Below are 115,343 nucleotides of genomic sequence, written 5' to 3'. Positions count from 1 at the left end.
CTAAAGATCCCATCACCATCAATATGAACGTCAAAATTGAACATGAGATCCGTATCAAAGTGGATAAGGACGTTGAGAACCTGCTGAAAGACCAAAGCGGTCTGTTCTAGGAGCCAGCATGAAAAAACGTTATCTGTGGTTGATTGCCGCCGGTTGGTTATTCAGTGGGATGGCTCAGGCGTTGACGCTGGATGAAGCCAAGCAGCAAGGGCGGGTTGGTGAAACGCTCAGTGGTTATATCGCTCCGGTGAAGCAGGACGCGGAGACTCAGGCGTTGGTGAAAAAAATCAATGCCGGGCGTGCCGAGAAATACCAACAGGTGGCCGCCAGCAATTATATTGCCATCGATGAAGTTGCGCGGATGGCCGGGCAGAAGCTGGTGACACGAGCGCCAGCAGGGGAATATGTCCGTGGCATTAACGGCCAGTGGTTGCAGAAATAAAAAAGCGCGCCCTAGGGCGCGCAACGGAATTTAAACGACTTATTGTTCTGAGGGTAAAACGGATTTTGCAGGTGTGTGACTTACCAGAGCGCAATCTCTGCGCCCGGGCATCGCTATTTAAGCAGCGATCACTTCGGCCAGTAACGCTTTGGCATCGGCCTGGGCTTTGGTCGCAACGTCTGGACCGTAGGCAATCCCTTCGGCAAAGACGAACTCAACCTCGGTAATACCGATAAAGCCCAGGAACAGACGCAGGTAAGGTTCTACCAGGTCGGTTGGGGTGCCTTTATGGATGCCGCCACGGCTGGTCAGAATGATGGCACGTTTGTTTTTTACCAAGCCTTCCGGGCCGTTCTCGGTGTAACGGAAGGTCACGCCGGCACGGGCAATCAGGTCAAAATAATTCTTCAACTGAGTTGGGATGTTGAAGTTGTACATCGGAGCGGCGATAACGATAGTATCGTTGGCTTGCAGCTCGGCAATCAGTTCGTCTGACAGGGCCAGAGCTTCTTTCTGGCGTGGAGTCAGCGGGGCATCTGAAGGACGCATTGCGCCAACCAGTTCGCCATCCAGCACCGGGATCGGCTGTGCAGCCAGGTCACGCACGGTGATGGTATCGTTGCTGTGAGCATTGGCCCACTGCTCAACGAAGAAATCAGCCAATTGGTTAGACTGAGAATAAGTTGCCAGGATGCTGGATTTTAGAACCAATACGTTGCTCATCGATAATTCCTTTCGTGTTGACTGTGACATCAGGGCTGGTCGCCCGTTGCATGAGGTACACTCTATTCATATTGTTCCAACAGGGATAGCGGAATATTTCGAGATCTACGTTCGATTTTATTGAACAAGAAAACCCAGGTTAAATGGATGGATTATGGGGAGAAATGCCATTGTGGTATCCTGCTGCGCTAAGTCAAAAAATCGATAAACCTAATTTAATAAACGCAGTTATTGGCACCGACACGTCAGCTATAACATCAAACCTAGTCCCTGACGTTAAGCAGTAGTTGCGAAGAAACAAGGAACACCGAACGTGAAATCTACGCTCGCGGCATTGTCATCCCAACTGGGAGACTTGATGCTCCGTGATCAGCAGCGCCTGCAACGCCGGTTGCAAGGTGCGCGCAAAGTCAAAAGCCCCGAAGCTCAACAGGCGGTTGCCGCAGAAATAGCGGGTGATATCGAGCAAGCCATGCTGAAGGTGCGCTCCCGCGCGGCCTCGTGCCCGAAAATCACTTACCCGGAAAGCCTGCCTGTCAGCCAGAAGAAGCAGGACATTCTTGCCGCCATCCGCGATCATCAAGTGGTGATCGTGGCGGGTGAAACCGGCTCAGGGAAGACTACACAGCTACCGAAAATCTGCCTGGAGTTAGGGCGCGGCGTCAAAGGCCTGATTGGCCACACGCAACCGCGCCGCCTGGCTGCACGCACCGTTGCCAACCGCATTGCCGATGAGCTGGAAACCCCGCTGGGTGGCAGCGTCGGTTACAAGGTGCGCTTCAACGATCAGGTGGGTGAAAATACCCTGGTCAAACTGATGACCGACGGGATCTTGCTGGCCGAAATCCAGCAGGATCGCCTGCTGATGCAGTACGATACCCTGATCATCGATGAGGCGCACGAGCGCAGCCTGAACATCGATTTCATCTTGGGTTACCTCCGGGAGCTGTTGCCAAAACGCCCGGATTTGAAGGTGATCATTACCTCGGCCACCATCGATCCGCAGCGCTTTTCTCGCCACTTCAACAATGCGCCGATCATTGAGGTTTCTGGCCGTACCTATCCGGTCGAGGTGCGTTATCGGCCGGTGGTGGACGACGCCGATGATACCGAACGCGATCAGCTTCAGGCTATCTTCGACGCAGTGGACGAATTGGGGCGTGAAGGGCCAGGCGATATCCTGATCTTTATGAGCGGTGAACGTGAAATCCGTGATACCGCCGATGCGCTGACCAAGCTCAACCTGCCGCATACCGAGGTGCTGCCGCTGTATGCCCGCTTGTCCAACAGTGAACAGAACCGGGTGTTCCAGTCGCACCACGGCCGCCGCATCGTGCTGGCGACCAACGTGGCAGAAACCTCGCTGACCGTGCCGGGTATTAAATACGTTATCGACCCAGGTACGGCGCGTATCAGCCGCTACAGCTTCCGTACCAAAGTGCAGCGTTTGCCGATCGAGCCGGTGTCGCAAGCTTCTGCTAACCAGCGTAAGGGCCGCTGTGGGCGTGTTTCGGACGGTATCTGTATCCGCCTGTTCTCGGAACAGGATTTCCTGTCGCGCCCGGCGTTTACCGATCCGGAAATTCTGCGAACTAACCTGGCCTCGGTCATATTGCAGATGACCTCGCTGGGGTTGGGCGATATTGCCGCCTTCCCGTTTGTCGAAGCGCCGGATAATCGCAATATCCAGGACGGCGTGCGTCTGTTAGAAGAGTTGGGGGCCATCAAAACCGCGGAAAACGGCCACTATCAGCTGACACCGCAGGGCCGTCAGTTGGCGCAGTTGCCGATCGACCCACGTTTGGCTCGAATGGTGCTGGAAGCCCAGAAGAGTGGTAGCGTGCGCGAGATGATGATCATCACCTCGGCGTTGTCGATCCAGGATCCGCGCGAGCGGCCGATGGATAAGCAACAGGCCTCCGATGAAAAACACCGCCGCTTCGCCGACAAAGACTCCGATTTTATGGCGTTCGTCAACCTGTGGGATTATCTCAAGGAACAGCAGAAGGAAAACTCTTCCAGCCAGTTCCGCCGCCTGTGCCGCAACGATTTCCTTAACTATCTGCGAGTGCGTGAATGGCAGGATATCTACACCCAACTGCGCCAGGTGGTGAAAGAGTTGGGCCTGCCGGTCAACAGCGTGCCTTCGGACTACCGCAGCGTACATACCGCGCTGCTGAGCGGCCTGCTATCGCACATTGGCCAGAAGGATGCGGATAAGCAAGAGTTTACCGGTGCGCGCAACGCCCGTTTCTCCATCTTCCCGGGCTCCGGGCTGTTCAAGAAGCCGCCTAAGTGGACGATGGTGGCAGAACTGGTGGAAACCAGCCGCCTGTGGGGCCGTATTGCCGCGCGTATCGAGCCAGAATGGATTGAGCCGATGGCTCAGCACCTGGTCAAGCATCATTACAGCGAACCGCACTGGTCCAAATCCCAGGGCGCGGTGATGGCCAGTGAAAAGGTCACGCTGTTTGGTCTGCCGATCGTCGCAGCTCGCCCGGTAAATTACAGCACCATCGATCCGCTGCTGTGCCGTGAACTGTTTATCCGCCATGCGCTGGTGGAGGGTGACTGGCAAACGCGGCACCCGTTCTTCGCCGCCAACCTGAAGCTGCGTGCCGAAGTGGAAGAGCTGGAACACAAATCGCGCCGCCGCGACATTCTGGTGGATGACGAAACGCTGTTCAGTTTCTACGATCAGCGCATTCCGAGCGATGTGGTGTCCGGGCGTCATTTTGACCAGTGGTGGAAAGCCGCCGGGAAGCAGAACCCTGAGCTGCTCAACTTTGAAAAAGAGATGTTGATCAAGGATGGAGCCAATAAGGTCAGCGCGCTGGATTATCCGAACTACTGGTATCAGGGCAACCTCAAGTTGCGCCTGACCTACCAGTTTGAGCCGGGTACTGACGCCGATGGCGTTACCGTGCACATCCCGTTACCGATCCTCAATCAGGTGGAAGAGGCCGGTTTTGAGTGGCAAATCCCCGGTATCCGCCGTGAACTCGTGATCGCACTGATCAAATCCTTACCCAAGCCGGTACGGCGCAATTTTGTGCCAGCGCCGAACTACGCTGAAGCTTTCCTTGGCCGGGCAACGCCATTGGAAATGCCGCTGCTGGATTCGCTGGAGCGCGAGCTACGCCGCATGACTGGTGTGACGGTGTCACGTGAGGATTGGCAGTGGGATCAGGTGCCCGATCATCTGAAAATGACCTTCCGCGTGGTGGGTGAGAAACACAAAACCCTGCGCGAAGGCAAAGATCTGGCCGCGCTAAGGGTCCAGCTCAAAGACAAGGTACAAGAGACGCTGTCGGCCGTGGCTGATGATGGTCTGGAACAGAGCAATCTGCATATCTGGAGCTTTGGCAAACTCCCTGAGTTTTATGAGCAGAAGCGTGGTGGTTACTCGGTCAAGGCCTATCCGGCGCTGGTGGACGAAAAAGATAGCGTAGCCATCCGTCTGTTTGACAGCGAACAGGAGCAGCAGCAGGCCATGTGGCAAGGTACGCGCCGTTTGTTGCTGTTGAACATCCCGTCGCCGATCAAATATCTGCATGAGAAGTTGCCGAACAAGGCCAAGCTTGGGCTGTATTTCAACCCGTATGGCAAAGTGCTGGATCTGATCGACGACTGTATCTCCTGCGGCATCGACAAGCTGATTGCCGAACACGGCGGGCCGGTGTGGGCGGAAGAAAACTTTGCCCGGCTGCAAGAGTTGGTGCGGGCCGAGCTGAACGAAACCGTGGTGGGCGTGGCCAAACAGGTGGAACAGATCCTGACGACGGTCTTCAACATCAACAAGCGTCTGAAAGGGCGCGTTGATATCTCGTTGGCGTTGGCGCTGTCCGATATCAAGGCCCAGCTTAATGGCCTGGTTTACCGTGGCTTTGTCACCAATAACGGTTGGAGCCGCCTGCCGGACACCTTGCGTTATCTGCAAGCGATTGAGCGCCGCCTGGAGAAGCTGGCGAACGATCCGCACCGCGATCGCGCTCAGATGATCCGGGTGGAACAGGTCCAACAGGCGTGGCAGCAGTGGCTGAACAAGCTGCCGCCAAAACGCCAGCAGGATGAAGAGGTGAAGGCAGTACGCTGGATGATTGAGGAGCTGCGCGTCAGCCTGTTCGCTCAGCAGTTGGGTACGCCTTACCCGATTTCTGAGAAGCGTATCTTGCAGACCATCGATCAGCTCTCTGCGTAACCTTTAAGCCTTGCTGAACAGGCGAGGCTTAACAGGCTACATCCCAGCAGCGTTAACGGCAGGTGCTGGCCCATGGCGGCCAGTGCCAGGCCGCCAGCGATCAGCAGATAATAGAGTAATCCCAATACCGCTCCGGCAGCACCCAGCCGGTTGCGGTAATGCTTCAGCGCCTGGCTGAGAATATTGGGAATGGCCAAGCCAAAAGCAACGGTCACCGCCATGCAGGGCAGCAGGATCATCAGACTTGCCTGCCAATACCACGCACCCACGGCGGCCAATAGGGCTAACAGACTGGCCATTTGGATCTGCCGGTAAGCGCATAATCCTTTTTGCAGAAGATAGCGGTTTGCCGCTGCGCCGCACAGGCTGCCAAAGGCCAAAACAATCCCCGAATAACCAAACTGCTCGCTGGTCAGCCCCAAGGTCTCAAAAATAAACGGGGCCAGACTGAAGTAGCTGAACGCCATGATGTTAAAACTGGCAACCAGCAACGCCGAGCACCAGATTTGCCTATCGCGCAGCATCTCCTGCAAACAGGGGAGTAAAGCGATACCGGTGGTTTGCTGACGGGTTTCTGGCAACGCTCGCCAGCACCAGATCAGCAACAACAGCGCCAATCCTGCTTGCGCGGAGAAAATGGCCATGCGACCGCCCCAAAACACCAGCATTCCGCCGCTAAACATCCCCAACACCGGGCTTATCGACAATGCCATACCAATGATCGCAAACATCTTGCCTAACGCCTGCCCCTGATAGACATCGCGCAGCATGGTCTGCGTCACCACAGAACCAACGGCGGCACCAAAGGCGATAACGGCGCGCGAGACGATGAGCAACGTGAAAGAGTTGCTCAGCAACGCCAGCAAGGCTCCTGCCGTATACAGCAGCAAACCGGCGAGCATGGCGGCTCTACGGCCATATTTGTCGCTGATCGTTCCCCAAAACGCCACGCCGAAAGCGAAGGCGAAAAAATAGACCGACAGCGTGTGGCCGGCCTGCGTGGCATCGATATGGTAATCAAAGCGGATAGCGGTTAACGCCGGGCTATAGAGCGTTTCCAGGATTTGTGGTGCCATGATCATCACGATGATCAGTGGCAGAGGCAGATTTTTGACGGACATAGCATTCTCCCAAATAAGTGACAGCAGTATAGGGAGATGGCGATTGTTCGATTACAATCATCAGGACAAAAAACAATGAAAATGGGACTGCGGCATGGCACTGATCCTGCAACATCAGGTTTTTGATCCGGATAGTTACTTCGCTCCGGTGGTGGGAATTAGTGCCGAACTGGCGGAACATGATTCTGGCGTACATCAGCATCAACGGGCCCAGATCCTCTATGCCCCACGTGGCTGTATGACGGTGACGTTAGCCGAACGCTGGCTGATCCTGCCGCCAACGCGCATTATCTGGATACCGAGCGGCGTGAGGCATCGCGTGCAACTGCGCGGGCAGGTGGCTTACCGTTCGCTCTATTTTACGGATGCCGCGATGCTGGCAATGCCGCACAGTGCGGTGTTAGCCGCCAATCCGTTACTGGCCGCGGTGATAGAACGCATCGCACATTGGCCGTTTGACTACGCGCAGCAGCATCCCCAGGCGGAAGATCTGTTGCGAGTCTTGCGCAATGAACTGAGGGTGGCGGAGCAGGAAAATACCAGCTTGATACTGCCGAGCGAACCGCGCATAGCGGCCTGGATTGATAGCTTAAACGGCGTCGATCAGCTCCCTGGGCTGGTGGTATTAGCCAAGGCGATCAATCTCCATCCTAAAACGTTAACGCGAATCTTCCAGCGGGAAACCGGGCTGAGCTATCAGCAGTGGTGCCAGCAATGGCGTTTGATGCACGCCATTGAGTTACTGGCGCAATTGCCTTCCGTAAGCGCGGTTGCACAGCGGTTGGCCTTCTCTAGCGACAGCGCATTTATCGCCTTTTTCCGCCAGTATACCGGCACCACGCCAAAGCGGTTTATGGCGGGTGGGATACGAAGTATTGAGTAATTCCTGCTATTTTTCTTGATTGGCAATACTGCAATGGTGATTAATGTCACAATATTTCTATTTTTATAAAATTAGTTAAATGCAATAGTGGTCACATTTTAACTATTGACAAATCTATAATTTGAAAATTTCAATCAATTTTTTGTGAACCAGATCTTCAATTGCAATGTATTTCAAATTAAAAGTGATTTCAATCACGAAATGGCATCGGATTGCGTTTCCCATTATTACTCCATAAGCTGCAAAGCAATTCCCAATCCTCTTGGAATAACGATAGGAAAAACACATGAATGGATTGATAGATTACTTCCCGGAAAATGCATTTACCGTTCACCAGCAAAATTGCGACTGGCAGCAGGCTATTGATTTATCGATGTGCTGTCTGCTGGAAAATAATATCGTTGAGCCACGTTATGTGGCGGCAATAAAGCACAGTACGCAAAATAATGGCGCCTATTATATTCTTACACCGGAAGTGGCTATGCCCCATGCACGTCCGGAAGAAGGGGCTTTGGGCACGGCATTAACCCTAACGGTATTGCCGCAGGGGGTTTATTTCAATGATGACAATCCGCAGGTGAAAGTGTTAATCGGCCTGGCGGCAAAAGATGCCGACAGCCATATCAATGCCATCCAGTTATTGAGTGAAATGTTCTGTGATGACCAGGCAATTGAACAGCTTACTCAGGCAACCAAGGTATCAGAAATAAAAGAAATCATTCTGCGCTTCTGATTTTATACACTCAAGGATCATTATAATGGCCAATAAAACAATGCGAGCCAGAGTGCAAGCTTTTGGCGGGTTCCTGACGGCTATGGTAATCCCTAATATCGGCGCATTTATTGCGTGGGGATTTATTACGGCACTGTTTATTCCCACCGGCTGGATGCCTAACGCCCACTTTGGGCAACTGGTCGGTCCGATGATCACCTATTTGCTACCGCTGATGATCGGCTCCACCGGTGGCTACCTGATCGCGGAAAAACGTGGCGCGGTGATGGGGGGGATTGGCACCATCGGCGTGATTGTGGGGGCAGATATTCCTATGTTCATCGGCGCGATGGTGATGGGGCCGCTGGGCGGGGTGATCATCAAATATATCGACACCAAGCTGGATAAGCGTATCCCCGCTGGCTTTGAGATGGTGGTCAATAACTTCTCACTGGGGATTGTCGGCATGTTCTTGTGCCTGTTTGCCTACGAGGTGATTGGCCCAGCGGTACAGCAGGCTAACCATTTGGTACGTGCTGGCATTGAATCTCTGGTAGCCACTGGATACCTGCCGCTGTTGTCGATTATCAACGAACCGGCGAAGGTGTTATTCCTGAATAACGCCATCGACCAGGGGGTGTATTACCCGCTGGGTATGCAGGATACGGCGGTGAACGGCCGCTCGGTGTTCTTTATGGTGGCCTCTAACCCAGGGCCAGGGCTTGGTATCCTGCTGGCGTTTTCGCTATTTGGCCAGGGTATGAGCAAAAAGTCGGCACCGGGCGCGATGATTATCCATTTCCTCGGGGGTATTCACGAACTCTACTTCCCGTATGTGCTGATGAAGCCGCTGATGATCATTGCCATGATTGCTGGCGGGATGGCGGGGATCTACGTGTTTGATCTGATGGGTGCTGGTTTGGTTGCCGGGCCAAGCCCGGGTTCAATCTTTGCCTATCTGGCTCTGACGCCGCGTGGTGGCTTTGCTGGTACCTTGGCAGGCGTCGCCGCCGGGACGCTGGTTTCGTTCCTGATTGCCGCACTGATCCTGAAAACCGAGAAAAAGCAGGTGACCGAAGATAGTTTTGATGACTCACAGCGGCAGGTGAAAGCCTTGAAAGCTGCGGGCAAAGGGCAAACACAACCGATCCGTCACATCGCATTTGTTTGTGATGCAGGCATGGGTTCCAGCGCGATGGGGGCAACCACCTTCCGTAAACGTTTGGAGAAAGCCGGGGTGCCGATCAGCGTGAAGCACTACGCCATTGAAAATATTCCGCCGGAAGCCGACCTGATCGTGACGCACTCTAGCCTGGAAGGGCGAGCCGAACGGGTGAGTGATAAACCCAAAGTATTGATCAGCAATTATCTCGGTGACAGCAATCTCGATCGTTTGTTGGAACAACTGGTTGCCACACACTCAGAAAAGGAAGCCGTATGAAAACCCAAGCCGCCGCTATTTATGGCCAAAACGACGTTCGCCTGCGTGAGTTTGAATTACCGCCTCTAGGTGATGATGAACTGTTGGTTAAGGTCATTTCCGACAGTGTGTGCCTGTCTACCTGGAAGGCCGCCAAATTGGGGGCTAACCACAAGCGGGTACCTGATGACGTTGCCGAACACCCTGCGATCACTGGCCATGAATGTGCCGGGATCATTGAGCAGGTGGGCAAAAACCTACAGCAACGCTACCGGGCTGGGCAACGTTTTGTGCTGCAACCGGCGATGGGATTGCCGAGTGGTTATTCGGCGGGTTATAGCTACGAGTTTTTCGGCGGCAATGCCACCTATATGATTATTCCACAGCAGGCTGTGGAGCTAGGTTGTGTATTACCGTATGAAGGCAGTTATTTTGCGGCGGCCTCTTTGGCAGAGCCGATGTGCTGCATCATAGGTGCCTACCATGCCAATTACCATACGACGCAATATGTCTATGAGCATCGCATGGGGATCAAACCCGGCGGCAACGTGGCGTTATTGGCCAGTGCCGGGCCGATGGGCATTGGTGCGATCGATTATGCCATCAACGGTAACATCCGCCCTGCGCGGGTAGTGGTCGTGGATATCGACGAGGCGCGTTTGGCGCGGGCCAGATTACTATTGCCGGAAAGCGTAGCGCGTGAAAAAGGCGTTGAACTGGTGTATTTCAACAGCAGCAAGGTTACCGACCCGGTGGCTGCCTTACGTGACCTGACGCAGGGCCACGGCTTTGACGATGTCTTCGTTTATGCTGCGGTGGCCGATGTGCTGGTGCTGGGGGATGATCTGCTGGCTGAAGACGGTTGCCTGAATTTCTTTGCGGGCCCAACCGACAGTGAATTCAAAGTGCCGTTTAACTTTTACAACGTGCATTATGCATCCACACATGTCGTGGGCACTTCGGGGGGCTCGACGGGAGATATGTTGGAGGCGCTGCAACTGACCGCTGAAGGCCGCATTAATCCTTCGGTGATGATCACCCATATAGGTGGGCTGGATGCCGTGCCGGAAACCATCATCAATCTACCTTCGATCCCCGGCGGGAAAAAGCTGATCTATAACTTTGCCACCATGCCGTTAACCGCAATTGCCGACTTCCCAGAACTCGGGAAAACAGACCCATTCTATGCCCGCTTGGCGGAACTGGTGGCTGAAAGCCACGGCGTTTGGAACGAACAGGCCGAGCGTTTCCTGCTGCAACATTTTGGCGTGGAAACAGGGGTATAACTGCCGATGAAATCGCTGGCTTATGACATTGTACGCACCACTCAACAGGCTGCATTGGCTGCCTGGCCGCTGCTGGGCTGTGGTGATAAAAATCAAATTGATGGGGTGGCCGTCGCGGCCATGCGTCAGCAACTGAGTGGTATGGCCATGCAGGGGCAGATTGTGATCGGTGAAGGCGAAATCGATCAGGCTCCCATGCTGTATATCGGTGAGCGGTTGGGGAGCGGGAATGGCCCGGCCGTGGACATTGCTGTTGATCCTATCGAAGGCACGCGGATGGTGGCCATGGGCCAATATAATGCGCTGGCCGTGATCGCCTTTGCCCCACACAATGCTTTGTTGCATGCCCCAGACATGTATATGCGCAAGATGGTGGTGGGGCCAGGAGCTAAAGGGGCTATCGATTTGCGGTTGCCTCTGGAGCAAAATCTGCGGCAAGTAGCGCAGGCATTGGGTAAGCCATTGCATCAACTGCGCATGATCACGCTGGATAAACCGCGCCATGAACTGATCCGCCAACAGGCGCAGGCGCTGGGGGTGAAGATTTTTGCCATTCCTGACGGTGACGTGGCCGCCAGCCTGATGACCTGCCTACCAGGTGGTGAAGCCGACATCATGTATACCTTGGGTGGCGCGCCGGAAGGGGTCATATCGGCCTGTGCGGTGCGTCTGCTGGGCGGAGATATGCAAGCCGAGCTGATCGATTTCTGCCAGGCGAAAGGCGATACGCCAGAGCACAGATTATTGGCGCAGGAAGAACGGCGGCGCTGCAGCAATATGGGAATTGAGATTAACACCATTTTGCCGCTCAATGCCCTGATCGCCAGTGATGAGGTGATTTTTTCGGCAACCGGGATAACCAAAGGTGACATTATCGGCGGAATAAAACAAAAAGAGGGGTACTTGAGCACAGAAACCCTTATGATTAATGGTACCGACGGGTCGTGTAATAGAATTCATACGTTACACTTGCATTGATGGTATCGCAGGACGAATGAAAACGCTGACAGAAGATGAAATAATTGAACAACTGGACGAGCAGGAACAATTGCTCAATTGGTTACAGAAGGCAAATGAGATTTTATTTTCTGCTGTCAAAACCTATTTGCCACAGGTGTTTGTCAATAACGATCCCGACATACTCGAATATGCGGTAAAGCCATTGCTGGCAAAATCCGGCCCTTTGGACAATATGGATGTCTCCCTGCGCTTATTGTATGCACTGGGGAAAATCAAAAAAACCGTTTATGCCGATATCATCTGTCTTTCACAATTTAGCCAGCATGTGCAGGCGGAAAATAGCTCGCTGAGCTTTCATGATGAAATGACCTTTGATTTTATTTCCAACCTGAATGCCATTACGGAAAACGAACAACTTTTCAGTGCGATAAGAAAGATGAAGTTTTCCAGCTTTGAGGTTTTTAATAACGAGCGCTACGGCAACATGATTAAAACCGGATTAACGCTGGCGGTGACTTCGCTGTTAAAGGAACTGACCAATGAAAATAGCGCTAACAGTTAATGGGCTGACGATCGATGCCTTTTTTAACGATGAGGAGGTCGAACAGGTGCACTTACCTTTACTGCGCCTGTTGGCCCAAAAGCAGCAGCAAAAGGGGGCGCGCCTGGTGGTTTTCCTGGCGGCACCTCCTGGCAGCGGTAAATCGACGCTGACGGCCTTCTGGCAGCATTTATCGGCACAGCATGATGAATTACCGGCCTTGCAAACTCTGCCGATGGATGGCTTTCACCGTCCTAACTCCTGGCTTGATGCGCAAGGGTTGCGCAGCAAGAAGGGAATGCCAGAAACCTTTGATCGTCAGCAGCTTGAGTTGGCGTTGGCTTCACTCGATCAACCACGTGTATTGTGGCCTACTTACGATCGCGTGTTGCACGATCCGGTACCCAACGCTATCGAGGTGACTGCACCGGTAACGATCGTAGAAGGTAACTGGTTGTTGCTTGATGAGCCAGGTTGGCGCGATCTGGCCCGTCACAGCGACTTAACGCTATTTATTCAGGCACCAGCACAGCAACTGCGGGCACGGCTGATCGAGCGTAAAATGCGTGGTGGTTCATCACTGGAGCAGGCCGGCACCTTTTATCAGCAAACCGATGGGCCAAACGCTGATAGGGTATTGCAGCACAGTTTGCCCGCCACCATTACCCTCCGGTGGGATAACGGTGGCCTGCGCTGTTCGGAGGAGTTACTTACCGGCGGCTAAGAGATCCAAAGCATCGCGAATGCCGGTAACTGACAGTGCGCGGTTATCGGCCCGGTAGCGGTCTTGTGCTGCGGGTGCAGAACTCTGGATAGCGATAAGTCGCCAGCCTTCTGCGGTCTTCAATATCAATGGGGAGCCGCTGTCACCGGGTAAGGTGTCGCACTGGTGTGATAACACGCCTTGTTGTGCCCAACCGGTGACTTTACAATTTTGATGGCTGTACAGATCGTCCAGATGATCTTCTGGATAACCGGCCTGGGTGACCAGGCGCTTTGCCAACTTTAAGGTTTGCGTTAACGCTTTTCCGTCACCTTGCCATAATGGCAACGGTTTAATCGCCAGCGGTTTGTTATCTTTTAGCCTGATCAACGCAAAATCATACGCTGCCGCCGCTGGTGGCACGATCCAGCCGTCGCCATCCGCCTTCAGCTTTTTACCTAATGACTTATCGACCAGCGTTTCGATATTTTCCGTCTGGTATTGCCAGCCTTTGCTACCGGAAATAAAGCGCAGCGCCACGGCCTTATCAAGATTGCCAGGAGGGGCCAGTACGCAGTGGCCTGCGGTTAGCGCCAGATGGGGAGAGATCAGCGTAGCGGTACACAGGTTACCACTGGCGGTTTCTACCTGGCCAATAGCCTGCCACGGCCAACCGCTGGTTTCGGTGACTTTAATACGGTTATCTTTGCCAAAAAACAGACGGGTTTGATCGGCCGCAGACGCCTCGGAAGGGCTATCAGCATGCGCAGAATGGGATAAAGCCAAAGGAAATGAGCACAACAACAGTAAAACAGAGATGCGCATAGGTTTCTTGCCTGACAAATTCGGATCATCCATAGACACACTGAATGCTAACTATAGACTGATTTAGCCGCGGTGTAGATGGTCGGTGATTGATTTTCCGATAATTTCCTGAGAAAAATCGGAGATTACAGATAAAAAAAGCTGGCGATGAGCCCGCAAACGATCAGGGTGCCAAGGATGATTTCGAACCGATAGCGACGCAGCATAGACAACCCCCGATGAAAAAACACCCGGCGAACCGGGTGTTGACAACTCTTATCAAAACAGGTGAGGGGTGCCTCACGCCGGTTGACTATCAGGCTGCCGGAGTTGCTGCTTTGTTGCTGGATTTTTTGTGATGTTTTTTAGCTGCTTGAGCTTTCTGGGCCGGGGCTTTTTTACCGTTGGCATTGTGATGCTTCTTGGCTGCCTGAGCTTTTTGCTCGGTCGTTTTCTTGGCGTGATGTTTTTTCACGTGGGTGGTTTTCGCTGGTGCGGCTTGGGTAGTGGCGGCTGGTGCAGCAGCAGGAGCGGCGGCCTCAGCGGCGAAAGCGATAGATGACAAGCCCATTGCAGCGGCAACAACCAGAGCTAATACTTTTTTCATCGGTAGATCCTCAACTATCTGTTGGTTTGTAACCCCACTGCGGGGCCGTTGAAATAATCTTATGCAAACCGAGGATTACTTTCCGTGAGTGATTGGTTTCGGCGTGTAACCTAATGTACGAGTGCTGAACTTGTGGAACGGTAGGTCAGGAGGATTTTATTGGTCTTTTTTATCTCTCTTTAGTTACAACATACATTATGGGTGTTGTAAGCCAGCAACCTGCAGCCCCGGTGCTCTGGGGAAGGGCGTGCACTATGGAACATAGCTGGTTGTTAAGGGCTAATTCAGCAACATTGCCAATTTGTCACCAGTTTGATGAATATCTTTTTTTGCGTAGTGGTACGCATATAAATGAGAATGATTTCTATTCATATTGACGAGCAAAAAGAGGCGCCATAAGGTGGATAAGGCCGTATTTATATACGGTTGATATCACTGAAATCCGTCTATTATTTGAAAAGGAAATTTAATGATGGCTCGATATGAAGATACAACACAGTACGAACGCGATGTTTTGACTTCAATGGGGTATTACTGGAATGGTCATGGCTGGCAGCGTGGGTTTGATCTGTCAGATGGCAACATGGTGGTTGAAGCATGGTCTGGTAATCGCTTACCGGAGAGGCAAAAAGAAATTAGTAACATTACGCATCTGTGGGATCAGAAGATTTCCGATATCAATAAACCGATAAGCGCTTTTGATCCGGAAGATGATGATGTTGTCCCATTCAGTAATGAAGCCAAAGAAAGTTTCCGCCAAGACTCCGATAAGGCTATTGAGTTTGCAGCGAACAAGGTCAAAGACCTTGATAATCAAATTAAGGAAATGCAACAGGATATTGATGAGTTAAACGGCCAGTTAGCGAAAAACAATCAGACGATATTAGAAAAAGCTAACCTTAACGCCATTATCAGTAAACTTAAAGTTAGTAAGGAACGCTTAACCGTGCTGCGCCATGAAGCTAACAAAAGGCGAGTGCAACAAGAATACTTGAAGCTCAACAATGAAAATTGGTTCTATTCGAGAGAGAAGCCCACTCCCTGGGTTAGGGAACAGCAATCATTAAACAGAAAGAAAATGGGCAAAGCGCGAGATCAGGTCAAAAATATTCAAACGGATATCGATGCTGTAAAAAACAGGTTGGAACAACTGGAAAACGAACAGCGCCAAAAAGAAAATGAAGTCAATCGGCTTAAAGATTTAGACCTTACTACCGAAACAGGTCTATTACGTACTGAAAGTGATGCACGTCAAAACGAAAAAACCGCACAAAATGCGTTGAATGATGCGAATAATCGTATTAATCAAGCCGCCAATGACAAGGCGAATGCTGAAAATCTTTCCCGCGACTATGAGTATAAAGCAGCTCAGGCTGAGTCTAAAAGGAAAAGACACAGTGATCTGTTGGATAACTTTATTAAATGGAACTCCGAGGTTGATTATGGCAAAGAGGCGTGGTGGGCAGAGTTTGATGGTGCGATGGATTTGATCTCAAATTTGGCGAGTGAGCGTGATACCGCAATAAGCCAGATGAATGCCGCTAGAGAATCGGCCAATCGCGCAGCAAACCGCCTTGAACAGGCAATAAGAGACAAAGCTAACGCGGAGAACGGACTCAATAACGCCAGAAAAACGCTGGCGGATGTACAAACTCAGAAACAGGCTAACACTAAAGCTAAACAAGAGGCAGAAACCAAGGCCGAAGAAGACCGTGTTAAGGATGCAGTCAAGTACACGGCTAATTTTTATACGGAATTAACCGGTAGATTTGGTGAGCAGTCGGCTAAAGTTGCACAAGAGTTGGCGGATGCGGCTAAAGGCAAGCAGATCCGCAGTGTAGATGAAGCACTGAGAGCCTTTAATAAGTATAAGGATGTACTAAATAAAAAATTCAGTGTTAAAGATCGTGAGGCGATAGCCAAAGCGCTTGAGTCGCTTAATCGTGATCAGATGGCCAAAAGCTTAGCCAAGTTTAGTAAGGCTTTTAACTATGTTGGTTGGACAATAGTTGGTTACGATACCGTGAAAGAAATAGAGAAAGCGCTTGATAGTAATAATTGGCGACCAGTTTTTGTTCAGTTGGAATCTTTAGCCGCAGGAAGGGCTGCAACGGCGCTAACTGCTTTTGCTTTTAGTGTTATTCTTGGCTCTCCATTAGGAGTGTTAGGCTATGCCATTATAATGACATTGGTTAGTGCTTTTATCGATGATTCTTTAATGGAAAAAGTGAATAAATTAATTGGCATTTAAAATGCAAAGCTCTAAGGTTTATGCCTTAGAGCTTTGAATATATGCATAAATAAGTAAAGGGCTGCTAAAGGTATGGAAAAAATAAGACAGAATAAATCATAGATCACTTGCACACTCCCGCCGACAGAGCTTACAAAAAAATCCTGTTGCCAAAATTCTTTAGTGGAATATCTCAATACTACTATTTCAATCAACTTTTTTGCGAACGGGGTAAGGACGCAGCTAATAACGGATAGAATGAGGATGAGGGTTAATCTCTCGCTTTCTGGGTTTTTGTACCATGCACCGTATACGGCACTTGTATAAAACAATCCCCACAATATATTTTTTAAATAGTAACTCCATGTCATAGTTACTCCTCCTTAGTATTCGCCGCCTAACTCGCCTCTGATACAGTGTATCATCGAAGTTTTAATCAATCATTAACGGTTCGGATAGTAAAGAGGAATTACGCCTTTCCGATCCTAGCTAGAGGATTACGCTAACGTAATCCTATCCCCCGTCGCCGGGCTAATCGTATTAGGTAACCACAGCTGCCCCCAAGAGCCAGTGCAATGGCAGCCCATCACTTTCTCAGGTTTGATTTGTTTGAGAAAACGCTGTACCTGCAATAATCGCAGCGGTGAGGCATATCTCAGGTGAAAGCCGCCAATCAGCGCGTGGATCTTATCGATACCGGTGATCTTCTGGCAGTGCCGTACAATATTGATTATTCCCCGGTGGCCGCAGCCAGTGATGATTATCAGGCCTCGATCGGATTTATAAATCAGCACACCTTCATCGGCGATGTAATCAGGGGATTGTTGCGCATTTTCAATAATGCCGTAGGCTTTGGGGGCAGGCACCTCGATTTCACCGGACCAAAGGAACCGCTCACTTATTTGCATTGGGGTTCTGGTCAGCTCCATGGCGTGGCGCGAGTAATCCACTTCCGGCGATAACCGTTTGATTTTCTTTATCCGGCCCAGAAGATTAACGGCGGCATAGCGCACGTCTTGCACGCCGGGATGGCAAATTATTCTGCTGTTATCGGGCAACCAAGGTACGCCACCACTGTGATCGTAATGGCCATGAGAGAGCACGGCAGCGGTCAGGCTGTCGAGGTTAATCCCCATTTGTGCAGCATTCTGTAAAAAACTGCCGTCCGGCCCGGTATCAAAAAGCACGCTGTCCGATTCATCCTGCACTAACAGGCTCAACCCTGCTTTGGCGATTAACGCTTTATCCGCTCCGGCAGCCAGGCGATTTTCAAGTAACACACTGATGGTTAAGGTCATGTGGACTCTATTTTGCAAATCCGTACGTTAAGTTATAACAGCAACACCTTAACGTACGGAGGAGGCGGAGATTACAGGTAACGGCTTTCCAGATGCCGGCGGAAATAGCTTGGGTCTAACGTCTTACCCGTGGCGTTGGTGATCAATGTATCGGTAGGATAACGGCTGGCATGACGCCAGATATTTTGCTGTAACCAATGGAATAGCTCGGTTAAATTACCGGCAGCAATATCTTCGCTCAGCTTGGGCATTGCGCTACGTGCACTGTCGAACAGTTGGGCCGCATACATGGCACCCAAGGTGTAAGTTGGGAAGTAACCAAAGGCACCGTCCGTCCAGTGGATGTCCTGCATACAGCCGTTGCGATAATCGCCCACGGTATCCAGGCCAAGGTAGCTGTGCATCTTCTCATTCCACAGCGCTGGAATGTCCTCTACCTCGATCTCGCCCTCAATCAATGCACGCTCGATTTCATAGCGTAATATCACATGGGCAGGGTAGCTGACCTCGTCGGCATCGACGCGGATTAGACCCGGCTTCACCCGCTGATTAAGGCGAATAAAGTTGCTCTCTTCCAGGGCCGCTTGTTCACCAAACTGATTGACGATCAGCGGCCGCAGGACTTTCAGGAAGTCACTACCGCGAGCCAGCTGCATTTCAAAGAACAGGCTTTGTGATTCGTGGATCGCCGTCGACCGAGCTTGCGCTACTGGCTGGCCCAGCCACTCACGGGGCAGGTTTTGTTCATAACGGGCGTGGCCGGTTTCATGCACGATGCCAAGCAGCGCGGTAAGGAACTCTTTCTCGTTGTAGCGAGTGGTGATACGCACATCTTCCGGCACGCCGCCGCAGAACGGATGAGCACTAACGTCAACCCGGCCGCCGTCGAAGTCAAAGCCGAGCAGTTTCATCACGCTCAGGCTCAGCTTACGCTGGGTGTCGACATCGAACGGACCTTGCGGGATCAGGCAAGTCTCCTGTTGCTGTTTGGCGACCACCTTTTGCAATAGGTCGGGCAACCAGGTTTTCAGATCGCCAAAGATACGGTCCAGATCGCTGCTGCGCATGCCAGGCTCATACAGATTGAGCAACGCATCATAACGGCTGACGCCCGCTGCCTGTGCGCGGATCTGCGCCTCTTCACGGCTTAGCTTGACCACCTGGCGTAGGTTATCGCTAAAACCTTCCCAGTCGTTGGCCGGGCGTTGTGCTCGCCAGGCATGTTCGCAGCGCGCACCGGCAAGGGATTTGGCTTCGACCAGCGCTTCTGGCACCAGCACGGCATTGTCATACTGGCGGCGCATTTCGAGCAGGTTGGCACGGTCAAATTCATCTAGCGCTTCTTGTTGCGCGCGGTCGAGCAGTTCACCCGTTTTCTGTGCCGTCAGGATTTGATGCTTCAACACGCTCAATTCCGCCAGGGCTTCGGAACGCGCCTTGTTGCCCCCCGGCGGCATCATGGTTTGCATATCCCAGCCGCTGATGGCCGAGAGGTGGTCAAAACGCGAAAGGCGGGTGAATAGGGCGCGAAGTTGGCCGTAGGCCGTAGTGGATGATGCAGATGTCATTTGTTCAACTCCATAGTGGATCCGTTGAGCCAACGGGGCCGGATCGTTATGCCGGCTCTGTTTTGGTATCTAAAGGGGGTTTAATCGGCCAGCAGAAGCGGAAACTGGCGCCGCCCAAAGAGCTGGCCTCCACAAAGACCTGGCCTTGATAAGCCACGGCGATGGAATGCACGATCGCCAACCCAAGCCCGCAGCCGCCGGTAGCGCGATCGCGGCTGGGATCGAGGCGGACGAAGGGCTCGAATACCCGTTCGCGCTCTTCTGGCGGAATGCCAGGGCCATCGTCTTCCACCTGCAAGCATGCGGCGTCACCGTCAAACCACAGGCCGACGCGTAAACGCCGTTCGCTATAGCGCAGGCCATTGTTGACCAGGTTGTCTAACACGCGTTCCATCAGCCGCAGATCGACACCGCCAAAGTCACCGACATGCGGGATGTTCAGCTCAATGTCGCGCTCTGGGTGGATCAACTGGATATCGGCAACCTTATCCTGTAGCCAGCCGGGTAAATCGATAGGTTCAATATTCAAGGCTACCTGAGGTCGATCCAGACGCGCATAGGTCAATAGCTCGTCGATCAGGGATTCTAGCTGGCCGATATCCCGATTCAACGCCTGCTGCTCGCCGTCGGTCAGGTTATCGCTCATGGCCAACCGATAGCGCAGGCGTACCAGTGGAGTCCGTAGCTCATGGGCAATACCGTCAATCAGCTGTTTTTTACTGACGATCAGCGTGTTGACGTTATCGGCCATCTGATTAAAGGCAACGCCAAGCCGGTAAAGGCTCGAGGTGGGTACAAAGTGTGTACGTTCATCGAGATGCCCGGCCCCCAGGCGTTGGGCGGCATTTTCCAGTTTCAGCAAGTCCTGCCAATGCGGGCGCATCCACAGGAACACCGGCAGGGCCAGCGACAAGCCGATAAAAATCAGCAGCACCAAATCCAGGATGCGCATCTGGTGCAGATAAAACAGATAAGGGATGGGGCCAACGACCAGCACGTAGTGGCTTCGGGGAATGCGCTGCATAAAGGTGTAGCGATCGTCCAGCGCAATAATCTCTCCCATGTGCAGACGCTTGGTGAGATCTTCATTCAGGTTCTGCTTACCGAGCGGCTCGATATGCAGTTTGAACGATAAGTTTAGATCCAGGGTGGCGATGGTTTTGTTCCAGTCTTTTAGCGGGATCTCCCGCAGTTCGCTGCGCATCAGATACAGCGAACTCTTCATCAGGTCGTCCATCGATTGGCGCCCGGCGCGTTCGGCGGTGACCTTGTAAACCAGTCCAACCAGCATCGCCATTACCAGAAAGCAGACGAACAGCAGTAAAAAGAACTGCACGAACAATTTTCTCATTGTTGCACCGATGCCCAGGCGTTGGGGGCAAACAGATAGCCCTTGTTGCGCACGGTCTTGATGCGAAACGGCTCCAGGGCATTATCATACAGTTTGCGGCGCAGGCGTGAGATGGCCACATCGATGCTGCGATCCATACCGTCGTAGCTGACACCGCGCAGGTTTTGCAGCAACGCTTCACGGGCCATGATTTGCCCGGCATGGGTGGCCAGCTCCCACAGCAGATCGAAATCTGAAGTGGAGAGGGTGACGATCTCTTCCCCCAGCGTCACCTGGCGGTTGACCGGATCGATGCACAACAAACCAAAATGCACGGCATTATGTTGGGTGATGTTCTGCGTTTGCTCTTCTTTTGGCTGGTTGCCACCGTGTTGGCGCAGGTGTAAACGCAGGCGAGCCAGCAGCACCGCAGGCGGCGTGGTTTTCAGGATGTAGTCATGCGCACCCATTTCCAATGACAGGATGTGATTCATATCGCTGTCCAGCGAGGTGAGCAACACGATCGGGCCGGGATAAACCGGGCGCAGATCGCGGCACAGCGTCATGCCGTCCTTGCCGGGCAGCATGATATCCAACAGCACCAGGTCTGGTTGTTCCCGCTCAATACAGGCCTGTGCCGTATCGCCACGGGGTTCGATGATGACGTCGATGTCATGTTTGCCCAGATAGGCGGCAATCAGTTTGCCAACCTCAGGATCGTCTTCTACAAAAACAATTTTAGTCATAATAGGGTGGTTTTATAGGAAAAACGGCATCCAGCATAGCGCGCTGCTCGGTGTTGCGCCATGCCCATTATTCAGCGCAGCGGTCGTCCGCCATCCACGCCGTGAGTGCGCCCGGTGACGTAGCGGCTGCCCATCAGATAATCCACCAGATTGACCACTTCGCTTTCCCCTGGGGCAATCTGCATCAGGGATTTGGTCAGTGCCTGCTGACGATAGGCTTCATCATCACCGGTGTTGAACATGATCAGCGCCGGGGCAATAGCATTCACTTTGACTTCGGGGGCCAGTTTACGGGCAAAGGAACGGGTCATATTATCCAGCGCGGCCTTACTGGCGGCATAGGCAATGTGCTTGTCGCTGCCTTTCTCCACCACATAATCCGTCAGGTGGATGATATCGGCACCGGCTTGCCCTTGGCCAAGCAGGCAGGGTTCCAGCAGTTGGTTTAGCAGGTAGGGCGTGTAAACGTGGATCTGGAGCATCGAAGCCATCACCTGTTCCGGCGGAGTATCGGCCGATTCTGCCAACCAGGCACTGGCGTTATGGATCACGGCACGCAGCTTTGGGGCGACCTGTTTCACCTGATCGGCAAAACGATAGATCCCTTCGTGGGCAGAGAAGTCACCCTGCAGGCAGATCGCACCAAGGTCTTGGAGTTCGGCTAACGCCGGGTATTCACTGCGATAGGCAATAATGACCGGAACGCCCCGTTGTAAGAACGACTTGGCCAGAGCCAGCCCAATTCTGCGGGCACCGCCGGTGATCAGCACAGGGGCCGAGTTGTGAGAGACCATCGAGTAAAGCTCCTGAGCAAACTGGCAAACATTAAGGTAATTATGCCATTATACGTCAGAAAGCGGATAACGCTTGCCATCGATAACATTTCAGCACTGGCCACCAGAAGGGTAACGAAGATGAACAACGATCATCTTGCATTCGTCGCGCGCAGTGAGAGAGTCTGTTTTGACTACACCCATTTTTTATCTGCTTCCTGCAAGAAGCAGTGGCGCTTTATAGATGCAATCTATGGTGTGATGCCCATTTTTGGCATGGTCGTGAAATCGCGCGTGGCAGACTCACGCTCGCGTCAGGATCAGTTGAAAGAGTTGGCGTTACAGGTGGTTTCGACGCAGGTCAGCGATGAGGTCAATATTATTCGCCTGATCGATCTGGCTCGGCAGCAGCGTTTGGTGGTGTTTGATATTCAACTGCCGTATCCGCTGGCGGCGGAGCAGTTGGACGCCATTGAGAAAAAGTGCGGCGAATCAGTGCTAGTGACGCAGGTGGGTGAGAGGATCACCATTAACGCCCAACCGGTGCCTGGCAATTAACCGGGTGAGGTCACCCGGTTAATGGAGTCGATCAATGCAACATAAACCATCCGGCCGGGAGGGTTGCAGCCAACAGCAGCATAACGGTGCCTTTCTCTAGTCGGTTGAGCAATTTCACCTCCTGATGTCCACTGCGGGCATACATAAACACCAGCAAGCCAGGTGCATACAGCAGCACCGACATCAACAGGTGCATCAGACCTGAAGCATAGAGTAGCCACAGCCCATACAGGCAGGCACCGCTGGCGGCGAAAATCAGCCGCTTATCCTGCCGCTGACGGGCCACCTTGAACAGGAAGGCTCCCACCAGGAAATACGGCACCAGGATCATCTCGGAAGCGATGGTCAGCAGCGAATTGTAGTTGCTGCCGGTCAGCCAGATAATTACCAGCGCAATTTGCACCGCACCATTGGTCAACCACAAAGAGGCTGACGGGGCGTGGTTCTGGTTTTGCTTGCGGAAAATTTTGGGGAATGCGCCGTGTTGAGCGGCCAGCAGAGGCACTTCGGCCGCCATGATGGTCCAGCTCAGGTAGGCCCCGCAAACCGAAACGATCAGGCCAGTGGCGATGATCACATCACCCCAAGGGCCGATCAGGTCAACCATTAGCACCGCCATTGACGGGTTGCGCATTTCAGCCAGCTCACTGCGTGGCACCACGCCGAGCGACAGCAGGGTGATCACCAGATACACCGCTAAAGCGGAAATCACGGCCTGCATGGTGGCGCGGCCAACGTCCTTTTTCTGCCTGGCGCGGGCGGAAACTACTACGGCTCCTTCAACACCGATAAACACCCACAGGGTGATCAGCATGGTGTCTTTAACCTGCTGCCAAACTGGCGTACCAAGAGCAACGCCGTGGAAATCCAGCGTGAAGGTATCCATGCGGAACGCGATAGCGGCCAGCACGGCAAACAGGCCGAGCGGCAGCAACTTGGCGAGGGTGGCTACCAGATTGATACTGGCCGCCGTTTGCACGCCGCGCAATACCAAGGCGTGGACGATCCACAGCAACAAGGATTCGGCGATCAACGCCTGCCAGGTGTTGCCATCGCCCAGGATCACCGTGCCGCTGCGGTCTGTAAACAGGCTTAGTGCAGCAAACACGATCACCAGATAAGAAACGTTGGCGATCACCGCACACAGCCAGTAACCCCACGCAGAGCAGAAGCCCACCAGTTCGCCAAAGCCTTCTTTGGCGTAGGTGAAGATGCCACCATCCAGGTCGGGGCGCAGGCGGGTCAGTAACAGCATGGCAAACGCCAGGAACAGAATGCCGACGCCGGTGATGGCCCAACCAATCAGCAAGGCCGCCGGGCTGGCAACCTCGGCCATATTCTGCGGCAGGCTAAAGACGCCTGCGCCCAGCATTGAGCTGAGCACCAAGGCGGTTAACGCGGTAAGACCAAGTTTTCTTTCCAATGATGGATCCCGAGACAGAATAAACAACTATGCGTTCCGTGCAGGCCAGCCATAACGTCATGGCAATTACCGCAAGGGCAGGTAATGAAGCTAAAAATTGGCGCAAATTCTAAGGGGAGATGCTTGCAGATGCAATGATTGGTTATGCGCAATGGATAAAAACTTATTCAGCAGCGGCATAAAAAAAGGCTGCACGGTGGCAGCCCTTCGATCAAGGTGACAGCTGGGATTATTTGAACAGATCTGCGCTGACGGTCAGGTTGCCGCCGCTCTTGTTCTGCCACTGGCGGGTCACATGGTAGTACTTGGCGCCTTTCTCTGCGGCACGTTTCGCCACTTCGGTAGAGACGTCGGTCATGCTGTTGAAGTGGCCGGTAAAGGTCACGGAATCAAACGGCACCATCTGCGCGGCGGTGACGTTATTCACTTCCTGAATTTTTGTGCCGTTCGGCAAGGTTACAGTGTAACGCTGGCCGGTAGAGGTTTGAGTTTCGAAGAAGCGGCCAACGTCGCGGGCTGGCGAGCCGGAAGAGGCAACGCCAGGGATCTCGACCTTGGCGGCTTCTGCACCACCAGCAGCCAACATGGCTTTACCGGCTTCAGAATCGGCAGGTACGGCATCCGGGCTCTGCACCACACGCTTCGGCGCATCGGCTTTATAGATGTAAGCGGTGATGAACTGGTTGCCGCCCTGGTTGGCATCCACCTGACGCACGATAAAGAACGAGGCAGCGCCTTTCTTCTGTGCGGCTTTGGAGATGGCGTCGTTGATGTCTGGCTGGCTGCGGTAGAAGCCGCTGACGGTGACGGTATCGTAAGGCTCAAGCAGGAAGGCTTCGTCTTTCGGCAGTTCTTTCACGCCGTTAATCACGCGGTATTTGGTCTCTTTGCTGACTTCTGGGGCATCTTTATGATAGACGTCTGCGGTGACGCGCCAGTTGCCGCCATTGTTGCTGTTGTTGATGTCCTGGATATAGAAGGCATCGGCCCCCATTTTATCTGCACGGCGGGATACGGCATCGGCAGCTTCGTTGATGGCAATAAAACGGCCGGTAATGGTGATGCGATCAAACGGCTTGATGGCCGCTGCTTTCTCAGGAGTTAACTCTTGCGCGGCATGCACAGACAGCGCAGTAAGTGATAACAAGGCTGATGCGATGATCGTGGTCTTCAGCTTCATAAAAAATCCTTTCGCCAAGCGCAGTAACGTTTATAACGTGCTGAACAGTTTAGGTGTAATTCAGCCGCAGATTATGCCATGTAACCTTGGCAGGTGTCTCAGCATTTTATGTGATGCGATGCGACAAAGCCGAGCCACACTAGATGAGCCACATTGAGCCAACAGGTTATAAGTTTCAATAATAAAGCGTTTAATCTCATTAATGTTAATTATTCACAATTTTATAACTTTTATGCTCGCTGTCCGCGGCTGACAGGAAATGGCTTAGGGCGGGTTCTGCACAATAGTGCGTTGAAAAGGGCCTTCCAGGCAGTTTTTGCATCCAGATTTGAGATTTGTCATAGCCTTAGCTGCATTTTTATGTAAAAACTGACGGGTAAACGTAAGCAATTATGGATCATCGATCACATTTTCAGTAGGTTATAGGTGGCACCTTAATTTGCTGACAGGCAAGGCTGATAAAAAACTTGCCAGCCGGTGCTATCGCTATGGGTAACACGATAATAAACATCATCAGAACAGGTGAGAAGGGAACATTATGCGTATTGGTGTACCAAGAGAACGGTTGGCCAATGAAGCCCGAGTTGCAGCAACGCCGAAAACGGTAGAACAACTGCTGAAACTGGGCTTTACCGTCGCGATCGAAAGCGCGGCGGGAAAACTGGCAAGCTTTGAAGATGCAGCTTATCAAGCCGCAGGGGCGACAATTACCGATACAGCCGATGTGTGGCAATCGGATCTGATCCTGAAGGTTAACGCACCTCTTGAGGAAGAAATTGCGTTAATGCGTGAAGGCAGTACGTTAGTCAGCTTTATCTGGCCGGCACAAAACCCAGAATTGATGGCGAAGCTGGCGGCCCGCAACGTGACCGCTATGGCCATGGATTCCGTGCCACGTATTTCACGTGCGCAGTCCATGGATGCTCTGAGCTCAATGGCCAATATCGCCGGTTATCGCGCTATCGTTGAGGCGGCGCACGAATTCGGGCGTTTCTTCACCGGCCAGATCACCGCCGCCGGTAAAGTTCCCCCGGCCAAAGTGATGATCATTGGTGCTGGGGTTGCTGGCTTGGCCGCTATCGGTGCGGCTGGTAGCCTGGGGGCGATCGTTCGCGCCTTCGACACCCGCCCGGAAGTGAAAGAGCAAGTGCAGAGTATGGGCGCAGAATTCCTCGAGCTGGACTTTGAGGAAGAAGCAGGCAGCGGCGATGGCTATGCCAAAGTGATGTCTGAAGCCTTTATCAAAGCGGAAATGGCGCTGTTTGCCGCTCAGGCAGAGGAAGTGGACATTATCGTCACCACGGCGCTGATCCCTGGCCGCCCGGCACCAAAGCTTATTACCAAAGAGATGGTGGCTTCCATGAAGCCGGGCAGCGTGATTGTCGATCTGGCCGCGCAAACCGGTGGCAACTGTGAGCTGACCGTGGCCGATCAGGTGACCGTTACCGAAAACGGCGTGAAGATTATCGGTTATACCGATCTGCCAAGCCGCTTGCCGACGCAGTCCTCACAGCTATACGGCACCAACCTGGTGAACCTGCTGAAGCTGTTGTCGAAAGAGAAAAACGGCGAAATCAATATCGATTTCGAAGACACCGTGATCCGCTGCGTGACCGTAGTTCGCGATGGCGAAGTTACCTGGCCAGCACCGCCGATCCAGGTCTCCGCCCAGCCTAAGCAGGCTGCCGCCGCGCCAATCGAGAAAGTTGAAAAGAAACCAACCTCACCAATGGTGAAATACGGTCTGATCGCACTGGCGATCATCCTGTTCGGTTGGTTTGCCAATTCGGCACCGAAAGAATTCCTGTCTCACTTTACCGTGTTTGCGCTGGCCTGCGTGGTAGGTTACTACGTGGTCTGGAACGTCAGCCATGCATTGCATACCCCGTTGATGTCGGTCACCAACGCGATCTCAGGGATTATCGTGGTCGGTGCGTTGTTGCAGATTGGTCATGGCGGCTGGGTGAGTTTCCTCTCCTTTGTCGCGGTACTGATCGCCAGCATCAACATTTTTGGTGGATTCACCGTCACTCAGCGCATGCTGAAGATGTTCCGCAAAAACTAAGGGGTAGCAAAAATGTCTGGTGGATTAGTTACAGCTGCATACATTGTTGCCGCTATTCTGTTTATTTTCAGCCTGGCCGGTCTTTCGCGCCATGAAACGTCCAAGCAGGGTAACCTGTTCGGCGTGGCCGGGATGGCGATCGCGCTGATCGCCACCATCCTCGGGCCGGATTCCGGTAACGTGGGCTGGATCATTATCGCGATGATCATCGGTGGTTCCATTGGCGTGTATCTGGCCAAGAAGGTCGAAATGACCGAAATGCCGGAACTGGTGGCGGTGCTGCACAGCTTCGTGGGTCTGGCTGCGGTGCTGGTTGGCTTCAACAGCTACCTGGATCATGGCACGGTCGCCATGGAACCGGTGATGGAAAATATCCATCTTACCGAAGTGTTCCTCGGCATCTTCATCGGTGCGGTGACCTTTACCGGTTCTATCGTGGCCTTTGGCAAACTGCGCGGCATTATCTCTTCCAAGCCGCTGATGTTGCCTAACCGTCACAAGCTGAACCTGGCTGCCCTGGTGGTTTCCTTCCTGCTGATGGTGCTGTTCGTGCGTACCAACAGCGTTGGTTGGGAAGTGTTCGCACTGTTGATCATGACCGTGATTGCTCTTGGCTTCGGCTGGCATCTGGTTGCATCAATCGGTGGGGCTGACATGCCGGTGGTGGTATCAATGCTGAACTCCTACTCCGGTTGGGCAGCGGCGGCGGCAGGCTTTATGCTGAGCAACGACCTGCTGATCGTGACCGGTGCGCTGGTCGGTTCTTCCGGTGCGATCCTGTCGTACATCATGTGTAAGGCGATGAACCGTTCGTTTATCAGCGTGATTGCCGGTGGTTTTGGTACCGATGGTTCCTCAACCGGCGACGCAGAAGAAATGGGCGAATACCGCGAAACCACGGCGGAAGAAGTGGCTGAACAGCTGCGTAACTCCACCTCGGTGATCATCACCCCAGGCTACGGCATGGCGGTGGCGCAGGCGCAGTATCCGGTAGCGGAAATCACCGAGAAGCTGCGTGCGCGTGGCATCAAGGTGCGCTTTGGTATTCACCCGGTGGCGGGGCGTTTACCGGGCCACATGAACGTGCTGCTGGCGGAAGCCCGTGTGCCGTACGATGTGGTGCTGGAAATGGACGAAATCAACGATGACTTCCCGGACACCGATACCGTCCTGGTCATTGGTGCCAACGACACGGTGAACCCGGCGGCGTTGGAAGATCCGCGCAGCCCAATTGCTGGTATGCCGGTGCTGGAAGTGTGGAAAGCGCAAAACGTTATCGCGTTCAAACGCTCGATGAATACCGGCTATGCCGGTGTGCAGAACCCGCTGTTCTTTAAAGAGAACACCCAGATGCTGTTTGGCGATGCCAAGGCCAGCGTGGAAGCGATCCTGCGCGCGCTGTAATATCACTGTAGGAAAAACACAATGCCAGCCACTTCTCAGTGGCTGGCATTTTTTATCGAACTGACCCCTCACCCTAACCCTCTCCCACAGGGAGAGGGGACCGATCGAGTTGGGCTGAAAGTGTAGTAACTCACTTTGAATGAGGACCGATCGAGTGTGTTTGAAATGGTAGTAACTCACTTTGAATGAGGACCGATCGAGTGTGTTTGAAATGGTAGTAACCCACTTTGAATGAGGACCGATCGAGTGTGTTTGAAATGGTATTAACCCACTTTGAATGAGGACCGATCGAGTGTGTTTGAAATGGTAGTCATTCACTTTGAAGGAGGAGCGATCGAGTTTGCTGAGATGACCTCTTTACTTCCAAAAGCGCAGGGGCTAACAGCTCCCTCTCCCTGTGGGAGAGGGTTGGGGTGAGGGGATGCTATTGGCCGTAATAGGCGTTCTTGCCGTGCTTGCGCAGGTAATGCTTATCCAACAGCACCTGCTGCATGTTGCCAATCCCCGGCGACAACTGCCGCGAAAAAATCCCCATATAAGCAATTTCTTCCAGTACGACCGCGTTGTGCACTGCGTCATGCGCATCCTTACCCCAGGCAAACGGCCCATGGGCATTGACCAGCACCGCCGGAATGGCGCTTGGGCTGATGCCGCGCTGGCGGAAGGTTTCAATAATCACCTTGCCGGTATCCAGTTCATAATCGTGCTCGATCTCGTCTGCGGTCATCAACCGGGTGCAAGGGATCGCGCCGTAGAAATAGTCGGCATGAGTGGTCCCCCAGGCAGGGATATCCAACCCGGCCTGTGCCCAGATAGTGGCATGGCGTGAATGGGTATGCACGATGCCGCCGATGTCAGCAAACTCGCGGTACAGCGCCAAATGGGTAGCGGTATCTGAAGAAGGCTTCTTGTTACCCTCAACTCGTTGTCCATCGGCCAGATTGACTACCACCATATCCTCCACCTGCATATGCGCATATTCCACGCCGGAAGGCTTGATCACCACCAATCCGCGTTCACGGTCAACGGCACTGACGTTGCCCCAGGTAAAGGTCACCAGCTTGTGGCGCGGAAGGTCGAGGTTGGCCTCCAATACCTGCTGTTTAAGCTGTGGCAGAGTTAGCATGTCATTCCTCCTTGCTGCATTTGTTGTTCAATCCAACGGCGGGCTTGCACGATCTCGGCAACCGGTTCGTCGGCCTTTTCGGTCCACATCTCAATCAGGAAAGCGCCGCGATAGTTGAGCTGGTTCAGCGTGCGGAACAGGGCGACAAAATCCACACAGCCTTCACCGAATGGCACATCGCGGAACTGACCCGGTGACGTCTCAGTGACCGGGAAGGTGTCTTTGAGGTGAATGGCAGCGATGCGGTCAATGCCGAGCTGCAATTCTTGCGCGACGTCGTTACCCCAGGCGCTAAGGTTGCCAACGTCTGGATATACCGTGAACCAAGGGGAAGCCAGTAGGGAGTCCCAGCTTTTCCACTTGCTGATGGAACTCATGAATTCGGTATCCATGATTTCGACCGCCAGCATCACCTGTGCGGCAGCGGCACGTCCCACCGCCCATTGCATACCCTCGGTAAAGCGGGCGAGAGTTCCTTCGTCCTGCTGCTCGTAATAAACGTCATAACCCGCCAACTGAATGGTGCGAATGCCAACGTCTTTGGCCAGTTGGATAGCCTGTTCCATGATCAGATAAGCCTGTTGCCGCGTGGCTTCGTCATGGCTGCCGAACGGGAAGCGGCGATGGCCGGAAAGGCACATCGAGGGGATGCTGATGCCGGTTTCCAACATGGCGCTGACCAGCGAAAGACGCTGCTCTTTGCTCCAGCTCAGACGTGCCAGCCGTTCATCACTTTCATCGATCGACATCTCGACAAAATCAAAGCCGCAGGCCTTGGCCAATGCCAGCCGCTCTGGCCAGCTCAGGTGTTTCGGCAGCGCTTTTTCGTAAATTCCCAACGGATGCTGGCGCATATCAAGATCTCCAAATGTCATCAATGGCGGTATGAAACTGACGTGCGGCCACCACCGGATCGGCAGCCTCGGCCAGCGCACGCCCGGCAATAAACGCCGTCACGGCGATGTCTTTAAACAGCGGCAAATCGGCCGGGACGATCCCGCCGGTAACCGAAAGCTCAATCCCCAGATCGGACAGCGCCTTCATGGTGTCCAGATCCTGTTGACCCCAGGTTTGCCCGCTGGCCTGAGCATCGCGGCCACGATGGTAAATCGCCTGTTTGATACCCAGATCGCGCCAGGCTTTGGCATCTTCCAGCGTCCAGCGGCCAAACAGTTCGATCTGGATTTCGCCCCGGTAGCGTTCGGCCACCTCCAGCGCGCTAGCCATGGTGGCTAGGGGAGCTGCACATATCACGGTCATCCAGTCGGCGCCCTGCGAAAAAGCCTGTTCGGCCAGAGTTGCTCCGGCATCGGCCACCTTCAGATCGGCGACCAGCGTATGTTGCGGGCAACGTTCACGCAGGGCGCCCACTGCCTGGATCCCGGCGCTGATGCATAAAATGGTGCCTGCCTCGATGATGTCGACGTACGGATGCAAACGGTCGACCGTTTGCAGAGCGGCATCCAGCCGGGTGTGATCGAGAGCCAGTTGCAGGCGCGGTTTGATGGTCATAAAGCCTCCTTAAAGTCGCCGTGTTGCAGCGTTTGTAGCGTGGCAACCAGCGCCTGATAACGTTGGTATTTGCGGTGGTAAACATCCTGAGCAGCGGGATCTGGCAGAACGGTTTCGATGCGTGGAGCCAATGCCCGCTGCGCGGCGGCAAAGTCGCTAAAAGCGCCGGTACCCACCATGGCGGCCATCGCCGCGCCCAGACAGCCGGTTTCTTCCACCTGCGGCAGCTCGACCGGTAAGCCGCTGACGTCGGCAAACATTTGCATCCAGGGGGCCGATTTAGCTGGCCCCCCGGTGACGCGCAGTGCCTTGGTCTGGGGGAAACGTTGCCGCATACGGTTCAGGTGGGTCATATGGCAGAACACCACGCCCTCGAAAATCGCCTGGACCAGATGTTCGCGCTGATGGAAGGCCTGGATGCCGTAGAAGCTGGCACTCAATCCCAGCCCGGCGTTGGAGCCATAAAGGAAGGGGGCAAACAGCAACTGGCTGCCAGCCTTGGGCAGGTCTGCCACCCAGCGGTTGAGCTGCGCGTAGTCGTGCAGGTCCCATTGCTGGCAAAACCACTCCAGATTGGCAGCGGAGGTAGGGCTGGCTTCGTGGACGATGTATTTGCCTTGCTCGGCGTGGCGGCCATAAACGAACGGATAGCCGGAGTCGGAAGCGATCGTTGCGGTTATCCCACTGGTGACCGACCAGGTGCCCATCACCGCGTTGAGTCGGGTTTCATCCTGCAGCCCGGCACAGAGTGCGGTGGATACCACGTCAAACAAACCGCCCACCACCGGGGTGCCGATTGGCAAGCCGGTGAGCGCCGCGGCTTCAGCACTAACGCGCCCGGCGACCTCGGCAGAACCGACAATTGGCGGTAGGGCTGTCACGATCTCGTCGATGCCAAGCAACTGTGCCAGTGCCGGGTCATAACAGCCGCGCTCCATCTGATACAGGTTGGATTCGGAGATATTGGTTTCTTCACCGGCCAGTTCACCCGTCAGGCAATAGCGCAGATAATCATGTGCCATCAGCACGCTGCCGATCTGGACGTAGCGCTCGGGTTGATGCTGCTTGATCCAGCGCAGCAACGAAACCGGATGGCCGGTCCATAGCGTCTGGCGAGTCTGCTCGTACAGCGCTTGCGGCATGCCCGCTTGTTGCCAGGCCATCACCTGTGCCAGTGCCCGCTGATCGGAAGACAGAATGGCGTTACCCAGCGGTTTTCCCTGTTTATCCAACAGGAACACGCCTTTGCCCTGGGCCGAAATCCCCAGCCCGTGAACGGCTGCCGCGGCGACATCGTTATGTTCCAACACCTCGCGGATCACGCTGGCGGCGGTTTGCCATAGTGCGGGCATATCCCGTTCCGCCCAGCCAGGCTGTGGGGCGACGATCGCCAAATTACGGCGAGCAATGCCCAGTTCTTTACCTTCGGCGTTATACAATCCGGCCTTGATAAAGGTGCCGCCGCAATCGAGCCCGAGCCAGTATTTCATTGCTCGCTCCCGGCGACCTGGTCGCACCTGTTTGGCAACATCAGCGCCAGCATTGCGGCGATCGCCAGTGAGGCTGCCAGGCTATAAACACCAACGTCCTTGTTGAACAGAGTGATCAGCACGCCGACCATATAGGGGCCGCAGAAACCGCCAAGATTGCCCAAGGCATTGATCACACCGCGTGCGCCACCGGCCACTTCAGCGTTGAATAATTTGGGGGGAATAGTCCAGAACACGCCTGCGGCCGCCTGAATAAACACGCCGCAACCGACTAACGCGGCATAAGACCACCAGATGTGATCTTTCAGCAGTACGGAAAGCGCCATGCAAATAGCAAAGCAGGCCAGCGGCAGGGCAACGAACACTTTGCGTTTACCGGTGCGATCGGACAAGGTGGAAACGATCAGCATGCCGAGAATGGCGCCAATGTAGGGCAGCACGGCAAGCCAGCCCACCTGTTCCATATTGCCGTTGGTCAGGCCCTTCAGAATGGTGGGCAGCCACAGGGTGTAGCCGTAGATCCCGGTTTGGTAGAAGAAGTTAACCAGGATCAGTTGCCACATGATCCGGTCGCCCAGCACGCGCCGCAGCGAAGCATTGCGCACCGTTTTGCCTTTGATCAGCAACTGTTCGTCATGCAGGGTTTTGATCAGGTAGTCTTTTTCAGCCTGTGAGATCCACTTGGCTTCCTGTGGGCGGTTGCTGATGGTGAAACACCATAACGCCATCACCACCAGTGATAGACCACCTTCTACCAGGAACAGCATGCGCCAGTCCCAGGCGGTGATGATCCAGCCGGATAGCGGGGCGGTGAGGATACCGGCGATCGGCACGAACATGATCACGATGGCATTGGCGCGGCCACGTTCCTTGTCCGGGAACCAGTTGCTGATCATGGTCAGCACTACCGGTAGCATACCGCCTTCTGAAACACCCAGGGCAAAGCGCAGGAACAGCAGTTGGTATTGATTGGTCACCAAACCGGTCAGCACCGAGATCACCGCCCAGGCCAGCAGCGACCAGCCAATAAACTTTTTGCCGTTACCGTTAACCGCCAGCTTGCCGCCGGGCACTTGCAGGAACAGATAACCGATGAAGAAGATGCCGCCCGCCAAGCCGGCCATGGAGGCGGTGATCCCCAATTCGGCGTCCATGCCGCCAGGCATGGCGAAGGCGATATTAACGCGGTCCATATAAGAAATAATGCAGGTGATCAGAATAGGCGGCACAATTCTCAGCCAGCGTAATTTGGGTATGGCCTGACTTTGGCTAACAGCAACAGAAGCAGTATTCATGTTATTGATACCTTCGCATAAGTAGGGGGCTCGGAATAAATCCGTATTATTGTTTACCGTTTCATAGGTATTATTTGATGTTCTATCTTATTGGTGTTGTGATTAGGCCACTGCTTAACGCCAGGGCGTTGATACCATCCTTGATAATAGCGATCCTTTGTTCGACACTCTCTTGTGCCGAGGTGGACAGTAATTTGATACCTGCATAGTTTAATTCTGCCAGCGGAGCCTGATTAAATAATTGCCGAGCACTGTCCAGCGTCATTAATGATTCATGGCAAACATAATGGCTCCCATCGAATGGGGCAAAGGGCGCATGCGTATCCTCCCATTCGCCATAAGCACCGTGGCTGGCGGTGCCGGAGAACATCAGGGCGCTTAATAACCCTGCCTGTTGACACTGTTTCACCTGTTGTAAAGGCAGGAGGTCATTATGCCCCTCAATAGCAGAGCGGCCCCAGTTGATGGCCAGGGTTAGCGTATCGCCAAAGTGGCGGTTAATCGCCTGTGCCGCGATGATCTCATCTTCCAGCGTCAGGAAACCTTTGCGTGGCATGGGCCCTGTCAGCGCATCGCAGTGCTCAATCACCAAATCGCATTCCCAGTGCCAACCGGCAATGTCTTCCAACGAGGCAATGAAGGCCTGCCGCGCCGCGGCACTGTCTTTTTCCTGCCGGTTGGGGGCCGATTGAAGCTCCAGGGCTACCACCTGTTGGCGACCGGCGCGATCGTTGGTGCGCTTAACTTTGTCATGTATTGAACGGATATAATCCACCGCTGCCTGGCGCTCCTCCTCATTACGGGCGGCGAGGCCAAAATCCCGCCCGCTGCCGCGTCGTTGCATGGTCCCCATTACTGCTGTAAGCACCAGTTGCCAGTGGCTGGGGATCTGCTTAAGCAAGAAATCGTCACCATAAGGATGCAGTTCGTCCAGGCAAGGCTGCTCCAGCCCACGGATCAGCGGCAGTTCAGCCAGCCGGCCCCAGAATTGAACTTCCTTCTCACGTTCGAGCTGATGAAATGAAGGGGCGCAAGGATAAGCACCAATAATAAAGCCCGGCGTTGTGTTTTCCATATTTTTCACCTGATATTATCGCAATCAATGAAACGGCTAAATTCACGTTATGAGACAGTCTTTAATTCATCGTGCTGGAAAGTAATGTTATCGGTATTTTCACTACCACCTTTCTGATATCGCAGGGCGTTTGATTAATACAGGCAGGGCGATGGATATCCTGCGGATAAAATACCGCAAAATTACCGGGCTGCATGGTTAACCAGGATTCGTCTTCTACGTCCTGATAGAAAATAATGTCACGCTGCGCTAATAATTCCTGATGAATAACGTTATTTCCTCTGTCTGCCGCAACGCCTATTAATTCAGTGCCGCTTACCAGGAACTGCACGTCGATATTTTTACGGTGTACTTCAGGGCGCAACTCATCTTTATGTTGCGTGTGAAGATCCAGCACCTGCACTACATAACCGGTTTGCGGATCCTCATAACGCCCGGCAGACAGAATGGTAAAGTCGGTGTTCTGCAAATAGGCCACGGCTTTGGCAATCGCCGGGGGGTAGTGTTCTGCTGCCGTATGGGCAATATGGCCGAAGATCATAAACAGCTCCTTAAAGTGCCTTAATGCGGGCCCAGACGCGATCGTCTACCGGGATGCCATCGCGTTGATTTTCGGCGCGGACGTGCGGGAAGCGGTGGCCTGGCAAGCGAATGGCGACTTCTGGGTTATCACGCTCGGCGCTGGTAACGTAATCCATTATGCGCTGCAGCTTTTCATCACGGGTTTTGCCGTCGATCAGGCGGTCGATCTCAATGGCGATAAACACCTGCGAAATGCCGTATTCATCACGGTTATCTTCGGTAACTTCTGCGACTGATGAACCGCCAGAGAGCAGGGTAGCGATCATATCCAGCACTATCGACAGCGCAGACCCCTTCCAATAGCCCATTGGCAAGATACGCCGATTTTCCTCAATGGTGGCCGGATCGCGCGTCAGGTTGCCGTCGTTATCGAATCCGCCGTCTACCGCCAGTTTTTTGCCCGCCAGGCGATTCATTTCCAGCGCGCCGTAGGAGAACATCGACATCGACATATCTACCATGGTGATCGGGTTACTTGGCACGGCGACGATCAACGGGTTAGTGCCGATACGGCACTCTTTAGCCCCCCAAGGCGGCATGACGGCGATCGAGTTAGTCCAGCAAATGCCGATATAGCCTTGTTCTGCAGCTTGCCAGCCGTAACCTCCGCCACGCATCCAGTGGTTGGCATTACGCAACGCTACCAGGCCAATCCCGTGTTGATCCGCCAATAGCATGGCACGATCCATCATCTTACGGGCGGTGAGGTTGCCAATGCCCTGATGGGCATCCCACTGTTCGATGGCGCCTAACGACAGTAGCTTGCTCGGTTCGGCGTCAGGCACGATATCACCTGCGTCCAACTGCTGAATGAAACGTGGGAAGCGGTTGATCCCGTGGGAATAGACGCCGCTTTCGGTGGTATCCGCAAACAGAGTAGCACACTCATCTGCCGTGGTTTCCGCCACTCCCCGTGCCAGCAACACGCGTTTGAATTGCTGCTTTAATTCGGTATAGCTCACTCTCATACTGCTTCTCCCTTATGGTGAATTGAGTGTTTTATGTTCTCTTGATTTCATTATGCGAAATTGCATTTCAAATAAATGCTATACCCCTGTCGGGATGAAGTCAAAGCCAGAGTGAAGTAAATATTTATTGAAAAACAATCAGTTAAATTAACCTGGTGATTATGTGATCGGCAACACAGTTTGAGGGTAATGACGTGCTACAGACGTGACAAAGCAGGGAGAGGCGAACTCCCCCTGCGTGATGGCCAGCCCATGATTACCCGTGGGTATTCAGGACAATGCAGTACAGCGATGTGGTGGCGGTAATGTAGAGCTCATTGCCTTCCGGCCCGCCGAAGGTACAGTTGGAAACGCACTCCGGCACCGGGATTTTGCCAATTTGTTCCCCTTGAGGATTAAAGATAATCACGCCATCGGCACAGCTGCAAAACAGATTACCGGCGCTATCCAGGCAGAAGCCGTCCGGGATCCCCGGTGCGACCTGGGCAAAATGCCTGCCAGCCTTCAACTCCCGTCCTTCCACCTGATACACCCGCAGTTCGCGACGTCCAAGAGTAGGGAAGTCAATAATCGACATATCCGCCACGTACAGCAGGCTTTCATCCGGAGAGAAGGCCAGGCCGTTGGGCCGCTGCAGATCGCTGGCGGCAATGTTCAGCGAGCCATCACGGGGATCGAAGCAATACAGATAGCAGCCGATCACCTGGCTTTCCGACTTGTAGCCCTCTTCATCGCCGATGATGCCGTACGGCGGATCGGTAAACCATAATGTGCCGTCGGAGCGCACCACGATGTCGTTTGGTGAGTTGAAGCGTTTGCCGTCCACCCGGTCGACCAGCAGTTGGACACTGCCGTCGTGCTCGGTGCGGCTGATACCCCGTCGCCCATGTTCACAGCTGATGACACGCCCCTCGGCATCACGGGCGTTACCGTTGGCATAGTTGGATGCCGCTCGCCATACGCTGAGCTCGCCATTGCGGGCCCAGCGGAACATGCGGTTGCCTTTCACATCGCTGAATACCACCGCATCCTGCTGTGGTAGCCATACCGGGCCTTCGGCCCAAACGGCGGGGGAACACAAACGTTCCAGTCGTTGTTCGATCATCTCAGCCTCCTGATTACTTCACACCCCAAATCGTTTTGTAATGCCCCTGATAGTCATTTTGTGGGTCATACATGTTATTTGGGCCACCGTCATTGGCGATATTCTCGCGGGTGACCAGATGGGCCGGAGTCACGTAACCGGAAGGTGCCTGCTTGGCGAAGGCACGGTTAAACTCATCCAGCAACTGCCAGCCGTGCAGTTTCAGCGGCTCGGGCACGGTGGCCGACTGGCTGTCACCGGAACGAATGCGTTGATAGGCAGAAATAGAGCCGTCACCGGCCGAGATATTAAACGGCGCATTGCTTCCGCCTTTACCGGCAGTTTTCAGCGCCGGAGCCATAAAATCGAAATACAAATCGTTGATTGCCAGCGCGTACTGGAACTTGTCACCGTATTTCTGCAACAGGCTGAAGGTCATGGCTGGCATGCGGCTGGCGGTATCTGCCAGCGGGGTGTCGATAAATTCCACCAGTTTACAGCCGCTGCATTTGGCCACTTCTTCTTTCATCACGTTGGCCTTGTCCAGCGCGATTTGGTACAGCGAATCGGTAAAGATCAGCACGCTGGCCTGCCCACCGGATTTCACGACCGCGTACTGTGCGGCGATGCGTGCTACCTCATTGGAATCGGAAGTGACGTTATAAAACACATCGTATTTGGCGATGGGGCCGGGCTCCGGCACCGCGTGCCAGGCCGTCAGAACGATCCCCTGAGCCACCGCCTTTTTCAGCGGGATTTTAGCCACGTTGGGGTTCCAGCCGCCGATCACGATCCCGTCCGGCTTTTGGGCAATGGCCTGATTCAGCGACGACAGTTGGTCTTTCACCGAACCACCGCCGTCCAGCGTTTCCAACTGCCAGCCCGCCACCTTGGCTGCTTCGCTCAGCCCTTGTTGCACTCCTTGCACGCCGCCGTTCTTCATGTCAGAGGCAATAAAGATGATTTTCTTGTTCGCCTGCAGCTGCGGCCCGCTGGTAGGGCCATCCCATTGGGTACTGCTGGCAGTGGCTTTGGCTACCGCCGCCGTGGCCTGATCGAGATAGGCATCTGCCCAGGCCGGTGAGGTGGCCAACAGCAGAGTGGTGATCCCGGGCAAAATCCAACAATGTTTCATGGCTGTGCTCCTGATTAAGGATTGATCGCTTTTTGGTTGTTGTTGTCGGCAGATGCCGCCTGACTGCGTTGTACTGCTTTCTGATTAAGTAACCGACGGCGTTGGGCATAGCCCGCCAGCGTGATGGACAGCAGCAGCGTCGCGCCGTTGAATAACGGTTCGACCCAGAACTCCCCACCAAACTGCTGGATCCCCGCGATGCCGATCGCCAGAATGGCAATGCCGACCACGGTGCCCCAGACGTTCACTCGGCCTGGACGAATGGTGGTACTGCCGAGAAATGCCCCCACCAGGGCGGGTAACAGGTAATCCATCCCGACGCTGGCCTGGCCCACCCCCTGTTCAGCAGCGATCAGCACGCCGCTAAAACCGGTGAGCACGCTCGAGGCGATAAAGGCGCCAATGGTGAAGCGATTGACCGAAATACCGTTGAGCCGCGCCGCAGCCGGATTGCCGCCTACCGCATACATGCACCGGCCCAGCGGGGTATGTTCGGTGATCAGCCACAGGATGACGGCGACGATCAGCACGTAGAAGGCCACAATCGGGATCCCGGCGATTTCGGTGTGATGCAGGGCGATAAAGGCGTCGGGCAGGTCGCCGACAATCTGCCGCCCGCCGGAGTGCCATAGCGCCAGCGCATACAGCACGGTGCCTGAACCCAGGGTGGCCACGAAGCTGTCGATATCCGCCAGCGCTACCAGGATGCCGTTAAGCAGGCCGTACAGCGCGGAAATGACCAGCACGGTCAGCACCGCCATCTGCCAGGAGAAGCCATATTCCACCTGTAAGGTGATCGCCAGAATGTGCCACAGTACGATACCGAAACCGACGTTCAGGTCGATCTTGCCGACGATCATCGGAATGGTGGCCGCCAGCGCCAGCAGGGCGATCTTGGCCTTGCTGGAGAGGATCGCCTGTACCGTCAGCATCGAGGCGAACGACGGCGTGGTGAGCGAGAAGACGATCACCAACGCAATACACAGCAGCAGCAGGCCATAACGGGTAATGATTTGCATCAGCCATGGGCCAACGCCGTCCTGTCCCAGGCTGACGCGCTGTTCCAGCGCCGTTGATTTGACGGACGTTTTATTCGACATGGTATTCCTCCACAACGGCTTCCCCAGCGCTGGCAGAGGCCAGCTCCAATAAATTGGCGAACGAGACTTGTTGGTTCTTCAATTCGCCCACCACTTTCCCCCGGTTAAACACCAGGGCGCGGTTACAGATATGCGCGATCTCTTCAAAATCGTTGGAGATCACCAATACCGCCACGCCGGCTGCCAGGGATTTATTTAACAGATGATAGATTTCGGCGCGGGCGCCCACGTCAACCCCGGCAGTAGGGTCTTCCAGGATCAGCAACGGTGCCGCAAGATGCATCCAGCGGGCCATCACCACTTTTTGCTGATTGCCGCCGGACAGGGCGCTGATATCGATATTGACGTCTTTGGGCCGCACGTCGAACAGCTGCACCTTCCACCAACTGGCACCGATTTCGGCTCGGCGGCTATAGCGCGAGAACAGCTTATGGCCGCTGGCGCAGGGGTTGATAAACAGGTTTTCCCGTACGCTCATCGACATCACCAGGCTTTCGCCGGTGCGATCGCCAGCGACAAGCGACACTCCACAGGCCATAGCCTGCTGCGGCGTGGTGGCTGAGTAAGGTTTATCGCGAAACTGGATTTCTCCGCTGTCCCGTTGGCGCAGGCCAAACAGCAGGCGGCCAATCTCCTCCTGGCCAGCGCCGCGTAGCCCGGCAAGAGCGAGCATTTCACCCGGCTGCAATTCAAAGCTGACCGGGCCGATATCCCCGACGGTGATGTTATGCAGTTGCAATACCGGCGGCTGGTGCTGCGGCAGCGGTTCACGCTGATCTTCCGCCATCGCTTCACCCACGATCATCTGCACCAGATCGCGCAGGGAATAATCGGCGGTATTGCCCCCGGCAACGTAGCGCCCGTCACGCATCACGCAAACCCGATCGGCAATTTCAATCACTTCATCCAGGCGATGGGTGACGTAAATCATGCCGACCTTTTTGGCACGCAGCCGGTTGATCACCGCAAACAGGTGGCGTACGTCGTTGGCGGGTAGGGAAGCGGTAGGTTCATCCAGCACCAGCAGTTCGGCATTCACCGCCACCGCCCTGGCAATGGCCAGCAATGACTTTTCCGTGCGGGAAAGCTCAAATACACGTGCGTCTGGGTCCAGGGCAATCCCCACATCCTGCAAGGCTTCCAGCGCACGGCGGCGAATGGCTCGCCAGTCGATCAGCCCGAAACGGCGGGGAAACCCCATCACCAGCGCCATGTTTTCCGCTACCGTCATCCATTCAATCAGGCCCAGATCCTGATGGATAAAGGCAATCGGCTGGCGGCTATCACTTTTAATCGCCGCCGCCGAGGCAATGCTGTTACCTTGAAAGTGGATATCGCCGCCATCGCGGGGATACACTCCAGCCAGGACTTTGATCAACGTGGATTTACCCGCGCCGTTTTCCCCTAGCAGCGCCAGCACTTCGCCGGGCATCACCTGCAGGCTGACGTCGTTAACCGCGATGTTGCCGCCAAAACGCTTGACGATATGGCTGAGCGTAAGAATGGGTTGATCCGCATTGCCTTGAGTCATGTGATGCGCCCCTGTGTCGGTTCGCGCAATTAGCGCGATGCCAATAAGTGAACTGCTGCTGTTTAAAACAACCCTAAATTTCATTATACGAAATCAGATTTCAAAAATGATATGCCTAACGTCGAGCTAAAGCAAAGCCGGGACGGTTTTAATTCTCCTTAATAAACAAAAGATTATTTTTAATTTTGTCAATTTGTGACGCACAACTCACTTATAAGGTTGCCGGAATGTTGCGGGTTTTAACCTCACTACTGAAAATGATACGGCGTTCCAACTTCACCTGATGCGGCCCTTGGAGTAACATTCTCCTCCAGTAGGTCCGCTTCTTACGCCGTGGCAACGGCTGGCGGCTCAACAATGGAGAGACTTCGCTATGAGCCTGAAAGCTGTTGACGAAAAAGATGACAAAAAAGACAAACCCCTGGGCAGCCAAAGCCTGTTTCGTGGTTTGCAGCTGATTGAAATATTGAGCAATTTCCCTAATGGCTGCCCGCTGGCGCACCTGTCTGAGCTGGCCGAGATGAACAAAAGCACCGTGCATCGCCTGTTACAAGGGCTGCATACCAGTGGCTATGTCACGCAGGCGCCCTCCCCAGGCAGTTACCGCCTGACCACCAAATTTATTTCTATTGGTCAAAAGGCGCTTTCCTCATTGAACATCATCCACGTGGCTGCGCCGCATTTGGAGCAGTTGAACCTGGAAGTGGGGGAAACGGTCAACTTCTCCAGCCGGGAAGACGATCATGTGATCCTGATCTACAAGTTGGAACCGACCACCGGCATGATGCGTACCCGTGCCTATATCGGCCAGCATATGCCGCTGTACTGTTCGGCGATGGGTAAAATTTTTATGGCCTATGGCAAGAGCGACTATCCGGATCACTATTGGCAAACCCATCAGCAGGAGATCCAGGTACTGACGCGTAATACCATTACCGAATTGCCGAAGATGTATGAGGAGTTGGCGGATATCCGCAAGCAGGGCGTGGCGATGGATCGCGAAGAAAACGAGCTGGGCGTGTCCTGTATTGCTGCCCCGGTGTTCGATATTCAGCAACGGGTGCCTTATTCCGTTTCGGTTTCGCTGCCTACGGCCAAGCTGCAACAGGTTGGCGTAGAGTCGTTGATGAAACCGCTGCTGGAGACCACGCGGCGCATCTCTCAGGAATTGGGGTTTGTGACGCAGGAGTGATTTTGCTAAACAAGGCAGATCCCTGACGGAATTTGTGCTTAATTTAACAAGATTTGCGCAACATTTGTGCAATCTAACACATCAGATCACAAAAAAGGGACACAATGAGTTATCTTATGTCCCGATTTCATCCCTTTAACGGATCCTAGACCCATATGATTATCAAACCTAAGGTTCGCGGCTTTATCTGCACCACCACTCATCCGGTCGGTTGTGAAGCCAATGTTCGTCGTCAGATTGCCTACACCAAGGCACAGGGCAAGATTGCCAATGGCCCTAAACGTGTGCTGGTGATCGGTGCATCTACCGGTTATGGTCTGGCTTCCCGTATTGCCACCGCCTTTGGCAGCGACGCTGCCACCATTGGCGTATTCTTCGAGAAAGCGGGCAGCGAAAGCAAAACCGCCACCGCTGGCTGGTACAACTCGGCCGCTTTCGATAAAGCCGCTAAAGAAGCTGGCCTGTACGCGAAAAGCGTTAATGGCGATGCCTTCTCCAACGAATGCCGTGCCAAGGTGATTGAGCTGATCAAAGCTGACCTGGGCCAAATTGATTTGGTGGTTTACTCACTGGCTTCGCCGGTGCGTAAAATGCCAGATACCGGCGAAGTAGTGCGTTCCGCACTGAAGCCAATCGGTGAGGTTTATACCACCACCGCTATCGACACCAACAAAGACCAAATCATCACCGCTACGGTTGAACCGGCGAGCGAAGAAGAGATCCAGAACACCATCACCGTGATGGGCGGCCAGGATTGGGAACTGTGGATGTCGGCTTTGGAAGAAGCGGGCGTGCTGGCCGAAGGTGCCAAGTCCGTTGCTTACTCGTATATCGGTACCGACCTGACCTGGCCAATCTACTGGCACGGTACGCTGGGCCGCGCCAAAGAAGATTTGGATCGTGCAGCTACCGCTATTCGTGGCGATCTGGCTGCCAAGGGCGGCACCGCACACGTTGCCGTGCTGAAGTCCGTGGTCACTCAAGCTTCTTCGGCCATTCCGGTAATGCCGCTGTATATCTCCATGGCCTTCAAGATCATGAAAGAGAAGGGCATTCACGAAGGCTGCATGGAACAGGTTTCCCGTTTGATGCACACCCGTCTGTACGGCGAAGAGATGCCGCTGGACGATCATGCCCGTATCCGTATGGATGACTGGGAACTGCGTGATGATGTGCAGCAGGCCTGCCGCGATCTGTGGCCGTCAATCACTTCGGAAAACCTGAGTGAACTGACCGATTACACCGGCTACAAGCAGGAGTTCCTGCGCCTGTTCGGTTTTGGTCTGGAAGAAGTGGACTATGACGCGGACGTTAATCCAGACGTACGTTTCGATGTGGTAGAGCTTTAATTTCCTACCCCAGAAAGTTAAACAGGGCCCGATTGGGCCCTGTTTGTTTTATAACGCACCGAAATCAATCCTCATCGTCGTGCTCGTCGTCTTCATCCATCACGATCGGGCAGTCGAAGTCATCCGGCTTGAGCACCAGCAGGTCACATTTCAGATGGTCGATCACCTGTTCCGCGGTATTGCCAATAAACGCGGCAGAAATACCGGTGCGCCCCAAGCTACCTAACACCACCACGCCCGCTTGCAAATGCTCGGCCAAATCCGGGATCACCTCCTCCGGTAGGCCTTTCTCCACGTGGGTGAACTCTTCGTTGATGTGGAATTTTTGCCTTAACGCCTTCATGGCGATCAGGTGCTGCCCGCGGATTGCATCGTTATAGATGCTGGGATCAAAATCGGGCAGTTCAATGGCTATATTGATCGGAGTAACCGGGTAGGCACCCACCAGGTGTACTTCGGTTTGATCGACGTTTTGCGCCAGTTCGAGCGTTTCTTGCACCAGCCGGATATTGAGTGGGTCATGATAAGGCTCTTCGCTGGAGAGGTTGACCGCCACCAACGCTTTACCCCCTTCAGGCCAGGGTTGGTCTTTCACCATCCACACCGGGCAAGGGCATTTGCGCAGCAGATGCCAGTCCGTCGGGGTGAAAATCACGGATTCCAGCCTGTCGTGCTGATGGGCCATTTTCAACAGCAAATCGTGCTTGCCGCTCAGCACTTCCTGAATGATCGCCTCATAGGGACGATTGTGCCACACCACTTTGATTTCAATGGGGACACCGTCTTCAAGATAGAAGCGGCATTGCTCTTTAATCCACGCCGCCCGTTGGCTAATCACCCCTTGCCGCATCGCCGTTCTTTCGTCAGGGGAAAGCAGGGTGGTCATTTCGTAAGAGAAATCATAGATAGGAAGGAAGGCCTTAATCCGCCCGCCGTTCCGCTTGATCAGGTAAACTGCCCGGCGCAGCGCCGGTTGATCGTCCTGATTGGGGTCAATAGCCACCAGTAGATTCTGATACTTCGCCATAGGGCCTCCTTACAGCTGTAGATCAACAGTCTGTTCACATACAGAGTAACCCAACATTGAAAAACAGAACAGCGGCAGAGGGGGGCTGGGCCAACAATTTCAGCGAATTATTGGCCCAGTAGGGGATCAGGCGCTTACGGAGACGTTGATGCGTGCGGCACCCGCCAGTTGTGACAGGGCGTCTGCGTTTTCGATGGTGATGTATTTGCCTTTCACGCTGAGGATTTCGCTTTTCTGGAAACGCCCCAACAGGCGGCTGATGGTTTCCACCGTCAGGCCCAGATAGTTGCCGATATCGCCACGGGTCATGGTCAAACGGAACTCACGCGGTGAGAAGCCACGTTCGGCAAAGCGGTGCGACAGGTTATAGACGAAAGCGGCCAGGCGCTCTTCGGCGTTCTTCTTCGACAGCAGCAGGATCATATCCTGGTCGCCTTTGATCTCACCGCTCATCAAACGCATGATTTGATGGCGCAGATTAGGCATTTTGCCCGAGAGATCGTCCAGCGTTTCAAACGGGATTTCACAGACCATGGAGGTTTCCAGCGCCTGAGCGAAGCTTGGGTGCTTCAGGCCACCGATGGCGTCAAAGCCCACCAGATCGCCCGCCAGGTGGAAGCCGGTAATTTGTTCGTCACCCTGTTCGGTGATGGTGTAGCTTTTGATGGTCCCGGAGCGGATGGCGTACAGTGATTTCAGTTCGTCACCGGCTTTAAACAGCGTTTGGCCTTTCTGGATCGGCTTTTTCCTCTCGATGATGTTGTCGAGTTGGTCCAGCTCATGCGTATTCAGCGTAAAAGGAATACACAATTGGCTGATGCTACAGTCTTGGCAATGGATCGCACAACCACCAGACTGGATACGACGAATCACGCGTTTTTCCGGGATCATAGATTAAGCTCACGCAATAATTGATATGAGTCAATTTTAACATCTTTTGCGGCAGGTGATAAGTACAGCAAGAACAACAATGGCGACATTTTGTGTGATTTTTAAATAGGACTATTGCTCATCATTCCGTAGCATACTGATGTTTAGTGATTTATTGACTTCGGGAAAGGCTGGCTGATATTGACTAAAACCATATGAAAAACGAATAAATCTCGCATTATCATCGGCTTTCTGCGATTAGTCTTATCGATTGTAGGGGCATAGGTGGGCAGATAGCTTTCATCCGTGATGGTAACGTAGGTTAACGAGTAAATATTTCTACACAAATCCGTGCGGTGAATGAGCCCGCCAGTGATGACCGTACTGTGCAGGAGCGAACGGGCGCAGCATGCTGCGCCCAGCTTTAAAGTCAGGCGCTATTTTTAGCCAAAGCATCATTAGCCGGAACATAGCGCGGGACGTTGTTATGTCCTGGCTGGTCGACTTTGACGATCAGCGTCAACACCGCTGCCACCAGATACAAACCGGTATACACCCACACTACGCCTTCGATATCAAAGAAGGGCAGCACTATAGAAGCGATGGCCGGGGCCGCGAAGTTGCTCAGGCCAGCGGAAAGGTTATAGATCGATATAGCTGCACCTTTGTGGTTGGGTTCCAGTACCGGGAACACTGCGGTCATAGGGACGAAGGCCGCAACGGTGATCCCAAGCATCACTGCGGGCACCAGCGCGATCCAGAAGTTATGGCCAAAATGCACCGGCAGGTAGTAAAACGCCAGGCTGGAGATGGCGCAACCGATGCAGCCAAACCAGCGCACCTGGCGCAGCCAACCGATTTTCTCCCCCAGAATGCCCCACATAATGTTGGTGAAGATGGTGACAAAGAAGAACACCGCCCAAATTTGCAGCCACTCGGACATGCTAAAGCCCAGCCGGCCTACGTACAGCATCGGCATAATCACCGCAAAGCCAAACAGCGACAGTGTGTTGATGATGCGGATCAGGCAGGAGAGGAAGATATTGCGGTTGGTGAACAGGATCGTCACCGCGCGGGAAAGCTCTTTGAGTTTCTCCTGCGGTGACAGATCGGCCTTGGAGCTGGCTTCACCCACGTTGCGCAGCAGGAACATCGCCATCAAGCCACCGGCAGCCACCCAGACAATGGCAAACCACAGAGTGCCGGTTTCGCCCATCAACGGAATGGTAAAGCTGGGCAGATAGCTGCCGACACAGCCGATGCCGATCGAGTACATAGCCCAGAACCAGCCCATCGCGGAAGAGAGCTGCTGTTTAGGGACGTTCTGCACCACCAACATCACAAACGAATAGATAAACAGCGGATAGGCCAGGCCACGAATGCCGTAAAACAGCAACATCAACGGGTAGTTACGCATCCCCAAGCCAAACAGCATAAACAGCACGTGCATTACCAGCCACAGGATAAAGCCGATGCGCATGGCTTTTTGTGGCGTGATGATTTCGGCCACCACGCCGGAGCTCCAGGCCGCCAGCGCCGCTGCCAGACCATACACGGTAAACACCAGCGCCGACTGTGCCGGTGTGAACCCCATATCGGTGATGTGTTTAGACAGAAAGGCCATCTCAAAGCCGTCGCCGCTCATGAAAATGGCAATGGCGATGTAGCCCCAGAACAGGTTCATCGGCAGGCCGAACCAGTGTTTATGTGTTTGTGGCATAACAAACTCCAGGATAGGTGTAAGGGTACAGTCTTATTATTTTTTACCGCGCCGGGATCATGCCCGGCGCAGGGCCATTTGTTGTTGATAGAGCTGACGGTAGGTGGCCAGACGTTCCGCGAGCAGAGGTTGGCGTTCGCCGTCCGGCAGGAAGCGCCGATCGATGGCGGGTTTGTGGCAAACCTGCTCCACCGTTCCACCTGCTGCCAGCCATCCCAACCGCGCCGCGCCCAAAGCGCCGCCGGCTTCACCGCCAAGATGGGTGACCACCGGCAGATCGAGCACGTCGGCCATCAGTTGCGCCCAATGTTCGCTGCGAGCGCCACCGCCAATCAGTGAACATTGTTCCAGCCGAGTTCCGGCTTGCGAAAGAACGTCCAGGCCGTCCGCCATACCGAATGCCACGCCTTCCAGCACCGCATAGCCCATTGATGCACGCTGATGGCTGTGTGTCAGACCGTGGAACGCGCCGGTCGCCAGCGGATCGTTGTGTGGCGTCCGTTCACCGGACAGGTAGGGTAAAAATACCGGGGCCAGGCGCTGTTCCGCCAGGTTCATCTGGGCGATTTCGGCCAACAGCGTGGGTTCATTGCTGCCCACCAGTTGGCAGAACCAGCGCAGGGCACTGGCGGCGGTAAGCATCACGCTCATCTGATGCCAGCGCTCAGGCAAGGCATGGCAAAACGCATGGACGGCGGATTGTGGATTGGGGCGGAAGCGATCGTTCACGGCGAACAGCACGCCGGAGGTCCCCAGCGAGATAAATGCATCGCCTGGATTAACCGCGCCAATGCCCACCGCGCTGGCTGCGTTATCTCCACCGCCACCGGCAATGATAATATTGTCAGCAAGGCCCCAGGAGCGCGCAATATCGCCTTTCAACTGGCCGGAGACTTCGCTGCCTTCTACCAGACGCGGCATCTGATCGCGGTTGAGGCCACAGGCAGCGAGCAAGGAATCTGACCAATCCCGCTTGCCCACGTCGAGCCACAGCGTGCCAGCCGCGTCCGACATATCCGAAACCTTGTCGCCACTCATCATCCAGCGCAGGAAGTCCTTGGGCAGCAGCACGGTGGATATTTGCGAGAAGATTTCCGGTTCATGCCTGGCAACCCATAACAGCTTGGGCGCGGTGAATCCCGGCATCGCCAGGTTACCGGCAATGTCATGCAACTCCGGTGCGTTCTGCGTCAACTGCTTGCATTGTTCGGCGCTGCGAGTGTCATTCCATAAAATCGCCGGGCGCAAAACCTGATTATCACGGTTGAGCAGCACCGCTCCGTGCATCTGACCGGAAAGCCCCAGCGAGCGGATCTGCGGCCACTGTTGCGGAATTTTGGCGCGCAAACGGCTCACTACCGCCTGCGTTGCTCGCCACCAATCGGCCGGGTCCTGCTCTGCCCAGTGGGGATGCGGACGTTGTACTTCCAGCGGCTCACCGGCGCTGGCGATCAGGGTGCCGTTGTCATCAATCACCACGGCTTTGATTTCTGAGGTGCCTAAATCCAGTCCTAGATACATGGTTCGCTCCCTTTATTGCGCCAGCCAGTGATTAACCCGATCGATGGATTGGCGCAGCAGTTGGCTAAAGGCACGGCTGTGGGCCAAGGTGCTGAACAATTTCTCATCTGAGGCAAATACCGCCACCGGATCGGCCGCTGCGAACATCTGGTGGACAGCGGCGGCGTCCAGAATACCGTCCTGATATTCATAAGGCAGTTGGCCTTGGTGCCAGCGCTGCATAAAGACAAAGAACAGGGCAGGCAGCATGGCCGTGGCTTTCGGCTCCTGGCCGCGCTGATAACACTCTTGCAGCGTTGGGGTAATGAAACCGGGGATTTTGGAAAAACCGTCGGCGGCAACGCGCTGGTTGGTATCGCGAATATAGGGGTTGCTAAAGCGTTCCAGAACCACGTCACGGTAGGCGGCCAGATCTAGCGGGCTAGGCGTCAGGGAAGGGATCACGTCCTGGGTCACATAATCATAAGCCAACTGGTGGATGGCCGGGGTGCCGGTGCTTCCATGAATAAAGCTTTGGCCAATCAGCGTACCGGCCCAGGCAATGCAGCTATGGCTGGCGTTGAGGATGCGGATCTTGGCTTCTTCATAGGGCAGCACGGATTCAACCATTTCGACGCCGACGTTCTCCAACGCTGGCCGCCCGTTGATGAAATCATCTTCGATCACCCATTGGATAAAGGCTTCCCCCATTACAGGCGCACGATCCTGGAAGCCGGTGGCTTCGGCAACGCGCTCGGCAACCTCCGGCGCTGGCCGTGGTGTGATGCGGTCAACCATGGTGTTGGGGCAGCGGGTGTGGCTATCGATCCAGGCGATCAGCTCTGGTTCTTTACGCAGTTGCAGGAACTGCATCAGGCCGTGACGGAAGCGTTCACCGTTATGGCGCAGGTTATCGCAGTTCAATAACGTGACAGGGTCACCATTAAGCTGCTTTCTGCGTGCCAAGAGCTGTGCCATGGTGCCGTAAATAGTGCGGCAGGCGCCCAGCAGATCGGCCTGAATATCGGCGTTAGCGCGATCCAGATTAAACTGGTTATCCAGATAATAGCCACCTTCGGTAACGGTGAAGGAAATGACTCGGGTTTCTGGTTTGGCCCCTTGCGCTGTCAACGCAGCCAGTTCGTTATCCCAGGGAATGACCTTGCTGATGGAGGTAATGGTTTCGTACTGGCGAACGCCCTGTGGGGTGACGGTTTCCAGCACGTATTGGCCTTGTTGCTCAGCCAGCGTATCCAGTAACGGCGTGGCGTCATCGCGAATGTTGGCAAGCGCAATCGACCAGCGGCTATCGCCCGCTGCAATCAGGCGATGTAGATACCAGGCCTGATGAGCACGATGGAAAGATCCGGCGCCAATATGCAGCCAAATGGCCTGGGAAGAGTTCACTGGTTTGCTCATAACGTTCTCCACTAAAGGTTATTTTAGGGCATCCGCCCTTGCATTGGGCATTTGCTCCATTGATGGCGATAGATTAAATAAACTTTTGCCCTTTAAATGGGCTTTAGCTCACAAATGTGCAAATCGGCCTCTGCGGGCAGGTGGAATGCCGGTAAAATGACGCCATCAGGGGTAGCGGGTGAAACAACATGGTCAAACACGATAAGAAGCTGGATCAGGCGGCGCGCGCCGCCTGGATGTATTACGTGGCCGGACAGACTCAGAATGAAATTGCCGAGGCGTTGGGCGTATCGCGCCAGGTTGCACAGCGGCTGGTGGCATTGGCGATCGACAGCGGTCTGATCAGCGTCAACATTTCCCACCCGGTAGGGCGCTGCATGGAATTATCGGCCCGTCTTAGCGCATGCTATGGCTTAACGCTGTGCCAGGTGGTGCCTAGTCAGGGAATGGAGAGTGCCGGAATAAACCGCGCAGTGGCGGTAGCCGGGGCTGAAGTGATGGCGCAGTTTTTGCGTAGTGAACAGCCATTGAACATTGGGGTGGGTTCAGGCCGCAGCCTGAAGGCGGCGATCGATGAGCTGCCGGAATTGGAGCGGCCACAGCATAGCTGCGTTTCGCTGATCGGGGCGATCGCGGCTGATGGCTCCTGTACCCGCTATGACGTACCGCTGTGGATGGCAGAGAAAACCCAGGGCCGCTACTTTATCCTGCCCGCACCGCTGTTTGCGGATAGCGAACAGGATCGCGCCCTGTGGTGCAACCACCGCATTTATCGCACGGTGAACGACAAGGCCAGCCAGGCCGATGTGACCTTTATTGGCATTGGCACCATCGAATACCACTGCCCACTGCACAAGGATGGGTTTATCACCGCAGAAGATGTCGATCGTCTTTGTGAGTCTAACGCAGTGGCAGAAATGCTCGGCCATTTTATCGATCCGCAGGGCCAGCGGGTGGCTAGCGAACTCGATCGGCGGCTAACCAGCGTTAATCTGCACCAACGGCCGGAAAAACCGGTGATTGCTCTGGCAGGTGGTACGGAAAAACATCAGGCCATTCGTGCGGCCTTACTAGGCCGCTGGATCAACGGCCTGGTGACGGATGAGGAAAGCGCGTTGGCGCTGCTGGCCGATTAAATCAGATCCTGGGGCAGGAAACCTTCATGTTTCAGCAGCCATTGTTTGCGCTGGACCCCTCCGGCGTAACCGGTCAGCGCTCCCTGAGAGCCGATCACTCGGTGGCAGGGCACTACGATACTGATTGGGTTAGTGCCGTTAGCCATGCCAACTGCGCGTGATGCGGTTGGCCTGCCAATGCGCTTGGCCAATTCCCCGTAGGTGATGATCTCCCCACAGGGAATTTGCCGCAGTTGCTGCCAAACGGTGCGTTGGAACTCGGTGCCCGCAGTCATCACCGGCACAGTGTCGATGGCTGCCAACTCGCCAGCAAAATAGCGCTGCATCACTTCCGTCAGGCCGCCGGGGTTGGCTTGCTCCTGTATCACGAAGGGAGAGGCTCGATAATGGCTGTTGAGCAGCTTCATCAGGCGTGCCTCGTGATCGGTCCAGTCCAGCGCGCGCATCCGTCCTTGCTCATCGCCGATCAACACCAGTTCACCGACCGGCGTCGGCATACGATCAATAAAAAAGGTCAGCATGTTGTTCACTCCTTGCGTTTGATAGGGCGATTATTACATGAAAGAGCCGGATGTGATGGCGGATTTCGGACATGCTGATGGGGCGGGGGCTATAGGGAAAAACAGGGTACACCCAAGTAGGTATACCCCGAGAGGTGAAACGCCAAAATGTTAGTAAAACCACAAAGTCATTTTCGATGACTAATTGTATGACATAATTCCGTCGATTAGGATTAATTGTAAATTAACGTAATTCGTTGTAGAGAAGGGTCATTAAACACTGATTCACGAATGGGTTTTCCCATTAATTCCGAACCCATATTATCCAATGGCATTTGGATAAATTCATTGGTGTTGAAGGCGGTTTCACGATAGCAACTGGATATGTATTGACCATCATTGCGCGAAATCTCGCAGGTTGGGGCGCTGATTTTGCCGGAAAACTGGATGCTCCCTGAGATGGAGTTGTGGCTAACCTCTTGTTTTGAATGAGCTGAAAGGGGTAGTGCTGCCAGCATGGCCAAAGCCGTAATAATAGATTTCATAAGCTATTCCTATTAGCATAAAGTAAAACCATCCATTAACAAAAAAGTCGATTATTGTCTAAAAAACAAACTTCCATTGTCTGGTGATTTAATTTCCAACGTGACTATAATGTATTGAGTAAATAATAATAACAGCAATCGTTCGTTAATTGAATTTAATAGTAGGGATGGCCAGGCAGTAAAACCATGATTTAGATCATAGTGGGGGGAATTTAGGGGCGATGTGAGGATTATTACTTTTGATGCTGCTTATAATAACGGGTGTGACTTTAAATAGCGATATTAATGTTAAGGCCGCATATTTATCGTTATTCTGCGGCCCTTAATCTAACGCTTTGGAGTTACAGCATCCCTGCGCTGCCACAGATACGGATCTTTTCTGCTACCACTTCTTTCATCGCCAATTTACCCGGAACGATGTATTTGCGCGGATCGTTGGCTTCGGGATGTTGCGAGAAATAGCTCTTCACCGCATCGGCAAAGGCGATTTTAAGTTCGGTAGCCACGTTGACCTTACACACCCCCAGCGAGATGGCTCGCTTGACCATCGCTTCCGGGATACCGGAGGCACCGTGCAGCACCAACGGGATCTCCAGCTGTTCGCGGATCAGCGCCAGACGGTCAAAATCCAGCTTGGGCTCCCCGTGGTACAGCCCATGAGCCGAACCGATGGCGACGGCGAGGGAGTCGATCCCGGTAGCCGCGACAAACTCGCGGGCGGCTTTTGGGTCGGTATAAAAACCGTCTGCGGCATCGACAATCAGATCGTCTTCCTGGCCACCCAGGCGGCCTAGTTCCGCCTCTACGCTAGCCCCATAGCGATGGCATAACGCGACGGCCTGCGCAACCAGCGCGATGTTCTGCTCAAAAGGCAGGTGCGAGCCATCGATCATCACCGAGCGGATCCCGGCTCTGACCTTGGTGGCGATATCTTCGAGTTCTTCGTGATGGTCTAGATGCAACGCCAGCGGCAGGTCATGGCGCTGGGCTGCCGAGCGGCAAATTCCCACCAGATAGTCGGTACCCGCATAGCTAAAGGTGCCCGGGGTCCCGGCCATGATCACCGGGGATTGCAGTTCAGCGGCGGTTTCTGCCACTACCTGCACCGTTTCAAGATTGTGTACGTTGAACGCTGGCACGGCATAGCCCAGCCTTTGCGCTTTCAACAGCATTTCACGGTTGGATATCAGGTACATAACGGCTCCTCACAGCTCGGTAGCAGAGTAGGGATAAATGGTCACGCCTTTTACCACGCGGTTGACTTCCCCGGTTGGGCAGGGGTTATCCGGCGTCAGGCCGCGCGCCAGCGAGGTTTCAAACGCCAGCATTTGGGCAAACAGCAGATAGGGGAACAACAGCCAGATATCGTCGTCGGCATGATGCAAATCGGACTGGCCCGTTTTCTCCGTTGGCGAATTACCAAGACCAACCATTTGCCTGGCCAAACCGTCACGCTGGAGTTCGTCCCACAGATCCTGCTCATAAGGCTCGGTATAGCGGTTGCTGGAGAGCATCAGCAGTACCAACGTCTGTGGATCGACCATAAATTTAGGGCCGTGACGCAGGCCTAGCGGCGAGTCATAGCGGGTGACGATCTGCCCGGCGGTCAGTTCCAACATTTTCAGCGAGGCTTCCTCCGCCAGGCCGGTGAAACAGCTACTGCCGAGCACGATGTAACGGCTAAAGCCGCTGCTGGCCAGGGTTTTTACTTGGGATTGCAGCGATTCACGCAGTTCTCTACAGCGCTCGATCATCTGTGCCAGTGGTTGCTTGGCGGCGTCCAGGGAATAAGGGCCTAACAGCAGCGCGGTGCTCAGCATCATGCAGCTGAAGCTGGAGGTCATGGCAAAGCTCTGGTCGTTTGAACCCTGTGGCATCACCAGGGCACAGACGTTTTTACGGCCGTGGGCATAGTTGGCCAACTGGCTATCCGGGTTGCACACCAGCATCAGGTGATAGCACTGGGGGAGCAGTTGATCTGCCAGCGCTACCGTGGCGACGCTTTCCGGGCTATTGCCGGAACGGGCGAAAGAGACCAGCAGCGTCGGGCGTGATGGGTCGAGAAACTGCTGCGGATTGGCGACGATATCGGTGGTGCCATAGGCCGCAACATCCCGGCCGGTTTTTTCCCTCAGCCATGGGGCCAAGGCCCGGCCGGCAAAGGCTGAACTGCCAGCACCGCACAGCACAATCTGCAGGCGCGGGTTTTGCAGCAGAGGCGTCAGGAAAGCGGAGCATTGCTCCTGTTGGGCGACCAACTGCTGGTGCAAGGCCGCCCAAAGGTCCGGTTGCTGCCAAATCTCACGGGCGGTATGCAGCGCATGATGTTGCTCCAGCCAGTCCGCATCGTAAGAAAAATAACCTGTCATGATGGTAACTCCTTAAAAAACAATCGGTTTATACCTGATAAATGCCTGTTGATGCCTATTTAGTGGTCGGCGATAATCACCTGGACCCCCAGGTTTTGCAGCGCATGCAGGTAATTGGCTGGAATGCGGCTGTCGGTCACCAATCGGTGGATCTGGCCGATCTCGCGGATCATGCAGAAGCTGCTGCGGCCAAACTTACTGGCGTCAACCACCGCAATCACTTCGCGGGCCACTTCGCACATGGCGCGGTTAAGCTGGGCCTCACCAGGATCTGGCGTGGTGATACCGCCCACCAAATCAAAGCCGTCAACGCCGAGGAAAAATTTATCAAAGCGATATTGGCGGATGTGCTGCTCGGCAGCGGGGCCATACAGCGACCAGGACTTGCGCCGCACGCTGCCGCCGACCACCATCAAATCCACCTGTTCGTTACTGGCCAATTCGAAGGCGATATTCAAGGCGTTGGTCATCACCACCAGGTCTTTCTTGCAGGCCAACTGGGTGGCCATCTGGCTAGTGGTGGAACCCGAGTCGAGAATGATCGCGTCACCGTCGTTCACCAACGCGCTCGCGGCACAGGCAATGGCGAATTTCACATCGCGGTTGATGCGCCCCTTGTCCTGGAGCGGGCGATCGAAGGCGAACTGTTTATTGAGCATCGCACCGCCGTAAGCCCTAACCGCACAGCCACTTTTTTCCAGATGGCGCAGATCGCTGCGAATGGTGACGGTAGAGACGGCAAATTGGCTGCTCAACTGTTCCACGCGCACCGTGCCTTCACGACACAGCTGGTCGATAATTAATTCTCGCCGTTTAACGGTATTGATCATGAATAGCTGACTCCTGATTTACCCGTAGCAAACCCCGGCCGTGGCATAGGGGCCACAGCAACCGTTACAGGCGTATTTTCAGTCTTTCGTTGCAAATTACAGCAAACGAAACCGCGCAACGCAATCGAAAAATTTAAATATAATCTTATATTTCAACCGGTTATTGTTGCCACATCTTTCGGTTGGTCATCAATCGAAAGCCGCATGGAAATAAACTGAAAACCGGTAATGCCTTATTTATTCGGCTAATATCCCTTTTGCCGCGCCAATTAATTCCGCCGTGGATGAAAGCTACCCACGATGAATAATGCGGGTGAGCTTTCCTTATATTTTTTATTGCCAGCTTTGGCGCAACAGTGCCGCACCGCGTACGCCACTGCTGTCGCCATACACCGGGGGATAAACCATCGCCGGTTCTGTCCCTGGCAGTAGCCAGCGGCACATGGCGGCGGGCAACTGTGCATAGAGTTCACTTACGTTAGAAAGCCCGCCCCCTAACACGAAAGCGTCCACATCCAGCAACAGTTGCAGGTTGGCCAACGCGCTGGCCAGGATATCGATGTAGATCCCCATCAGGTGTTGCGCTAACGGATCGCCCTGACGGTAACTGGCGATCAGGGCCGGGACGTTGGCGGCGCTATGGCCAAAGTGTTGGCTCAGGGCCAGCAGACCGCTGCCGGAGACATAACGCTCAAAGCAACCGGTCAGGCCGCAGTTGCAGACAAACAGCGGCAGATCGTAACGCTGAGCCAACTGGGCCGAGATGGGTGTATGCCCCCATTCCCCAGCCAGCCCATTGCGGCCCTTGTGGAGCCGTTTGTTCATCACCAGCCCACCGCCAGCGCCGGTACCGATGATGGCACCAAACACCACTTCCAACCGTTCGGTCTGGGGCGTGCTGGCCTCCGAAAGTGCAAAACAGCGGCAATCGTTTTCAATCTCTACCGGTCGCGACAGCTCTTGAGTTAGATCGTCCGCCAGGCAGTGGCCCGTCAGGCAGGGCACGTTTACCGCCAACTGCTTGCGGCTGCGTGGGTCGGTGATCCCCGGCAAGCCAATGCCGATGCTGCCTTGGGTGTGCAGGCTGCGATCGGCCTGGCTGACCAACTGCGCGATACAGGCGAGAAACTCGCGATAGTCGCCGGTGGGTGTACTGACGCGCTGGCACAGCACCTGATTCAACTGGGCATCATAGGCGGCCATTTCGATTTTGGTGCCGCCAATATCAAAACCGTAACGCATAGCATGAGTAGCCACGGCTTTACTCCTCACCCAAGGTGATGACGGCGTTTTCCCGGCGGGCGCGTTCGGCGGCAAAGACCATCAGGTGGCTCTGCAACGTTTCCTGCGGGCCAGACAGCACCTGCGAAGGATCGTTGGCGCGCACGGCAGCGATAAAGTGCTGCATCAGATAATAATCGCCGCCGCCGTGGCCAGACATGGTGTGCAGGTCTTCGGCCTCGTCCACGTCATACAGCGTTTCGCGGTCGTCAAGGAAGGAGGTGATGCGGATGTAGCGGCCATCGCCCTCCAGGCATCCCTGGCTGCCAAAAATGCGCGTTTTGCGATCTTCCATTTTGGTAAAGGCGGTCATGGTAAAGGCGGCGGTGCGGCCACCGCTAAACTGCATATTCACCACCTGATGATCCACTACGTTGTTATCACAGCGGTAGACACAGCGACCATAAGGGCCGTTGCGCAGCGCGGCGACCAGATGTTCCTGATCGACTTCTGGCGTCAGCACCCGCAGGAAGCCCGGCGTTGCCTTGTGGTTTTCGCCAAGGTAGATGCGTTTGGCGGAATAGGGGCATTCGGCCTCAACGCCGCAGTCCAGGCAGTTATCCGCTGCGCCCCGAGGCTGGTTTTCCTGGCGGAAGTGGCGTAATCCACCGAATGAGCTGACCTGCTCGCAAGGCGTATCCATCACGTAACGGATCCAGTCAATATCGTGACAGGATTTTTGCAGCAGCATAAAGGCTGCCTGCTGGTCGTTGCGCCAGTTGCCGCGCACGAAAGAGTGGGCCTGATGCCAATAGCCCACCGGTTCCAGATGTTGCAGGCTAACGATGTCGCCAATGACCTTATCACGCAGCAGTTGCTTGAGTTTCTGGGTATAGCGGGTATAGCGCAGCACGTGCCCGACGGAGAAGATGATCCCCTGGCGCTCCACTTCTTCAACGATGGTGCGGCACTCACTGGCATCAGGTGACAGCGGTTTCTCCAGCAGCATGTGATAACCCTGTTTGGCGAAGGCCAGGGCCGGTGCCAGATGCAGGGTATCTTGGGTGCAAATCATCACCGCATCGGCCAGTTTGCCTGCCGCCACGGCCTGCTGCCAGTCGGTAAAGACGTTTTCGGGCGAGATGTCGTGCTGGGCTACAAACTGCTGGCGATAGGTATCGCGCGGTTCAGCGACCGCCACCACCTGCATCAGTTCTGGGTGAGCCAATGCATAGCGAGAGTAAATCTCCCCACGAGCACCGGCACCAATCACCAACACGCGTACCGGACGGCCAGTAAAGTCATTAGACATTGCAAAGTACTCCCAAATTATCCCAGTGACTGGGTAGCGTTATTATTCAGGTTGTCACCGCTGGCCTGATCGAACAGGTGGGCGCGGGCCAAATCAAACGTCAAATGGATCTGTTCGCCGATGCTCGGTTCCCAGTCTGGCTGAGACGCAATCCGCAGCACGAAGCGTAATCCGGCCAGTTCACAGTGCAGCAACTCTTCGTTGCCCATGCGTTCAATAGTGGCGATACGGGCCGGGAAACAGTTTTGGGTACAGGCAGCACACAGGCGCAGCGCTTCAGGGCGAATACCCAGGCAAACGCGCTGGTGCGGATAGTCTTCCAACTGTTTTTCCAGCGCGGGCGGCAGGGTCAGCAGATAGCGATCGTCGATACGCAGCTGTGTTCCCTGAGCATTACGCAGCAAGTCCAGATCGTGCAGGTTCATCGACGGGCTGCCGATAAACTCGGCGACAAAGCGGTTGGCGGGGTGGTGGTACAAGTTGATCGGTTTGTCTACCTGCATGATGGTGCCCCGATTCATCACGCAGATGCGGTCGCCCATGGTCATTGCCTCAACCTGATCGTGCGTCACATACACCATGGTGGCGGCAGCACCTTCCTGTTTCAGTCGGTTGTGCAGTTCGATGAGCTGCACGCGCATGGAAACGCGCAGCTTGGCATCCAGGTTGGAGAGCGGCTCGTCGAACAGAAACACCTTGGGTTTACGCACGATGGCACGCCCAACTGCCACGCGCTGGCACTGGCCACCGGAGAGCTGGCCGGGTTTGCGATGCAGCAGATTGGTGATTTCCAGCTTCTCGGCAGCATCCTGTACCCGCCGGTCGATTTCAGCCTTGCTCTCTTTACCAATCAGACCAAAGGCCATGTTCTTGTAGACGGTCATATGCGGGTAGAGCGCATAGTTCTGAAACACCATGGCGATGCCGCGATCTTTGGGCATGGTATCGTTAACGCAGCGGTCGTGGATCATGATTTGGCCTTCGCTGACGCTTTCCAGCCCGGCGATCATGCGCAGCAGGGTGGATTTGGCACAGCCGGACGGGCCGACAAACACCATAAACTCACCGTCCTTGATATCCAGATCCACGCCATGCAACGCCCGGAAACCGTTGGGATAGACCTTTTTCACACTGTTTAATTGAATACCGGCCATGTCTGTTTACCTTATTGTTCGCGGTTAGCCTTTAACGCCAGCGCTGGCGATGCCCTGGATGAAATAACGTTGGAAAAGAATGAACAGCATCAGCATCGGGATCACTGCCATCAAGGCACCGGCCATCAGCAGCGGGTATTCCACTCCGGCACGGCTGGACAGCGAAGCCAACCCCACCGGCAGCGTCAATTTTTCGGTGGTGGTGTTGACGATCAATGGCCACATCAGGTTATTCCAGCTCCACAAGCCGTTAATGATGATGCAGGCGATGATGCCGGGGCGGATCAGCGGCAGCATGATGCGCCAGAAGATGGCGAAGTAGCTGTAGCCGTCGATCAGCGCCGCTTCCTCCATCTCCTTAGGGACTGCCAGGAAGAACTGCCGCAGCAGGAAGGTGGCGTAAATGCTGAAGATCCCCGGCAGCACCAGGCCGGTAATGCTGTTGACCAGCCCCATCTTCTGCACTACCAGGAACTGCGGGATCAGAAATGCCTGGCCCGGCACCATCAGGATCGAGATGCACACCAGAAACACCGCGTCACGGCCACGAAAGTGCAGGCGGGAGAAGCCATACGCGGCCATGGTGGCGATCACCATTTGCAGCGTCACGGTGGAGAAGGTGGCCAGCAGTGAGTTGATATAAAAATCCGCGAAAGGGATCTCGCGCATGATCTTGCCGTAGGCCTGCAAGCTCGGATTTTCCGGCAGCAGGGTCAGCGGGATCTGAATGCTTTCGGCCTGGGTTTTCAGCGAAGTCACCAGCATCCAGATAAAGGGTACCACCGAGGCCAGCGCCGCCAGCGTCATAAACAGATAGACCAGGGCTCGTTTGCTTATCGTCATCAATGGCTCCTCAGCTCACTCTCAGGCGTTTGCCGATCGCCATCTGCACCAGTGTGATCACCAGCGTCACGGCGAACAGCACCACGGTAATGGCAGAGGCGTAACCTTTCTCTTGCAGATAGAAGGCGTATTTGTAGAACAGGTTGGTGATGGTCATCACGTCACCTTCCACCAGGGCGCGGTCGAACATCAGGAACACCACGTCGAAGATTTGCAGGATCTCGATAAAGCTCATCACCGATACAAAGAACAGCGTCGGCACCATCATCGGCAGCGTGATAAAGAAGAAACGGCGCAGGGTGCTGATACCGTCGATATCGGCGGCTTCATACAGCTGACGGGGGATGCTTTGCAAACCGGCCAGCAGGATGATGATTTTCAGCGCCAGCGACGACCAGATAATGATGATGGACACGCTGATGCGTACCACGTCCGGATCGGAGAGCCAGGCGACCGGCGTAATATGCAACAGGTTTAGCCCCTGGTTAATCAGGCCAAAATCCTTGTTGAACAACCACTGCCACACCATTGCCACTGCGGCAGGCATGGTCACCGCCGGTAGAAACAGCAGGGTGCGCAACAACGCTTTGCCACGAATGTTCTGGTTAAGCCCAATCGCCAGCAGCAACGACAGCAGCAGGATCACCGGCACGCACACCACCACATAAAACAGGGTGTTGAAGGCGGCGGTATAGAAGTCATCGTCCTCAAACAGGTTGATGTAGTTGTCAAAGCTGATGGTCGTCCAGCTCATAAACTGGTTGAGGTCGGTAAAGCTGTAAAAAATGTTCTGTAAAAACGGGATGAAGTAAAATACCGTCAGGCCGATCACCAGCGGCAGGATCATCACCCAGCCCCAGAAGCGTTCGGCCCGCTCCAGGCGGCTTAATGCGGCACGAGGTTTGCTCTTTGCCTGTTTTATGTTGGCCGTAGCCGTTTCTGCCAGCGACATGTCGCCATTCCTCACCTTTGACTGCTCAGTGTTTCCGCTGCGACCTACCCTCGGGTAGGTAGGTCGCAGCGGGGGGAATTACTGCTCCATGATGCGTTCGATCTTCTTGATCGATTTATCCATTTCCGTACGGGCATCCGCGCCCATAAAGATTTTCTTCAGGCTGCCGATCCACATGTTTTGCCACTTCGGCGTGTTGGTGCCTGCGGTTGGATAGGCCTCGGTCACTTCCAGCGTTTGGATGTACGGGCTGACGTCAACCTTTTTGACTTCCTCCACCCAGGCTTTAGCCGCGACCTTGTTGGCCGGGATCACCACTTTCGCCAAAGTGGCCTGCGAGGCTTCGCTGCTCATAAACTCGATGTACTTCCAGGCTTCTGGCTTGTGGTTACTCTTGGCGGACATGGCATAGGCCAGGCTGTGAGCCACGCCAGACTGGCGCTCGATCTTCGGCATCATCACCACGCCGATATGGTCGTTGATCAGCGGATTGTTGGCGAACGGTGCGGCCAGCCAGGAACCGGCATACACCATGGCGGCGCGGTTGGACTGGAAAATGTCCTCGGTCTTCACTTCGCTCATCTGCTGGGCGGTCGGCATCAGGCCGTCTTTCATCATCCCTTGTAGCTGCTGGTAGACCCAGATGGCGTTGTCGTTGGCGATATCGGTCGGTTGGCCATCTTTTGGCACGATATGATTGCCTTTCTGGAACAGCAGGTTCATATAGCTGTCCTGGCCGTCGATGCTGAGATCCATCACCAGCGGGAAGGCGCTGCCCTTCAGGCCGGTTTGCAATTCGGCGGCCTTCTTCTTCATGTCATCCCAGGTCCAGTCGCTGGTGGGATAGCTGACGCCAGCCTGATCGAACAGTTTTTTGTTGTACCACACGGCGATGGAGTCGACGTCGCGCGGGATGGCCATCTGCTGGCCGTCGTATTGATAAGCCTTAACGGAGCTGGCAACGATATTATCCAGATTGACCGTGCCGTCTTTTAAATAATCGCCCAGCGGTTGCATAATGCCGTTTTTGGCATATTGCACAAAATAGGGCATGTTAATCCAGAATATATCCGGTGCGACACCGCCGGCGGCGGAGGAGTCTAATTTAACAAAGTATTGTGCGGCGGGCGTTAATTCTATTTCCACTTTGACATTCGGGTTGGCCTGCTCAAATCGCTTGGCAATTTCCTGTTCGGCAGGTAATTGGTTTCGATCCCAAACCGCATAACGCAATGTTATCTGGTCGGCGGCATATAACATGGTCGGCAACAATAAAGCGGCTGCAACAGCGGAATGCAACAGAAAACGTCCGGCGTTTTTTCTAGGTGACATTGCTTTACCCTCGGTGTTGGCGAATACATTTTTTGGTGAACGTGATTTCTTTCTATCCCTTAACTTTCAATGTGTCAATGCAGCCTTTTTGCCCAAAAATGGGGCGCGTATCTTTCACTGTTGTTAACAACGAAAGGTCAAAGCCACCAACCGAAAGGCTTTTTTGTTGATGAATTGTTAATGTCGAACGGCGAAAATCCGTTGTCGGGCGGCAGTTATGGCTTGCTGGGGTCATAGGATTAACTGATAACCCTTGCACCATAATGGGGATTAAAAACGTTTTTATTGTGCAGGCCGCGGCATCTTTCATTTTTGTGATGCAAATAAACAAAAAAATTAATTTTTTGCCGGACGAGAGGGCATTCGCTAGCTTTTTTCGTTGGCCTATATTGCCTGTGGTGAAAAAACGCGCTAGCCTGAAATTAATTCAATCCCACCGTAAAATAATACAGGGCAGCTATTATGCGTCTCACGCTACTATTTACCCATTGCCTGGAGAAGGTATTTCATCGTCAAGCCGCACCGCAGGTAGAACAGCAAAACCAATTCAGCTGCCTGAATAATGAAACCCTCTCATGGCAAGGCGTGTATTGTCTGTACCGCGAGGATAATGAAACCCGCCGGGAATTACGTTATCAACTTGAGGGGCAATTGGCCGATGATATCAGCGTGCGCCATGTGCAGTCGGTGCCCAGCCATTTTCCCTGTTATGCCGAGGCCGATGAGAACTATCTGACGACCGAGCCTGGCCTATTTCCCGACCCGCTGATGCCCATCCAGGATCGGCGTTTTTTTGCCGCCTGCCGTTATTACGCTAGCCTGTGGCTGACCTTTACGCCGCCAGCACAGGGTATTGCCGGTGGCGACTATCCGCTAACGCTGCGGCTGTTTGATCAAGAGACGGGGGAAGAGTTGGCCGCAGCCAGTATGATGCTGCATGTGGTGCCTGCCGCGTTGCCAAAGCAGAGGCTGCTGCATACCGAATGGTTACATACCGACTGTTTGGCGGACTATTATCAGATTGCAGTGTTCAGCCCGCAATACTGGCAGGCGGTGCGTAACTTGGTCCGCAACGCGGTGGCAAATGGCGTGAATATGCTGCTAACGCCGATCTTTACGCCGCCGCTGGATACCGCCATCGGCGGCGAACGCACCACCGTGCAGCTGGTTGGGGTGAAACGCACCGTTGCAGGTTACCAATTTGATTTTGAACGATTGGCGCAGTGGGTAGCGCTGGCGCAGGAGGAGGGGATCGAACACTTCGAAATTGCCCACCTGTTTACCCAATGGGGCGCAGCGCATGCGCCAAAAATTATGGTTGAGGTCGCGGGGGAAATGCAGCCGCTGTTTGGTTGGCATACCGATGCCCACGGCAGCGAATATCAGCAGTTTCTGCAGGCATTGATGCCAGCGTTAACCGGCTGGTTCCGGGCACGGGCTCTGCAACGGCAGGTGTGGTTCCACATCTCGGATGAACCTAAACTGGAAAATATCGCCGCCTACCAACGTGCCAGCGATTCGCTGCAGCCGTTGCTAGAGGGGTTCCGTACCTTCGATGCACTCTCCGACTTTGACTTCTATCAGCGTGGGTTGGTAGAAACTCCGGTAGTCGCCACCGATCATATCGAGCCATTCCTCGAGCATCAAATCCCGCAGCTGTGGGCCTATTACTGCTGCGTGCAAAGAACCGAGGTAGCCAACCGCTTCTTTGCCCAGCCTTCGGCCCGCAACCGCATTCTGGGTATCCAGCTTTACCTCTATAACATCAGCGGTTTCCTCCACTGGGGCTACAACTTCTATAACAGCAGCCATTCCCGGGAGAAACTGAATCCCTATGCGGTTACCGACAGCGGCAACGCCTTCCCCTCTGGCGATCCTTTTGTGGTTTACCCTGGGCCGAATTTCATGCCGATAGAGTCGCTGCGTTTGCGGGTATTCCATCAGGGGTTGCAGGATCTGCGGGCCTTGCAGTTGTTGGAGAGCCTGACCGATCGCGCCACGGTGGAGCAGTTGATCGATCAAGAGCTGGGGATGCGCATCACCTTCAAACGTTACCCTCATCAAGCCTCTGTGCTACTGCGGCTGCGGGAACAGGTCAACGCCCGTATAGAGGCCGCTCTGTAAACCAGAGAATAGAGGGGCGAGCATTCTCGCCCCTGACGCCTGATTTCATCTTTCCGTCATCAAACGGTCATGTTCAGGTCATGACGCTGGATTAAGTTTGCAGCGACTAGGCCAGGAGATGACCCGATGTTTACTTTGGATAGCCTGCTGCAAGATGTCTTCCCACAGCATTCTCCCCCTGCCTGGCAGCGTAGCCTGCTAAGAACCTTACTGCGTGAAAAAGAATTCAGTCAGTTTGCCGCCGACTATCCTCACCTGAAAGGGTTGGATCTGATCGAACAGGTGGTGGACTACTTTAATTTGAGCTGCGAACTGGTGGATGGGGATCTGGAAAACATCCCCAGCCAAGGCCCGGTGGTGTTGGTTGCCAACCATCCCATTGGTTCGCTGGATGGCTTGGTGCTGTTGCGGACGGTGGCGGCGGTACGGCCAGACGTCAAGGTAGTGGCCAACCAGTTGCTGAGCTGTATCGAACCTTTACGTCATCTGTTTGTACCGGTTGATAACCTGGGCAACCGGACCAACCGCCAGCAAATCTCAGCCATGCAGGCCCAATTGGATAATCAGGGCGTGCTGATCTTGTTTCCAGCGGGGGAAGTGTCCCGTATGAGTCCCAAAGGAATACGCGATGGTCACTGGCATACCGGATTTCTGCGGCTGGCCGCCAAGGCGCGGGCGCCGATCGTACCGATCCATATCAGCGCCAGAAACAGCGGCCTGTTCTATTTGACCTCGCTGATTTATCGCCCGTTATCCACCTTGTTATTGGTGCGAGAGATGTTCAAACAGCAGGGCGGACGGATCAAAATCCGCATCGGCGGGCGCATTCCGTTTGCCCATTGGCATGATGGCCATACTCAAGCACGCGATCTCGCCGAGCGTTTCCGTCGCCATGTCTATCGGTTGGGTCAAGGAAAGCCAGGGCTGTTTACCAGCGAATCGGCCATCGCCTTGGCGGAAGATCGCCTCGAGTTGAAAAAAGCGTTGGCGGCCTGCGAGCGACTGGGTGTTACGCCGGATGGCAAAACCATTTTCCTTTATCGCCGTCAGGGGGAGGCCAGAGCACCGATCCTGCGGGAGCTTGGCCGCCTGCGTGAGATCGCTTTCCGTGCCGTGGGGGAAGGCTCGGGGCGGCGGCGCGATTTGGACAGCTATGACGACGACTATTATCACCTGGTGCTATGGGATGAGGAGGAACTGGAGATTGTCGGTGCCTACCGCTTTATCCCCACGGCACCGCAGTTGGCCAGCAAAGGACTGGAAGGCATCTACAGCAACAGCCTGTTCCATTACGATCGCGATATGACACCGATCCTTGAACAGGGGATTGAGTTGGGCCGCAGCTTTATTCAACCCGCCTATTGGGGGAAGCGCGGTCTGGATTACCTGTGGCTCGGTATTGGTGCCTATCTCGCCAAATATCCCCAGTATCGCTATCTGTTCGGCCCGGTATCCATTTCAGGAGGCATGCCGGTTGCCGCCCGCGATTTGTTGATTGCCTTCTATCGCCTCTATTTCGCTCCAGACCATGCCATGGCCCAGTCACGGCAGCCTTATCCGGCCTCTTTACCACAGATATTGGCCCAGTTTGCCGGTGATGATTATCAGCAAGACTTGCTGCTGCTGAAAAGCCTGTTGAGCAACCTCGGCTGTTCGATCCCGACTTTATACAAGCAATACACCGAGCTGTGTGAGCCCGGTGGCGTGCAGTTTATCGACTTCGGTACCGATCCGGCGTTTAACCACTGTATCGATGGTTTAGTGTTAGTCGATCTGACGCGGCTGAAGCCTGCCCGCTATCAGCGCTATATTGCCGCTCATCTTTAGATCGGCTAACAACGTGAGGGAGGGCGCGCCCATTCATAAAATCAATGGGTCATGACACCGGCTCCGCTTTGACCGAAAGTGCGGCCGCGCCAAATTCTCCCATGGGATATTGGTAGCCGGTGAGAGGATCGCCTAGAATTAGCGCTTTCTTACGCCGGAGTGCCCAATGTATCACCCCTATACCCCAACTTTGTTGTCTGCCGATGAGCCTGCGGCCGTGAGCGTTGAGCTGCCACAGGCGACTTCTCCTTTCTTACTGCTGTGCGATCACGCGGGGCAGGCCATCCCAAAACGTTTGGGCGATCTTGGTCTGGCCAGCGGCGATATCGATCGGCATATCGGCTGGGATATCGGTGCGCTGGCGGTTTCCCGTCTGCTGGCTCAGCAGTTGGATGCGACACTGATCCATCAGCACTACTCACGTTTGGTGATCGACTGTAACCGTATGCCGGGGATTGCCAGTTCTATCCCACCGTTATCGGAAGTTACGCCAATTCCTGGCAACCAAGGGATCAGCGCGGCCGAAGCGGGCGCCCGCGAACAGGAAATTTTTCAGCCTTACCACCAGGCCATCAATCACACGCTGGCCGCTCGCCGCGCCAATAACCAACCCAGCGCGGTGATCGCTATGCACAGCTTTACGCCGGTGTTTAAAGGCGATGCGCGGCCGTGGCAGGTTGGGCTGCTGTTTAACCGCCATCCACAATTTGCCCTGCTGTTGGCGGAGTTGCTGCGTGCAGAAGGGGATTTACAGGTTGGTATCAACGAGCCTTATGCGATGACTGATGCGACCGACTACACGCTGCCGGTACATGCGGAACGCCATGAATTACCCTATGTTGGCATCGAGATCCGCCAAGATCTCATCGGGGATAGTGCAGGCCAGGCAGCATGGGCGGCTCGTTTTGGCCGACTATTGCCATTATTATGGCAACGCTGGGAAATTTGACTTTAGTATTGATGGCGGTGATGATTGCGTAAGGAAAGCGTTAGCGTCGATGGACAATGCTGGGAGTGACGGGTGGAACATATTGATAACGGACGGTTTATCAAGCAGGAGCGTTTTGAAGTTCTGGCAATCTTGCGCGACATCTATAAGCAAAGAACGCCGCTGCGTGTCGTTAATCAACAACACGAATTCATTGGCCAATTATTAAGCGTTGGCGCTGATAACATCGTCTTTGATTGCGATGCTCCAGAGCAGCTCTCCGGTGGGAAATTCAGCATTGTGATTGAAAACCATGATGCAAAAATCGAATTCTCCGTTGACCAGGCGCAACTGACCGAGCATAACGCCATGCCGGTTTACGAGGCGTGCCTGCCGAAACAACTGGTTTATATCCAGCGCCGCCGCCAGTTACGTATCACCACGCCTTATTGGCGTGAATTCTTCTGTAACGGTGAACACAGCGATGGCACCCCTTACCAACTGCGTATCCACGATCTTTCGCCGGGTGGCGTTGGTTTGCGTATTGATGGCGCGGTACCCGACTATATGCAGCCGGGGCTGGTGTTCAATAAGGCTCAGTTGGATTTGGGAGATTACGGCAAGTTCAAGGTGAATATGGAACTGATTGCCGTGAATCAAGATCACGATATTGATGAAGACCAAACGCAGCATTTCATGCGCCTGTCCTGCCGTTTTCTTAAGATGGGAATGCTGACCGAACGCAAAATTCAAAGCGCGGTGTTTGCTTTTGAGTTGGATTTCAACAAGAAGAAAAAGCGTTGAGTGGCCATGGCGCAGGGGCTACCTGCGCCGTCTGCCGTTATTTCAGCGCCCGCAGGTGGCCGATCTCCTGCCAACCGTGACGCGCCGCATCTTCCAATACCGCACACACCTCATGGATCGCCGTCGGCACTGCCTTGCTGAAAGGTTCCCCCTGCAGCAAATGGGCAATTAACAGCGCGGTGAACATGTCACCCGTGCCCTTCACCGGCGAATCGATTTTGGCATGGGTGAAGCTTTGCGCCTCGTCGGCAGTGACCAGCAACAGGCCAACTTCTTGATCGCCGTTTGCCACGCCAGGTGCACTGGTAACCAGCACCCACTGCGTATTACCTTTGAGTAGCGCCCGCGCAGCCTGTTCGGTTTGCTCACGCGTGCTCAGTGCCATGCCGCACAGCTGCTCCAGTTCGAATCCGTTTGGCGTCAGGCCATGGGCCAGATTTAGGTATGGCGAGCGATAGCTTTCAACCAGACGTTTATCGACGTAAACCCCTTCGCCATAGTCTCCCATCACCGGATCGATATAGATCTTGATACCTGGATTGAGGGCAATCACCCGTGGCAGCCAGTCGGCCAGAATATGGCACTGCGCCACGTCACCCAGGTAACCGATAATGATGGCCCGCGCGCGGCACACGACTTGACGGGCGATCAGATCTTCCAGAAAACCGCTGAACCATTCGCTGGAGATCGCTCCCCCGTGCGGCGCGCCGTAATAGGGCGGGCAACCAAACAACACGCTCGGTACCTGCAACACCTCCAGGTTCTTCTTCAACAACGTGCGGTAGGCAATGCCATTCCCCACGCTACCGTAGACCACCTGCGACTGAATGGTGATCACATCAATGGGTGGTGGCCGCAGTTTAGAGCCTTGTTGCATGTAGACTTCCTTGGTTCATTGTTATTCAAGCGCAACGGTCGGCAGAGGTAACTCGCCGAGGTAGGGAAGTTTAACCTATTGAAGGGCATGGCTACAGTATGTAGCGGGAGAGTTTGATGATTTTTCGTTGGATCGCTTGCGAGTTTTCCTGCGGCTAATCGTGATGCGAATCACAAAGCTTGCCGTTGCCGGTTGCCTGGCGATCGCGTCCGCGGTATTACTTGCGCCGTAGCCTAATAAGCTACTCAATCATTTTTATGATGGCGTGTTACTGCGCAAGCAGGCAAGACCAAAATAGAAATGCACTTCTTCTGCCGAAGGGGAGCATTTTCATTTTGGTCTTTTTTTTTGCTTTTTTTGCCGGGGAAAACCTATGGATTATAACAAGTTGGGCTTGGACATATTGGCACTGGTCGGGGGGAAGGGTAACGTCAGTAAGCTGACGCATTGCGCCACCCGCCTGCGGATGGAGTTTAACGACGACAGTCGGGTAGATGCGAAGGCGATTGAAGCTTTGCCCGGCGTGATCAGCGTAGTCGAGCGCGGTGGACAGTTCCAGATTGTGGTGGGCAACAACGTGCAGCAGACTTTCCGCGCGTTGCAAAAAGCGATTGGCCAACCGTTGGGCAAACCTGACGGACAGCCGAAAAACAAGGCCAAGGGCGGTGTCTTTACGCAGATTATCAGCGTGATTTCGACCACCTTTACGCCAGTGATCCCGGCTATTACCGGCGCGGGGATGATCAAGGCGCTGCTGGCGATCCTCAAGTTAACTGGGGCGATCAGCGCGGCCAGCCCAACTTACCATCTGCTGGATACCATCGCCGATGCCGCCTTCTTTTTCCTGCCGGTGCTGCTGGCCTACGGCGCCTCAATCAAGTTTGAGTGTAATCCTATTCTGGCCATGACCATCGCGGGAGCCTTGCTGCACCCCAATCTTGCCCAGATGCTGGCTGCCGGTTCGCCAATCGATTTTATTGGCATCCCGGTGCGGTTGGCCGATTATGCCGGTTCAGTGCTGCCAATCATCTTCACGGTGTGGCTGATGTCCTATATCGAGCGCTTTGCCGAAAAAGTCTCGCCGACCATGATTAAATTCTTCACCAAACCGATGATCATCCTGCTGGTGACCACGCCGCTAGCCTTGGTGGCGGTGGGGCCGTTCGGTATTTACCTCAACGATCTGGTAGCCAGCGGCGCGGCGATCATCGATGGCAAGGCCAGTTGGCTGATCCCGATGTTAATGGGCGGGCTGCAACCGTTCCTGGTGATCACCGGCACGGCGTGGGCAATGACGCCTATTGCTACCGGCCAGTTGAGTAAAAACGGCTTTGAGATGATTAATGGCCCCGGTATGTTGGCTTCCAACATCGCCCAGGGCGCGGCAACCCTGTGCGTAGCGTTCCGCACCAAGAACAAAAATCTGCGTCAGTTGGCCTCATCCGCCGGTTTCACCGCGCTGTTGGGGATCACCGAGCCTTCACTGTACGGCGTCACGCTGAAACTGCGTAAACCGCTGATCGCGGCCATGATTGGCGGTGGCTGTGCCGGTGTCTACGCGGGTGTCAGCGGTTTGGTGCGCTATGCCTTTGTTTCGCCGGGATTGGCGGCATTGCCGGCCTTTATCGGCGAAAACCCGATGAATATCGTGCACGCCCTCATCACCTGCGTCATCGCTATCGTCGTGACCTTTGCCTTGACCTGGATCCTGGGCTTTGAAGATCCGGTTGATGAAGAAGAGTCAACGGTGACAGACAGCGCACCGTCTGTTGATGACGCGTTGCTACACAGCCCGTTGGCAGGCCAACTGGTGGCATTGGAACAGGTGAATGACGACGTATTCTCACAAGGGTTACTTGGCAAGGGTGTGGCGATTGTGCCTGAACAAGGTGTGTTGCGCGCGCCCGTGGACGGGGAAATCGTGACCTTCCTGCCTTCGAAGCATGCCGTAGGCATTAAGGCCGATAACGGTATGGAAGTGCTGATGCATATCGGCATCGATACCGTCAATCTCAACGGTGAGCATTTCAGCTCTCAACTGCAGGTGGGCGATCGGGTGAAAACCGGTGATGAGCTGGTACGCTTTGATATTGCTGCGATTACCGCGCTGGGTTACGACATCATCACCCCGGTGCTGGTGGTCAACAGTGAGCAGTATCCGCACCTTAGCTGTCGGCAGCCTGGCCCGGTGAACTTTGGTGAGCAAATTGTCGCGCTGACTATTCAGGAGCAAAAAGTATGATTTACCAACAGCTGAACGATTTTCCACCAGGCTTCCTGTGGGGGGCCTCAACCTCGGCTTATCAGGTTGAGGGGGCATGGGACGAGGACGGCAAAAGTCCTTCCATTGTTGATATGCTCGATCATCCCGCCGAGACGGCGGATTTTAAGGTGGCCAGCGACCATTACCACCGTTTTCGTGAGGACGTTAAGCTGTTCGCCGAATTAGGGCTGAAGGCGTACCGTTTCTCCGTAGCCTGGACGCGCATTTTGCCCAACGGCACGGGTGAGGTGAATCAGCCTGGCCTGGCGTTTTATCGTGACCTGATCGATGAACTGCTCAAGCACGGCATTGAACCGGTGGTCACACTCTACCATTTCGATCTGCCCTATGTGCTGGAACAACAGGGCGGTTGGAGCAATCGGCAGACAATCGATGCCTTTGTCAAGTATGCGGACGTGCTGTTCACTGCCTTTGGCGATAAGGTCAAATATTGGCTGACCATCAACGAGCAGAACACCATGATCCTGCACCCAGGAGCCATCGGTGTGCCGAAGGGCGGCGAGTTGCCTTCCAAGGTAGTGCTTTATCAACAGAGCCACCATATGCTGGTGGCGCAGGCGCGGGTCATGGCTTTGTGCCATCAGCGTTGCCCCAAGGGGAAAATCGGCCCGGCGATCAATACCACTTCCATGTATCAGGAAACCTGCCACCCGTTGGATGCCATCGCCGCCCACAACTGGGAAACGCTGCGCTGCTGGAGCTTTCTGGATGTCGCGGTACATGGCCGATACAATGCGTTGGCCTGGCGATATTTGCAGGATCGTGGCCTTGCCCCTGTGATTGAAGACGGAGATGCGGAGCTACTGCTGAAAGGGCGGCCGGATTATGTGGCGATTAACTACTATTCCACTGCCACTATCGCAGCCAGCCGTGGTGATGCCTCGGATATTACGGCTCGAGCGGGGGATCAGCAAATCATGCTGGGTGAACCGGGCGTATATCGGGCAGCGGAAAACCCGTATGTCGACAAAACGCCCTATGGTTGGGTGATCGACCCCGTGGGCCTGCGGCTGACGCTGCGCAAGGTTTATGAACGTTATCATCTGCCGATTTTAATTACTGAAAATGGCATCGGCGCGCCGGACCAGCTATTGTCTGGGGATATCATCAATGATGATTACCGCATCGATTTTATGCGTGCGCATATCGAACAGATGCAATTGGCGATTAACGATGGTGTCGATCTGCTGGGTTACTGCCCGTGGGCGGCGATCGATCTGGTCAGCACGCATCAGGGCTACGCCAAGCGCTACGGTTTTATCTATGTCAACCGTGGTGAACAGGATCTGCGCGATCTGCGGCGTATCAAGAAGCACAGTTTCGCCTGGTATCAGCGCCTGATTGCCTCGAACGGCCAACAACGTGGATAACACAGTTTAATGATGAAAGTCATCAAGGTGCTCAATAACAGCCTGGTGCTGTCCACCGACAGCGATAACCGCGAAGTTATCGTGATGGGCAAGGGCATCGGGTTTAACAGCAAAGTGGGAGATGTGCTGGCTGCGGCCAGCATAGAAAAAGTCTATGTGGTGCAGAATGGTCAAACCGGCCACGACCATCTGCGCCTGATAGAAGCCACGCCGGAGCAGCATATTGAACTGGTGCAGATGATCCTCAGGCTTGCCAACAGCCAGCTTGGCGGCCGGGTCAACGAACAGATCTTTTTCACCCTGGTGGACCATCTCAGTTTTGCGATTGAGCGCTGCCGTAAAGGCATCGTCATACAGAACCGGCTGTTGCATGAGGTAAAACGCTTTTATCCGCAGGAGTTTGCCGTAGCATTACAGGCGCTGGCGCAGATCAACGAGCGCTTGGATATCCTGTTGCCGGAGGCAGAGGCGGGGAACATTGCCTTTCATCTGGTCAATGGCCAAACCGACGTGCAGAGCATGGAGCACACGCTGCTGGCGGTGAAGATGCTGAAGGATATCTTCAACATCATCAAATACCATTTCCGCATCGATATCGCCACAGACTCGCTCAATTACTCGCGTTTCCTGCTGCATATGCAGTTTTTCATTCAACGCATGATCGATAACAAACAGGTAAAGTCGAAAGACGATTTCCTGTTCTCGCAGGCGACGAAAGAGTACCCAGATGCCTATCGTTGTGCACTGGTGATCCGTGACTATGTGAAAAATCTGCTGGAAATGGAGATGTCCAACGACGAGCTGCTGTACTTGGTCATCCACCTGACGCGGATTGTCGATCGGGACGATTAAGCTTGTTCTACGGCGCCTACACCGTAGCGATAATGGCTCTGAAATGCATTAGACATCATGGCTTGGCCGCGTGCATTATGCCAGATAACAACTGAGATAATGTGGGAAACGCCATGTCAGATCCTAATGTGCTACAGGGCCAGGAGATCGCCGAGCCGCCGAGCAATACTCAACTGTTTACCGGCTTTCTGATGCTGGGCCTGATCGGCTTTGGCGGGGTGCTGCCGCTGGCGCGCAGTATGTTGGTGGAACAACGCCGCTGGTTAACCGCTGAACAGTTCACCGAACTGCTGGGACTGTGCCAGTTCCTGCCGGGTGGCAACGTTATTAACCTTTCCGTGGCGGTGGGGATGGAGTTTCGCGGATTGCGTGGTGCGCTATCGGCCTTGCTCGGGCTGATCTGCGCCCCAACGGCAATTGTGGTTGGTCTAGGCGTGATTTATGCCCGCTACCAAGACGATGCTCATGTGCAGCACGTGTTTGCCGGTTTAGCCGCAGCTGCGGCGGGCTTACTGCTCTCTACCGCATTGAAAATGCTGCTGCCACTGTGGGGAAAATGGTTGCCGTTAGCGATTGTCGCCATTGCTTTGGTGGCGATTGCCTGGCTACGTTTGCCATTGCTGCCCACCATGCTGGTGCTGGCACCGCTAAGTATTCTGCTGGCGTGGAGGAAACCTTCATGATGGCGGTGTTAATCTCGCTGGCGATCATTTTTACCGAGCTTTCGCTGATGGCGTTTGGCGGCGGCTTTAGTATCCTGCCGGAAATGCAGCGCCAGGTGGTGGAGGTGCATCAATGGATGAGCGCCCAGGAATTTAGCGCGCTGTTCGCCATGGCACAGGCGGCACCGGGGCCGAATATGATGATCGTGCCGCTGATTGGTTGGCACGTCGCGGGCTGGGCCGGGCTGTTGGTTTCCTCTGTAGCCAAGTTTGGGCCGTCGTCCATCGTTACCATTTTGGTGATGGGCGCATGGCGGCGTTTTAAAGATAAGCCCTGGCGGCGTATCGTGCAGGTTGGGCTGGTGCCGGTCACGGTCGGTTTGGTTGCCGCCAGCGGCGTGCTGATTGCCCAGGCTTCAGCGACCAGCTGGCGATTGGCGATATTAATTGTGTTAGCGACGCTGCTGAGTATGAATAAACGTATTCATCCATTATGGATCCTAGCGGGCGGTGCGGTTCTGGGATTAGTGATTGGGTGACGCCTTAACTTTCTAAAAGGGGCCGCATGCTGCGTCCTTGATCATTAATCTCAAGCCACCCGTTTTGGCAGGTGGCTTTTTTAATTAGTCACGACAATGGCCTGCAAGCACGTGGCCTTACCTGGCGGCGTTCTTAAGGGCAAATATGGGTGGAAAGAACCATGAAGCAAGCGTTTAAAAACGGCATATTGGCGTTACTGTTATCCAGCGTGGCAGGGGCCGCCTGGAGTGAGCAAACCCTGGTTTTCGTTCGCCACGGTGAGAAGCCAGACAACAACAGTGGTCAGTTGACCTGCAAAGGTTTTAACCGCGCCTTGGCACTGCCGGAGGTCTTGATTTCCCGCTTCGGTAAGCCTGAGGCCATTTATGCCGCTGGCCCCAAGAAAAATAAGCTGGGCAGCTCCATGCGGGCATTGACCACCATCACCCCAACGGCCATTCGGCTCTCACTGCCGGTGAATATCCAGTATCACGCCGATGACATTGCTGATTTGCAGGCGGCTCTGCTGGACGATCGTTTCCGCAATGCCGTGGTGTATGTCTCTTGGGAACATCACAATCTGGTGCAGGTGGTAAAAAATATCATCACCGCCGAGGGAGGTAACCCACAACAGGTTACCAAATGGTCGGGGAATGATTTTGACGGTATCTATGTGCTGACCATTAACCATGACGCGTCCGCCAACAAGATCCGCTTCGAGCGTCAAACCGAAGGGCTTAACAACGTCGCGGATACTTGTCCAACCGGAATGAAGTGACAATATCAGCGCAGAAATTCAGTCACCGGAGTCACTAAGGGCGCGGTACTAAAATCGCTTTCTGGTGCGTGAAATATGGATTGGTCGACCTGATAAGCCATTAATTTGCATGAGTCAACAAGGTCAATGACGGCCAAGTAAATAATGAGGTGGGGTTGTACACCACACCTCAATGATTTCCGCGTTAATCCGATAATTAACCTAAGCTTCTAACGGCAATAACAAGTCATCCACGGCGCTGCGCAGGCGGGCCTTCATGGTGCAGTAACTCTGCTGAGCATAGTTTTCTGCCCATTGCTGATCGGCAATGGCTTCCAGCTTCACCGCACAGTATTTGGTTTCCGGCGTTTTCGAGATCGGATCCAGGTTATCCTGGGTCAGTTCATTACAGGCGCCAATCCACCACTGGTAGGTCATATAAACCGCGCCCAAATTAATCCTCTCGCTATAGTTGGCTCGGGAAATCACCTTGCCGCGGCGGGAGGCCACCCAAACCAGTTGCTGGTCGGCAATGCCCAGCTCAGCGGCGTCTTGCGGATGGATCTGCACAAAACCAGGCTCATCCGCCAGCGTTTGTAGTGCCTTACAGTTGCCGGTCATTGAGCGGCATGAGTAGTGGCCGACCTCGCGCACGGTACACAACACGAGAGGGTAGTTTTCATCAGGGATTTCTGCGGGAGCGCGCCAGGCTGTAGCAAACAATTGACCTTTGCCGGAAGGGGTCGTGAATTGGTTCCCCTGATACAGGTAAGGTGTCCCCTGGCTGTCCAAGGTGGTACAAGGCCACTGCACATGGCCGAGCTCACCCATTTTTTCGTAAGTGGCTCCGTAAAACAGTGGGCACAGCTCGCGCATCTCGTCCCAGATCTGTTGGTTATCTTCGTAGTGCATTGGGTAACCCATTTCAGTCGCCAACAGGCTGATAATTTCCCAGTCACGTTTGACGTTATACTGCGGCTCGATAGCTTTCTCAAAACGTTGGAAACCACGGTCGGCACAGGAGAACACTCCGCCATGCTCCCCCCATGAGGTGGCAGGCAAGATCACATCGGCCTGTTCGGCCGTTTTGGTCATAAAGATATCCTGCACCACAATAAAGTCCAGCGCGTCAAACCCACGACGGACCAGGCTCAGATCGGCCTCGGTCTGTAATGGGTCTTCCCCCATGATGTAGTAGGCTTTGACTTTACCTTCAAGGGCCAGATGCGGTATTTCGGTGATACGGTAGCCTACTTCGGCGTCCATCTGTGCGGCGTCAATCCCCCAGGCTGCGGCAAATTTGGCTCGTACTGCGGCGTCGGTCACGGCCTGATAACCAGGGAATTCGTTTGGCAGAACCCCCATATCGCAGGCTCCCTGAACGTTATTTTGTCCACGAACCGGCCCAACCCCCACGTTGGCGCGCCCCAAATTACCCGTGAGCAGTGCCAGGCTGGCAATGCCTTTCACCACGTCGACAGCCTGACCAAACTGTGTTACGCCCATGCCCCACATAATGGTGGCGGAAGGGGCACTGGTGTAGATACGCATTGCCTGGCGGATCTGCTGGGCAGTGACCCCTGTCAGGTGCTCCACCGCTTCTGGAGAATAGTCTGCCACTTGCTGGCGATAGGCGTCGAAACCTTCGGTATAGTTGGCAACGTAATCGCGGTCATACAGGTTTTCTTCAATCAAAACGTGAGCGAAGGCATTCACCAGCGCCATATTACAGCCGTTGTTGATTGGTAAATGCAGATCGGCAATACGCGCCGTTTCGATGCGGCGTGGGTCGCATACGATAATCTGTGCACCTTTCTCTTTGGCCTTCAACACTCGGCGAGCCACGATAGGGTGCGAGTCTGCACAGTTGTAGCCGATGATCAGCAGGCACTTGGAGTTTTCGATATCGCCGATAGAGTTACTCATCGCGCCGTTACCCAGAGTCGCTTGCAAACCTGCAACGGAGGGGCCATGGCAAACGCGGGCACAACAGTCGACATTATTATTACCGATCACCGCCCGGGCGAATTTCTGCATGACATAGTTGGTTTCATTACCCGTCCCGCGCGATGAACCGGTATGCATGATGGCACGCGCACCATATTGCTGCTTGATCTCTTTCAGACGCTGTGCCGTATAGCGAATAGCCTCCTCCCAACTGACAGCCTCAAATTTGCCACCTTTCACACGGCGGATCAGCGGCTGATTAAGGCGCGGAGTCAGCAGTTTGGTATCATTGAGGAAGTCCCAGCCGTAGTAGCCTTTCAGGCAAAGTTCCCCCTGATTGGTTACCCCGTCTGCCGCTTCGGCACGCAGGATTTTGCCATTTTCTACTACCAGTTTCAGTTTGCAGCCTGCGCCACAGTAAGGGCAGACAGTGGTGATTTTTTTCATGGTGAACTCCCGGATTACCCCTGTAACTTTTGAGCGCAGCTAAAAAGCTTTCGGGGATGGCAAGGTTTATGCTCCGCCTATGGCAATACATAAAACATGCCAACCAGGAAATATTTTTTATAACAGTAGGTTGCAGGGGGGGTGATGATGTTTCGACAGTTTTTCGACATAAATGACGATGCGGTGCCGGACTTTCGTCACTCCTTTTATCGTAAAATCGGCTCAGGCATAGGCGGGGGAGGAATCCAACACAATTACGGTTCTTCCGTATTACTTTAGACCATGGCTATCGATTTATTTCCCGCTGCTTACTTTGATTGTTGTTAATAAAATTACCATATCGTTTTAACGGTTTTCATTATAGGAATGATTAATAGGCATATACTGTCGAATAAAAACAACTTGACCTTGATAAAATAATTTAGAATGATAGTCATTATCAGTTTCTGGAAGGTTATTCTGTGATGACCTCATTTGAGAAATGAGTAGGTGTTAGCACCTTCAGACATTTTTACAATGCCTGAACAATCTCTCTTATTCTATAATATTCATTGAAATCAATAGTGTGATTTTAAAAATAGGTTCATTGCTTACATTTTAGGGGGGTAATGAAAAACATTCTATTTGTCTTTTTTTGTGTTTTTCTTGGGGTTGCCATAGGTTCTATTGCGAGAAGCTTTAACGCATCTCCGTTATTTCAGTCCTTGGCTATTTCTACTGGCATAGCAATCGTGATGTTTATTTATTATCAAGCAACAGGAGTTTTTAAATGAAAGTCTTAAGCTTTGATGAAGTTAATTTGGTTTCAGGTGCAGGAAGCTAATAAGCCATTAATATGTATGAGTAAACAAGGTCAATACGAATCCTACTGCAATGGGCTGTAATCTTTCGTGATAGTGGGGCAATCATTGAGGTGGTTTACCTCACACCTCAATGATTTTTGTGTTAATTCATGGATTATCTTAAGTGGGCAACGGTATCCCTACACTTATATTTAATACGGTCACTGAACTCCACGTTTCCATCGATATAGATTGAATCTCCCCGGCTTGGAAAACATCACCAGGTTGCCCAGCAGGATCAGACACAGGGCGATCACCGCATTCAGATGCCACTGGTAACCCTCATACAGAGTGGAGATCGTCAGCGCCACCAACGGGAACAGCAAGGTGCTATAGGCGGCGGCCCCTGAGCCGATGCGGCCTAACAGGGTGAAATAGGCGGCAAAGGCGATCACCGTGCCAAAAATCGCCAGATAGAACAGCGAACCCAGATAGCGAGTGGTGAATTCGAGCTGCAATGAAGCGCCCTGTGCCAGTGCGATGGCAAACATCAGTAGTGCGCCGTAGCTCATGGCGTAAGTGTTGGTGGAAAGGATATCCAGTCCACGGCGTTGATGGCGTGTGCTGAGCATGTTCCCCAGCGAAAAACCATAGGTGCCCAGGGCGCTCAAGCCGATCCCCTTAAGCAATTCTGGCGCCATCTGGGTCGCCATCAGATCTTGCCAAAACAGCGCCACGATGCCGATCATGCCTAACAGCGCCGCAGGAAGCAGGTTGGGGCTGGGGCGTTGGCGGAAGAAAATCATGCTGTTAACCGCGTTGAACAACACCGCCATCGAGAAAATCACCGATTCCAGCCCGCTGCTGATATAGGCTGCGGCCAGGTAGAAACAGTAAAAGTTAAAGCCAAACACACAGCAGCCCTGCAACATGCAGAACAGGTGGTCCCGCAGGCTAATGGCCCGCAGACGGCGTAGCGCCAGCATGGCCAGCCACATCACGGCGGCAGCCAGCAGGAAGCGGTAACCGATCGAAACGGGGATCGCCACCGTGCCTTGTTGCAGGGTAATCGCAATCCAGGTGGTGCCCCAAATCAGCACCACGGCAAGATACAACAGCGTATTCATAAATTCTCCTGTGAATGATGACGGGAGTATTCATCTTTTTGCGCCGTAACGCTTTCAGCCTTTTGCGGCCAATTGCATATTCTTGCGCTTTTTTTTGTTAAAAGCGCCCGGTGACAACTGGTATCCCGCGCCAGCACTCTTTAAACTGAAACGGCTTGGATCACAGGAATAGGGCAGCTATGGCATACCTGGCATTTGAAACACTGCACCAACATAAAGCCCGGTTGCACAATAGCGTGCAACTGGGATCTGGCGTGCAACTTGCGGCCTGGTCCAACTGCAACGACCGTATCACCCAGGAAAGTGCCGATCACCACACCCTCAGCCTGTACGTGGCGGATGGTTATGAGTGCTATCAGAAGGTACCAGGGGGGTGGCAGAACGGCGGCGGCCCGGATCGTTTTTGCATCATGCCGCGTCATTACGAATCCACCTGGGATGTCCGCAGCAATCTCTCTTTTGTGCATCTGTACTGTACCGACCAGCATTTGCGCCATTTGGTGGAGCAGACCTGGGATCGCAGCCCGGCGTCCATCAACGTAGAGCCGCTGTCGTTTGCGGAAGATCCGCAAATCACGCTGCTGTATCGCCAGTTTTTACTTAATCACAATTGGCAAGATAGCGCCAACCAACTGGCACTGAGCAGCGCCTCTACGCTGTTGATGTCGCATATGCTTCAGCGCTACACCCAGTTGCAATGGCGGCTGCCCAGCGTGCGTGGTGGGCTGGCACCGGCCGTGCTGAAGCGGGTGCAGGAGTTTATCTATCACCATCTCGATCAATCCTTGGTGCTGGCAGACTTGGCCGCTCAGGCGGAATTAAGCGAGTTTCATTTTGCCCGCATGTTTAAACACAGCACCGGGCAGGCGCCGCATCAATATGTGATGCAGGTGCGTTTGCAGCAGGCGGAGAAATTACTGCGCAACACGCTGATGCCGCTAACCCAGATTGCGCTGGACTGCGGCTTTAGCTCGGCCAGCCATTTCAGCCACCGTTTCAAGGCATTCTATGGCTATACGCCGATACGGCTGCGGCAGCAAAGCCGTTAATCCCTGAGGAGAAAGGATATGGAACAACCATTTTGTGGTGTTGAGGTACTTTTTGTCGCGGGTTTTGGCCCGATCACCCAAAACACCAGCCAAAGTGCCGCGTTTTATCAGCAAGCGCTGGGGTTGCCGCTAAAGCCAATGGAAGGGAATGAGGACTATCTGCTGACCGAGCACGATGCCTTGGCGGGCGTGAAGCACTTTGCGCTGTGGCCACTGGCGCAGGCGGCTCAATCTTGCTTTGGCCAGGATCAATGGCCACAAGATTTGCCGGTGCCACAGGCGTGGATGGAGTTTGACGTGGCAGATATGGCGAAGGCTACCCAAACGCTGCTGGATCAGGGCTATCAACTGCTGGTAGCCAACCGTCTGGAGCCGTGGGGCCAGAGCGTCACCCGTCTGCTAAGCCCGGAAGGCTTGCTGGTCGGCGTAACCTTAACTCCCTGGATGCGCGGCTAAGCAAGTCGGCATTGTTTTGGTCTGTGCGCTAAGGAGAGCGACCATTGAAATTCTGTCACTACATCAGCACTCTATTATCGGTCATGCTTTCCTTCTCCGCACTTGCCGAAGAGTCGCCTATCCGGGGGCATGGGCGAATTGTTCCGTTCAAATATGGGCCAGCCATAACCCCGGACAACCAGGCAACGTTATTGCCTATATACCCGCGAGTGTATCGGGATTTGTTTCACTGTAAGCCGGTTTTTAGATTGACGGGGAAAGTTGATGAGATGGTATGGGTCAACACTGCTGACTTAACACCTCTCGAAATCAAAGAGGGGAACGCCGAAGCCCTGTTTTACAGTGAGACCGATCTGCTGTTAAAAACCACAGGTTACCAGCAAGGGGACTGCCTGGAAGTTGTGATGGAAGTGGACGATGGCGGTGATATTTACGAAGGACAAAAAATTTTGACGGTTTACGCAATGGTAAATGCGCACGGAATTGTCCACTTCAGGCAACCGTTCAAAGAGTACACCCTCAATATAAGATAAGGTTGATGCGTGCTCGCCTTGGTTGACCCATAGCCCGCTTACGACAAGGGGCGCGATAGCTGCGCCCGTCTAGACTGGAAAAACGGTTATGGCAGAGGGAAGGCGGTCGGGTTTTGGCTCATGACATCGATGAAAACGTCTTTGAATGACGCCCAGAATTGCATAATGCCTGCCAGGTTGAAGGACATGCCCATCAGCCCCATTACAAACCAGCAGCTAGTGAACAACCCGAGGCTGCTGAACACAAACGCCATGCCGTTACGGCTGGCCTTGCGGCACACCACATTCAGTTGGCTGGTCAGAAACATCATCACTGCGCTCAGTAATTCCCAGCGCATCATAATAAAGCCAGTGGCTATGGTACTCATCGAAGGTGATCCTTTGCTACACATGCCGCAGCCAACTCCAGGTATCAGACCTTGGGGCAGAATGCGCATTGGATAGACGGTGGTTTAGGTTGTTGGTGTGATCTGCGTCACATTGTAGCATTGGAATAATTGGCGTCTCAATAGTCGTTATGGCCTGTCTGACAAATCCTGGCAACATTCCAATATGTTGAAACATTTATGCCAACTCATTAGCAACCTTTTAATGTAGCCCCCGGATTATTAACGCTATGCTTGCCGGCTTTTCGCCCAGTCAAACAGGTAAGACTCTGCGCATGGCCCAATTGCAAGATCCATTCCGTGACCATCCCGCCGAAGAAACGTTGTTCATTCGCCGTGCCTGCGTGGCGATGGTGCTGGTCGTCGCCTGTTTTGGCTTGCTGGTTTTCAACCTGTATCAGTTGCAGATCAAACAGCATGCGTTTTACCAAACGCGCTCCAATCAAAACGACATCAAGATGCTGCCCATTGCCCCCCATCGTGGCCTGATCTTCGATCGCAACGGCATCCCGTTGGTACGCAATATACAGCTGTATCAGATTGAAGTGACCCCCAGCAAGATTGCCGATATGGCAACGCTGTTGCAAAACCTGACGCCCATTGTAGATTTGACGCCGGATGATATCGCCGCGTTCCGTGACGATATGCGTCACAATAGCCGCTATAAGCCAGTTACGCTGAAGACCGGGCTTAGCGAAACCGAGGTGGCTCGTTTTGCGGTAAACCAGTATCGCTTTGACGGAGTGACCATCGAGACCTACCAGCAGCGGCAATATCCTTACGGGGCACAGTTGGCTCATGTGGTGGGGTATGTCTCCCGCATTAACGATAACGACGTTAAAAAGCTGGAGCAGCAGGGCCTGGAGCAAAACTATGCGGCCGACCACAATATTGGCAAACAGGGGCTGGAAGCCTATTACGAGAAAGAGTTACACGGCACCACCGGCTATCAGGAAGTGGAGGTGGATAACCACGGGCGTATCGTTCGCCTGCTGAAGGAACAACCGCCCCAGGCGGGCAAAGATATCTATCTGACGCTGGATCTGCACCTGCAACAGTACATTGAAGGCTTGCTCAAAGGGCAACGGGCGGCGGTGGTGGTTGCCGATCCGCGCGACGGAGGTATTCTGGCGATGGTCTCCAGCCCTAGCTACGATCCCAACCCGTTCGTCAAAGGTATTGGCTATCAGGCCTATAAGTCGCTACTCAGCAACCCGGATTTACCGCTGATTAACCGCGTGACGCAGGGGTTATACCCGCCTGCATCAACGGTAAAACCTTATATGGCGGTATCGGCACTGTTTGCCGGTGTCATTACCCCAACCACCACTTTCTTTGGTGCCCCCACCTGGACCTTGCCGGGAACGCAGCGTCGCTATCGTGACTGGTTGAAAACTGGGCACGGCCTATTGAATGTCACCAAGGCGATCGAGGAGTCGGCCGACACCTTCTTCTATCAAGTTGCCTATGAGATGGGGATAGACCGGATCCATCAGTGGCTCAGCCAGTTTGGCTATGGCAAGGCGACGGGAATCGATCTGAACGAGGAATATCGCGGCGTGCTGCCGAGCAGGGAATGGAAGCAGCGGGTACATAAAAAAGGCTGGTACCAAGGTGATACCGTCTCGGTGGGTATTGGCCAGGGGTATTGGATCGCTACGCCGATCCAGATGGTGAAAGCGCTGACCACGCTGATCAACAGCGGCAGGGTGAAAACGCCGCATTTGCTGTATTCGATGAAACGGGGCCGGGAAGTCGAACGCTACCAGCCACCAGAGCAGGCCGTGCAGATTGGCGAGGCCAAATCGCCGTATTGGGGAATTGTGCGCAACGGTATGTATGGCATGGCGAACCTGCCTAACGGCACCGGGTATAAGCTGTTCCATACTGCGCCCTACCAGATAGCGGCCAAATCGGGGACCTCACAGGTTTTCAGCCTGAAAGAAAACCAGACTTACAATGCCAAAATGATCCCGGTACGCCTGCGTGACCATATTTTCTACACTCTGTTTGCGCCGTATAAAAACCCGCGGGTGGCGATGGCTCTAATTCTGGAAAACGGGGGTGGGGATGGCGTAGTTGCAGGGCCGACGGCCAGGGCAATCCTGGACCACATTTTCGACCCGGCCAATGCGCCAGCGCCGGGGGAAAACGACGCTACCCAGAAGCAGTTGGGAGACAGTGACGATGTGCAACATTAAACGCGTTTGTTTTTACTTTCTTACAAACTGCAACCTTCTGGCAATCTGACTCAGGTTAGACTTAGCGGATAAATAATCAGTTTAAAAACGTAGGCTTAACAGTGGCTCCTCCAACCAAGAAAAACGGTAAAAACTACTCGACAGCGCGTTTTGGCTGGATTTGCGCGGGCATCTTGGTCTGCTTTTTTCTCTTGATGTTCCGGGTCGGCTATTTACAGCTGCTGGAACACCAACAGTTGGCCGATCAGGCTGATCAGCGTTCCATTCGAACCCAGGTGGTGCCCACCAACCGAGCGATGATCACCGACCGTAACGATGCGGCGCTGGCGGTCAGCGTCTCTTCCAAAGACATCGTGTTGGATCCCAAACATATCCTCGATACCCAAACCGATACCAGCACCGAGCGCTGGCAGAGTTTGGCTAACGTGTTGCAAATGCCGCTTGCTGATGTTCAGCACCTGATCCAGGCCAACGCCCGTAAGCGCTTTGTCTATCTGGCACGCAAGGTGGAGGATGACAATGCGGCCTATATCAGCAAACTGCACCTGACCGGCGTTAGCACCGAGCAGGACTTCAGCCGTTTCTATCCCATGGGGCAAGACGCCGCCGGGCTGATTGGCATTGTGGGGCAGGATAATCAGGGGCTGGAAGGGATTGAGCTGGGTTTCAACCCGTTGTTGCAGGGTAAAAACGGCCTGCGTGTCTATCAGAAAGACGGCAGCGGTGCGGTCATCGGCGTGATCAAAAGCGTAGATCCAGTGCCGCCACCGAACGTGACGTTAAGCATCGACAAATTTATTCAGTACGTGCTGTTTTCCCAGATCCGCGATGGAGTGATCGCCAACCAGGCCGATTCCGGCTGTGCGGTGCTGGTGAAGGTGAATACCGGTGAGATCCTCGGCATGGCCAGCTATCCCTCCTTCAACCCCAACAACTACGCCAATACGCCGGTGAAAGACATACACAATGTCTGCAGCAGCGACAGCTTTGAACCTGGCTCGACGGTTAAACCGGTAGTGGTGATGGTGGGATTGGATCACAAGCTGATCCGGCCAGATACCGTGCTGGATACTACGCCTTATACGGTGAACGGCCATCTGATCAAAGACGTAGGCCATTGGTCGAAATTGACCATTACCGGCGTGCTGCAAAAATCCAGCGATATTGCGGTTTCGCATATTGCGTTGGCTCTGCCTGCCACGGTATTGCCTGCCGTTTATCGCAGTTTTGGCCTTGGGCGGCCAACCGATTTGGGGATTGGTAACGAAAGTAGCGGCTATTTGCCCGCTCACCGCGCGCGCTGGGCTGATATTGAACGAGCCACCTTCTCCTTTGGTTACGGTTTGCGCGTCACTCCGCTGCAGATGGTGCGCGAATATGCCACCATTGGTTCATTCGGTGTTTATCGTCCGCTTTCCATCACTAAAGTCACGCCGCCGGTCATGGGGCAGCAAGTCATGCCTGCAGAGGTGGTAAAAACCGTGGTGCACATGATGGAGAGCGATGCGTTACCTGGGGGCAGCGGCCTCAGTGCCGCAGTGCCTGGCTATCGCTTGGCGATCAAGACGGGTACTGCTGAGAAGATGGGGCCAAACGGCAAGTACGATGGTGGCTATATCAACTACACCGCAGGCGTGGCACCGGCCAGCGATCCGCAGGTGGCCCTGGTGGTCATGGTCAATAACCCCAAGGCAGGCAAACACTTTGGTGGCTCGGTGGCGGGGCCGGTATTTGGCAAGATTATGGCTCAGGTGCTGGAGCATATGAATATCTTGCCAGATGCTCAGCCGTTGAAGGTGGTGGCAGTAGCCAAGGGCTGAGTGGCCATTACTTCTCAACTACCCGCAGATCGATTCTGCGGTTTTTGATACGATTGGCTTCGCTATCGTTAGGCACCAAGGGGTAAGCCGAGCCGTAACCTTCTGCGCTGATACGGCTTTCCCCAATCCCCATTTTGACCAACGCCATGCGTACCGCATCGGCACGATCTTGCGATAAACGCCGGTCCATCTGTTCATTGGCCGACTTATCGGTATAGCCCCCCAGTTGGATCTCCACATCCGGATAAGCACGCAGAATATCGACGATGTTCCTCAGCTGTTCTTGTGATGCAGGGGTTAACTCGGTGCGGTTGGTGTCAAACTGCAGGCGATCCAGCGTAAACCAACGTTTTTCGCTAGTGGGGGCATTGCTCTCAATATAGGTGATCAGCAGGTTCTCGACGCTACGCTGCGACAACAGAAGCTGCTTGCCATCGGCCAACCGGCGGTAGGTCACATCGCTCTGGCCGCTGGCCTGCATGGGTTGTAACACGCTAAAACCGCGCAGTGAGAACAGCAGAGATACCAATAGCAGCGCCAGCATTAGCCACGGCCAGATACGGCGTTTGGGGGGCGCCAGCGACCCGGTGCGGGAAACGGCCGGATCGGCTGGGATAAGCGCAGGCAACTGGTTGAGCACCGCCGTTGGTTGGGCTGCGGCAATCTGCGGCAACTGCCACTCGAGCCAGCCTTTTAACGACGGTGATTGTAGAGAACGTTGGCGAAGATATTCGCCCAACAGGCCAAATACCACCGCGGAGGCCACGGAAAACAGCCGCTCGGCGACCTGTTTTTCCAGCACATAAAAGCTCACAAACAGCTGGGTGAGGCGCTTCACTTTGTGGCCAAGCACCATCGTCAGCAATGCAGGGCTGAATTTACCCAGTGCTTCATCCAGAAAGCGCAATTCGAAGGGGGGAGTGCGCCCCACTAACTGGCGGAAACGTTGGGAGTTGTCATTGCGATGCAGGTAGTCGCGGGTCTTTTGCAGGATCAGGGCACCCATACCGTTAAGGCACAGCGCGATCTTTTCTTTAGCCGTTACCAGCTTTTGTTCCAACACCGTCAGCACCTGGGGCGAGATCGCCGCCATCTGCTGGTTAATGACATTTCCCATCTGGTACATTCGAACCTCCATTTCATCTGCGCGTATTCTGCACCGCAGAGTATGGTCAGTTCAACTTGTTAAACTACGAAACTAACATGGATAAGTCTGATTAGGCTGTTTTCATAGTCTGGCCGATTCTGCGGGTGAACCATGGCCCCAGCACTGTCGGGCAGAGTAACAGACTGGCCTGCTAAGCCGAAGAGATTATTGATTAAAAAATGAGTAGCGAAGCGGAAAGGAAGGTTGCGCCTCCCAAAGCCCTGGTTTGCCAAAGGTGATGTTCGTTTGATCATGGCTCTTTTGGGGACGGAGTTTGAATTTCAGCGGTGCATTATGGTTGAAAACGCTTTCTGTTTGAAAATTATGCGTCAACGCAATGCAGGACACGATGCAAAACTCTTCACACTTATCGATCATCCAGATAAATCAGCGGGAATGAAAGTTTAATAATGGCCATTTTTTAAATAGGATGAAAAGTAAAATACTTTGATTCAGGTTATTTCTCGAATTAACCTGAATTTAATCTGTTGTTATTTTGAATAATCCTAATTGGTGGGATTGTTCTTGCAAAAATAAATCCCGTTTGATTAATAAAAAAATGACATATATGACCAGCTAGAATGGCGTTATGGGTTTTTATTCTGTATTTATGCTTCACAATTAGAATAATGCTCTATTTTATTTGTTGATGATATTTTTTACTGAGGCTTTATTGATTGTTTTAAACATTTCGCGATAACATTCTCTTTAAGCAATGCAGACAATTCCCTATTGCAATTTTATTGTGTTATAGGTTCTGACATCATTGCCATATTGTATCTGCGTATTATGTCACTTTCACACGAAGCTGCTTCAATGGATTTGACGATGGGAGTCAGAAAGGATGAATCTTGGTGTGGATATTATTGAGATCGCACGGGTAAACACCGCATTAATGCGAAGTGGCAATAGGCTGGCACAGCGTTTGTTAACCCCGGCAGAGCAGCAGGTACTGGGGGATTTGGCCGACAATGTCGAACGACTGGCTGGCTTCTGGGCAGCCAAAGAAGCTGCCGTGAAGGCTCTTGGTACCGGGTTCCGCCTGGGGATCCTGTTCCACAACATCGAAATCAGACACGATGAGTTGGGCTGCCCTTATTATTTCTTTAGCGGTGAATTTGCGAGATTGATGCAGGAAAAAAAATTGACTCATGCCACGCTGAGCATTTCTCACTGTCAGTCACATGCCATTGCCGCAGCGGCATTGGGTTAATTATAAAATAAGGGAATATCTATGTTTCACTATCCCGATATCGGGGGTAAAAATGTGGTTGTCACCGGCGCGAGTGGTGATATTGGCTTAGCTATTTGCGAGAAATATCTTGAGCAACAGGCTAAGGTTTTCGCTATTTACCATCATGACAATAGCGGTCTGGAAAAATTAAAAATCTCTCATCCGCAAGGTGATAATCTGCATATCCTGCAGTGCAATGTTGCCGATGTTAGTGAGGCTTCCAGACTGGCCGATGAGCTCGAGAAACAGGCTCATGAGGTACATGTGCTGATTAATAATGCCGGGATCTACAAAGACAACGTATTTTCCGCGCTGACGTATGAAGAGTTTGATCAGGTTATCAAGGTCAATCTGTACGGCACCTTCACTATGACCAAACGGCTGTTGCCATTATTGCGCCATGCCCGCAATTCAACGGTGGTGAATATATCTTCGATATCCGGTATCACCTCCAGCTTTGGCCAGAGCAATTATAGCGCTGCCAAGGCCGGCATTATTGGCCTTACCCGCACCTTGGCCAGCGAAATGGCCTCGAAGGGGATCCGCGTCAATGCCGTGGCACCGGGGATGATTGAATCCAGAATGGTGAAAAAAGTGCCGCGCCAGATCGTGCGCAACGTCATGTCCGCTATTCCGTTGAAACGTCTTGGTCGTGTCGACGAGATCGCCAACGTGGTGGCTTTCTTAAGTTCAGACGCATCCAGCTATATCGTTGGTCAGACTTTGGTGGCCGATGGCGGCCTGGTGATGCGTTAACCGACAGGAATGTTATATGGCTAATTATAACAAGAGCTTAGTCCAGCCCAATCTGCTGCTGAAAATGGGGTCCTGGCGTGCACCGATATTTATGGTTGACCGCATAGTGGACTTTTCACCGGGAGAAAGGGGCTCGATTACCGTGATCAAGCACGTCACCTTTAATGAATCCTATATTCCGGGGCATTTTCCAGACAACCCGGTAATGCCTGGCGTGATGATCGCCGAGATCTTCGGCCAGTCTAGTGAATATCTGAGTTTGCTGAACGATTTCTGCCAGTTGCATGAGCGTGAAACCCAGCAACCATTGAAGAAATTTGATGAGGTATCACGGGCGTTGCAGACGCCAGAGGGCACGGCACGAGTGATAGCCGAGCGGGCGCGCGTGTTAGGCGTGCTGGCCTCTCAGGACGTCAAGTACAAAAGCATGGTCGCGCCGGGCGACACCATTGAAGTCAACAGCCGCCTGGCGTTCGCCGATATGAACGGGTTCCACCACTACGAAGTGGAGGCGCGGGTTGGCCGGAATGTGGCGTGCGTCGGGCGGATCGTCAATTTTCGTACCGATCGCATTCTGGCTGAAGGCAAAGGTATGTACGTTTAACTAACAGGGAGTAATGCCGCTATGAGCAACATCGCGCTTATTGAAAGGATTGAACAGCGCAAGTCTGTGCTGGAGAAAATCAAAACGGGGCTAATAGAACGCCTGAACCTCTATCAGAGAGTCAATCAGATTGACGATGACACACCGCTGTTTGGTAGCGGGTTGAAGCTGGATTCGGTGGATGCCACCGAGGTCGTCGTGTTGCTGGATGAAATTTTCGGCATCCGTGTGACAGAAGGTGACGATCCTTCCTACATGCGTAGCGTCAACACCCTGACTTCGTTTGTTATCGCCAAGCAGGGGGAAACCACCAACGGATCAGCAACAGGAGCGGACAAGGAATGACCAAACTCACTGACATTCATCAGCAGAATGGGGCGGTAATGGGGGAGCGTAACGGCGTTGCTATTCCCCTGAGTTATTTTGCTGCGGAGGAGGAGCACAAGGCGGTACGTCAACACATTCTGCTGTCCGACTACTCCCATTTTGGCATCGCGGCCATCAACGGTGACAGCGCCTGGTCGTTGCTCAACCAGCTGGTTTCCGGCGATGTTTCATCGATCCGGGATGAGCAAGCCATGTACAGCCTGATCCTCGATGAAGCAGGCAATATCATTACCGACCTGTATATCGCCTGTGATGACGAACGTTTTCTGTTGCTGTCGGAGTGGGTCAGCGGTGAAACGCTGTGCGAGATGCTGCGTGCCAAGCTGGCAGGCAATGAAGACGAGTTTGAGGATATCGACTCGATCGAATCGCTGACGCCAGAGTGGGGCATGTTGCACTTCGAAGGGCCATATGCCTGGGAGCTGTTGGCCGAAGTTTATGGGATGGACGTGATTGGCCTGCCATACCAGGAACACATGCACGTTGAGGACGATCTGATCCTGCTGCGCAGCGGCAAACACGGCGAGTACTCTTACAAACTGATGGGGCCACAGGATCTGCTGGCCGATGTTTGGACCCAGATGCTGGAGGCTGGCGAAAGGTACGACATGCGTACCGGCGGGCTGAACTACCAGCGGAAAGTACGCCTGGAAAACCCTTGCTGGGAACCTGGCATGTTCAATTCATACACTGGCTGCCCGATTGCTTTGCAAATGCAGTGGGCAGTGCGTTACGACAAAGAAGCCTTCACCGGCCTGGCGAGTTTGAGCGAACGCGTAGAGCAGGGCAGCAGCCACCGCATCGTGGGGATGAGCATTGCTGGGAAACCGGACGCCATCCCGCAGCGTGGCGACAAAGTGATGTTTGACGGTAACTGCATCGGTGAAGTGATCGTCTGCGATTACTCGGCAGACCTGCAAGCCTGTGTGGGCCGTTTGTTCCTGACCGACGCCTGGGCTTGGGCAGACATTGATGGCTATCACGTAGTAACGGCTAATGGCCCGGTGGCGGTGACTACGTCGGCGGTGCCTTTCGCGCGTAACTACAGCTTCCTGATTAATCCTTCTGAACACAGTTATGTCGACAGCTCGCGCCCACGCAATCTACTGCAACAGCTTGAATGGCAAAAGCTGAGGGAAGAGAACGAGTAAGCCGAACCCCCCCTAAAACATCACGTTATTTTGCGCCATGGCAGCATGGCGCACTCACATTTGATTTCTGGTTTGCTGACACGGAAGACACTATGACAGTCACGCGTAAACGAGTGGTGATCACCGGTATGGGTCACCTCTCTTCCATTGCCACTAACGCTGCCGAGTTCAAACAGGCACTGCTGAATAAAACCTGCGGGATCAAGCCCAGCAAAAAGTACCTGGAATGGTTCGAGGATGCGAACGCCTCCGAGGTATTACAGCCTCTGAGTTGGCCCGACCTCCCGGCTGATATCGTAGCCTCATTGGATAATGCTTCATTGTGGGCCTATAAGGTTGGCCATGAGGCTTTGCAGCAAGGGCAGTTACCACGCGGAGAACTACGGGATAAAACCGGGCTGATCATCGGCGTTTCCTCTGCCGGTACCGAGCCCTTTATGCCATTGATCGAACGCCAGACGGAGCGCTTCTCGTTGAAGAAGGCCATGATCTCCGGCAGTTTTTCTTCCTGTAGCGCCATTGTCTCTTCACTGCTGGGATTGAAAGGGGGCTTTGAACTGGTCGCTACCGCCTGTACGGCCAGTACCAATGCGATGGGGATAGGTTATGACCTGATCCAGAACGGCAAGAATGCCACGGTGCTGGTAGTTGGCACCGAGCCTGTCTATCTGCCGACCTTTGCCGGATTTTACGCGCTCCATGCCATGAAACGTACGCCGTCCAGCCCGTTCTCCGGTGCCCCAGGGATGTCGGTTGGCGAAGGTGCTGGCGCTTTGTTGCTGGAGGAATACGAACATGCCGTCGCTCGTGGCGCGACGATCTATGGTGAGATGATCTCTTACGCCACCTCTTGCGATGCCTATCACGAGACAGCCCCAGACCCACGGGCCGAAGGGGCGGTACAGGTGATGCGCCATGCGATGCAGAATGCCGAGATCGGGCCGCAGGATATTGATTATATCAACGCCCACGGTACCGGCACGGACGCTAACGATCGCTGCGAAACGCTGGCCATGAAGAAGGTCTTCCCGAATATCATGGCTATTCCGGTGAGTTCAACCAAGGCTTATGTGGGACACAACATCGGCGCCGCCGGGATTATTGAGCTGACCGCCTGCTTCCTGACCTTGCCGGAAAACAAGATCCTGCCAACGCTCAACTTCACTACGCCGCGCGCAAACTGCGATCTCAACTACGTGCCCAACGAGTTCCAGGAAGCCGAAGTCAAGATGTTCATGAAGAACAACTATGCCTTTGGCGGTAACAACTGCTGTGTGATTGCCAGCGTCAAGCCAGAGCAGAGTCCGGTAACGCATTATCAACCCAAACGCGTTGCGATCACCGGCATGGGGGCGGTCAGCTCCGTGGGCCACACCTTGCAAACCATGCTGGAAAAAATGTGGGCGCAGGAGCCACTGTCACAACTTTTCTCACCGGAGCTCGATGACGATACGCGCCATGGATTTCGTGAATTACTCAATGTCATGCTGAAAAACCAGGGTGTGGCTAACTACATGAGTAACCGCTTCGGCGCACAGGATGTGGAATACGAGCTGAACAAACCGGGCGGGGTGCATCAGGTGCAAGGGTTGGATGCCCGTAAGACACTACGCCGCTTTGATCCGCGTAAAGCCAATACCATCAGTACCTTTGCGTTACTGGCTCTTACCCAAGCCATGAACGACGCCGGGCGTAAGATCAAACGGGATGGCCAGACGATTGGCATGATCCTTGGCATGTCCAAAGGGCCGCATTCGACGGTGGATCGTTATCTGCAAAGCCTGTTCCCAGACCCAACCAAAGTGCGGACCTCCGAGTTTCCAGGTGCGCTGATGAATGCCATTTCGACGTTCTGTTCCATTTCCGAAGGGATCAAGGGCTATAACACCTCGCTGGCCACAGGTATCAATGCCGGATTGGGTGCTTTGACTTACGGCTACGAATTGGTCCGCCAGGATCTGCAAACGCAGATGATTGTAGGGGGGGCGGATGAAAATATGAACACCTTCGTCATCTGCCTGCAGGCACTGAACAGCGATCTGCTGCTGACACGCGACCCGGCTGATTTCCAGATCTACAGCAAGGACGGCACAGGCTATATCCCAGGTGAAGGTGCGGGCATGCTGCTGATTGAAGATTTACAGCATGCACAGGATCGTGGGGCCCACATTCACGCCGAGATTGTCGGCTATGGCAAATCCAGCGATGGCTGTTACTTTGCCAAGGATGATATGCCAGCCCGCATCGAGTCCATGGCGGTGGCCATTCGTCAGGCATTGCACGAAGCAGATATGGCACCGGAAGAGGTGGATCTGATCTGTGGCACCAGTGATGGTACCGCCGCCCGTGATGCCGTTGAGATTGGGGCGATCCGAAGCGCCTTCGGAGAAGCTCGCCGTAACCTGCCGTTTGTTAACTACAACGCCTGGTTTGGTCTGGTGGAGTCCTGCGTCGGTATCCTCAATATCGCGGTGGTCACGGAGATTATGAAGCGGGGTGAAATCCTGCCGATCCCTTACACCGAAAACTTCTGTGCGGAGGATATCGCCTTTGTCACCCAACCGCTGAAGAAAACCGTCCGTAACGCTCTGGTGCTGGGTGCAACGGAAGGCGGTAATCACTATGCCGTGGTGCTGAGGAGTATGGCGTGATCCAGAATGCCGTCCTGAGTGGTTGGGGCGTCACCAGTGCTTATGCGCCGGATTTTCCGGCGCTGATCAAGGGGCTGAGCGAAAGCAGGTTGGCCAGCACACAGCCCTGGTTCGCCACCGAAAGCGAATGGCAGGATCTGCGTTTGAGTTGCAACCCGCACCATGTTGCTGACCCTCTGCCGGCCGGTACGATGTTGACCCGCCTGCAGCCGGTTTTCAATCAGGCGCTTGCTGGAGCTGGGATGACAACGGATCAATTGCAGGGCAAGCGGGTTCGGGTTTATCTGGTAGGCCATGGTGAACGGCCAGACATTGCTGATTTTATGGGGTATCAGGATCGCAACGACCAGGAAGAACTGCGGTTATTCCCAAAAATCAAACGGCTGCATGCCAAGAGTTACGGTCAGGATCGGCTGGCGTGGCAACTGACGCAGAGCTATCAGCTCAGTTGGCCACCGGTTTCGCTTTATTGCGCCAGCAACTCTTCTTTAGCCGCGGTCCATTTGGCCCACTCGGCCATTGCTGCCAATGAGGTTGATTTGGTGCTGGTCATTGGCTGGTTTGAAACGCTGACGCAGGACATTGTCTTCCTGGGTGGCCAGGACATGCTGGGGGAAGAGGGTTCACAACCGTTTAGCAGCCATAACAGCTGCATTCTACCCACCAACGGTGTCGTGGCGCTGATCGTTGAAAGCGAGCAACACGCTCGTCAACGCAACTTTACTTCGCCTGTCAATTTGCGTAGCTCAGTGTTTTGCCAGAGCAGCGGTGCCAGGGGCAGCAGTTCCTTCACGGCGGATTTCCGCACTATTGCCCAGACGTTTGAGCGGGCACTACTGGAAGCCGGGCTCACCGCGCAAGATATTGCCTGCGTTTTCCCTCATGCCAATGGGGTGATTGCCAGCGACAAGGCAGAAGCTATGGCGCTGCAAAAAGTCTGGGGGAAAGGCGGGGTTCCGGTAGTTAGTTACAAGGGGCAGGTCGGTTACATGGAGAGCTGCTGTGGTTTGCTGGATCTGATGCTGGCGGCGGATGCGCTACAACAACGTCGTTTGCTGGCGCTGACCACGCGTTACCCGATTAACGACAGTCTGCAAATTCATGTTCATGCCGATAGCCCACCGTTGGCACTGGAACGGCAGCACATCCTCAAGTCTGGCATCGGGCTCGATGGTTCGGCCATCGCCATGGTGATCTCCGCGAACAGAGAGGATGCTGATGAACACGGTTAAACAAGTGATACCGGCTGCGGCCATCAATCTGGTGGGGTTTTCCCTGCTGGAACCCTGCACGCCGATGCACCGGTTTTTTCCCAGCTGGTACAACGTATGGGAAGCTTGGTTGCATAAACAAGCCAATGCCAAAGCGGGCAGCGACCAATGGTTGTTCCGTCGTTTCGGCATTGACGGTGAAATGCTGCCTGAAGAGGCGCTGCGTAAAGCCAATTATCGTGGCTGGCTGAACGACATGAGTGCGGCCTGTGCTCAGGCGGTGGCACAGTTGGGGAGCAAGGGTGAGTTTCGCCTGCGCAATGAGCGTAATGCATTGATTTATTGTGATTCCTGGGGAGAGGCATCGGTATTTGAAGGGGTCAACAGCTGGCGAGACTCGTTGAGCGTCGATATTCTGCCCAAAGGTATCGTGCGGGATTACGGCATCAAGGATTTCACCTGCAAATTGCGCGGTGAGCGTAACGGCTTGCTGAGTGCGTTGCGGATGGCGCAGGACTGCCTGAACAGTAATATGGCCGATAACGTCATCATCTGTGGCCAATTCCGCAGCTTCCCGGTGTTGGTTTTCTCTGAGGCCGAACACTTTCCTTCATCCAGCAAACGGGGGCCGATCCCCGCCAACAGTCAGTTCAGCGTTGAGCGGGTCGGTTGCCTGATCCTCAAGAAGCAACCAGGCCAGGGCGTTGCTCTGCATTTGAGTGATTATCAAGCCTTGTCGGGTTCTACCCAGCGGCGCGCGCTGCAGCTGGCAGACCACTGTAAGCGGTATCTGGCTACGGATACCCAGGCCGTGTTGGGCGTAACACCACCGGCACTGTCATTTCGCGCCGTGCAGCGGCAAGCGTTTGAACAGTTACCTGCCGATCTGGCTTGCGTCTCGCTCAGTGAACTCTACGGCGACAGCGGCTGCATGAATCCGGCGTTGGCCTGGCAGTACCTACTGCAAAGCAATATCACCGGGCACAGCTTGTTGAGTGTGCTCGACGGTGAGGGAGGAGCCTGGTTGCTGGAGAACTGGATACCACAAGCCTGTCACTTACTGTCAAATCATCGGGGAACATCATGACCACCCTACATAGTGCACAACCTCTGCCTGTGGTGTCGATGCAACAGGCAGGCAAACGCTTTGGTAAAGGGCCGGGTGCCATTGTGGCGCTGGGATCGATTACCACCGAAATCCATGACGGCGAGTTTATCGCGTTATGTGGGCCGTCCGGCAGTGGTAAAAGCACGTTGCTCAATCTGATGGGCGGTATCGATTATCCCACCAGTGGCCATGTCTATTTGCTGGGTAACGATCTTTCCACGCTCAATGACCAACAAACCGCTCGCCTGCGTGCTGATGCTATCGGCTTCGTATTCCAGTTCTTTAACCTGCTGCCGGTACTGAGCGTGTTCGATAACGTTTATTACCCACTGATGCTTAACGGCTTCAGTCGCCGCGTTGCGCAGGACCAGGTGATGGACATGATCGAAAAAGTGGGGTTGGCGGCGCACTACAAACGCACGCCCGGCGAGCTTTCCGGCGGGCAGCAGCAGCGCGTGGCGATCGCCCGTGCGCTAGTGAAACGTCCACGCTTGATCGTTGCCGATGAACCCACGGGCAATCTGGATACTCGTACCGGGCAGGAGATCGTCGATCTGCTGCTTACCATGAATCAGGAACTGAAAACCACGTTTGTTATTTCCACCCATTCATTGACGCTGCGCGATCGGGCCAAACGGGTGTTGGAAATCAGGGATGGGGAGTTGGAAAATGATGTTGTCATCATCTAGGCGTTACGCTGTCACTTTATTGGTGTTGGTCAGTGGGCTGTCGCAGGCCACAGGTTTGCAGGAAGCGCAGGACAACCCCAACTTACAGGCGATCCTGGCGGTAAATTCTCAAGCGCCAATGAGCACGTTGACCCGTGCGGCCAGCCGGTTGCAAGCCTTGTATCAACAGCACCCGGATCGTCGCATTGCCAAAATGTTTTATGGCTATGCGCAACTGTTTATGGCCACGGATTTTCTGGCCAAGAAGAATTATATGCGTGCGGCAGAAACCTCAAAACTGGGTTTTTTCTACATAGATGAAGCGGCGGAAAGCGAAGAGAGCGACTGGCAGATGCGCTTTCTGCGTGTGCGGATGGATGCATTTGTTCCAGCCAGCCATGGCCGTTGCGTCGTGGCCTTGAAAGACCTGGATTATTTGCAGCAGAACCCGGCGGTGCCCGCTGATTTAAAACCGATGATCACGCTGATGTCCGCCCATGCGCTGGCCAGTTGCCAACGTGTGGCCGATGCCAAGGCGGCCTGGGCGGCGTTGGCACAGCAGGGCGCAGAGGGGAAACGTCTGTCCGAGCAAAGTACGGCACCTGAATGGACGCCTGCTGAACTGAACGCCATCATCCAGCCGCTGACGGAGGTGCCGCTATGATGAATATCCTGTTCTGGGTTGCCAACATAATTATCATTTACGCTTTGTTGGTGGTGATCGTGACGGCGATCCGTAAACCTACCGATATCCGTTATACCTTCCTCAATCTGTTTCGCCAGCGCCGTCGTTCCGGGGTGACGCTACTGGCGATCACCCTGGGCGGGGTGGCGGTGTTTATCTTTGGCGGGTTTGTCGATTACTCGTTCTGGGCGCTGCGTGAACAAACCATCCGTACCAACCTGGGGCATATTCAACTTTATCAGCAAGGTTACCTCAGCAGCGGGGCCAACAATTCGCTGCAGTACACCATCGATAATTACGATGAGGTGAAACAGCTCCTGCAGGCCGATCCGGTGATTGCCCCGAAGATCGCCACCATTACCGGGCAACTGGCGTTTACCGGCATCATTTCCCAGTATGACAAGGGAGCTTCCACCTTCTTTACCGGTGTGGGGATCGAACCTCTAACCTCGTTGGTATTGGGCTCGCTGGATAAAATCATTTCTGGTAGCGACCTGTCGCGGGTTGAGCAGCAGGACATCACCCTGGGTTCTGGTATCGCTAATGCCTTGTCGGCGGGCTATGGCGACTGGGTCGATATGTTGGTGGTCAACCCGCAAGGTGGGCAAAACGCCATGTCTTCTCAGGTGCGCGGCGTCTTCCAGTCCGGCATCAAAGAATACGACGATACGGCGATCAAGATGCCGCTGCAAACGGCCCAGCGTCTGTTGCAGACCCAGGATGTCAGTAAAATCATCATCATGCTGCAGGATACCAACCAAACCGAGGAAGTGCTGGCGCGGATCAATCAGCTGATTGAACAGCATCAGTTCAAGCTGGAAGCGCGCTCCTGGGATGAGTTGGCCATTTTCTATCATCAGGTGGTGAACCTGTTTGAAGGGATCTTCCTGTTTATCAAATCCATCGTCAGCGTCATCGTGGTGTTCATGATCGGCAACACCTTGATGATGAATGTCATTGAGCGTACGCGCGAAATCGCCACGCTGCGCGCACTGGGCCTAAACCAATCCTATATTGGCCGCCTGTTTGTGCTGGAAGGGATCATCATTGGCATTATTGGCTCGGCGCTGAGCGTCAGCTTCGGCATGCTTATCGCTGCACTGATCAATATCAACGGCATACCGATGCCGCCTTCGCCTGGTTATACCCAGGGCTATCTGGCCTTTGTGCTGTGGGATCAGGACTTCAATCTGTTCTGGTTCTCCTGTGCGTTGCCGCTGGTGACCGCATTGATAGCGTCCATTATCCCGGCACGCCGGGCATCGAAACTGGTTATAGCGCAAGCATTCCGCTTTGTTTAAACCCTCAGGGAGAGAAGAGACATGTCAAAGGGACAAACCGTACTCATTACCGGCGCAGGCCGTGGCATTGGTATGGCGATCGCCGAAAAACTGGCGCAAGAGGGCTATGACCTGATCCTCAACTACCGCAAGGATCAGGGGAAAAGTGCGGCCAATCTGCAACGCTTTGTCGCAGCAGAAACCCGCGTGAAGGTGACCTTGGCCAAAGCGGATATCGCCGAACCGCGCGATATCAGTGAAATGGTGAAAAAGCTCAGACAGCAGGGGATCGAACATATCGATCATCTGGTGCTGAATGCCGCCGCCGCGCCGTTCAAAGCCTTTATGGACATGACGCGCAGCGACTGGAAGCTGTTGCTCAATACCAACCTGATCGGCAACACCGCCTGCGTACAGGAAGTGGTACCGATGATGCCTCAGGGCGGTACGATCTGCGTGATTTCCAGTCTAGGCAGCCAGCGCGTATTGGAAAAATACCCGCTCGGCATCGCTAAATCGGCACTGGAAAATCTGGTGAGCTACCTGGAGGTGGAACTGTATGACCGCAATATCCGGGTCAACGGCATCTGCGCCGGGGTGGTGAATACCGATATGTTGCCGTACCTGGACGAACTGTGGTCAGCAATGTTCGAACGTTGGAATAACGCACCGCGCCGCTGGAAGGTGGAGCCGGAAGAGGTGGCCAACATTACCGCGTTTCTGGTCTCTGACCAGTCGAGTGCGATACGTGGCAGCACCCTGATTGCCGATCTTGGCATGATGCTGGATATATAGCCCCATAAACAAGGAGCGTTCCCATGAAATATCAATTAGCTGGATGCCTGATTTTACTGGGTCTGTCGGTTGTGGCTCAGGCGGCAGATCCGTTGGATCGTCATCAACTGAATAGCCTGATCCAGGAGGATCTGCAGGCCCGTGAGATTATCCGTCGTGCCGATAGAGTGAGGGCACCCGACCGGCCTTTCCGCTATACGCTGACATTGCTGGAACATAAGGGAGGGCGTGATGTCACGGAGAACCAGCAGGTGCTGGATATTTCCATGCGCTTCTATAAGCCTTCGGAGCAGGTAGAGAAAGGGGATGCGCGTGCGCTGGTGCGCTTTATCTCCCCGGCACGTGACAAAGGCAAAGCCTTGCTCTCCGATTTGGACAAAATGTGGTATTACGCACCAGACCTGCGGCGGCCGATCCCCATTTCCCGCCAGCAACGCCTGGTGGGGCAGATCTCCAACGGTGACGTGGTTGCCGCAGACTTTGATTACTCCTATATCTCCCGGTTGGTGGGTGAAGAGGCCTGTGGCCAGACGATCTGCTACAAACTTTCGTTACAGCGCCGTTGGCCCTATGTCACTTATCCAGCGATCGGTTACTGGGTGGAAAAAGACACTGGTTTCCCTAGCCGGGCCGATTTCCTTTCCGCCGACGGTGTGCCGATCAAGCGTTCGTACTATCGCGATTATCAGCAGGTGTTGGGCCAGATGCGGCCAACTACCATCGTGGTGGAAGACGCGCTGCGCAAGGATAACTACACCACCATGCGTTACAGCGACATCCGGTTGGAATCGTTGCCGGAAAGCAACTTTCAGAAAGAGTATCTGCTGAGGTTGAACGGTTGATGGCGAGCAGGCGATCCCCGATGAGCGGGGTTCTGCTGCTGGTGGGTGCCTATAGTAGCAGCGGTTGGGCGGTTGACTGTCTTATCCAGCGCGGTTACGCGGGCATGGAGGGGATATCGTCCCATTCCTCGGACTCATTATGGCAGTTTGACGCCCCGGCATTTCGTAACAACGCTATAGCCAATCTGTACCTTTCCGGCGTGGCGCGCTGCACGTTGACCGAAACCCTCAGCGTCAAGGCGCAGGCCAGCGGTGAGTACGCTATCCAGGCACGTCAGCCGGGAGTTCTGGAGGATCAACGCCGCCAGGGGCTGGGCATACTCAACGAGGCTACTGCCAGTTGGGCGGTCAGCGACAGTGGGTACATCGATGCCGGTAAGGTACGTAAAACCAGTGGTTATCTGTTCTCGGTTGCGCCGCTCGACCTGCTGCGCAATATCAGCAGCAATATGCGTAGCGTACGAGTGTTTGGCCTGGGGGAGCGCGGGCGCAACTTCTACGATGAAGGGGCGTATGGCATCAGCAGCTCATGGTACCGCAACGAAGGGACCTTTACGTTAGCGGCCTTTCCGCGCCTCAAGCGCAACAACCAGCGTCAGGAAGCCGCTTCGGAATGGGACGCGATCCTGCGTACCAACAGTACCGACAGATACTATGCCAGTTACACTGCGACCGGTCTGAAGGCGTTCAACCCGACTTTTTCGCTACTGGCTGGCGATCGGAAAACCGTGGCGTTAGGTACTAGTGGCAACCTGACGGATATGCTGATCCTCAGCGTTGAGGGGGCGATTTCCCATGGGCAGACCTGGCGCCATCTGGACATGGCTTGCGCACGTGCCATGCGCCAACTTGCCAATGTGCAGGAGCCGTACAAAATGCGCGCCAATGGTGTGCAAGCGGATATCGGCGTTGGCCTGCGTTACACCACTGGCGACCAAAGCGAATACGGCGCGGAATATTATGGTCAGAGCCAGGGCTACAGCCGCAGTGAGTGGCAGGACAACGTCGACACCATTCGCTTCGTTAATGGGGGTTACGGGCAGTCATTGCCACCGCTACCGCCATCGTTCATGGCGGATATCCGTAACGGCTATCAGCAGTACTCCCGCATGATGGCGGCAGAAACCGATAACGTCGGGCGCGGCGGCGACCTGCTCGGCAAACACTACCTCACCCTCTATACGCGCACCAATAAAGAGCAGGTCGGCAGTATCGACTGGTCGGTCTCCGGCATGGTCAACCTGGTGGATGGCAGCAACGTGCTGAATCTGCACCTGAGCACGCCACTCAAAAACAACATTGATGCTTACACCGGCGTTGCCGCCAGCTTCGGCAGTAAAGAGAGTGAATTTGGCACCTTCGGAGAAAAAGGAAATATCTATGCAGGTATGCGAATCAATTGGTAATACACCGTCCGCAACGAACGTCGCGGACGGTTGGATTATGATTTTCCCAGGACAAGGATCCCCGGCGATCGGCATGGGCAGCGATGTCTGTGATGTTTCACCGGGCACCAAGGCGGTGTGGGATTGTGCCAGCGATGTTTCCGGGCTGGATGTACGCAAGCTATGCCAGAAAGGGCCGATGACACGCCTGACCAAAACCCTTTATCAGCAGTTGGCCGTCACCACCGTTAACACCGCCATGCTGACGTTGTTACGCGAACGGACTCCCGTGTTGGAAAGCGGTTATGCCGGGCATAGCGCAGGTGAATACACCGCGCTGTATGCCGCCGGGGTGATGGATCTGGAAACGCTGTTCCGCGCGATCACACTGCGCGCGACCATCATGCAAAACCTGGCCGAACAGCGCAAAGGGGCGATGTATGTGGTCAAACCCTACAGCCATGATGCGCTGCGCGAGCAGATCGACAATCTTGGGTTGGGAACCGTACTCAACGTGTGCTGTGACAACGGGCATCAACAGCAAGTGGTAGGAGGGGAACTGACAGCAGTTAAAACCCTGGTTAATCATCTGGCGCGCCATGGGGTAAATACTATCAAGTTGGGCGTCAATGGCGCCTGGCATACACCGTTGATGCATGATGGAGTGGCACAGATGCGCCAGGCATTGGCCGACCTGCCATTTTCTGCGCCGGTTTGCCCGCTGATCATGAACAGCAGTGGCAAGGCGGAATATAGCGTTGCGCAGATCAAGGAAAACCTGGCGTTGCACCTTATCCATACCGTGCGCTGGCGTGAAAGTATGGATCGGTGGGCCCAGATGGGACATCGACGCTACCTGGAGATCAGCAACAAGAAAATCCTCAGCCACCTGTTGGCGGAGCACTACGGGGCTGTCGAGGATTACCATATCCAACACTATTACCATATCGTTGGCAGCAGCGTTAAGCATGCGGGATAAGGGCGATATGATGCCAATATTGACTACTTTCAGCCAAAGATACATGCGAGGAGCCGTGATCCCCGTGGTGTTGGTCTCCGCTATTCTGACCTCGTCATTGATCCGCAACGTCATTGACATTACTCTGCCGGAGATGATTGCCGGATTGGGGGCGATCTGTCTGTCGATTGTCTGGAGCATGATGCGCGATGGTCAAGGTTACTGGGCGTACAGCGTATTTACCTTGCGGGTGTTTAAAAACCCGCAAGCGGTCGCGGGCCAGTATAAAGAGCGTAAAACAGCAGGGATGGCGAAATTGCTGTACCAGCCTGGCTGGGCTTCTTTGGTCATACTGTGCCTGGCGGCGGCACTGAGCGGACTGATATGGCTGTGCGCCCCAGACTGGCATTATCCCTTGATTGTGCTGCTTGGTGTCTTGGTGCTGCCAGCCTTGATGGTGGTTCAGTTAGGCAAATCAGCGCCGTTCAATATCCTGCTGGCCTTGAAGTCCTACAGTGAGCCCGAAAGCTATCGCCCTCGGCAGCGCCGTTTGCCAAGATTGGTGGCCGAAGATTTGCTATTGAATCTGCTAACCAATTTCGCCCTGGTCTTGCCGATTGCCCGTAAGCCCGCATTTAGCCTGGTTCCCGGCTATGCCGATCCTGCTTTTATCGTCGCGTTTATGATCCTGGTGGGGGCGGTGACGCTGTTTATGCTGGCGTTTGCCAGCCGGACACGACGTTATGTGCTGTTTGGGGAGTTACTCAATGGCACGCTGGACGCCCACTCTGTGCCTGCTGCTCCCTGGGCGTTCACCGGCAAGCTGACGCGTTGGCAACGTGGTCTGCTCTGGCTGCTGGCTTCGCAGCTGTGGGCTATTGCGATCTGCCTGGTGTTTGCGGCATTGCAGAACACTGCGCAATTTATCCCGCTATACCTTTGTGCATTGTTGCCGTTGCTGGTCGTTTACTGTGCGGAACGCTATCAGACCTTGTATAACAACTACAATGACGCGCTGGAAATGCACAAACGCCATCAGGTGTATGCCAATAACGATGCCAAAACGATGAAGTAATTCATGGGGGGCTTCTGGCGCCCCCCATGTGACTAGGGAAGTCTGCGGTTATTGGATATTGAAGAAGCCAACGCGCAACAGCACTTCAGCGACCACAATCAACCCGCTGCCTAAGGTAAGCAACCGCTTGTTGATGCGTTGGGAACGCCAGCAGAATGCCAGTGCGCACCAGTTTTAAACTCATTGTTGAAAGTGGTATGATGATAACCATTACTTGATGTGGAGAATGAGTAGAATGGATACTACCGAAGAACTCAATGGCACGTATTACTATCACGGAATAGACAATGTCACCGCTCAAGAATTGTTTTGGATAATTTTTGTAGAAGAGTTTGCCAAGCATGAAGGGCTTACCATAGAAAGCGCGGCGATGATCATCATTGGCTGGCCTCTGATACCAAAACAAAAAGGGTTAGGGAAATCAACCTGGGGGACAAGCATAGCCTCTATAGCCTCTCGAAGGATCTTTAAAGATATGCGTTTTGCTGGACAAGTAGAAACGCCTGTCGGTTTTATGAAAACCCGTATGACCAGCAAGATCGGGACAGCCGTAGGGCGATATGCCCCCTATGTGGGTTACGCACAGGCGATGATCGTTTTTAGCATCATAGCTAAAGAAACACGGAATAAATACAATCTGATTGCACGACCTGAACACCGTATTGAATGGACGCCTTTCTAATGGTCGATGAAAACGAAATCCTAACATACCTCACTGAAAAATATAGTCTGCATAAAAAGCCCGTCCTTAAAGAATGGACTTTTCAAGAGCACTTTAATTTTGTTCAGGAAGAGTTAGAGGAAATGCTCGTTGACCTGTTCACACGTTACAAGATATCGCATGATAACTTTGATTTGGATGAATACTTTGAACCGGAATGGCCTGTATGGTTGTGGTGGAAGAAGCTACAACGAAGAGTATACAAACCACTCACGGTCAATATGTTCATAGAATCCGCAAAAGCGGGAAAATGGCTGTATCAATAAGAGATTCACTGCCCCCTGTCTTATCATACAGCCTATACGATTATGTTATAGACACGGTTTATGCCGTTAACGCTTAAAAGACCCTATCATCCCAAATGCTATAACCAGACGTACCGGCCATCCGGTGATTCCAGGAAATGGATTTATATTTAAGGACGATCTTCTCATGCGGCATCATATCATTATCATTTATGGAATGCGGATAGATACATGTAATATCGACAATGCTGGCTTCCGTCAGTTTAATTTCGTAGTAAAGCTCTAACTGTCCTGTCGTATTTATTCTGTAAAAATAAAATATCGCTTCTATAAGCTCATTGTCAGAAATTGCCATCGCTAACAGGGGCGAGGACTTATCAATAGGTTTAATAAAGTGAATAGGATGATGCTGTACGTTCTGCTCACGCGTGATACTATGATCTAACTCTAATACTTGTGCTTGGTCTTCATGACCTGTCTGGGTTCTGTTACCAATAGAGTCGAATGATGAACATCCGGCGGAAATCAAACCTTGTTTTTTTCCTTTAAGACTCACATAAATCAGGCTAGACATAGTATTTCCTTATATAAGTAGAGATCACTTTATTACAACCCTGTCGGAACTTTAATTTCCAACGTGAATTTGTGGTGAACGCCATTACCATCAGAGAACTTCATCTCAGCGTAATGGCCCTCTGTTTCAGCAAACAGTGTAAATATTGATTCCATCATGACTAATAATGCTTCCTCTGGAGCCATGACGCTATCATTAACGATACGCCTGAGTTGTTGATCTAACTGACTCACAAACTCATCTTTTAACTCGTTATTCACTTTATCTAAAAAGCTCTCAGCAATTTCCATATCACTGACTCCATTAGTAATAAAACCAGTAAAATTCGATATCAATGAAAATGTGAGGATATTTTTTCAAGCGTAAGCTTGAGTGTACGCCCATCTGAGACTTTCATTTCAGCGGAGTCGGTTTTCATTATGCCAAACAACGAAATACATCGTTTCATCATTAGCGCCATTTTTTCTTCAGGCGCTAATGGGCTTTCACTCAAACTATGGCTAATTTGTTCTGACAATTCAGCCATGGCCGGGGATTGATGACCGAAAAAAGTCCGTGTTTCTTTCTCTTTGTCCATCTGAGTCACTCCCTTTATTAGGGCGGAAGCCCAAGCTTGAAAAAGTGTACACTAAGTATGCTTTTTTAACAATATTGCCAAGATTAGCACAGTGGGACCCACCCTTGTCATCAGTAATACAGATTAACTATAAACAACTGGGGTTGTCTATAAAAATGCATGCGTAGTAGTTTCTGTTATTCAAAATTAAAATATCAGCCCATTGTTTCATTATAAAAATGAATGTTATTGACGCTTTTATCTATGCCTGATGGGGGGAGGGTAAAAATGTGAAAAAAGACGTTGCTATTTTACTTGACGGCGGCAGGGGATGCCCTGAGCCAAACGGAGCACAAATCCCGGTGGACAGAGGCTGCGAAAAAGCGACAATAAGCGGGTTAACTTAATCAAAGGACATGAAGTAATGCATACACTTGACGCTATTGAGCAACGCCGCGCGACCAAACAGTTCGATACCCAGCATGTAATGACGCTGGATGAGAAGAAGGCGCTGCTCAATATTGCCCTGCAAAACACCCCTAGTGCTTTCAACCTGCAGCATTGGCGCCCGTTGTTGATCGAAGATCGTGCCCAGCGTGAGCATATCCGCGAGGTGGCCTGGGGCCAGGCGCAGGTGACTGATGCCTCGATGCTGGTTGTGCTGTGTGGCGATCTGTCCAGTTGGGAATCCCAGGTGAAAAACATCTGGCGTGAAGCGGCGGAACCGGTGCAACAGTTTATGTTGCCTGCTGTCGACCAATATTACCGTGGTAAGGCTCAGGTACAGCGTGATGAAGTGATGCGCAGCAGCGGCCTGTTTGCTCAGACGTTGATGCTGGCAGCCAAGGCTCAGGGTTATGACTCTTGCCCAATGGACGGCTTTGATTTTGACGCCGTGGGCAAAATCATCAATAAGCCAGAGCACTACCAGATTGCGCTGATGGTGGCGATTGGCAAGGGCATCGGCCAACCTTATCCGCGCATTGGTAAGTTGCCGGTTGATGAGATTGTGCAGATCGACCGTTTTTAATTGAATTGCCTCTCTCCCCGAAGGGAGAGAGGTTGCTGAACTAACCCATCCCCTGAAGAATTTTTCCCAAACGTTCACGCTGTTGTTCACTCAGCGCTTGCCCACCGCCGTGGCCCGCATTCTCTGTGATTAATTGATATAACCCCACCAGCCAATCGTATATATACAGCGCCGTGTTATTGATCGGCTCGACAGGTAATGCGGTCATGCGTAGCTCGGCGCTCTGGCTGGGTTTGGTAAAGATCTTATGGCCGCGATTAATGCGGCTTTCTGGCCGTTGCGCCTGCGGACGCAGCTGGAAGCCAAGCCAGGCAACAAAATCCCCCAGCACCGTCAAGGTACCGGCGATTTGCCGCTCGACGTGATTTTCCCTGCTGTGGCCCACGAGTCCCGGTTCGGCCAAGGCATTCCCTAAGCGTTGCCAGATACCCAGCCGGAAACTGGCGGTGATCAACTCATCGGCCAGCGTGGTCAAGGTGGCTGTTTCAACCGCCAGCAGGTCGATTAACGCACGATGATCGGCCAGATTACGCAGTTGGGTGATCCATAGCTGTTGCACCTGCAAAACCACGTTAGCACCAGACTCCAGCGGAGATGCCGCTACAGGTTGCTCGTCAAACAGATCTAGCTCGATCGCCAAAGGATCGTCGTTATGTGGGCGATCTTGCTGCTGCTGGCAAAAGAGAGGCAGTAGGACGTTGCGGTCTGGCAACAGGTGCTCCAGCAGTTCGCCATGCAGCGTGGTGCGGCCCTGCAACGCTTTTACCGTAGCCTTGGCGAGGGGCGCTTTATCCTCAGTTGCCACGTTGAACCAGCGGCCAAGCAGGTTATGCCGTAACTCTTGCTCATGACGATCGAAATGTTGTTGCAGGCGGTTATGGCGGGCTGCGACATTCACCGACGTGAGCAGGTAGTCGGTCATACGCCGGACTTCATCTTCATTCATCGCCAGTAGCGTTCCCCAAACCTCGCCGGGTTGGCCAACGTACCGTTGTATGGCTTGGTCAAAATGGGCCGACGAACGCCGATCGCACGGGGTAAATGCCCAGATCAAATCGGGATGGCCACGGCTATCGGCTTCCTGATGTTGTTGTACCCAATGATCCAGCGCCTGGCCGACCATTGTGGCTTCTTCACGGCAGGCCGCAGCATGGCAGACGATCAAGGCTTGCATAGCCTGTTGGTCGCTATAACGTTGCAGCAGCGTGAGGCTCTTGGCCTGCTGCAGACTCTCGTCGTCTGCCCTATAGGCAGGTAGATCCAGATAATCGGTTGACGCAAAGCCGCTATGGACCGGGTGGCTCTGTAAAGGGATCAACAACTCTGCGGTCAATAATCTGAGGTCTGCCGAGGGCATCGTCATCATACCGTTATCGAGTTTGAGCTGAACCTTGTCATCGGTCTCTTCCAGGCTTGCTGGCATCAGGATGCCATAGCTGGGCTGCTGATTTTCATCCGTCAGCAGGCTGAGCGGAGCCCGTACGCTTGATGCGCCCTCCAGTTGATCCAAGCGGTAAGCCAGACGGCGATAACATGCGGTTAATGCCGGTTCTTTCCCCCATAGCGGAGCAAACAGCTGCGCCCGGTCGTCAACGGACAGATAGGGAGCGATAGCCAAGGCGTTTGGCCAGTATTCGCTGTCCCAACGATGTTGTAACTGTGGGTCGTCGCTGCGCAAGCTATCCCAGAGGGTAACGATATCATCGGCACCGATACCTGGCACTGCCTGAGGTTGGCAACGTTTTGTCAAAGAGGCGATGAGCTCTTCGACCTCTGTTTTTTCTATTGTCTGTTGCGTATGGCTGCTACGCGCCAACATCCACACTAACTCTACCGACGTCAGCAACTGAAGCTGCACCGGATAATCAGGATCTTGTTGAGGTACGGCGTGGCTAAAGCGGATCGCTATCCCTACGGCGGAGTGTCCCGGACGAATATGCGTCAGGTAATCCAGCGTTTTACCGGCGAAGGTAGTCGCCAGGCAGTCTGGCTCGGCCGTAGCTAGCGAGGCGATAAGATGATGTTTTGCCGCTTGCGAACGGCCATAAAAGCCCAGTGCTCCGCGTTGAGTAGCAGCAACCGCCAGCCGTTGAAGCCGGATGCGGCAACGGTGTAGATTAAGCATCAAGGTAGGCGCTTCCAGTGCGAAACGGGGCGTCTGTAGGCGGGTATTATCCGCCCAGGCCAGCGCCTGAGCGATACCTTGATTTAATAACGGCCAGCGCTGGCTAAGCGGGGAGATTGGGGAAATGGCTGACTTCATGCAAAAACGCTCCCGCTGTCGATCCAATAGTGGGTAGCCCCGGTGGCACTGTCGATCAGCGTATTCAATTTGAGTTGCAGATGTTCGGTGGGCACCGGGCTACCGTCTTCCAGTTCGGCGCTAGTGATGCTCCAGCGAGCGGGAAAGTCCGGCTGCGGAGCAATTTTAACCCGTAACAGGTTATCGCCAGCCAGGTTACGCGCCAGCTGCGGATCGATAATCGTCAGGGTAAACAGCGGGGCGGCGGGCCAGTGTTCGTTATCTAACTGGCGGAATCCCAGGCACAACGCACCGTTGAGGGCAAAGCTGACGTTGCTGTCCAAACCGCCATCCGGTGTATCCAGATCGAGCTCGGCATAGAAAACCTGATTGGCAGGCAAGCGGTTATCCGCATCCAGGCGGCCCAGATAACGCACGGTTGAATAAGGGCGGAAATCGGCCGCCTTAAAGTAAACGCCTGGTAAACGCAATTCCAGCGCTAACAGGCACAGCATGGCACCGACCGCCGCAGTGGATTTGGGATTATCGATCCGCCCTTGCTGGCTGAAAGGATACCAGCCGCTGGTGTGATAACCATCCAGCGAAACGATGCGGTTGATCGGCACCGGCTGTAGCTGCCGGAACAGGGCCTGAATGCCGGGGAAACGGGAAGGGCGGCCAGTGAGCAGCAGCACGTCGCAGTTGTGCAGGGCGATCACCTCGGTCAACAACCGCAGATTGCGGGTAAGCGCCATGCGCGGTGCCAGGAATTCACCATGCAAGTGGCTCAGCCGTAGAATGAGCGGCGTCTGCAAAACATCGAAAAGTTCCGCTTCTGCCGGTAAACCGCGTTGTACCGCAGCATTGATATATTTCAATACGTTATCGGTAGGCCTTTGCGTTAACAGTTCGCCCAGCACGGCGTCGATCTCGCTGCGAGTCTGCACCGGGGTGAAGCTTTCATAACGTTCCAGGATCGCTTGAGCGAGCGGGATGAAAAGTTGCAGTGTCACTTGTTGCTGTAGCACTGGGCTCTCGTCCTGGCCAAACAGTTCTGCCATCAGGGCTGTCGGTTCCGCCACGCCGACGCGTTTGAACTCGGCCTGTAGGGCGGGCAGCAGATACAGGCGGATCACTTCCAGCAGAATGTCATCGCCCGCCACCTTGAACCCTTCGCGGAATAACAGATGCGGGGTCACCTTGACGTTATTGCCAGCCGTCTCTTCCAGACGGTACTGGGTGATCGCCAAATCGGTGGTGCCGCCGCCGATATCCACCGAAGCAATACGCAGCGTTTTCCCCGGTTCAGCGGAGTCCGGACGTGCCATGGCGCTAAAGAACGCCTCAGCCTGACCCGCGAAGTTGACCTGGATTTCGTTATACAGATAGACCATCTGGCCGCAGGTGGCCTCATCCCACTCCATCTGCACGGCGGGGACCGGCACCGAACTGGCTATGCCGTTCAAGTCTTCATCTGCCGAATGCCAACCCATGCCTTGCCACACTAGCGCGATCGCCTCATGCATCCGCTGACGGAAGATTTCACGTTCCGGTACCGGCATGGCGGAAGGCAGGGTCAGTATGATATTACGCAAACGGCGAGGTGCTGCGCCGTCACGCAAAGAGAGCCGCTGGGCCACGCTGTTGATCTGCATCAGCGCCTGGGCCAACAATTCGCTCAACATCAAGGCCATCAGCGAACTGCGGCTGTAGTTTGGGGTGAAAACCGGCAGGCGTTCTTCCGGTGGCAGGCTGGATAACGGCTGGCCTTGGTCATTGATCAACTGAGCCAATGGCGTCGCGATAGCAGGCGGCTCCTGCAGGCAGTGCTCTGCCGTACGGTTGAAGCGCCAGCCAGGGCCGTAACTCTCCTCATCCCATAGATAGCGCCGTGGGCTGGACAGGCCGGTTGATGCCGTATCGCCTTGCCGCTGCTGAGCCAAGCGGCAGGCTTCATGGCCGACTCGGGTCAGGGAAGGCCAGAGAAACGCATCGTCGCGGCCACTTTCAAACGAGTAATTCGCCTTGCCAAAGTTGGCGGGGGCGAACTCCGTGCGGCTGGAAAACAGGCCTTGGTGTAGATAATGCGGTTCGCCGAGATCGCGCAGTTGCAGTTCATAGCTGTGTTTCAAGCCGTTGCGTTCCGCTGGGTGATCTTCTACCAGGATGCCGCAGGTATGGGAGTTGCCGACATCGAGGATCAAATCCACATTCACTGCGGGTTGCTGCACATCGCTACCTAGAGTGATATTAGGTACGCTTAGCTGGCTGGCCAGCAGTTCCAGCAGGTTCAGGTAATGCGCCTGGTATTCAAATTCACGTAGCGAAGCGTTGATGTTGCGCTCCGGGCGCTTCTCCAGGGCGGCGGCCTGTTGGGTGAATGCCTCGCGCAGCCAGCCGTCCACCCAGGTAGCATCGAGGAAATCACCCAGATCCTGGCTATGGTGTGCCAGCGCATAGCTCAGCCCGGTGGCGATATCCTGTTGATTAGGAGCCAACTGTTGGCTTTCATGTCCTGCTGGATAGGTTTGGGTATCAAATGCCAACGTGATGCGCAGCGTATGTCCTTGCCGGTCCGGCTGCTCCAACCGTCTGATTTGCATACGCGCCCAGTTGTCCGGCCCGCTGAGAAAACTGTTTGGCGGGTTGAAGCGCAAGAACGGCAGCGGTAACCAAACGCGATCAAGCAGCCGCAATGACTGTTCCAGAGGAAAGCTGAATTCCGGACGTACCATTTCGGCCGGTTCGCCGGGGGCCACCGGCAGGAAATAGCGATCCTTGGCCTGATGATAGTTCAGCCGCAGCAGTGGGCCGTTGGCAGTCTGACGGACAAATTTGCCCGGTCGCTCGGCGTCCAACACCGGCGTAAGGGAGAAGTCCAGAAATTGGATCCCGCTGTTGGGTATCAGCGTAACGCGCTGCGGATATGCGATGGGGGTCGCCAACATTATTTACTCTCGCGCTTGATCGTCATAGGGAATACCGTTTCGTTGTTGCCATAACGCCCGCTGCATTCTGCGGCGGCGCCAGCTTCACCTTGCTTACACACCAGTTCCGGCATTTGATAACGGGAACCGTCGCTGCAACGGGCCTTGGTACGGCTGTTGATCACCAGATTGCCGGACTGCATCAGGCCGGCGTTGACCTCGACCCGGCAGGTGACTTTGTCACCCTGTACGATCCTGGCGGTGCCCTTGCCACGGCTAAACTGATATAGCAGGCTCGGCGGTTTGCCGGTCAGCGGATCCTTGATCGCCAAGGTGACGCGCCATTTGCCGTTGAGGAAAGCGGTAGAACCGACCTTTACCGCTTCGGCGGGTAACGTCAGCGCCAGTTTATCGACCACTACCGGCGTGAGGACCGGCGGAGGAAGCACCTCCGCATAGCCTAATGGCAACTGTAGAGCGGCCGCAGTAACAACCGGCTTGGGTTGTACCTTGGCTGGCTCAACCGTTTTTATGGCTGGCTGAGGGGTTGGTTTAGGGAGCAACAACCAAATCGCGGCGGCCAGAATGAAAACAGCAGGCAGTAGCAGCAGCCACCAGGCATGGTGAGGCTTGTCATCCGCCGTGGTTGGCAGAGGTGCGGGCGGCTGCGGTTCAGCAATGGGCTCAGCAATGGGTTCAATAATTGGCGGGGCGATGGGGGGCGCAGGGCGATCTTTCGGGCGCAGGCAATCCAAAGGCGCGTTGCTGATCTTGCCATCGGCTTTCACGCAGCCCCAGAAGGTGATCACCGGTTTGCCATCCACCAGGAAAACGGCGTTCTGATCCGGGAACTGCATGGCCTTGCTGAGCAGCGTCGCAAACATTTGCAAGTTGGCTTTACCGCTGTGGCGAGCGCGTAGACTGATGGCTTCTGCGGTGGTCTGGAAATGTTCCAGCAGCGGCAAGGCAGCCGCTCGGGCGTCGTCATCAGCCGCCAGCCAAGAGATCGCCCGCCCAGCAATGGGCGCATACCAGTCAATACGATCGCCTTGCGCGTTGGGGATCGGGATCGCCAGGCAATCCGCTACGGCTGACTGTTGCTGAAGGCGCAACGCCTCACGCAACTGCGACGCCAACGCATAAACAGGTTGTCCATTTTCGCCCAATGTAAGAACGTCATCTAGATTGCCACTGCGTAAAAAGGGTTTTGCCACACCGGATGCCTTGCTTTTAAGCCTAAACGGCTAGTTTAGGTGGCGATAGCCTAATCAAACGTCTGAAAACAGGGGCAAAGTGGCATCTGTTTTGTGCATCGGATTGCCAGCGGTGGCGAACGATATTATCCTGCAACTAGCTGTCTTGCTTTCCCGAGAAAGACCTTGAGTTTAATTGGAGTGGATGTAGCGATGAAAACGCCAGAGATACCTGCGAATGAAGTACAGCGATTGAAGGCTCTGCGTTCCCTGCATCTGTTGGACACTCTGCCAGAAGAGCGCTTCGATCGGGTGACACGCATGGCCCGCCGGCTGTTCGGTGTCCCCATTGCCTTGGTGAGTCTGGTCGACGAAAACCGCCAATGGTTCAAGTCCAACTGTGGGCTGGGAGCGGCTACGGAAACGCCAAGAGATATTTCGTTGTGTGGTCACGCCATTCTGGGTAACGATATTTTGTTCATTCCCGATACGCTGCAGGACGATCGCTTTGCGGATAATCCTCTGGTCAAAGACTCGCCACACATCCGTTTCTACGCCGGTTGTCCACTGAGCTACTCCGGCGATCTGAAGATGGGGACCCTGTGCCTGATCGACGATAAACCCCGGCAGTTTGATGCCGAAGATGCGGTGGCGCTGCGCGATCTGGCCTCGATGGTCGAAGATGAGCTACGTGCCTTTCAGGCATCAACTTCTGACGAACTGACGCAAATATCCAATCGCCGTGGCTTTATCTCCCTGGCAGGTCATATGCTGCAACATTGTCAGATGAAAGGGGTTAAGGCCAGCCTGATATTTATCGACCTCGATAAATTCAAATTGATTAACGACACTTTCGGCCATGGGGAAGGTGACCGGGCGTTAATCTATTTTTCCGAGCTGATGAAACGGGTGTTTGGCTATTTTGACGTGATAGCCCGTTTGGGCGGTGACGAGTTTGTCGCGCTGATGGGCAGCCGTAGCAAAAGCGAAGCCGAACAGGGGATTTTAGCCCTGCAACG

The 115,343-nt window shown here is 54.1% G+C and carries 104 protein-coding genes (2 of these 104 cut by a window edge); 52 read left to right on the top strand and 52 right to left on the bottom strand.

Translation table 11 applies throughout. From position 1 onward, the window contains the following. Positions 1–110 carry the 3' portion of a YnbE family lipoprotein gene (locus KGP16_RS13810; RefSeq protein ID WP_021177849.1) on the top strand. The gene continues 88 nt to the left of window position 1, outside the view, so only the last 110 of its 198 coding nucleotides appear in the window; the start codon falls outside the window, past its left edge; it ends in the stop codon at positions 108–110. Positions 111–118: 8 nt separating this feature from the next. Next, a complete protein-coding gene (locus KGP16_RS13805) occupies positions 119–442 on the top strand; it encodes a YdbL family protein (RefSeq protein ID WP_223497760.1) in 324 nt (107 codons plus the stop codon). 117 nt (positions 443–559) lie between these two features. On the opposite strand, the gene KGP16_RS13800 is transcribed toward KGP16_RS13805, so the two are convergent. Continuing rightward, complete coding sequence (locus KGP16_RS13800) at positions 560–1,165, bottom strand: FMN-dependent NADH-azoreductase (RefSeq protein ID WP_037375971.1); 606 nt, start codon at positions 1,163–1,165, stop codon at positions 560–562. 313 nt (positions 1,166–1,478) lie between these two features. Between KGP16_RS13800 and hrpA the strand changes: the two genes are divergently transcribed. Next, positions 1,479–5,366: an ATP-dependent RNA helicase HrpA gene (hrpA, locus tag KGP16_RS13795; protein WP_179251642.1), complete on the top strand. Its 3,888-nt coding sequence runs from the start codon at positions 1,479–1,481 to the stop codon at positions 5,364–5,366. Here the strand turns inward: hrpA and KGP16_RS13790 are convergent. Further along, positions 5,351–6,487, bottom strand: coding sequence for an MFS transporter (locus tag KGP16_RS13790; protein WP_223499867.1), 1,137 nt, complete (start codon positions 6,485–6,487; stop codon positions 5,351–5,353). The genes hrpA and KGP16_RS13790 overlap by 16 nt on opposite strands. Positions 6,488–6,581: 94 nt before the next feature. Between KGP16_RS13790 and KGP16_RS13785 the strand changes: the two genes are divergently transcribed. From KGP16_RS13785 to KGP16_RS13755, 7 genes are all read left to right on the top strand, one after another. Further along, complete coding sequence (locus KGP16_RS13785) at positions 6,582–7,370, top strand: helix-turn-helix transcriptional regulator (RefSeq protein ID WP_218519293.1); 789 nt, start codon at positions 6,582–6,584, stop codon at positions 7,368–7,370. Between the two features lie 286 nt (positions 7,371–7,656). Continuing rightward, positions 7,657–8,103: a PTS sugar transporter subunit IIA gene (locus KGP16_RS13780; protein WP_223499865.1), complete on the top strand. Its 447-nt coding sequence runs from the start codon at positions 7,657–7,659 to the stop codon at positions 8,101–8,103. Positions 8,104–8,128: 25 nt separating this feature from the next. Further along, positions 8,129–9,523 (top strand): PTS mannitol transporter subunit IICB, encoded by a 1,395-nt coding sequence (locus KGP16_RS13775; protein WP_024486535.1) that lies wholly within the window; start codon positions 8,129–8,131, stop codon positions 9,521–9,523. Then, entirely contained in the window at positions 9,520–10,788 is a 1,269-nt protein-coding gene (locus tag KGP16_RS13770) for a zinc-binding dehydrogenase (RefSeq protein WP_166732632.1), read from the top strand. The genes KGP16_RS13775 and KGP16_RS13770 overlap by 4 nt, the downstream gene beginning before the upstream one ends. A gap of 6 nt (positions 10,789–10,794) precedes the next feature. After that, positions 10,795–11,766, top strand: coding sequence for a class II fructose-bisphosphatase (gene glpX / locus KGP16_RS13765; RefSeq protein ID WP_209522885.1), 972 nt, complete (start codon positions 10,795–10,797; stop codon positions 11,764–11,766). Between the two features lie 16 nt (positions 11,767–11,782). Continuing rightward, a complete protein-coding gene (locus KGP16_RS13760; protein WP_115158896.1) occupies positions 11,783–12,310 on the top strand; it encodes an MltR family transcriptional regulator in 528 nt (175 codons plus the stop codon). Continuing rightward, positions 12,288–13,013, top strand: a complete 726-nt coding sequence (locus KGP16_RS13755; RefSeq protein WP_223499864.1) for a nucleoside/nucleotide kinase family protein — start codon at positions 12,288–12,290, stop codon at positions 13,011–13,013. Before KGP16_RS13760 ends, KGP16_RS13755 begins: the two co-directional genes overlap by 23 nt. Here KGP16_RS13755 and KGP16_RS13750 read toward each other — a convergent pair. After that, positions 12,996–13,817, bottom strand: a complete 822-nt coding sequence (locus KGP16_RS13750) for a serine protease (RefSeq protein ID WP_021806511.1) — start codon at positions 13,815–13,817, stop codon at positions 12,996–12,998. The genes KGP16_RS13755 and KGP16_RS13750 overlap by 18 nt on opposite strands. 295 nt (positions 13,818–14,112) lie before the next feature. Beyond that, positions 14,113–14,403 carry an acid resistance repetitive basic protein Asr gene (gene asr, locus KGP16_RS13745; RefSeq protein WP_021806510.1) on the bottom strand — a complete coding sequence of 97 codons (291 nt, stop codon included), beginning with the start codon at positions 14,401–14,403 and terminating at the stop codon, positions 14,113–14,115. A gap of 469 nt (positions 14,404–14,872) precedes the next feature. Here asr and KGP16_RS13740 point away from each other — a divergent pair, with 469 nt between their 5' ends. Continuing rightward, complete coding sequence (locus tag KGP16_RS13740) at positions 14,873–16,654, top strand: colicin-like pore-forming protein (RefSeq protein WP_223499863.1); 1,782 nt, start codon at positions 14,873–14,875, stop codon at positions 16,652–16,654. 11 nt (positions 16,655–16,665) lie between these two features. Here the strand turns inward: KGP16_RS13740 and KGP16_RS27685 are convergent, their stop codons facing one another. From KGP16_RS27685 to folM, 6 genes are all read right to left on the bottom strand, one after another. Next, positions 16,666–17,004: a colicin E1 family microcin immunity protein gene (locus KGP16_RS27685; RefSeq protein ID WP_094981299.1), complete on the bottom strand. Its 339-nt coding sequence runs from the start codon at positions 17,002–17,004 to the stop codon at positions 16,666–16,668. Between the two features lie 126 nt (positions 17,005–17,130). Then, positions 17,131–17,931, bottom strand: a complete 801-nt coding sequence (locus tag KGP16_RS13730; protein WP_223499862.1) for an MBL fold metallo-hydrolase — start codon at positions 17,929–17,931, stop codon at positions 17,131–17,133. Positions 17,932–18,002: 71 nt separating this feature from the next. After that, on the bottom strand, positions 18,003–19,499 hold the full coding sequence (locus tag KGP16_RS13725) for a carboxypeptidase M32 (protein ID WP_094981297.1): 1,497 nt from the start codon (positions 19,497–19,499) through the stop codon (positions 18,003–18,005). A 46-nt stretch (positions 19,500–19,545) separates the two neighbouring features. Then, positions 19,546–20,850: a two-component system sensor histidine kinase RstB gene (rstB, locus tag KGP16_RS13720; protein WP_021806503.1), complete on the bottom strand. Its 1,305-nt coding sequence runs from the start codon at positions 20,848–20,850 to the stop codon at positions 19,546–19,548. After that, positions 20,847–21,575 carry a two-component system response regulator RstA gene (gene rstA, locus KGP16_RS13715; protein WP_021806502.1) on the bottom strand — a complete coding sequence of 243 codons (729 nt, stop codon included), beginning with the start codon at positions 21,573–21,575 and terminating at the stop codon, positions 20,847–20,849. The genes rstB and rstA overlap by 4 nt, the downstream gene beginning before the upstream one ends. 71 nt (positions 21,576–21,646) lie before the next feature. Further along, the gene (gene folM / locus KGP16_RS13710) at positions 21,647–22,369 is read right to left on the bottom strand and encodes a dihydromonapterin reductase (RefSeq protein WP_218519300.1); all 723 of its coding nucleotides are present in this window, start codon (positions 22,367–22,369) and stop codon (positions 21,647–21,649) included. Positions 22,370–22,489: 120 nt separating this feature from the next. Here folM and KGP16_RS13705 point away from each other — a divergent pair, with 120 nt between their 5' ends. Next, the gene (locus KGP16_RS13705; RefSeq protein ID WP_059200902.1) at positions 22,490–22,906 is read left to right on the top strand and encodes a hypothetical protein; all 417 of its coding nucleotides are present in this window, start codon (positions 22,490–22,492) and stop codon (positions 22,904–22,906) included. A gap of 31 nt (positions 22,907–22,937) precedes the next feature. Here the strand turns inward: KGP16_RS13705 and KGP16_RS13700 are convergent, their stop codons facing one another. Together KGP16_RS13700 and ydgH are read right to left on the bottom strand one after the other, a co-directional pair. Further along, positions 22,938–24,329 (bottom strand): amino acid permease, encoded by a 1,392-nt coding sequence (locus KGP16_RS13700; protein ID WP_223499861.1) that lies wholly within the window; start codon positions 24,327–24,329, stop codon positions 22,938–22,940. A 229-nt stretch (positions 24,330–24,558) separates the two neighbouring features. Further along, positions 24,559–25,509, bottom strand: a complete 951-nt coding sequence (gene ydgH, locus KGP16_RS13695; RefSeq protein WP_021177865.1) for a DUF1471 family protein YdgH — start codon at positions 25,507–25,509, stop codon at positions 24,559–24,561. Between the two features lie 538 nt (positions 25,510–26,047). Between ydgH and pntA the strand changes: the two genes are divergently transcribed. Both pntA and pntB read left to right on the top strand, forming a co-directional pair. Further along, entirely contained in the window at positions 26,048–27,574 is a 1,527-nt protein-coding gene (gene pntA, locus KGP16_RS13690) for a Re/Si-specific NAD(P)(+) transhydrogenase subunit alpha (RefSeq protein ID WP_223499860.1), read from the top strand. A 12-nt stretch (positions 27,575–27,586) separates the two neighbouring features. Next, the gene (pntB, locus tag KGP16_RS13685) at positions 27,587–28,978 is read left to right on the top strand and encodes a Re/Si-specific NAD(P)(+) transhydrogenase subunit beta (RefSeq protein ID WP_021177867.1); all 1,392 of its coding nucleotides are present in this window, start codon (positions 27,587–27,589) and stop codon (positions 28,976–28,978) included. A gap of 424 nt (positions 28,979–29,402) precedes the next feature. On the opposite strand, the gene araD is transcribed toward pntB, so the two are convergent. The 12 genes from araD to KGP16_RS13625 form a co-directional block, all read right to left on the bottom strand. Next, positions 29,403–30,104, bottom strand: a complete 702-nt coding sequence (gene araD / locus KGP16_RS13680; protein WP_223499859.1) for an L-ribulose-5-phosphate 4-epimerase — start codon at positions 30,102–30,104, stop codon at positions 29,403–29,405. After that, complete coding sequence (locus tag KGP16_RS13675) at positions 30,098–30,958, bottom strand: L-ribulose-5-phosphate 3-epimerase (protein ID WP_223499858.1); 861 nt, start codon at positions 30,956–30,958, stop codon at positions 30,098–30,100. The genes araD and KGP16_RS13675 overlap by 7 nt, the downstream gene beginning before the upstream one ends. 1 nt (position 30,959) lies before the next feature. Beyond that, positions 30,960–31,616 (bottom strand): 3-keto-L-gulonate-6-phosphate decarboxylase UlaD, encoded by a 657-nt coding sequence (gene ulaD / locus KGP16_RS13670; protein WP_223499857.1) that lies wholly within the window; start codon positions 31,614–31,616, stop codon positions 30,960–30,962. After that, positions 31,613–33,106: an FGGY-family carbohydrate kinase gene (locus KGP16_RS13665; RefSeq protein ID WP_223499856.1), complete on the bottom strand. Its 1,494-nt coding sequence runs from the start codon at positions 33,104–33,106 to the stop codon at positions 31,613–31,615. The genes ulaD and KGP16_RS13665 overlap by 4 nt, the downstream gene beginning before the upstream one ends. Beyond that, positions 33,103–34,401, bottom strand: coding sequence for an MFS transporter (locus KGP16_RS13660; protein ID WP_223499855.1), 1,299 nt, complete (start codon positions 34,399–34,401; stop codon positions 33,103–33,105). Before KGP16_RS13660 ends, KGP16_RS13665 begins: the two co-directional genes overlap by 4 nt. Before the next feature lie 82 nt (positions 34,402–34,483). Continuing rightward, positions 34,484–35,476, bottom strand: coding sequence for a DUF4862 family protein (locus KGP16_RS13655; RefSeq protein WP_223499854.1), 993 nt, complete (start codon positions 35,474–35,476; stop codon positions 34,484–34,486). A gap of 61 nt (positions 35,477–35,537) precedes the next feature. Continuing rightward, on the bottom strand, positions 35,538–36,017 hold the full coding sequence (locus KGP16_RS13650; RefSeq protein ID WP_223499853.1) for a YhcH/YjgK/YiaL family protein: 480 nt from the start codon (positions 36,015–36,017) through the stop codon (positions 35,538–35,540). A 10-nt stretch (positions 36,018–36,027) separates the two neighbouring features. After that, positions 36,028–37,026 (bottom strand): 3-dehydro-L-gulonate 2-dehydrogenase, encoded by a 999-nt coding sequence (gene yiaK, locus KGP16_RS13645; RefSeq protein ID WP_223499852.1) that lies wholly within the window; start codon positions 37,024–37,026, stop codon positions 36,028–36,030. Between the two features lie 256 nt (positions 37,027–37,282). After that, positions 37,283–38,131 (bottom strand): SMP-30/gluconolactonase/LRE family protein, encoded by an 849-nt coding sequence (locus KGP16_RS13640; protein WP_071683471.1) that lies wholly within the window; start codon positions 38,129–38,131, stop codon positions 37,283–37,285. A 13-nt stretch (positions 38,132–38,144) separates the two neighbouring features. Beyond that, a complete protein-coding gene (locus KGP16_RS13635; RefSeq protein WP_021806488.1) occupies positions 38,145–39,245 on the bottom strand; it encodes a substrate-binding domain-containing protein in 1,101 nt (366 codons plus the stop codon). Positions 39,246–39,259: 14 nt separating this feature from the next. Continuing rightward, positions 39,260–40,345 (bottom strand): ABC transporter permease, encoded by a 1,086-nt coding sequence (locus tag KGP16_RS13630; RefSeq protein ID WP_059200894.1) that lies wholly within the window; start codon positions 40,343–40,345, stop codon positions 39,260–39,262. Beyond that, complete coding sequence (locus KGP16_RS13625) at positions 40,335–41,876, bottom strand: sugar ABC transporter ATP-binding protein (protein ID WP_037375957.1); 1,542 nt, start codon at positions 41,874–41,876, stop codon at positions 40,335–40,337. Before KGP16_RS13625 ends, KGP16_RS13630 begins: the two co-directional genes overlap by 11 nt. A 373-nt stretch (positions 41,877–42,249) precedes the next feature. Here KGP16_RS13625 and KGP16_RS13620 point away from each other — a divergent pair, with 373 nt between their 5' ends. Both KGP16_RS13620 and fabV read left to right on the top strand, forming a co-directional pair. Beyond that, positions 42,250–43,068 carry an IclR family transcriptional regulator gene (locus KGP16_RS13620; RefSeq protein ID WP_021806485.1) on the top strand — a complete coding sequence of 273 codons (819 nt, stop codon included), beginning with the start codon at positions 42,250–42,252 and terminating at the stop codon, positions 43,066–43,068. A 155-nt stretch (positions 43,069–43,223) separates the two neighbouring features. Then, positions 43,224–44,417, top strand: a complete 1,194-nt coding sequence (gene fabV, locus KGP16_RS13615; RefSeq protein ID WP_021177880.1) for an enoyl-ACP reductase FabV — start codon at positions 43,224–43,226, stop codon at positions 44,415–44,417. 64 nt (positions 44,418–44,481) lie between these two features. Here fabV and uspE read toward each other — a convergent pair whose 3' ends face one another. From uspE to dalD, 5 genes are all read right to left on the bottom strand, one after another. Further along, the gene (gene uspE, locus KGP16_RS13610; RefSeq protein WP_021806484.1) at positions 44,482–45,444 is read right to left on the bottom strand and encodes a universal stress protein UspE; all 963 of its coding nucleotides are present in this window, start codon (positions 45,442–45,444) and stop codon (positions 44,482–44,484) included. Positions 45,445–45,570: 126 nt separating this feature from the next. Then, complete coding sequence (locus KGP16_RS13605; protein ID WP_223499851.1) at positions 45,571–46,335, bottom strand: FNR family transcription factor; 765 nt, start codon at positions 46,333–46,335, stop codon at positions 45,571–45,573. A 409-nt stretch (positions 46,336–46,744) separates the two neighbouring features. Then, the gene (locus KGP16_RS13600) at positions 46,745–48,034 is read right to left on the bottom strand and encodes an MFS transporter (RefSeq protein ID WP_021806483.1); all 1,290 of its coding nucleotides are present in this window, start codon (positions 48,032–48,034) and stop codon (positions 46,745–46,747) included. Between the two features lie 57 nt (positions 48,035–48,091). Further along, complete coding sequence (gene xylB, locus KGP16_RS13595) at positions 48,092–49,555, bottom strand: xylulokinase (protein WP_179247512.1); 1,464 nt, start codon at positions 49,553–49,555, stop codon at positions 48,092–48,094. Between the two features lie 12 nt (positions 49,556–49,567). Beyond that, entirely contained in the window at positions 49,568–50,953 is a 1,386-nt protein-coding gene (dalD, locus tag KGP16_RS13590) for a D-arabinitol 4-dehydrogenase (RefSeq protein ID WP_223499850.1), read from the bottom strand. 188 nt (positions 50,954–51,141) lie between these two features. Between dalD and KGP16_RS13585 the strand changes: the two genes are divergently transcribed. Next, a complete protein-coding gene (locus KGP16_RS13585; RefSeq protein ID WP_223499849.1) occupies positions 51,142–52,089 on the top strand; it encodes a sugar-binding transcriptional regulator in 948 nt (315 codons plus the stop codon). On the opposite strand, the gene ogt is transcribed toward KGP16_RS13585, so the two are convergent. The 12 genes from ogt to KGP16_RS13525 all read right to left on the bottom strand — a co-directional run bounded on the left by ogt (position 52,086) and on the right by KGP16_RS13525 (position 63,457). Next, positions 52,086–52,610 (bottom strand): methylated-DNA--[protein]-cysteine S-methyltransferase, encoded by a 525-nt coding sequence (gene ogt / locus KGP16_RS13580; RefSeq protein WP_071683477.1) that lies wholly within the window; start codon positions 52,608–52,610, stop codon positions 52,086–52,088. The genes KGP16_RS13585 and ogt overlap by 4 nt on opposite strands. Positions 52,611–52,822: 212 nt before the next feature. Continuing rightward, the gene (locus tag KGP16_RS13575) at positions 52,823–53,134 is read right to left on the bottom strand and encodes a hypothetical protein (protein ID WP_037375954.1); all 312 of its coding nucleotides are present in this window, start codon (positions 53,132–53,134) and stop codon (positions 52,823–52,825) included. Between the two features lie 341 nt (positions 53,135–53,475). Then, the gene (locus KGP16_RS13570; RefSeq protein WP_021177889.1) at positions 53,476–54,330 is read right to left on the bottom strand and encodes a tagatose bisphosphate family class II aldolase; all 855 of its coding nucleotides are present in this window, start codon (positions 54,328–54,330) and stop codon (positions 53,476–53,478) included. A 9-nt stretch (positions 54,331–54,339) separates the two neighbouring features. Then, positions 54,340–55,503: an SIS domain-containing protein gene (locus tag KGP16_RS13565; protein ID WP_223499848.1), complete on the bottom strand. Its 1,164-nt coding sequence runs from the start codon at positions 55,501–55,503 to the stop codon at positions 54,340–54,342. A 59-nt stretch (positions 55,504–55,562) separates the two neighbouring features. After that, the gene (gene agaR / locus KGP16_RS13560) at positions 55,563–56,333 is read right to left on the bottom strand and encodes a transcriptional repressor AgaR (RefSeq protein ID WP_223499847.1); all 771 of its coding nucleotides are present in this window, start codon (positions 56,331–56,333) and stop codon (positions 55,563–55,565) included. Positions 56,334–56,666: 333 nt separating this feature from the next. Beyond that, positions 56,667–57,575 (bottom strand): ROK family protein, encoded by a 909-nt coding sequence (locus KGP16_RS13555; protein WP_218520384.1) that lies wholly within the window; start codon positions 57,573–57,575, stop codon positions 56,667–56,669. A gap of 19 nt (positions 57,576–57,594) precedes the next feature. Beyond that, positions 57,595–58,866 carry a Gfo/Idh/MocA family protein gene (locus KGP16_RS13550; RefSeq protein ID WP_223499846.1) on the bottom strand — a complete coding sequence of 424 codons (1,272 nt, stop codon included), beginning with the start codon at positions 58,864–58,866 and terminating at the stop codon, positions 57,595–57,597. 17 nt (positions 58,867–58,883) lie between these two features. Beyond that, complete coding sequence (locus KGP16_RS13545; RefSeq protein WP_223499845.1) at positions 58,884–60,020, bottom strand: ABC transporter ATP-binding protein; 1,137 nt, start codon at positions 60,018–60,020, stop codon at positions 58,884–58,886. Positions 60,021–60,044: 24 nt separating this feature from the next. After that, positions 60,045–60,863, bottom strand: a complete 819-nt coding sequence (locus tag KGP16_RS13540) for a carbohydrate ABC transporter permease (protein WP_021806473.1) — start codon at positions 60,861–60,863, stop codon at positions 60,045–60,047. Between the two features lie 10 nt (positions 60,864–60,873). Then, complete coding sequence (locus KGP16_RS13535) at positions 60,874–61,815, bottom strand: carbohydrate ABC transporter permease (RefSeq protein ID WP_021177896.1); 942 nt, start codon at positions 61,813–61,815, stop codon at positions 60,874–60,876. A 78-nt stretch (positions 61,816–61,893) separates the two neighbouring features. Further along, on the bottom strand, positions 61,894–63,147 hold the full coding sequence (locus KGP16_RS13530; protein WP_223499844.1) for a sugar ABC transporter substrate-binding protein: 1,254 nt from the start codon (positions 63,145–63,147) through the stop codon (positions 61,894–61,896). A 52-nt stretch (positions 63,148–63,199) separates the two neighbouring features. Continuing rightward, entirely contained in the window at positions 63,200–63,457 is a 258-nt protein-coding gene (locus tag KGP16_RS13525) for a hypothetical protein (protein WP_141234328.1), read from the bottom strand. A 152-nt stretch (positions 63,458–63,609) separates the two neighbouring features. Between KGP16_RS13525 and KGP16_RS13520 the strand changes: the two genes are divergently transcribed. The 4 genes from KGP16_RS13520 to KGP16_RS13505 all read left to right on the top strand — a co-directional run bounded on the left by KGP16_RS13520 (position 63,610) and on the right by KGP16_RS13505 (position 68,830). Next, positions 63,610–65,271 carry a DUF4091 domain-containing protein gene (locus KGP16_RS13520; protein WP_094981279.1) on the top strand — a complete coding sequence of 554 codons (1,662 nt, stop codon included), beginning with the start codon at positions 63,610–63,612 and terminating at the stop codon, positions 65,269–65,271. Between the two features lie 126 nt (positions 65,272–65,397). Further along, a complete protein-coding gene (locus tag KGP16_RS13515) occupies positions 65,398–67,098 on the top strand; it encodes a lysophospholipid acyltransferase family protein (RefSeq protein WP_223499843.1) in 1,701 nt (566 codons plus the stop codon). A 166-nt stretch (positions 67,099–67,264) separates the two neighbouring features. After that, positions 67,265–68,047, top strand: coding sequence for an N-formylglutamate amidohydrolase (locus KGP16_RS13510; protein ID WP_094981277.1), 783 nt, complete (start codon positions 67,265–67,267; stop codon positions 68,045–68,047). Positions 68,048–68,119: 72 nt separating this feature from the next. After that, positions 68,120–68,830, top strand: a complete 711-nt coding sequence (locus tag KGP16_RS13505; RefSeq protein ID WP_021806468.1) for a flagellar brake protein — start codon at positions 68,120–68,122, stop codon at positions 68,828–68,830. 37 nt (positions 68,831–68,867) lie between these two features. On the opposite strand, the gene KGP16_RS13500 is transcribed toward KGP16_RS13505, so the two are convergent. Then, complete coding sequence (locus KGP16_RS13500; RefSeq protein WP_209522926.1) at positions 68,868–69,707, bottom strand: PfkB family carbohydrate kinase; 840 nt, start codon at positions 69,705–69,707, stop codon at positions 68,868–68,870. A 373-nt stretch (positions 69,708–70,080) separates the two neighbouring features. Here KGP16_RS13500 and KGP16_RS13495 point away from each other — a divergent pair, with 373 nt between their 5' ends. The 6 genes from KGP16_RS13495 to KGP16_RS13470 all read left to right on the top strand — a co-directional run bounded on the left by KGP16_RS13495 (position 70,081) and on the right by KGP16_RS13470 (position 76,172). After that, positions 70,081–71,949 carry a beta-glucoside-specific PTS transporter subunit IIABC gene (locus KGP16_RS13495; RefSeq protein WP_223499842.1) on the top strand — a complete coding sequence of 623 codons (1,869 nt, stop codon included), beginning with the start codon at positions 70,081–70,083 and terminating at the stop codon, positions 71,947–71,949. Then, a complete protein-coding gene (locus tag KGP16_RS13490; RefSeq protein ID WP_223499841.1) occupies positions 71,946–73,361 on the top strand; it encodes a glycoside hydrolase family 1 protein in 1,416 nt (471 codons plus the stop codon). Before KGP16_RS13495 ends, KGP16_RS13490 begins: the two co-directional genes overlap by 4 nt. Positions 73,362–73,373: 12 nt before the next feature. Then, positions 73,374–74,213 carry a BglG family transcription antiterminator LicT gene (gene licT / locus KGP16_RS13485; RefSeq protein ID WP_037376086.1) on the top strand — a complete coding sequence of 280 codons (840 nt, stop codon included), beginning with the start codon at positions 73,374–73,376 and terminating at the stop codon, positions 74,211–74,213. 113 nt (positions 74,214–74,326) lie between these two features. Next, on the top strand, positions 74,327–74,896 hold the full coding sequence (locus tag KGP16_RS13480; RefSeq protein ID WP_037375950.1) for a chromate transporter: 570 nt from the start codon (positions 74,327–74,329) through the stop codon (positions 74,894–74,896). Continuing rightward, a complete protein-coding gene (locus tag KGP16_RS13475; RefSeq protein WP_223499840.1) occupies positions 74,893–75,414 on the top strand; it encodes a chromate transporter in 522 nt (173 codons plus the stop codon). Before KGP16_RS13480 ends, KGP16_RS13475 begins: the two co-directional genes overlap by 4 nt. 161 nt (positions 75,415–75,575) lie before the next feature. Further along, a complete protein-coding gene (locus tag KGP16_RS13470) occupies positions 75,576–76,172 on the top strand; it encodes a histidine phosphatase family protein (RefSeq protein ID WP_037375948.1) in 597 nt (198 codons plus the stop codon). Positions 76,173–76,373: 201 nt separating this feature from the next. On the opposite strand, the gene fdhF is transcribed toward KGP16_RS13470, so the two are convergent. After that, positions 76,374–78,545, bottom strand: a complete 2,172-nt coding sequence (fdhF, locus tag KGP16_RS13465) for a formate dehydrogenase subunit alpha (RefSeq protein ID WP_223499839.1) — start codon at positions 78,543–78,545, stop codon at positions 76,374–76,376. Positions 78,546–79,548: 1,003 nt separating this feature from the next. Beyond that, positions 79,549–80,454, bottom strand: a complete 906-nt coding sequence (locus KGP16_RS13460) for a DMT family transporter (protein WP_223499838.1) — start codon at positions 80,452–80,454, stop codon at positions 79,549–79,551. Positions 80,455–80,633: 179 nt separating this feature from the next. On the opposite strand from KGP16_RS13460, the gene KGP16_RS13455 reads away from it, so the two are divergent. The 3 genes from KGP16_RS13455 to KGP16_RS13445 are packed head-to-tail and all read left to right on the top strand — an operon-like array spanning position 80,634 to position 82,492. After that, the gene (locus tag KGP16_RS13455) at positions 80,634–81,503 is read left to right on the top strand and encodes a helix-turn-helix domain-containing protein (protein ID WP_021806456.1); all 870 of its coding nucleotides are present in this window, start codon (positions 80,634–80,636) and stop codon (positions 81,501–81,503) included. 18 nt (positions 81,504–81,521) lie between these two features. Next, entirely contained in the window at positions 81,522–81,959 is a 438-nt protein-coding gene (locus KGP16_RS13450; protein ID WP_021806455.1) for a glyoxalase/bleomycin resistance/dioxygenase family protein, read from the top strand. Between the two features lie 44 nt (positions 81,960–82,003). Continuing rightward, entirely contained in the window at positions 82,004–82,492 is a 489-nt protein-coding gene (locus KGP16_RS13445; RefSeq protein ID WP_071683492.1) for a hypothetical protein, read from the top strand. Between the two features lie 86 nt (positions 82,493–82,578). Here KGP16_RS13445 and KGP16_RS13440 read toward each other — a convergent pair whose 3' ends face one another. Further along, complete coding sequence (locus KGP16_RS13440) at positions 82,579–82,860, bottom strand: YjcB family protein (RefSeq protein WP_223499837.1); 282 nt, start codon at positions 82,858–82,860, stop codon at positions 82,579–82,581. Between the two features lie 293 nt (positions 82,861–83,153). Between KGP16_RS13440 and mrdA the strand changes: the two genes are divergently transcribed. Both mrdA and KGP16_RS13430 read left to right on the top strand, forming a co-directional pair. Further along, positions 83,154–85,079, top strand: a complete 1,926-nt coding sequence (gene mrdA / locus KGP16_RS13435; protein ID WP_223499836.1) for a penicillin-binding protein 2 — start codon at positions 83,154–83,156, stop codon at positions 85,077–85,079. Between the two features lie 101 nt (positions 85,080–85,180). Further along, the gene (locus tag KGP16_RS13430) at positions 85,181–86,899 is read left to right on the top strand and encodes a penicillin-binding transpeptidase domain-containing protein (RefSeq protein ID WP_021177914.1); all 1,719 of its coding nucleotides are present in this window, start codon (positions 85,181–85,183) and stop codon (positions 86,897–86,899) included. Between the two features lie 7 nt (positions 86,900–86,906). On the opposite strand, the gene KGP16_RS13425 is transcribed toward KGP16_RS13430, so the two are convergent. Continuing rightward, positions 86,907–88,025, bottom strand: coding sequence for an OmpA family protein (locus KGP16_RS13425; RefSeq protein ID WP_172413910.1), 1,119 nt, complete (start codon positions 88,023–88,025; stop codon positions 86,907–86,909). Between the two features lie 865 nt (positions 88,026–88,890). Between KGP16_RS13425 and acpS the strand changes: the two genes are divergently transcribed. The 18 genes from acpS to KGP16_RS13335 all read left to right on the top strand — a co-directional run bounded on the left by acpS (position 88,891) and on the right by KGP16_RS13335 (position 105,823). Then, positions 88,891–89,259: a holo-ACP synthase gene (gene acpS / locus KGP16_RS13420; protein ID WP_071683496.1), complete on the top strand. Its 369-nt coding sequence runs from the start codon at positions 88,891–88,893 to the stop codon at positions 89,257–89,259. Positions 89,260–89,280: 21 nt separating this feature from the next. Further along, positions 89,281–90,036: an SDR family NAD(P)-dependent oxidoreductase gene (locus KGP16_RS13415; protein ID WP_021806449.1), complete on the top strand. Its 756-nt coding sequence runs from the start codon at positions 89,281–89,283 to the stop codon at positions 90,034–90,036. A gap of 16 nt (positions 90,037–90,052) precedes the next feature. Beyond that, a complete protein-coding gene (locus tag KGP16_RS13410) occupies positions 90,053–90,640 on the top strand; it encodes a 3-hydroxyacyl-ACP dehydratase FabZ family protein (protein WP_021806448.1) in 588 nt (195 codons plus the stop codon). Positions 90,641–90,661: 21 nt separating this feature from the next. Continuing rightward, the gene (locus KGP16_RS13405; protein WP_021806447.1) at positions 90,662–90,985 is read left to right on the top strand and encodes an acyl carrier protein; all 324 of its coding nucleotides are present in this window, start codon (positions 90,662–90,664) and stop codon (positions 90,983–90,985) included. Beyond that, on the top strand, positions 90,982–92,178 hold the full coding sequence (locus KGP16_RS13400; RefSeq protein ID WP_021806446.1) for an aminomethyltransferase family protein: 1,197 nt from the start codon (positions 90,982–90,984) through the stop codon (positions 92,176–92,178). Before KGP16_RS13405 ends, KGP16_RS13400 begins: the two co-directional genes overlap by 4 nt. Positions 92,179–92,270: 92 nt before the next feature. Continuing rightward, positions 92,271–94,829, top strand: a complete 2,559-nt coding sequence (locus KGP16_RS13395) for a beta-ketoacyl-[acyl-carrier-protein] synthase family protein (RefSeq protein ID WP_218519329.1) — start codon at positions 92,271–92,273, stop codon at positions 94,827–94,829. Further along, positions 94,826–96,061: a beta-ketoacyl synthase N-terminal-like domain-containing protein gene (locus KGP16_RS13390; protein ID WP_223499835.1), complete on the top strand. Its 1,236-nt coding sequence runs from the start codon at positions 94,826–94,828 to the stop codon at positions 96,059–96,061. Before KGP16_RS13395 ends, KGP16_RS13390 begins: the two co-directional genes overlap by 4 nt. Further along, on the top strand, positions 96,048–97,127 hold the full coding sequence (locus tag KGP16_RS13385; RefSeq protein ID WP_218519331.1) for an ATP-binding protein: 1,080 nt from the start codon (positions 96,048–96,050) through the stop codon (positions 97,125–97,127). Before KGP16_RS13390 ends, KGP16_RS13385 begins: the two co-directional genes overlap by 14 nt. After that, complete coding sequence (locus tag KGP16_RS13380; protein WP_166735000.1) at positions 97,124–97,837, top strand: ABC transporter ATP-binding protein; 714 nt, start codon at positions 97,124–97,126, stop codon at positions 97,835–97,837. Before KGP16_RS13385 ends, KGP16_RS13380 begins: the two co-directional genes overlap by 4 nt. Beyond that, positions 97,818–98,480 (top strand): hypothetical protein, encoded by a 663-nt coding sequence (locus tag KGP16_RS13375; RefSeq protein WP_218519332.1) that lies wholly within the window; start codon positions 97,818–97,820, stop codon positions 98,478–98,480. The genes KGP16_RS13380 and KGP16_RS13375 overlap by 20 nt, the downstream gene beginning before the upstream one ends. Further along, the gene (locus tag KGP16_RS13370; RefSeq protein ID WP_218519333.1) at positions 98,477–99,802 is read left to right on the top strand and encodes an FtsX-like permease family protein; all 1,326 of its coding nucleotides are present in this window, start codon (positions 98,477–98,479) and stop codon (positions 99,800–99,802) included. Before KGP16_RS13375 ends, KGP16_RS13370 begins: the two co-directional genes overlap by 4 nt. A 21-nt stretch (positions 99,803–99,823) precedes the next feature. Then, on the top strand, positions 99,824–100,576 hold the full coding sequence (locus KGP16_RS13365) for an SDR family oxidoreductase (RefSeq protein WP_115158940.1): 753 nt from the start codon (positions 99,824–99,826) through the stop codon (positions 100,574–100,576). Positions 100,577–100,599: 23 nt separating this feature from the next. Beyond that, positions 100,600–101,418 (top strand): outer membrane lipoprotein-sorting protein, encoded by an 819-nt coding sequence (locus KGP16_RS13360; protein WP_218519334.1) that lies wholly within the window; start codon positions 100,600–100,602, stop codon positions 101,416–101,418. Positions 101,419–101,438: 20 nt separating this feature from the next. Next, positions 101,439–102,824 carry a hypothetical protein gene (locus KGP16_RS13355; protein WP_218519335.1) on the top strand — a complete coding sequence of 462 codons (1,386 nt, stop codon included), beginning with the start codon at positions 101,439–101,441 and terminating at the stop codon, positions 102,822–102,824. Between the two features lie 37 nt (positions 102,825–102,861). Continuing rightward, on the top strand, positions 102,862–103,782 hold the full coding sequence (locus tag KGP16_RS13350; RefSeq protein WP_223499834.1) for an ACP S-malonyltransferase: 921 nt from the start codon (positions 102,862–102,864) through the stop codon (positions 103,780–103,782). A gap of 7 nt (positions 103,783–103,789) precedes the next feature. Beyond that, a complete protein-coding gene (locus tag KGP16_RS13345) occupies positions 103,790–104,836 on the top strand; it encodes a hypothetical protein (protein WP_223499833.1) in 1,047 nt (348 codons plus the stop codon). A gap of 235 nt (positions 104,837–105,071) precedes the next feature. Continuing rightward, complete coding sequence (locus KGP16_RS13340; RefSeq protein ID WP_181817521.1) at positions 105,072–105,518, top strand: STM2901 family protein; 447 nt, start codon at positions 105,072–105,074, stop codon at positions 105,516–105,518. Next, entirely contained in the window at positions 105,518–105,823 is a 306-nt protein-coding gene (locus tag KGP16_RS13335; protein WP_223499563.1) for a DUF1493 family protein, read from the top strand. Before KGP16_RS13340 ends, KGP16_RS13335 begins: the two co-directional genes overlap by 1 nt. Before the next feature lie 73 nt (positions 105,824–105,896). On the opposite strand, the gene KGP16_RS13330 is transcribed toward KGP16_RS13335, so the two are convergent. The 3 genes from KGP16_RS13330 to KGP16_RS13320 are packed head-to-tail and all read right to left on the bottom strand — an operon-like array spanning position 105,897 to position 106,953. Beyond that, a complete protein-coding gene (locus tag KGP16_RS13330) occupies positions 105,897–106,376 on the bottom strand; it encodes an Hcp family type VI secretion system effector (protein WP_021806432.1) in 480 nt (159 codons plus the stop codon). Between the two features lie 32 nt (positions 106,377–106,408). Beyond that, on the bottom strand, positions 106,409–106,666 hold the full coding sequence (locus KGP16_RS13325; protein ID WP_021806431.1) for a hypothetical protein: 258 nt from the start codon (positions 106,664–106,666) through the stop codon (positions 106,409–106,411). Between the two features lie 41 nt (positions 106,667–106,707). Next, complete coding sequence (locus tag KGP16_RS13320) at positions 106,708–106,953, bottom strand: hypothetical protein (RefSeq protein WP_021806430.1); 246 nt, start codon at positions 106,951–106,953, stop codon at positions 106,708–106,710. Between the two features lie 403 nt (positions 106,954–107,356). Between KGP16_RS13320 and KGP16_RS13315 the strand changes: the two genes are divergently transcribed. Next, positions 107,357–107,962 (top strand): nitroreductase family protein, encoded by a 606-nt coding sequence (locus tag KGP16_RS13315; RefSeq protein ID WP_024530294.1) that lies wholly within the window; start codon positions 107,357–107,359, stop codon positions 107,960–107,962. Positions 107,963–108,002: 40 nt separating this feature from the next. On the opposite strand, the gene KGP16_RS13310 is transcribed toward KGP16_RS13315, so the two are convergent. From KGP16_RS13310 to KGP16_RS13300, 3 genes are read right to left on the bottom strand one after another with little or no spacing between them, the layout of a single operon-like run. Beyond that, the gene (locus KGP16_RS13310; RefSeq protein WP_218519338.1) at positions 108,003–110,225 is read right to left on the bottom strand and encodes a virulence factor SrfC family protein; all 2,223 of its coding nucleotides are present in this window, start codon (positions 110,223–110,225) and stop codon (positions 108,003–108,005) included. Beyond that, positions 110,222–113,152: a virulence factor SrfB gene (locus tag KGP16_RS13305; protein ID WP_021806427.1), complete on the bottom strand. Its 2,931-nt coding sequence runs from the start codon at positions 113,150–113,152 to the stop codon at positions 110,222–110,224. Before KGP16_RS13305 ends, KGP16_RS13310 begins: the two co-directional genes overlap by 4 nt. Beyond that, positions 113,152–114,345: an SrfA family protein gene (locus tag KGP16_RS13300; RefSeq protein WP_209554297.1), complete on the bottom strand. Its 1,194-nt coding sequence runs from the start codon at positions 114,343–114,345 to the stop codon at positions 113,152–113,154. The genes KGP16_RS13305 and KGP16_RS13300 overlap by 1 nt, the downstream gene beginning before the upstream one ends. 165 nt (positions 114,346–114,510) lie before the next feature. On the opposite strand from KGP16_RS13300, the gene KGP16_RS13295 reads away from it, so the two are divergent. Beyond that, positions 114,511–115,343: the 5' portion of a sensor domain-containing diguanylate cyclase gene (locus tag KGP16_RS13295; protein ID WP_371822637.1), read on the top strand. It continues 166 nt past the right edge of the window; only the first 833 of its 999 coding nucleotides appear in the window; it begins with the start codon at positions 114,511–114,513; its stop codon lies off the right edge, out of view.

The organism is Serratia sp. JSRIV006 (assembly GCF_019968685.1).
GTDB lineage: Bacteria > Pseudomonadota > Gammaproteobacteria > Enterobacterales > Enterobacteriaceae > Chania > Chania fonticola_B.
This window is presented reverse-complemented; position numbering and strand designations above follow the sequence as displayed.

What these genes read in the sequence shown, in the direction of transcription:
- KGP16_RS13370 (WP_218519333.1), top strand. Translation starts at nt 98,477, where the DNA reads ATGATGAATATCCTGTTCTGGGTTGCCAACATAATTATCATTTACGCT.
- KGP16_RS13585 (WP_223499849.1), top strand. Translation starts at nt 51,142, where the DNA reads ATGGTCAAACACGATAAGAAGCTGGATCAGGCGGCGCGCGCCGCCTGG.
- KGP16_RS13525 (WP_141234328.1), bottom strand. Translation starts at nt 63,457, where the DNA reads ATGAAAGATGCCGCGGCCTGCACAATAAAAACGTTTTTAATCCCCATT.
- KGP16_RS13305 (WP_021806427.1), bottom strand. Translation starts at nt 113,152, where the DNA reads ATGTTGGCGACCCCCATCGCATATCCGCAGCGCGTTACGCTGATACCC.
- KGP16_RS13565 (WP_223499848.1), bottom strand. Translation starts at nt 55,503, where the DNA reads ATGACAGGTTATTTTTCTTACGATGCGGACTGGCTGGAGCAACATCAT.
- asr (WP_021806510.1), bottom strand. Translation starts at nt 14,403, where the DNA reads ATGAAAAAAGTATTAGCTCTGGTTGTTGCCGCTGCAATGGGCTTGTCA.
- KGP16_RS13380 (WP_166735000.1), top strand. Translation starts at nt 97,124, where the DNA reads ATGACCACCCTACATAGTGCACAACCTCTGCCTGTGGTGTCGATGCAA.
- KGP16_RS13620 (WP_021806485.1), top strand. Translation starts at nt 42,250, where the DNA reads ATGAGCCTGAAAGCTGTTGACGAAAAAGATGACAAAAAAGACAAACCC.
- KGP16_RS13545 (WP_223499845.1), bottom strand. Translation starts at nt 60,020, where the DNA reads ATGGCCGGTATTCAATTAAACAGTGTGAAAAAGGTCTATCCCAACGGT.
- KGP16_RS13425 (WP_172413910.1), bottom strand. Translation starts at nt 88,025, where the DNA reads ATGTACCAGATGGGAAATGTCATTAACCAGCAGATGGCGGCGATCTCG.
- KGP16_RS13340 (WP_181817521.1), top strand. Translation starts at nt 105,072, where the DNA reads ATGGATACTACCGAAGAACTCAATGGCACGTATTACTATCACGGAATA.
- KGP16_RS13315 (WP_024530294.1), top strand. Translation starts at nt 107,357, where the DNA reads ATGCATACACTTGACGCTATTGAGCAACGCCGCGCGACCAAACAGTTC.
- KGP16_RS13555 (WP_218520384.1), bottom strand. Translation starts at nt 57,575, where the DNA reads ATGCGTTACGGTTTTGATATTGGCGGCACCAAAATCGAAATGGCCGCC.
- KGP16_RS13355 (WP_218519335.1), top strand. Translation starts at nt 101,439, where the DNA reads ATGAGCGGGGTTCTGCTGCTGGTGGGTGCCTATAGTAGCAGCGGTTGG.
- KGP16_RS13475 (WP_223499840.1), top strand. Translation starts at nt 74,893, where the DNA reads ATGATGGCGGTGTTAATCTCGCTGGCGATCATTTTTACCGAGCTTTCG.
- KGP16_RS13660 (WP_223499855.1), bottom strand. Translation starts at nt 34,401, where the DNA reads ATGAATACTGCTTCTGTTGCTGTTAGCCAAAGTCAGGCCATACCCAAA.
- KGP16_RS13310 (WP_218519338.1), bottom strand. Translation starts at nt 110,225, where the DNA reads ATGAAGTCAGCCATTTCCCCAATCTCCCCGCTTAGCCAGCGCTGGCCG.
- KGP16_RS13440 (WP_223499837.1), bottom strand. Translation starts at nt 82,860, where the DNA reads ATGAGTACCATAGCCACTGGCTTTATTATGATGCGCTGGGAATTACTG.
- KGP16_RS13605 (WP_223499851.1), bottom strand. Translation starts at nt 46,335, where the DNA reads ATGATCCCGGAAAAACGCGTGATTCGTCGTATCCAGTCTGGTGGTTGT.
- KGP16_RS13570 (WP_021177889.1), bottom strand. Translation starts at nt 54,330, where the DNA reads ATGTACCTGATATCCAACCGTGAAATGCTGTTGAAAGCGCAAAGGCTG.
- KGP16_RS13725 (WP_094981297.1), bottom strand. Translation starts at nt 19,499, where the DNA reads ATGACATCTGCATCATCCACTACGGCCTACGGCCAACTTCGCGCCCTA.
- KGP16_RS13395 (WP_218519329.1), top strand. Translation starts at nt 92,271, where the DNA reads ATGACAGTCACGCGTAAACGAGTGGTGATCACCGGTATGGGTCACCTC.
- KGP16_RS13490 (WP_223499841.1), top strand. Translation starts at nt 71,946, where the DNA reads ATGATTTACCAACAGCTGAACGATTTTCCACCAGGCTTCCTGTGGGGG.
- yiaK (WP_223499852.1), bottom strand. Translation starts at nt 37,026, where the DNA reads ATGAGAGTGAGCTATACCGAATTAAAGCAGCAATTCAAACGCGTGTTG.
- KGP16_RS13350 (WP_223499834.1), top strand. Translation starts at nt 102,862, where the DNA reads ATGATTTTCCCAGGACAAGGATCCCCGGCGATCGGCATGGGCAGCGAT.
- KGP16_RS13410 (WP_021806448.1), top strand. Translation starts at nt 90,053, where the DNA reads ATGGCTAATTATAACAAGAGCTTAGTCCAGCCCAATCTGCTGCTGAAA.
- uspE (WP_021806484.1), bottom strand. Translation starts at nt 45,444, where the DNA reads ATGGCGAAGTATCAGAATCTACTGGTGGCTATTGACCCCAATCAGGAC.
- KGP16_RS13665 (WP_223499856.1), bottom strand. Translation starts at nt 33,106, where the DNA reads ATGAAATACTGGCTCGGGCTCGATTGCGGCGGCACCTTTATCAAGGCC.
- KGP16_RS13800 (WP_037375971.1), bottom strand. Translation starts at nt 1,165, where the DNA reads ATGAGCAACGTATTGGTTCTAAAATCCAGCATCCTGGCAACTTATTCT.
- KGP16_RS13335 (WP_223499563.1), top strand. Translation starts at nt 105,518, where the DNA reads ATGGTCGATGAAAACGAAATCCTAACATACCTCACTGAAAAATATAGT.
- KGP16_RS13535 (WP_021177896.1), bottom strand. Translation starts at nt 61,815, where the DNA reads ATGTCGCTGGCAGAAACGGCTACGGCCAACATAAAACAGGCAAAGAGC.
- KGP16_RS13460 (WP_223499838.1), bottom strand. Translation starts at nt 80,454, where the DNA reads ATGAATACGCTGTTGTATCTTGCCGTGGTGCTGATTTGGGGCACCACC.
- KGP16_RS13450 (WP_021806455.1), top strand. Translation starts at nt 81,522, where the DNA reads ATGGAACAACCATTTTGTGGTGTTGAGGTACTTTTTGTCGCGGGTTTT.
- KGP16_RS13455 (WP_021806456.1), top strand. Translation starts at nt 80,634, where the DNA reads ATGGCATACCTGGCATTTGAAACACTGCACCAACATAAAGCCCGGTTG.
- KGP16_RS13770 (WP_166732632.1), top strand. Translation starts at nt 9,520, where the DNA reads ATGAAAACCCAAGCCGCCGCTATTTATGGCCAAAACGACGTTCGCCTG.
- KGP16_RS13755 (WP_223499864.1), top strand. Translation starts at nt 12,288, where the DNA reads ATGAAAATAGCGCTAACAGTTAATGGGCTGACGATCGATGCCTTTTTT.
- araD (WP_223499859.1), bottom strand. Translation starts at nt 30,104, where the DNA reads ATGCTAACTCTGCCACAGCTTAAACAGCAGGTATTGGAGGCCAACCTC.
- KGP16_RS13365 (WP_115158940.1), top strand. Translation starts at nt 99,824, where the DNA reads ATGTCAAAGGGACAAACCGTACTCATTACCGGCGCAGGCCGTGGCATT.
- KGP16_RS13515 (WP_223499843.1), top strand. Translation starts at nt 65,398, where the DNA reads ATGTTTACTTTGGATAGCCTGCTGCAAGATGTCTTCCCACAGCATTCT.
- xylB (WP_179247512.1), bottom strand. Translation starts at nt 49,555, where the DNA reads ATGTATCTAGGACTGGATTTAGGCACCTCAGAAATCAAAGCCGTGGTG.
- KGP16_RS13630 (WP_059200894.1), bottom strand. Translation starts at nt 40,345, where the DNA reads ATGTCGAATAAAACGTCCGTCAAATCAACGGCGCTGGAACAGCGCGTC.
- agaR (WP_223499847.1), bottom strand. Translation starts at nt 56,333, where the DNA reads ATGATCAATACCGTTAAACGGCGAGAATTAATTATCGACCAGCTGTGT.
- KGP16_RS13400 (WP_021806446.1), top strand. Translation starts at nt 90,982, where the DNA reads ATGACCAAACTCACTGACATTCATCAGCAGAATGGGGCGGTAATGGGG.
- mrdA (WP_223499836.1), top strand. Translation starts at nt 83,154, where the DNA reads ATGGCCCAATTGCAAGATCCATTCCGTGACCATCCCGCCGAAGAAACG.
- KGP16_RS13375 (WP_218519332.1), top strand. Translation starts at nt 97,818, where the DNA reads ATGATGTTGTCATCATCTAGGCGTTACGCTGTCACTTTATTGGTGTTG.
- KGP16_RS13760 (WP_115158896.1), top strand. Translation starts at nt 11,783, where the DNA reads ATGAAAACGCTGACAGAAGATGAAATAATTGAACAACTGGACGAGCAG.
- KGP16_RS13385 (WP_218519331.1), top strand. Translation starts at nt 96,048, where the DNA reads ATGAACACGGTTAAACAAGTGATACCGGCTGCGGCCATCAATCTGGTG.
- pntA (WP_223499860.1), top strand. Translation starts at nt 26,048, where the DNA reads ATGCGTATTGGTGTACCAAGAGAACGGTTGGCCAATGAAGCCCGAGTT.
- KGP16_RS13780 (WP_223499865.1), top strand. Translation starts at nt 7,657, where the DNA reads ATGAATGGATTGATAGATTACTTCCCGGAAAATGCATTTACCGTTCAC.
- licT (WP_037376086.1), top strand. Translation starts at nt 73,374, where the DNA reads ATGAAAGTCATCAAGGTGCTCAATAACAGCCTGGTGCTGTCCACCGAC.
- pntB (WP_021177867.1), top strand. Translation starts at nt 27,587, where the DNA reads ATGTCTGGTGGATTAGTTACAGCTGCATACATTGTTGCCGCTATTCTG.
- KGP16_RS13805 (WP_223497760.1), top strand. Translation starts at nt 119, where the DNA reads ATGAAAAAACGTTATCTGTGGTTGATTGCCGCCGGTTGGTTATTCAGT.
- rstA (WP_021806502.1), bottom strand. Translation starts at nt 21,575, where the DNA reads ATGACTAAAATTGTTTTTGTAGAAGACGATCCTGAGGTTGGCAAACTG.
- KGP16_RS13655 (WP_223499854.1), bottom strand. Translation starts at nt 35,476, where the DNA reads ATGGAAAACACAACGCCGGGCTTTATTATTGGTGCTTATCCTTGCGCC.
- KGP16_RS13480 (WP_037375950.1), top strand. Translation starts at nt 74,327, where the DNA reads ATGTCAGATCCTAATGTGCTACAGGGCCAGGAGATCGCCGAGCCGCCG.
- rstB (WP_021806503.1), bottom strand. Translation starts at nt 20,850, where the DNA reads ATGAGAAAATTGTTCGTGCAGTTCTTTTTACTGCTGTTCGTCTGCTTT.
- KGP16_RS13530 (WP_223499844.1), bottom strand. Translation starts at nt 63,147, where the DNA reads ATGTCACCTAGAAAAAACGCCGGACGTTTTCTGTTGCATTCCGCTGTT.
- KGP16_RS13600 (WP_021806483.1), bottom strand. Translation starts at nt 48,034, where the DNA reads ATGCCACAAACACATAAACACTGGTTCGGCCTGCCGATGAACCTGTTC.
- ulaD (WP_223499857.1), bottom strand. Translation starts at nt 31,616, where the DNA reads ATGACCATCAAACCGCGCCTGCAACTGGCTCTCGATCACACCCGGCTG.
- KGP16_RS13360 (WP_218519334.1), top strand. Translation starts at nt 100,600, where the DNA reads ATGAAATATCAATTAGCTGGATGCCTGATTTTACTGGGTCTGTCGGTT.
- KGP16_RS13550 (WP_223499846.1), bottom strand. Translation starts at nt 58,866, where the DNA reads ATGTCTAATGACTTTACTGGCCGTCCGGTACGCGTGTTGGTGATTGGT.
- KGP16_RS13510 (WP_094981277.1), top strand. Translation starts at nt 67,265, where the DNA reads ATGTATCACCCCTATACCCCAACTTTGTTGTCTGCCGATGAGCCTGCG.
- KGP16_RS13640 (WP_071683471.1), bottom strand. Translation starts at nt 38,131, where the DNA reads ATGATCGAACAACGACTGGAACGTTTGTGTTCCCCCGCCGTTTGGGCC.
- ydgH (WP_021177865.1), bottom strand. Translation starts at nt 25,509, where the DNA reads ATGAAGCTGAAGACCACGATCATCGCATCAGCCTTGTTATCACTTACT.
- KGP16_RS13625 (WP_037375957.1), bottom strand. Translation starts at nt 41,876, where the DNA reads ATGACTCAAGGCAATGCGGATCAACCCATTCTTACGCTCAGCCATATC.
- KGP16_RS13675 (WP_223499858.1), bottom strand. Translation starts at nt 30,958, where the DNA reads ATGCGCCAGCATCCGTTGGGAATTTACGAAAAAGCGCTGCCGAAACAC.
- KGP16_RS13775 (WP_024486535.1), top strand. Translation starts at nt 8,129, where the DNA reads ATGGCCAATAAAACAATGCGAGCCAGAGTGCAAGCTTTTGGCGGGTTC.
- KGP16_RS13500 (WP_209522926.1), bottom strand. Translation starts at nt 69,707, where the DNA reads ATGCAACAAGGCTCTAAACTGCGGCCACCACCCATTGATGTGATCACC.
- KGP16_RS13405 (WP_021806447.1), top strand. Translation starts at nt 90,662, where the DNA reads ATGAGCAACATCGCGCTTATTGAAAGGATTGAACAGCGCAAGTCTGTG.
- KGP16_RS13540 (WP_021806473.1), bottom strand. Translation starts at nt 60,863, where the DNA reads ATGACGATAAGCAAACGAGCCCTGGTCTATCTGTTTATGACGCTGGCG.
- KGP16_RS13750 (WP_021806511.1), bottom strand. Translation starts at nt 13,817, where the DNA reads ATGCGCATCTCTGTTTTACTGTTGTTGTGCTCATTTCCTTTGGCTTTA.
- KGP16_RS13785 (WP_218519293.1), top strand. Translation starts at nt 6,582, where the DNA reads ATGGCACTGATCCTGCAACATCAGGTTTTTGATCCGGATAGTTACTTC.
- KGP16_RS13470 (WP_037375948.1), top strand. Translation starts at nt 75,576, where the DNA reads ATGAAGCAAGCGTTTAAAAACGGCATATTGGCGTTACTGTTATCCAGC.
- KGP16_RS13635 (WP_021806488.1), bottom strand. Translation starts at nt 39,245, where the DNA reads ATGAAACATTGTTGGATTTTGCCCGGGATCACCACTCTGCTGTTGGCC.
- KGP16_RS13730 (WP_223499862.1), bottom strand. Translation starts at nt 17,931, where the DNA reads ATGACCTTAACCATCAGTGTGTTACTTGAAAATCGCCTGGCTGCCGGA.
- KGP16_RS13790 (WP_223499867.1), bottom strand. Translation starts at nt 6,487, where the DNA reads ATGTCCGTCAAAAATCTGCCTCTGCCACTGATCATCGTGATGATCATG.
- KGP16_RS13325 (WP_021806431.1), bottom strand. Translation starts at nt 106,666, where the DNA reads ATGGAAATTGCTGAGAGCTTTTTAGATAAAGTGAATAACGAGTTAAAA.
- fdhF (WP_223499839.1), bottom strand. Translation starts at nt 78,545, where the DNA reads ATGAAAAAAATCACCACTGTCTGCCCTTACTGTGGCGCAGGCTGCAAA.
- glpX (WP_209522885.1), top strand. Translation starts at nt 10,795, where the DNA reads ATGAAATCGCTGGCTTATGACATTGTACGCACCACTCAACAGGCTGCA.
- KGP16_RS13705 (WP_059200902.1), top strand. Translation starts at nt 22,490, where the DNA reads ATGAACAACGATCATCTTGCATTCGTCGCGCGCAGTGAGAGAGTCTGT.
- folM (WP_218519300.1), bottom strand. Translation starts at nt 22,369, where the DNA reads ATGGTCTCTCACAACTCGGCCCCTGTGCTGATCACCGGCGGTGCCCGC.
- KGP16_RS13495 (WP_223499842.1), top strand. Translation starts at nt 70,081, where the DNA reads ATGGATTATAACAAGTTGGGCTTGGACATATTGGCACTGGTCGGGGGG.
- KGP16_RS27685 (WP_094981299.1), bottom strand. Translation starts at nt 17,004, where the DNA reads ATGACATGGAGTTACTATTTAAAAAATATATTGTGGGGATTGTTTTAT.
- KGP16_RS13345 (WP_223499833.1), top strand. Translation starts at nt 103,790, where the DNA reads ATGATGCCAATATTGACTACTTTCAGCCAAAGATACATGCGAGGAGCC.
- acpS (WP_071683496.1), top strand. Translation starts at nt 88,891, where the DNA reads ATGAATCTTGGTGTGGATATTATTGAGATCGCACGGGTAAACACCGCA.
- KGP16_RS13575 (WP_037375954.1), bottom strand. Translation starts at nt 53,134, where the DNA reads ATGAAATCTATTATTACGGCTTTGGCCATGCTGGCAGCACTACCCCTT.
- ogt (WP_071683477.1), bottom strand. Translation starts at nt 52,610, where the DNA reads ATGCTGACCTTTTTTATTGATCGTATGCCGACGCCGGTCGGTGAACTG.
- KGP16_RS13330 (WP_021806432.1), bottom strand. Translation starts at nt 106,376, where the DNA reads ATGTCTAGCCTGATTTATGTGAGTCTTAAAGGAAAAAAACAAGGTTTG.
- KGP16_RS13415 (WP_021806449.1), top strand. Translation starts at nt 89,281, where the DNA reads ATGTTTCACTATCCCGATATCGGGGGTAAAAATGTGGTTGTCACCGGC.
- KGP16_RS13320 (WP_021806430.1), bottom strand. Translation starts at nt 106,953, where the DNA reads ATGGACAAAGAGAAAGAAACACGGACTTTTTTCGGTCATCAATCCCCG.
- KGP16_RS13650 (WP_223499853.1), bottom strand. Translation starts at nt 36,017, where the DNA reads ATGATCTTCGGCCATATTGCCCATACGGCAGCAGAACACTACCCCCCG.
- fabV (WP_021177880.1), top strand. Translation starts at nt 43,224, where the DNA reads ATGATTATCAAACCTAAGGTTCGCGGCTTTATCTGCACCACCACTCAT.
- dalD (WP_223499850.1), bottom strand. Translation starts at nt 50,953, where the DNA reads ATGAGCAAACCAGTGAACTCTTCCCAGGCCATTTGGCTGCATATTGGC.
- KGP16_RS13520 (WP_094981279.1), top strand. Translation starts at nt 63,610, where the DNA reads ATGCGTCTCACGCTACTATTTACCCATTGCCTGGAGAAGGTATTTCAT.
- KGP16_RS13740 (WP_223499863.1), top strand. Translation starts at nt 14,873, where the DNA reads ATGATGGCTCGATATGAAGATACAACACAGTACGAACGCGATGTTTTG.